The organism is Rhizobium sp. ZPR4 (genome assembly GCF_040215725.1).
In the GTDB taxonomy this organism is placed as follows: Bacteria; Pseudomonadota; Alphaproteobacteria; order Rhizobiales; family Rhizobiaceae; genus Rhizobium; species Rhizobium rhizogenes_D.
Genome location: NZ_CP157968.1, coordinates 624,846 through 740,188, shown reverse-complemented (window position 1 = coordinate 740,188; position 115,343 = coordinate 624,846). Strand labels below are relative to the sequence as shown.

Annotated in this window: 99 protein-coding genes and 1 pseudogene (2 of these 100 cut by a window edge); 43 read left to right on the top strand and 57 right to left on the bottom strand. The window is 60.0% G+C overall.

Annotated elements, in window-relative coordinates:
- A protein-coding gene (locus ABOK31_RS22935; RefSeq protein WP_349961039.1) for a glycoside hydrolase family 2 TIM barrel-domain containing protein crosses the window boundary here: on the bottom strand, positions 1–2,075 show its 5' portion. Its footprint begins 169 nt before the window's first position; the window shows 2,075 of its 2,244 coding nt (coding positions 1–2,075); the start codon lies at positions 2,073–2,075; the stop codon falls past the left edge of the window.
- A gap of 187 nt (positions 2,076–2,262) precedes the next feature.
- The gene (locus ABOK31_RS22930) at positions 2,263–3,168 is read right to left on the bottom strand and encodes an AraC family transcriptional regulator (RefSeq protein WP_349961037.1); all 906 of its coding nucleotides are present in this window, start codon (positions 3,166–3,168) and stop codon (positions 2,263–2,265) included.
- A 212-nt stretch (positions 3,169–3,380) separates the two neighbouring features.
- On the opposite strand from ABOK31_RS22930, the gene ABOK31_RS22925 reads away from it, so the two are divergent.
- The 8 genes from ABOK31_RS22925 to ABOK31_RS22890 all read left to right on the top strand — a co-directional run bounded on the left by ABOK31_RS22925 (position 3,381) and on the right by ABOK31_RS22890 (position 15,149).
- On the top strand, positions 3,381–4,847 hold the full coding sequence (locus tag ABOK31_RS22925) for an alpha-glucosidase/alpha-galactosidase (RefSeq protein WP_349961035.1): 1,467 nt from the start codon (positions 3,381–3,383) through the stop codon (positions 4,845–4,847).
- A 136-nt stretch (positions 4,848–4,983) separates the two neighbouring features.
- On the top strand, positions 4,984–7,071 hold the full coding sequence (locus ABOK31_RS22920) for an ABC transporter substrate-binding protein (RefSeq protein WP_349961032.1): 2,088 nt from the start codon (positions 4,984–4,986) through the stop codon (positions 7,069–7,071).
- Positions 7,072–7,228: 157 nt separating this feature from the next.
- Positions 7,229–8,239 carry an ABC transporter permease gene (locus ABOK31_RS22915; RefSeq protein ID WP_349961030.1) on the top strand — a complete coding sequence of 337 codons (1,011 nt, stop codon included), beginning with the start codon at positions 7,229–7,231 and terminating at the stop codon, positions 8,237–8,239.
- Positions 8,239–9,366: an ABC transporter permease gene (locus tag ABOK31_RS22910; RefSeq protein ID WP_174181867.1), complete on the top strand. Its 1,128-nt coding sequence runs from the start codon at positions 8,239–8,241 to the stop codon at positions 9,364–9,366. The genes ABOK31_RS22915 and ABOK31_RS22910 overlap by 1 nt, the downstream gene beginning before the upstream one ends.
- Before the next feature lie 13 nt (positions 9,367–9,379).
- Positions 9,380–11,050, top strand: coding sequence for an ABC transporter ATP-binding protein (locus tag ABOK31_RS22905; RefSeq protein ID WP_174181865.1), 1,671 nt, complete (start codon positions 9,380–9,382; stop codon positions 11,048–11,050).
- An 18-nt stretch (positions 11,051–11,068) separates the two neighbouring features.
- Positions 11,069–12,439 (top strand): alpha-glucosidase/alpha-galactosidase, encoded by a 1,371-nt coding sequence (locus tag ABOK31_RS22900; RefSeq protein ID WP_174181863.1) that lies wholly within the window; start codon positions 11,069–11,071, stop codon positions 12,437–12,439.
- Between the two features lie 179 nt (positions 12,440–12,618).
- Positions 12,619–13,761 (top strand): fumarylacetoacetate hydrolase family protein, encoded by a 1,143-nt coding sequence (locus ABOK31_RS22895; protein ID WP_174181861.1) that lies wholly within the window; start codon positions 12,619–12,621, stop codon positions 13,759–13,761.
- A gap of 245 nt (positions 13,762–14,006) precedes the next feature.
- A complete protein-coding gene (locus ABOK31_RS22890; protein WP_349961024.1) occupies positions 14,007–15,149 on the top strand; it encodes a hypothetical protein in 1,143 nt (380 codons plus the stop codon).
- A gap of 214 nt (positions 15,150–15,363) precedes the next feature.
- Here the strand turns inward: ABOK31_RS22890 and ABOK31_RS22885 are convergent, their stop codons facing one another.
- From ABOK31_RS22885 to ABOK31_RS22830, 12 genes are all read right to left on the bottom strand, one after another.
- Entirely contained in the window at positions 15,364–15,912 is a 549-nt protein-coding gene (locus ABOK31_RS22885; RefSeq protein ID WP_349961358.1) for a hypothetical protein, read from the bottom strand.
- A 49-nt stretch (positions 15,913–15,961) separates the two neighbouring features.
- Positions 15,962–16,438 (bottom strand): Crp/Fnr family transcriptional regulator, encoded by a 477-nt coding sequence (locus ABOK31_RS22880; RefSeq protein ID WP_015343447.1) that lies wholly within the window; start codon positions 16,436–16,438, stop codon positions 15,962–15,964.
- 53 nt (positions 16,439–16,491) lie between these two features.
- A complete protein-coding gene (locus tag ABOK31_RS22875; protein ID WP_174181855.1) occupies positions 16,492–19,206 on the bottom strand; it encodes an ABC transporter ATP-binding protein in 2,715 nt (904 codons plus the stop codon).
- A gap of 237 nt (positions 19,207–19,443) precedes the next feature.
- The gene (locus ABOK31_RS22870) at positions 19,444–20,589 is read right to left on the bottom strand and encodes a glycosyltransferase (RefSeq protein WP_349961022.1); all 1,146 of its coding nucleotides are present in this window, start codon (positions 20,587–20,589) and stop codon (positions 19,444–19,446) included.
- Entirely contained in the window at positions 20,586–21,851 is a 1,266-nt protein-coding gene (locus tag ABOK31_RS22865) for a glycosyltransferase family 4 protein (RefSeq protein WP_349961267.1), read from the bottom strand. Before ABOK31_RS22865 ends, ABOK31_RS22870 begins: the two co-directional genes overlap by 4 nt.
- A gap of 11 nt (positions 21,852–21,862) precedes the next feature.
- Complete coding sequence (locus ABOK31_RS22860; RefSeq protein WP_174181849.1) at positions 21,863–23,077, bottom strand: glycosyltransferase family protein; 1,215 nt, start codon at positions 23,075–23,077, stop codon at positions 21,863–21,865.
- Positions 23,078–23,176: 99 nt separating this feature from the next.
- The gene (locus ABOK31_RS22855; protein ID WP_349961020.1) at positions 23,177–24,352 is read right to left on the bottom strand and encodes an ABC transporter permease; all 1,176 of its coding nucleotides are present in this window, start codon (positions 24,350–24,352) and stop codon (positions 23,177–23,179) included.
- Complete coding sequence (locus tag ABOK31_RS22850; RefSeq protein ID WP_174181845.1) at positions 24,349–25,347, bottom strand: ABC transporter permease; 999 nt, start codon at positions 25,345–25,347, stop codon at positions 24,349–24,351. Before ABOK31_RS22850 ends, ABOK31_RS22855 begins: the two co-directional genes overlap by 4 nt.
- Entirely contained in the window at positions 25,340–27,256 is a 1,917-nt protein-coding gene (locus tag ABOK31_RS22845; protein WP_174181843.1) for an ABC transporter substrate-binding protein, read from the bottom strand. The genes ABOK31_RS22850 and ABOK31_RS22845 overlap by 8 nt, the downstream gene beginning before the upstream one ends.
- Entirely contained in the window at positions 27,253–29,160 is a 1,908-nt protein-coding gene (locus tag ABOK31_RS22840; RefSeq protein ID WP_174181841.1) for an ABC transporter ATP-binding protein, read from the bottom strand. The genes ABOK31_RS22845 and ABOK31_RS22840 overlap by 4 nt, the downstream gene beginning before the upstream one ends.
- A gap of 160 nt (positions 29,161–29,320) precedes the next feature.
- Positions 29,321–30,658 carry an adenylate/guanylate cyclase domain-containing protein gene (locus ABOK31_RS22835; RefSeq protein ID WP_174181839.1) on the bottom strand — a complete coding sequence of 446 codons (1,338 nt, stop codon included), beginning with the start codon at positions 30,656–30,658 and terminating at the stop codon, positions 29,321–29,323.
- Between the two features lie 355 nt (positions 30,659–31,013).
- Positions 31,014–32,189 carry a DUF3095 domain-containing protein gene (locus ABOK31_RS22830; RefSeq protein ID WP_349961016.1) on the bottom strand — a complete coding sequence of 392 codons (1,176 nt, stop codon included), beginning with the start codon at positions 32,187–32,189 and terminating at the stop codon, positions 31,014–31,016.
- A gap of 143 nt (positions 32,190–32,332) precedes the next feature.
- Between ABOK31_RS22830 and ABOK31_RS22825 the strand changes: the two genes are divergently transcribed.
- Positions 32,333–32,812: a class I SAM-dependent methyltransferase gene (locus ABOK31_RS22825; RefSeq protein ID WP_349961013.1), complete on the top strand. Its 480-nt coding sequence runs from the start codon at positions 32,333–32,335 to the stop codon at positions 32,810–32,812.
- A gap of 2 nt (positions 32,813–32,814) precedes the next feature.
- Here the strand turns inward: ABOK31_RS22825 and ABOK31_RS22820 are convergent, their stop codons facing one another.
- A complete protein-coding gene (locus ABOK31_RS22820) occupies positions 32,815–33,693 on the bottom strand; it encodes an FkbM family methyltransferase (RefSeq protein WP_349961011.1) in 879 nt (292 codons plus the stop codon).
- Positions 33,694–33,762: 69 nt separating this feature from the next.
- Complete coding sequence (locus ABOK31_RS22815) at positions 33,763–35,487, bottom strand: adenylate/guanylate cyclase domain-containing protein (protein WP_174182442.1); 1,725 nt, start codon at positions 35,485–35,487, stop codon at positions 33,763–33,765.
- Between the two features lie 200 nt (positions 35,488–35,687).
- Here ABOK31_RS22815 and ABOK31_RS22810 point away from each other — a divergent pair, with 200 nt between their 5' ends.
- Both ABOK31_RS22810 and ABOK31_RS22805 read left to right on the top strand, forming a co-directional pair.
- Positions 35,688–36,785 carry a glycosyltransferase family 4 protein gene (locus tag ABOK31_RS22810; RefSeq protein ID WP_349961009.1) on the top strand — a complete coding sequence of 366 codons (1,098 nt, stop codon included), beginning with the start codon at positions 35,688–35,690 and terminating at the stop codon, positions 36,783–36,785.
- Positions 36,775–37,521 carry a polysaccharide deacetylase family protein gene (locus ABOK31_RS22805; RefSeq protein ID WP_349961007.1) on the top strand — a complete coding sequence of 249 codons (747 nt, stop codon included), beginning with the start codon at positions 36,775–36,777 and terminating at the stop codon, positions 37,519–37,521. Before ABOK31_RS22810 ends, ABOK31_RS22805 begins: the two co-directional genes overlap by 11 nt.
- A 14-nt stretch (positions 37,522–37,535) precedes the next feature.
- Here the strand turns inward: ABOK31_RS22805 and ABOK31_RS22800 are convergent, their stop codons facing one another.
- The 15 genes from ABOK31_RS22800 to pcaD form a co-directional block, all read right to left on the bottom strand.
- Positions 37,536–37,973, bottom strand: a complete 438-nt coding sequence (locus ABOK31_RS22800; protein ID WP_174181827.1) for a VOC family protein — start codon at positions 37,971–37,973, stop codon at positions 37,536–37,538.
- A gap of 79 nt (positions 37,974–38,052) precedes the next feature.
- Positions 38,053–38,883 (bottom strand): MBL fold metallo-hydrolase, encoded by an 831-nt coding sequence (locus ABOK31_RS22795; RefSeq protein ID WP_174181825.1) that lies wholly within the window; start codon positions 38,881–38,883, stop codon positions 38,053–38,055.
- Positions 38,884–39,187: 304 nt separating this feature from the next.
- Positions 39,188–39,715: a winged helix DNA-binding protein gene (locus ABOK31_RS22790; protein WP_092707114.1), complete on the bottom strand. Its 528-nt coding sequence runs from the start codon at positions 39,713–39,715 to the stop codon at positions 39,188–39,190.
- Between the two features lie 84 nt (positions 39,716–39,799).
- Positions 39,800–43,426, bottom strand: coding sequence for a hydantoinase B/oxoprolinase family protein (locus ABOK31_RS22785; protein WP_349961004.1), 3,627 nt, complete (start codon positions 43,424–43,426; stop codon positions 39,800–39,802).
- Positions 43,427–43,559: 133 nt separating this feature from the next.
- The gene (locus ABOK31_RS22780) at positions 43,560–43,952 is read right to left on the bottom strand and encodes a GFA family protein (RefSeq protein ID WP_349961002.1); all 393 of its coding nucleotides are present in this window, start codon (positions 43,950–43,952) and stop codon (positions 43,560–43,562) included.
- A gap of 138 nt (positions 43,953–44,090) precedes the next feature.
- Positions 44,091–44,807 carry an ABC transporter ATP-binding protein gene (locus ABOK31_RS22775; protein ID WP_349961000.1) on the bottom strand — a complete coding sequence of 239 codons (717 nt, stop codon included), beginning with the start codon at positions 44,805–44,807 and terminating at the stop codon, positions 44,091–44,093.
- Positions 44,788–45,552: an ABC transporter ATP-binding protein gene (locus tag ABOK31_RS22770; protein WP_349960998.1), complete on the bottom strand. Its 765-nt coding sequence runs from the start codon at positions 45,550–45,552 to the stop codon at positions 44,788–44,790. Before ABOK31_RS22770 ends, ABOK31_RS22775 begins: the two co-directional genes overlap by 20 nt.
- A complete protein-coding gene (locus ABOK31_RS22765; RefSeq protein WP_349960996.1) occupies positions 45,549–46,553 on the bottom strand; it encodes a branched-chain amino acid ABC transporter permease in 1,005 nt (334 codons plus the stop codon). The genes ABOK31_RS22770 and ABOK31_RS22765 overlap by 4 nt, the downstream gene beginning before the upstream one ends.
- Position 46,554: 1 nt before the next feature.
- Positions 46,555–47,418, bottom strand: a complete 864-nt coding sequence (locus tag ABOK31_RS22760) for a branched-chain amino acid ABC transporter permease (protein WP_349960994.1) — start codon at positions 47,416–47,418, stop codon at positions 46,555–46,557.
- Between the two features lie 90 nt (positions 47,419–47,508).
- The gene (locus ABOK31_RS22755) at positions 47,509–48,681 is read right to left on the bottom strand and encodes an ABC transporter substrate-binding protein (RefSeq protein ID WP_349960993.1); all 1,173 of its coding nucleotides are present in this window, start codon (positions 48,679–48,681) and stop codon (positions 47,509–47,511) included.
- Between the two features lie 145 nt (positions 48,682–48,826).
- The gene (locus ABOK31_RS22750) at positions 48,827–49,879 is read right to left on the bottom strand and encodes a 3-carboxy-cis,cis-muconate cycloisomerase (protein ID WP_349960991.1); all 1,053 of its coding nucleotides are present in this window, start codon (positions 49,877–49,879) and stop codon (positions 48,827–48,829) included.
- 3 nt (positions 49,880–49,882) lie between these two features.
- Entirely contained in the window at positions 49,883–50,497 is a 615-nt protein-coding gene (gene pcaG / locus ABOK31_RS22745) for a protocatechuate 3,4-dioxygenase subunit alpha (protein ID WP_349960989.1), read from the bottom strand.
- Positions 50,497–51,246 carry a protocatechuate 3,4-dioxygenase subunit beta gene (gene pcaH / locus ABOK31_RS22740; protein ID WP_174181806.1) on the bottom strand — a complete coding sequence of 250 codons (750 nt, stop codon included), beginning with the start codon at positions 51,244–51,246 and terminating at the stop codon, positions 50,497–50,499. Before pcaH ends, pcaG begins: the two co-directional genes overlap by 1 nt.
- A 12-nt stretch (positions 51,247–51,258) precedes the next feature.
- The gene (gene pcaC / locus ABOK31_RS22735; RefSeq protein ID WP_174181804.1) at positions 51,259–51,663 is read right to left on the bottom strand and encodes a 4-carboxymuconolactone decarboxylase; all 405 of its coding nucleotides are present in this window, start codon (positions 51,661–51,663) and stop codon (positions 51,259–51,261) included.
- Positions 51,663–52,469, bottom strand: coding sequence for a 3-oxoadipate enol-lactonase (gene pcaD, locus ABOK31_RS22730; RefSeq protein WP_349960988.1), 807 nt, complete (start codon positions 52,467–52,469; stop codon positions 51,663–51,665). Before pcaD ends, pcaC begins: the two co-directional genes overlap by 1 nt.
- Positions 52,470–52,563: 94 nt before the next feature.
- Between pcaD and pcaQ the strand changes: the two genes are divergently transcribed.
- Positions 52,564–53,490, top strand: a complete 927-nt coding sequence (gene pcaQ, locus ABOK31_RS22725) for a pca operon transcription factor PcaQ (RefSeq protein WP_349961266.1) — start codon at positions 52,564–52,566, stop codon at positions 53,488–53,490.
- A gap of 7 nt (positions 53,491–53,497) precedes the next feature.
- On the opposite strand, the gene pobA is transcribed toward pcaQ, so the two are convergent.
- On the bottom strand, positions 53,498–54,670 hold the full coding sequence (gene pobA / locus ABOK31_RS22720) for a 4-hydroxybenzoate 3-monooxygenase (RefSeq protein ID WP_349960986.1): 1,173 nt from the start codon (positions 54,668–54,670) through the stop codon (positions 53,498–53,500).
- 113 nt (positions 54,671–54,783) lie between these two features.
- On the opposite strand from pobA, the gene ABOK31_RS22715 reads away from it, so the two are divergent.
- Entirely contained in the window at positions 54,784–55,671 is an 888-nt protein-coding gene (locus ABOK31_RS22715) for a helix-turn-helix domain-containing protein (RefSeq protein ID WP_349960984.1), read from the top strand.
- 3 nt (positions 55,672–55,674) lie between these two features.
- Here the strand turns inward: ABOK31_RS22715 and ABOK31_RS22710 are convergent, their stop codons facing one another.
- The 3 genes from ABOK31_RS22710 to ABOK31_RS22700 all read right to left on the bottom strand — a co-directional run bounded on the left by ABOK31_RS22710 (position 55,675) and on the right by ABOK31_RS22700 (position 57,778).
- Positions 55,675–56,430 carry an IclR family transcriptional regulator gene (locus ABOK31_RS22710; RefSeq protein WP_349961265.1) on the bottom strand — a complete coding sequence of 252 codons (756 nt, stop codon included), beginning with the start codon at positions 56,428–56,430 and terminating at the stop codon, positions 55,675–55,677.
- 264 nt (positions 56,431–56,694) lie between these two features.
- A complete protein-coding gene (locus tag ABOK31_RS22705) occupies positions 56,695–57,144 on the bottom strand; it encodes a TlpA disulfide reductase family protein (RefSeq protein ID WP_349960982.1) in 450 nt (149 codons plus the stop codon).
- Between the two features lie 148 nt (positions 57,145–57,292).
- Positions 57,293–57,778 (bottom strand): hypothetical protein, encoded by a 486-nt coding sequence (locus ABOK31_RS22700; RefSeq protein ID WP_174181794.1) that lies wholly within the window; start codon positions 57,776–57,778, stop codon positions 57,293–57,295.
- A 497-nt stretch (positions 57,779–58,275) separates the two neighbouring features.
- Between ABOK31_RS22700 and ABOK31_RS22695 the strand changes: the two genes are divergently transcribed.
- The 5 genes from ABOK31_RS22695 to ABOK31_RS22675 all read left to right on the top strand — a co-directional run bounded on the left by ABOK31_RS22695 (position 58,276) and on the right by ABOK31_RS22675 (position 64,796).
- Positions 58,276–58,983, top strand: a complete 708-nt coding sequence (locus ABOK31_RS22695; protein ID WP_349960981.1) for a 3-oxoacid CoA-transferase subunit A — start codon at positions 58,276–58,278, stop codon at positions 58,981–58,983.
- Entirely contained in the window at positions 58,980–59,669 is a 690-nt protein-coding gene (locus ABOK31_RS22690; RefSeq protein WP_174181790.1) for a CoA transferase subunit B, read from the top strand. The genes ABOK31_RS22695 and ABOK31_RS22690 overlap by 4 nt, the downstream gene beginning before the upstream one ends.
- 111 nt (positions 59,670–59,780) lie before the next feature.
- Complete coding sequence (gene pcaF, locus ABOK31_RS22685) at positions 59,781–60,986, top strand: 3-oxoadipyl-CoA thiolase (RefSeq protein ID WP_349960980.1); 1,206 nt, start codon at positions 59,781–59,783, stop codon at positions 60,984–60,986.
- Positions 60,987–61,141: 155 nt separating this feature from the next.
- Positions 61,142–63,472 carry a cation:proton antiporter gene (locus ABOK31_RS22680; protein ID WP_349960978.1) on the top strand — a complete coding sequence of 777 codons (2,331 nt, stop codon included), beginning with the start codon at positions 61,142–61,144 and terminating at the stop codon, positions 63,470–63,472.
- 121 nt (positions 63,473–63,593) lie between these two features.
- Positions 63,594–64,796: an MFS transporter gene (locus tag ABOK31_RS22675; protein ID WP_174181784.1), complete on the top strand. Its 1,203-nt coding sequence runs from the start codon at positions 63,594–63,596 to the stop codon at positions 64,794–64,796.
- Between the two features lie 39 nt (positions 64,797–64,835).
- Here ABOK31_RS22675 and ABOK31_RS22670 read toward each other — a convergent pair whose 3' ends face one another.
- Together ABOK31_RS22670 and ABOK31_RS22665 are read right to left on the bottom strand one after the other, a co-directional pair.
- The gene (locus ABOK31_RS22670) at positions 64,836–65,222 is read right to left on the bottom strand and encodes an ester cyclase (protein WP_349960976.1); all 387 of its coding nucleotides are present in this window, start codon (positions 65,220–65,222) and stop codon (positions 64,836–64,838) included.
- 34 nt (positions 65,223–65,256) lie between these two features.
- Positions 65,257–67,200, bottom strand: coding sequence for a GGDEF domain-containing protein (locus tag ABOK31_RS22665; protein WP_349960974.1), 1,944 nt, complete (start codon positions 67,198–67,200; stop codon positions 65,257–65,259).
- 253 nt (positions 67,201–67,453) lie between these two features.
- Here ABOK31_RS22665 and ABOK31_RS22660 point away from each other — a divergent pair, with 253 nt between their 5' ends.
- Positions 67,454–68,485, top strand: coding sequence for a class I SAM-dependent methyltransferase (locus ABOK31_RS22660; protein ID WP_349960973.1), 1,032 nt, complete (start codon positions 67,454–67,456; stop codon positions 68,483–68,485).
- A 23-nt stretch (positions 68,486–68,508) separates the two neighbouring features.
- Here ABOK31_RS22660 and ABOK31_RS22655 read toward each other — a convergent pair whose 3' ends face one another.
- From ABOK31_RS22655 to ABOK31_RS22630, 6 genes are all read right to left on the bottom strand, one after another.
- On the bottom strand, positions 68,509–69,108 hold the full coding sequence (locus ABOK31_RS22655) for a DedA family protein (protein ID WP_349960971.1): 600 nt from the start codon (positions 69,106–69,108) through the stop codon (positions 68,509–68,511).
- A gap of 17 nt (positions 69,109–69,125) precedes the next feature.
- On the bottom strand, positions 69,126–69,668 hold the full coding sequence (locus tag ABOK31_RS22650) for a methyltransferase domain-containing protein (protein WP_349960970.1): 543 nt from the start codon (positions 69,666–69,668) through the stop codon (positions 69,126–69,128).
- 148 nt (positions 69,669–69,816) lie between these two features.
- Positions 69,817–71,172: a HAMP domain-containing sensor histidine kinase gene (locus ABOK31_RS22645; RefSeq protein WP_349960968.1), complete on the bottom strand. Its 1,356-nt coding sequence runs from the start codon at positions 71,170–71,172 to the stop codon at positions 69,817–69,819.
- Positions 71,169–71,843 (bottom strand): response regulator transcription factor, encoded by a 675-nt coding sequence (locus tag ABOK31_RS22640; RefSeq protein ID WP_349960967.1) that lies wholly within the window; start codon positions 71,841–71,843, stop codon positions 71,169–71,171. Before ABOK31_RS22640 ends, ABOK31_RS22645 begins: the two co-directional genes overlap by 4 nt.
- Positions 71,844–72,201: 358 nt before the next feature.
- Positions 72,202–72,444 carry a DUF1127 domain-containing protein gene (locus ABOK31_RS22635; RefSeq protein WP_174181770.1) on the bottom strand — a complete coding sequence of 81 codons (243 nt, stop codon included), beginning with the start codon at positions 72,442–72,444 and terminating at the stop codon, positions 72,202–72,204.
- 445 nt (positions 72,445–72,889) lie between these two features.
- Positions 72,890–74,449 carry a DUF4070 domain-containing protein gene (locus ABOK31_RS22630; RefSeq protein WP_174181768.1) on the bottom strand — a complete coding sequence of 520 codons (1,560 nt, stop codon included), beginning with the start codon at positions 74,447–74,449 and terminating at the stop codon, positions 72,890–72,892.
- Between the two features lie 588 nt (positions 74,450–75,037).
- Between ABOK31_RS22630 and ABOK31_RS22625 the strand changes: the two genes are divergently transcribed.
- Entirely contained in the window at positions 75,038–76,237 is a 1,200-nt protein-coding gene (locus tag ABOK31_RS22625) for an MFS transporter (RefSeq protein ID WP_349960965.1), read from the top strand.
- Positions 76,238–76,608: 371 nt separating this feature from the next.
- Entirely contained in the window at positions 76,609–78,492 is a 1,884-nt protein-coding gene (locus ABOK31_RS22620; protein WP_349960963.1) for an MFS transporter, read from the top strand.
- An 82-nt stretch (positions 78,493–78,574) separates the two neighbouring features.
- Here the strand turns inward: ABOK31_RS22620 and ABOK31_RS22615 are convergent, their stop codons facing one another.
- Positions 78,575–78,724, bottom strand: a complete 150-nt coding sequence (locus tag ABOK31_RS22615) for a hypothetical protein (RefSeq protein WP_156090748.1) — start codon at positions 78,722–78,724, stop codon at positions 78,575–78,577.
- Positions 78,725–79,061: 337 nt separating this feature from the next.
- Here ABOK31_RS22615 and ABOK31_RS22610 point away from each other — a divergent pair, with 337 nt between their 5' ends.
- The 10 genes from ABOK31_RS22610 to ABOK31_RS22565 all read left to right on the top strand — a co-directional run bounded on the left by ABOK31_RS22610 (position 79,062) and on the right by ABOK31_RS22565 (position 90,158).
- Positions 79,062–80,543 carry a sugar ABC transporter ATP-binding protein gene (locus ABOK31_RS22610; RefSeq protein WP_349960960.1) on the top strand — a complete coding sequence of 494 codons (1,482 nt, stop codon included), beginning with the start codon at positions 79,062–79,064 and terminating at the stop codon, positions 80,541–80,543.
- Positions 80,543–81,583 carry an ABC transporter permease gene (locus ABOK31_RS22605; RefSeq protein ID WP_349960958.1) on the top strand — a complete coding sequence of 347 codons (1,041 nt, stop codon included), beginning with the start codon at positions 80,543–80,545 and terminating at the stop codon, positions 81,581–81,583. Before ABOK31_RS22610 ends, ABOK31_RS22605 begins: the two co-directional genes overlap by 1 nt.
- A gap of 207 nt (positions 81,584–81,790) precedes the next feature.
- Positions 81,791–82,825 carry an ABC transporter substrate-binding protein gene (locus ABOK31_RS22600; RefSeq protein WP_174181758.1) on the top strand — a complete coding sequence of 345 codons (1,035 nt, stop codon included), beginning with the start codon at positions 81,791–81,793 and terminating at the stop codon, positions 82,823–82,825.
- Between the two features lie 5 nt (positions 82,826–82,830).
- Positions 82,831–83,649, top strand: a complete 819-nt coding sequence (locus ABOK31_RS22595; RefSeq protein ID WP_349960956.1) for an ABC transporter ATP-binding protein — start codon at positions 82,831–82,833, stop codon at positions 83,647–83,649.
- Positions 83,646–84,479: an ABC transporter permease gene (locus tag ABOK31_RS22590; protein WP_349960954.1), complete on the top strand. Its 834-nt coding sequence runs from the start codon at positions 83,646–83,648 to the stop codon at positions 84,477–84,479. The genes ABOK31_RS22595 and ABOK31_RS22590 overlap by 4 nt, the downstream gene beginning before the upstream one ends.
- Positions 84,480–84,506: 27 nt before the next feature.
- Positions 84,507–85,865, top strand: coding sequence for an FAD-dependent oxidoreductase (locus tag ABOK31_RS22585; protein ID WP_349960952.1), 1,359 nt, complete (start codon positions 84,507–84,509; stop codon positions 85,863–85,865).
- A complete protein-coding gene (locus ABOK31_RS22580; RefSeq protein WP_349960950.1) occupies positions 85,862–87,019 on the top strand; it encodes a CoA transferase in 1,158 nt (385 codons plus the stop codon). Before ABOK31_RS22585 ends, ABOK31_RS22580 begins: the two co-directional genes overlap by 4 nt.
- A complete protein-coding gene (locus tag ABOK31_RS22575) occupies positions 87,016–87,792 on the top strand; it encodes an enoyl-CoA hydratase-related protein (RefSeq protein ID WP_349960948.1) in 777 nt (258 codons plus the stop codon). Before ABOK31_RS22580 ends, ABOK31_RS22575 begins: the two co-directional genes overlap by 4 nt.
- Before the next feature lie 35 nt (positions 87,793–87,827).
- Positions 87,828–88,751: a LysR family transcriptional regulator gene (locus ABOK31_RS22570; protein ID WP_174181750.1), complete on the top strand. Its 924-nt coding sequence runs from the start codon at positions 87,828–87,830 to the stop codon at positions 88,749–88,751.
- A gap of 12 nt (positions 88,752–88,763) precedes the next feature.
- A complete protein-coding gene (locus tag ABOK31_RS22565; RefSeq protein ID WP_349960947.1) occupies positions 88,764–90,158 on the top strand; it encodes an amidohydrolase family protein in 1,395 nt (464 codons plus the stop codon).
- A gap of 66 nt (positions 90,159–90,224) precedes the next feature.
- On the opposite strand, the gene fdxA is transcribed toward ABOK31_RS22565, so the two are convergent.
- The 4 genes from fdxA to ABOK31_RS22545 form a co-directional block, all read right to left on the bottom strand.
- On the bottom strand, positions 90,225–90,566 hold the full coding sequence (gene fdxA, locus ABOK31_RS22560; protein ID WP_349960945.1) for a ferredoxin: 342 nt from the start codon (positions 90,564–90,566) through the stop codon (positions 90,225–90,227).
- Positions 90,567–90,784: 218 nt separating this feature from the next.
- Complete coding sequence (locus tag ABOK31_RS22555; RefSeq protein ID WP_349960944.1) at positions 90,785–93,073, bottom strand: xanthine dehydrogenase family protein molybdopterin-binding subunit; 2,289 nt, start codon at positions 93,071–93,073, stop codon at positions 90,785–90,787.
- Positions 93,070–94,053, bottom strand: coding sequence for a xanthine dehydrogenase family protein subunit M (locus tag ABOK31_RS22550; protein ID WP_174181746.1), 984 nt, complete (start codon positions 94,051–94,053; stop codon positions 93,070–93,072). The genes ABOK31_RS22555 and ABOK31_RS22550 overlap by 4 nt, the downstream gene beginning before the upstream one ends.
- Complete coding sequence (locus tag ABOK31_RS22545; protein ID WP_174181745.1) at positions 94,053–94,526, bottom strand: (2Fe-2S)-binding protein; 474 nt, start codon at positions 94,524–94,526, stop codon at positions 94,053–94,055. The genes ABOK31_RS22550 and ABOK31_RS22545 overlap by 1 nt, the downstream gene beginning before the upstream one ends.
- 551 nt (positions 94,527–95,077) lie before the next feature.
- Between ABOK31_RS22545 and ABOK31_RS22540 the strand changes: the two genes are divergently transcribed.
- Complete coding sequence (locus ABOK31_RS22540) at positions 95,078–95,425, top strand: NIPSNAP family protein (RefSeq protein WP_174181743.1); 348 nt, start codon at positions 95,078–95,080, stop codon at positions 95,423–95,425.
- 60 nt (positions 95,426–95,485) lie between these two features.
- Positions 95,486–95,668 (top strand): annotated as a pseudogene (locus ABOK31_RS22535) (IS6 family transposase); the annotation flags it as partial.
- Between the two features lie 109 nt (positions 95,669–95,777).
- Here the strand turns inward: ABOK31_RS22535 and ABOK31_RS22530 are convergent.
- Complete coding sequence (locus ABOK31_RS22530) at positions 95,778–95,981, bottom strand: hypothetical protein (protein WP_174181742.1); 204 nt, start codon at positions 95,979–95,981, stop codon at positions 95,778–95,780.
- Between the two features lie 335 nt (positions 95,982–96,316).
- On the opposite strand from ABOK31_RS22530, the gene ABOK31_RS22525 reads away from it, so the two are divergent.
- From ABOK31_RS22525 to ABOK31_RS22510, 4 genes are all read left to right on the top strand, one after another.
- Complete coding sequence (locus tag ABOK31_RS22525; RefSeq protein WP_174181741.1) at positions 96,317–97,036, top strand: CDP-diacylglycerol diphosphatase; 720 nt, start codon at positions 96,317–96,319, stop codon at positions 97,034–97,036.
- A gap of 278 nt (positions 97,037–97,314) precedes the next feature.
- The gene (locus ABOK31_RS22520) at positions 97,315–97,776 is read left to right on the top strand and encodes a (2Fe-2S)-binding protein (protein ID WP_174181740.1); all 462 of its coding nucleotides are present in this window, start codon (positions 97,315–97,317) and stop codon (positions 97,774–97,776) included.
- Entirely contained in the window at positions 97,773–100,037 is a 2,265-nt protein-coding gene (locus ABOK31_RS22515; RefSeq protein ID WP_349960941.1) for a xanthine dehydrogenase family protein molybdopterin-binding subunit, read from the top strand. The genes ABOK31_RS22520 and ABOK31_RS22515 overlap by 4 nt, the downstream gene beginning before the upstream one ends.
- Positions 100,038–100,162: 125 nt before the next feature.
- A complete protein-coding gene (locus tag ABOK31_RS22510; RefSeq protein ID WP_349960940.1) occupies positions 100,163–101,512 on the top strand; it encodes a cytochrome c in 1,350 nt (449 codons plus the stop codon).
- A gap of 150 nt (positions 101,513–101,662) precedes the next feature.
- Here ABOK31_RS22510 and ABOK31_RS22505 read toward each other — a convergent pair whose 3' ends face one another.
- Together ABOK31_RS22505 and ABOK31_RS22500 are read right to left on the bottom strand one after the other, a co-directional pair.
- A complete protein-coding gene (locus tag ABOK31_RS22505; RefSeq protein ID WP_349960938.1) occupies positions 101,663–103,162 on the bottom strand; it encodes a HAMP domain-containing sensor histidine kinase in 1,500 nt (499 codons plus the stop codon).
- Entirely contained in the window at positions 103,159–103,884 is a 726-nt protein-coding gene (locus ABOK31_RS22500) for a response regulator (RefSeq protein WP_349960936.1), read from the bottom strand. The genes ABOK31_RS22505 and ABOK31_RS22500 overlap by 4 nt, the downstream gene beginning before the upstream one ends.
- 598 nt (positions 103,885–104,482) lie before the next feature.
- Here ABOK31_RS22500 and ABOK31_RS22495 point away from each other — a divergent pair.
- From ABOK31_RS22495 to ABOK31_RS22485, 3 genes are all read left to right on the top strand, one after another.
- Positions 104,483–104,734: a hypothetical protein gene (locus ABOK31_RS22495; RefSeq protein ID WP_349960934.1), complete on the top strand. Its 252-nt coding sequence runs from the start codon at positions 104,483–104,485 to the stop codon at positions 104,732–104,734.
- A 70-nt stretch (positions 104,735–104,804) separates the two neighbouring features.
- Positions 104,805–105,383: a flavodoxin gene (locus ABOK31_RS22490; RefSeq protein ID WP_174181733.1), complete on the top strand. Its 579-nt coding sequence runs from the start codon at positions 104,805–104,807 to the stop codon at positions 105,381–105,383.
- Between the two features lie 151 nt (positions 105,384–105,534).
- On the top strand, positions 105,535–106,128 hold the full coding sequence (locus tag ABOK31_RS22485) for a class I SAM-dependent methyltransferase (RefSeq protein ID WP_174181731.1): 594 nt from the start codon (positions 105,535–105,537) through the stop codon (positions 106,126–106,128).
- 118 nt (positions 106,129–106,246) lie between these two features.
- Here ABOK31_RS22485 and ABOK31_RS22480 read toward each other — a convergent pair whose 3' ends face one another.
- The 4 genes from ABOK31_RS22480 to ABOK31_RS22465 form a co-directional block, all read right to left on the bottom strand.
- Entirely contained in the window at positions 106,247–107,434 is a 1,188-nt protein-coding gene (locus ABOK31_RS22480; protein WP_349960932.1) for an arabinose transporter, read from the bottom strand.
- Between the two features lie 297 nt (positions 107,435–107,731).
- Entirely contained in the window at positions 107,732–108,361 is a 630-nt protein-coding gene (locus tag ABOK31_RS22475; protein ID WP_174181727.1) for a ParB-like protein, read from the bottom strand.
- Between the two features lie 135 nt (positions 108,362–108,496).
- Entirely contained in the window at positions 108,497–108,709 is a 213-nt protein-coding gene (locus ABOK31_RS22470) for a hypothetical protein (protein WP_174181726.1), read from the bottom strand.
- A 217-nt stretch (positions 108,710–108,926) separates the two neighbouring features.
- Positions 108,927–109,694: a phosphatase PAP2 family protein gene (locus ABOK31_RS22465; protein WP_174181724.1), complete on the bottom strand. Its 768-nt coding sequence runs from the start codon at positions 109,692–109,694 to the stop codon at positions 108,927–108,929.
- Positions 109,695–109,895: 201 nt separating this feature from the next.
- On the opposite strand from ABOK31_RS22465, the gene ABOK31_RS22460 reads away from it, so the two are divergent.
- Positions 109,896–110,588, top strand: coding sequence for a response regulator (locus ABOK31_RS22460; RefSeq protein ID WP_174181722.1), 693 nt, complete (start codon positions 109,896–109,898; stop codon positions 110,586–110,588).
- Positions 110,585–111,817, top strand: a complete 1,233-nt coding sequence (locus tag ABOK31_RS22455) for an ATP-binding protein (RefSeq protein WP_174181720.1) — start codon at positions 110,585–110,587, stop codon at positions 111,815–111,817. The genes ABOK31_RS22460 and ABOK31_RS22455 overlap by 4 nt, the downstream gene beginning before the upstream one ends.
- A gap of 26 nt (positions 111,818–111,843) precedes the next feature.
- Here the strand turns inward: ABOK31_RS22455 and ABOK31_RS22450 are convergent, their stop codons facing one another.
- Together ABOK31_RS22450 and ABOK31_RS22445 are read right to left on the bottom strand one after the other, a co-directional pair.
- Positions 111,844–112,794 (bottom strand): DUF535 family protein, encoded by a 951-nt coding sequence (locus ABOK31_RS22450; protein WP_174181718.1) that lies wholly within the window; start codon positions 112,792–112,794, stop codon positions 111,844–111,846.
- A 183-nt stretch (positions 112,795–112,977) separates the two neighbouring features.
- A complete protein-coding gene (locus tag ABOK31_RS22445; RefSeq protein WP_350019302.1) occupies positions 112,978–114,714 on the bottom strand; it encodes a hypothetical protein in 1,737 nt (578 codons plus the stop codon).
- Positions 114,715–114,942: 228 nt separating this feature from the next.
- Between ABOK31_RS22445 and ABOK31_RS22440 the strand changes: the two genes are divergently transcribed.
- On the top strand, positions 114,943–115,343 hold the 5' portion of the coding sequence (locus ABOK31_RS22440) for an AraC family transcriptional regulator (protein WP_350019301.1). Its footprint extends 601 nt past the window's final position; 401 of the gene's 1,002 nt are visible here — the first part of the coding sequence; its start codon is at positions 114,943–114,945; the stop codon falls past the right edge of the window.

Sequence of the window (115,343 nt, the reverse complement as noted above, 5' to 3'; positions counted from 1 at the left end):
ATGGCTTCATTGAGGAACGCCAGACGTGAGCCGGCCTGATCGAGCGCACGCACGATGATACGCACCGTATCGCGTTCGCCGGCACGCAAGGTATCCGCATCAGCCTCGATCTGCAGCGACGTCGGCAGCGGATTGGCGACCATGTGCTGCTCCACCACCATCTTGCCGCCGATATAGCCGGTGAAATGCACGTCCTCCCACTCCATTCCCCAGACGCCGAGTTCGTCCGGCGTGAAGGAACGGTGATCGAAGACGACGGGAGGATGCGGCAGATGCGGGAAGGTTTCCCGGTCCGGACCGAGACGCTTGGTCAGCGACCCATAGCGCAGCTCGATCTCATCGCAGTTGGTGAGCACGATGAGCGGCAGCGCGCCACCGATATTGCGCTCGCCGCGTGCCCAGATCGTCACGGGCTTCATGACGATCTCTTCCGCGGGCTCGCACTGGCTGGCATAGACGTAAGCCGCGAATTTGGGCTCACGGAACATGTCCATAACACCGTGGTAGCAGATGCGGTCGCCCGAGCCGAAATCGCTATGGGTGTTATAGTCGAACATGCACCAGCCGATGGCGCCTGATATCGACGGATCGCCATAGGCGGCGTTCAGCACTTCCAAATGCCGGCGCACATGCTCGGCCTGGCGCTGCTCCTGATCGTAGATTTTCGTCGGGTACATATGCCCGCCGAATTCGGTGATCAGATAGGGCACGTCCTTGGAAAGACCGGTATTTTCCTGCTGCGGCCGCAGCGGTGTGCGCGGCCGGTTGGCGCCTGGCAGCTCCTCATTGCCGAGGATGAAGTCATTCATCGTGTAGACGTCTTCGAGCATTTCGCTCTCGGTGATGTAACGCACGCCGCCGGTCTGGCGGGTCGGATCGAGTTCTCGCGCCAGACGATTGGTCTCGACGTAGAAGTCATGGGAATCCTGGGACTCATTGATGCGCACGCCCCAGATGACGATCGAGGGATGGTTCCAGTCGCGCTCGATCATGCGGCGGACATTACGGATCGATTCCTGCTGCCACTCCTCGTCGCCGATATGCTGCCATCCGGGGATTTCCTCGAAGACCAGCAGGCCAATGCGGTCGCAATGGTCAAGAAACCACTTCGACTGAGGATAGTGCGAGGTACGCACGATATTGCATTTCAGCGTGTGCTTCATGATTTCGGCGTCACGCTCCTGGGCCGAGCGACCCATCGCATAGCCGATATAGGGGAAGGCCTGATGGCGATTGAGGCCGCGCAGCTTCAGCGCCTTGCCATTCAGCAGGAAGCCTTCCGCTGTGAAGCTCGCCGTACGGAAGCCAAAAGTCGCGGCAAGGCGGTCCGCCCCGTGATCGCTGGTAAGTTCCACTTCGGCAGAATAGAGGGCGGGATTATCGAGCTCCCAGAGCGAAAGGCCGGAAAGGCCGGCAAAGTTGAGATTTACGCTTTCACCTGACGTGTCGGCCTGGCCCGAAGCGATGGCCGCGCCATCAGCAGATCGAAGCGTAACTTTCACGTTGCCCTTGAAAGCGAGATTTTGCGGATTGGAGATATCGCAGCGCACGGTCGCGGATTTGCGGTCGGAAAGGACATCTGCCGTTTCAACCTTGATGTTGGCGACCGAGACAGGAGCGGCAACCTTCAACCAGACATCGCGATAGATCCCGGCATAGGTCAGATAGTCGATCCGGCCACCGAAAGGCGGGATCTCGGGATTCTCGCTGCCATCGATCTTGACCGTAATCAGGTTCTCGCCCTTGCGCAGCCGGCCGGTCAGGCGCGCCTCGAACGGTGTATAGCCGTCCTTGTGGGCAACGATCTCCTCACCGTTCAAATAAACGACGGCGTCGGCCATCGCCGCATCGAAGACCAGCGTTACCTCGCGCCCCGCAAACGCCTCATCCCAATTGATGATCTTCTGATAGGTGAAGGCACGCTGATAGGATTTCTCATCGAAATAGTTGAAGGGCAATTCGACGGCAGTATGCGGGAGCGTAATGCTCTGTCCTTCCTGCGGACGACCGACATTCTCAGGCGAAAACCCCTCATGGAACGTCCAGGATTCGTTGAAGGCGACAACAGAACGCATATTCAATCCTATCGATTAAGCCCGTCGCATCGGGTGACGAACAGATGTTGCTGGAAAGTCAGGCGCGCGGCGAGGCAGGCGGGACGCCGCGGGGCGATATCTATACAGGCTCGCCGCCGTTGCGCAATGCGACCGCTTGGCGGATTTCGATTTTCAGGACAAGCAACCGATTGAAACAGCTTTCGCCTCACAAGCGGCTCCTTCCGCTCCTTGCCTCTTCGACCGGGCTGCGCACCGCCGCATACATGCCCGTCGTGCGGAATTCCGTCGGATTGATGCCATAGATGCGGCGAAATACCTTCGAGAAATAGTTGGCATCGTCGAAGCCCGACATGATCGCCACCTCCTTGACCGGAATGAATGCAGCCTTCGTCAGCAGTTTCGCCGCGCGCTGCATGCGCTGCTGCAGCACGAACTCCGCTGGCGGCACGCCTTCGCTCTCGGCAAAGACGCGCGAGAAATGCGCGCGGCTGAGGCCGCTCACCTTCGCGAGCTCATCGACGGGAAGCGGCTTGTCGAGATTGGCGTTTATATGATCGATGACGATCTGCATGACAGAGCGATCGGCGGCAAAGGCATGCGAGCCGAAAACATCGTCATAGAGCGCCATGGCCGCCTCATAGGCAATGGCCGAAGCCGAGGCGGGTGTCCTGGCGCCCTTGACCAGCCGGAGGCTGCAATCGGCCAGATGATCGATGGTTGCCTGCTGCAGCTTCAAGACAGGGCCAGCCGCGGCCAGGATGAGGCGATGGATGCGCAACGCCTCCTCGCCATTCATGGAGATCCAGAAATACTCCCAGCGCTCCCCCTTCTCCAACCAGTAGCGATGATTGTGCGGCACGAGCACCAGCAGCGTATCGCCTGAATCCACGCGATAGCTGCGGTTCTCATAGCGCAATCGCCCGGTGCCGCTGATCGTGTGCTGCAGCACGGTGAACGGCGTCTGGCCGCGCCGCCGCCCATCCCAATCATAGGGCTCGTTGTGCCTGACTTCATAGCCGGCGCTGGTCGGCATAGCGTGCAGGCGGTGGCGGCCGCGCGGCAGCGAAACCGTCCGCATGACCTGTCCGTTATCGATCAATTCTTGCAGCACAAAATTACCCTTGAAAGCATAATAGTTCTCTGTTCGCCTCGGTGATTATAGGCATAATCCCGCCCAGAAAACAGCGCTTGACCGCCGACGAGGACCGGCGATTGGAGGAAAACCCACGATTTCGGCCCCTCTCGCAACTGATGCGACCATGGGACGAAAATGCTGTTGCCTTCCTTGCTGCTGCTCGTTCGACCGACTTGAAGGTGAGGATCATGAGTTTCAAAATCGCTATTATCGGCGCCGGCAGCGTCGGCTTCACGAAAAAGCTGTTTACCGACATTCTCTGCGTGCCGGAATTCCGCGACGTCGAATTCGCGCTGACGGACATGAGTGAGCACAATCTGACGATGATCAAGGCGATCCTTGACCGGATCGTCGAGGCAAACAGACTGCCGACGCGCGTCACCGCCACCACGGATCGCCGCAAGGCGCTGGAAGGTGCACGCTATATCATCAGCTGCGTGCGGGTCGGCGGATTGGAAGCCTATGCCGAGGATATCCGCATCCCGCTGAAATACGGCATCGACCAGTGCGTCGGCGATACGATCTGCGCCGGCGGCATTCTTTATGGCCAGCGTAACATCCCGGTCATTCTTGATTTCTGCAAGGATATCCGCGAGGTCGCCGAGAGCGGCGCCAAGTTCCTCAACTATGCCAACCCGATGGCGATGAACACATGGGCGGCGATCGAATACGGCAAGGTCGACACGATCGGCCTTTGCCACGGTGTCCAGCATGGTGCCGAACAGATCGCCGAAGTGCTCGGCGCCAAGGACAAGAGCGAACTCGACTATATCTGCTCGGGCATCAACCACCAGACCTGGTTCGTCGACCTGCGCCTCAACGGCCGCAAGATCGGCAAGGACGAGTTGATCGCAGCCTTTGAAGTGCATCCGGTGTTTTCGCAGCAGGAAAAGCTGCGCATCGACGTGCTCAAGCGCTTCGGCGTCTATTCAACCGAGAGCAACGGGCACCTGTCCGAATACCTGCCCTGGTATCGCAAGCGCCCCGACGAGATCAACAAGTGGATCGACATGTCGGACTGGATCCATGGCGAGACGGGCGGCTATCTGCGCCACTCTACCGAGACGCGCAACTGGTTCGAGACGGAATTCCCGCAGATCCTCGACAGCGCCTCGCAGCCGATCGATCCCGCGCGCCGCTCCAACGAACATGCGAGCCACATTCTCGAAGCGCTGGAAACCAATCGCGTCTATCGCGGCCATTTCAACGTCAAGAACAATGGTGTCATCACCAATTTGCCAAGCGATGCCATCATCGAGTCGCCCGGCTTCGTCGATCGCTTCGGCATCAACATGGTGGCAGGCATTACGCTGCCTGAGGCATGCGCTGCGACATGCATCTCTTCGATCAACGTTCAGCGCATGTCGGTCCATGCCGCCATCAGCGGCGATATCGATCTCTTGAAGCTCGCCGTCCTGCACGACCCGCTGGTCGGCGCCGTCGCCACGCCGGAGGAGGTCTGGCAGATGGTCGATGAAATGGTCGTCGCGGAAGCGCGCTGGCTGCCGCAATACGCCCACGCCGTGGATGATGCGAAGGATCGCCTGTCGCGCAGCAAGGTCAAGACGCGCGACTGGAAGGGTGCGGCAAGCCGCAACGTCCGTTCGATCGAGGAGTTGCGCGCGGAGAAAGCCGCGCTGAAACAGGCGGGCTGATGACTATGCAGGCCGGAAGATAGGGGCTGAGGCGGGATCTTAAGGGGATATCCCGCTTCAGCCAGCCATCTTTCGTTTCAATGGAGGAACGCGGGGCCTTGAACGGAACACTCGCGATTTAGGGAGAGAGAACAAGATGAGACATTTTCGACCGATCGGCCTTCTTGCCGCGTTGACGATTGCCACATCCGCAATCGCGATCAGCGCCTATGCAGCCGAGCCGACTGTGCCACCCGTCCCACCGGTCTTCCCGGCGGAAGGGAAGATCAAATATGTCGAGCGCAGCTCCATTCTGGAGTTCAAGGCGCTGCCCGAATATCACGAGCCTTCTTGGGTTACCGACAATTTCGTCAAGACCGGCAAGTTGCCGCCCGTCAAGGATCGCCTGCCGAAAGAGCCGCTGGTCTTCAAGACCGGCAACATGCCCGACGGCATCGGCGTCTATGGCGACACGCTGCGCCATGTCATCGGCGGCCGGCCGGAAGGCTGGAACTATGGCGCCGGCCAGACACAGGGCTGGGGTGGCATCGACATCGGATTGTCCGAATGCCTGACGCGCACAGCACCGCTCTTCCAGGTGCAGGCAAAGGATACCGAGCCGCTGCCGAACCTTGCCAAGGGCTGGGAATGGTCGCCGGATGGTCATAAGCTCACCATGCACCTTATCGAAGGGGCGAAATGGTCCGATGGCGTGCCCTTCAACGCCGACGACATCATGTTCTATTGGGAAGACGAGGTCATCGATCCGAACGTCTCGCCGCTCGGTGGCGGCGCATCGCCGGAAGCCTTCGGCGAGGGCACGACCCTCAGGAAGGTCGACGACTACACCATCGAATGGACCTTCAAGGACGCCTTCCCGAAGCAATATCTCTACACGATGGCCTACCCGAATTTCTGCCCGGGACCGTCGCATATCCTGAAACCGCAGCACCCCAAATATTCCAAGAATACCTACGACCAGTTCAAGAACGCCTTCCCGCCTGAGTATATGAACATTCCGGTCATGGGCGCCTGGGTGCCGGTCGAGTATCGCTCCGACGATATCATCGTCATGCGCCGTAACCCGTACTACTGGAAGGTCGACGAAAAGGGCAACCAGCTGCCCTACCTCAATGAGCTGCACTACAAGCTCTCGACCTGGGCCGATCGTGACGTCCAGGCCGTTGCCGGCTCCGCCGATCTTTCGAACCTCGAGCAGCCGGAAAACTTCGTCGCTTCGCTGAAGCGCGCGGCGCAGCCCGATGCCCCGGCTCGTCTTGCCTTCGGTCCCCGCCTCATCGGCTATAACTTGCAGATGAATTTCTCAGCCAACGGCTGGGGCAGTCCGGATGAGCGTGCGCAGGCGGTTCGCGAGCTGAACCGCAACGAGGATTTCCGCAAAGCCGTCACCATGGCGCTCGACCGCAAGGCGCTCGGGGAATCGCTGGTCAAGGGACCGTTCACCGCGATCTATCCCGGCGGCCTCTCCTCCGGCAGCGCATTCTACGATCGCAACTCCACGGTCTATTATCCGTTCGATCTTGCCGCCGCCAAGGCCGAGCTTGCAAAAGCCGGCCTGAAGGACACCGATGGCGACGGCATCGTCAATTTCCCGGCCGGCGTCAATGGCGGCAAGGATGTCGAGATCACGCTTCTGGTCAGCAGCGACTACACCACCGACAAGAGCCTTGCCGAAGGTGTCGTCAGCCAGATGGAGAAGCTCGGCCTTCGAGTGATCATCAACTCGCTCGTCGGCCCGAAGCGCGACGATGCCAATTATAGCGGCCGTTTCGACTGGATGGTCCGCCGCAACAGCACGGAGCTTGCCTCGGTCGTACAGAATACCGAACAGCTCGCACCGGTTGGCCCGCGCACCAGCTGGAACCACCGCGCACCGGAAAGCGGTCAGCTGGACCTGATGCCCTTCGAAAAGGATATGGTCGATATCATCAACAAGTTCACGACGTCGAAGGATAACGACGAGCGCGTGGCCCTGATGAAGCAGTTCCAGAAGCTCTCGACCGGGCATCTCTACAATATCGGCCTGACCGAATATCCGGGAGCTCTCATCATCAACAAGCGCTTCTCTAACGTTCCTCCAGGCACTCCGATCTTCCTGTTCAACTGGGCGGAAGATTCGATCATCCGTGAGCGCCTGTGGGTGGCTGCCGACAAGCAGGGCAAATACGAGCTGTTCCCCAATCAGCTTCCGGGTGCCCCGGGCAGCGCCGGCCCGATCAAATAAGGTCGCATGAAGCAACCCCTGGCAGCCGGTATGACGCCGGCTGCCATGGCACCTGAGACATCCAGCGATCAGCTATCGCCGGGTAAAATGAACCGCTGGCGCATCTCGTCCTCAAGGAAGGAGAGTGCCGACAGCATCAAGAGAAGCGAACCGTCCCATGTTACGATTCCTGCTCGTTCGCATAGCCTCCGCGATCCCCGTGCTCTTCATCCTGAGCGTGGTGACCTTTGCCATCATCCAGGCACCGCCGGGCGACTATGCCGATTACATCCGCTCGCAGCTGATGAACCAGGGCGGCGCATCCTTTGAACAGGCCGATGCACAGGCGCAGGCCTATCGCAAGGAACATGGCCTCGATAAGCCGATGATTGTCCAGTATTTCAACTGGGTCGGCGGCATCGTCACCAGGGGCGATTTCGGATACAGCATGGTCTACAACAAGCCGGTGGCCGATGTCGTCGGCGAGCGCCTGCCGCGCACGCTGGCCTTGGCGCTGGTGTGCCACATCCTCGCCTCCATTCTCGGCATCGGCTTCGGCATCTGGGCGGCGACCCGGCAATATAGCTGGATCGACAATCTGCTTGCCGGCGTTTCCTTCCTCGGCATGACGGTGCCGCGCTTCCTGATGGCACTGATTATCGTCTATATCCTCGTCTTCCAGCTCAACGTCTCGGAAATCGGCAGCTTCTTCTCGCCGCAATATGGCGGCGCGCCTTGGTCCTGGGGCAAGTTCGTCGATCTCGTGAAACATGTCTGGCCGGTCGTCGCGATCGCCACCTTCGGCGGGCTTGCCTACAACATGCGCATCATGCGCGGCAATCTGCTCGATACGCTGAATGCTCAATATGTGGAAACCGCCCGCGCCAAAGGCCTTTCCGGCGGCGCCGTCGTCATGCGCCATGCCGTACCGAACGCATTGCATCCGCTCATCATGTATCAGGGCGTGGTTCTGCCCTACATGCTCACGGGCGAAATCGAAACCGCGATCATCTTCACCCTGCCAACCGTGGGCCCGGCGATCGTCGGCTCGATGGCGGTCGGCGACGTCTACGTGACGGCAACCTTCATGATGGTGCTTTCGGCAACGCTCATCATCGGCAACATCATCGCCGATGTCCTGCTTGCCCTGCTCGATCCCCGCGTGCGTCAACAGGGAGGGATCCACTAATGCTCGCCTTCAGCAACTCCCCGCCCCCGCCGGAAGAGAAAATCCAGCACAAGAGCGGCAACGAGAGCTACATCGCGCTGGTCTGGCGCCGCCTGAAGCGCTCCTGGACCGGTGTGGGTGGCCTCACCCTCGTCATTCTGCTGCTGTTGATGGCGATCTTCGCCGAGTTCGTCGCGCCGCTCGATCCGAAGGCGACCGATACCGGCTTTGCGCCGCCGCAGGTCATCAGCTTTCACGATAAGGACGGCAATTTCGTCTTCCAGCCTCGGGTCTATGCGCTCGCCGAAACCAGCGATCTCGATCCCGTCACCTTCCAGCCGATCGTCGGACCGGACTATGACCACCCACGCCTGTTGGGCTTCTTCGTCAAGGGAGACCCCTATTATCTCTTCGGCCTGATCCCCGGTAACCGCCATCTCTTCGGCACGACCGACGGCGGACCGGTTCATTTCCTCGGCACTGACAAATTCGGCCGGGATGTGTTGTCGCGCGCCATCTACGGCTCGCGCATCTCGCTGATGATCGCGCTGACGGTCGTTGCCATTGTCACCATCGTCGGGACAACGGTCGGCATGATATCTGGCTATTTCGGCGGCACGCTCGACGCCTGGATCCAGCGTTTCGTCGAGGTGGTTCTGGCCTTCCCGCAACTGCCGCTTTATCTGGCATTGACCTCGCTGATCCCGGTGACGGCACCCACCAACGTCTTCCTCGCCTTCGTCATCATCGTCATGTCGGCACTCGGCTGGGCGCAGATGTCGCGCGAGGTGCGCGGCAAGACGCTGGCGCTCGCAAGGATCGATTATGTTCGGGCTGCCATGGCGGTCGGCGCCACCGACCGGCGCATCATTCTCCAACACATTTTCCCGAACGTTATGAGCCATGTTATCGTCACGGTGACGCTGGCAATCCCAAGCGTGGTTCTCCTGGAATCCTTCCTCGGTTTCCTCGGCTTTGCCGTGAAGCCGCCACTGATCTCATGGGGCCTAATGCTGCAGGACACGTCGACCTATTCGGTCATCGGTTCCTATCCCTGGATTCTCTCGCCCGTCGCCTTCGTTCTCGTCACCGTCTTCGCCTTCAACGCGCTCGGCGACGGACTGCGCGACGCAATCGATCCCTATTGAGAGGAGAACGGATATGGCTCTCGCACTCGTCAATCCCTTCGCTCCCGACATCAGGCTCGATGCCGCCGGTAAGACCGTGGCGCCTGTCATCGATGCTCGCAACGTCGCTGTCAAATTCAAGGTCGAGGATGGCATCGTCGACGCCGTCAAGGACATCTCCTTCCAGCTCTATCGCGGCGAGACCATCGCCATCGTTGGCGAGTCCGGCTCGGGCAAATCGGTGACCGCCCGCACGGTGATGGGGCTCTTGACCAAGCGTGCCGTTGTTTCAGAAAGATCCACCGTTCACTACGACGGCAAGAACGTGCTGAAATTCTCCGAGCGGGCACGCCGGCAGCTGCGCGGCGATCGCATCTCGATGATCTTCCAGGAGCCGATGAGCTCGCTGAATCCGATCTACACCATCGGCAGCCAGATCGTGGAGGCGATCCGGGTTCATCGCAAGGTCAGCCGCCGCGACGCCGAGAAGCGGGCGCTCGATCTGCTGAAACAGGTGCAGATTCCCGACCCAGAAGCGCGGCTGAAGCAATATCCGCATCAGCTTTCCGGCGGCCAGCGCCAGCGCGTCATGATCGCCATGGCGCTCGCCAACGATCCCGACGTCCTGATTGCCGACGAGCCGACGACGGCCCTCGACGTCACCGTGCAGGCGCAGATCCTGAACCTCATCCGCAATCTGCAGAAGCAGCTCGGCATGGCCGTGATCCTGATCACCCATGACCTGACCGTCGTGCGGCAATTCTCCGACTATGTCTATGTGATGCAACACGGCGAGATGCGCGAACACAATACGACCGACGCACTGTTCGCGAATCCGCAGCATCCCTACACGCAGCACCTTTTGACCTCGGAGCCGCGCGGACAGGCAAAGCCGCTGCCGCCGAACTGCGACACGGTGCTCGAAGGCAAGTCTGTTAAAGTGGCGTTCATGCTGCGCCACGGTAGCTTCTTCAAGCCCGACATGCGCGAACTCGTCGCCGTCGACAGCCTCAATATCGAGCTGCGCCGCCACGAAACGCTCGGCCTGGTCGGAGAATCCGGCTCCGGCAAGACCACTTTCGGCCAGGCGCTGCTGCGCCTCATCGATGCCGATAGCGGCGAGATCTTTTTCGACGGAAAACCGATCCATGGCCGGTCGCGCGCCGAGATGCGGCCGTTGCGCTCGCGCATGCAGATCGTCTTCCAGGACCCGTTCTCGTCACTCAATCCGCGCATGACCATCGGCCAGATCATTTCAGAGGGGCTGGTTGTCAACAATCTCGGCGCCAACAAGGCCGAGCGGCTGGAACGTGTCAAGGAAGCGCTCGTCAGCGCCGGCATGCCGGCCAACATTCTCTCGCGCTTCCCGCACGAGTTCTCCGGCGGCCAGCGCCAGCGCATCGCGATCGCCCGCGCCATCGCGCTCGAGCCGGAATTCATTCTGCTCGACGAGCCGACCTCCGCACTCGACCTTTCCGTCCAGGCACAGATCATCGATCTCCTGCGCAAGCTGCAGGACGAGAAAGGTCTGAGCTACCTTTTCATCTCACACGACCTCAAGGTCGTCCGCGCCCTTTGCCACCGCGTCATCGTCATGCAGCATGGCAAGATCATGGAAGAAGGGCCGGTCGAAGACGTTCTATCGCATCCCAAGACCGCTTACACCGAACGCCTTGTCAGAGCGGCGTTCGAGGTAGCTTCATAGCATCCAGGAGATTTTGAAATGACAGCAACTCCCAAGATCACCTTCATCGGCGCCGGCTCGACCGTCTTCATGAAAAACATCATCGGCGACGTCTTGCAACGTCCGGCCCTCGCTGGCGCCAGGATTGCGCTGATGGACATCAATCCTCAAAGGCTCGACGAAAGCGCCATCGTCGCGCGCAAGCTAGCCTCGACGCTCGGCGCCTCTGCCACGGTCGAGACCTTCACCGATCAGCGCAAGGCACTCGATGGTGCGCACTTCGTCGTCGTCGCCTTCCAGATCGGCGGCTATGAGCCCTGCACCGTTACCGATTTCGAAGTGCCGAAGAAATACGGGCTGCGCCAGACGATTGCCGATACGCTCGGCGTCGGCGGCATCATGCGCGGCCTGCGCACGGTCCCACATCTCTGGAAGATTTGCGAGGACATACTCGCCGTCTGCCCGAATGCGATCATGCTGCAATATGTCAACCCGATGGCGATCAACACCTGGGCGATCGGCGAGAAGTATCCGACGATCAAACAGGTCGGACTTTGCCATTCCGTGCAGGGTACGGCGATGGAATTGGCGCACGATCTCGACATTCCCTACAACGAGATCCGTTACCGCTCGGCCGGCATCAACCACATGGCCTTCTATCTCGAATTCGAGCATCGCCAGCCGGATGGTTCCTATCGCAACCTCTATCCGGATCTCGTACGCGCCTATCGCGAAGGACGCGCACCGAAGCCCGGCTGGAACCCGCGCTGCCCGAACAAGGTTCGCTACGAGATGCTGACGCGTCTCGGCTATTTCGTCACCGAAAGCTCCGAGCATTTCGCCGAATATACGCCCTACTTCATCAAGGAAGGCCGCGAGGACCTGATCGAGAAATTCGGCATCCCGCTCGACGAATATCCGAAGCGCTGCATCGAGCAGGTGGCGCGCTGGAAGAACCAGGCAGAGGAATATCGCACTGCCGACAAGATCGAGGTCAAGCAATCGAAGGAATATGCCTCCTCGATCATCAACTCGGTCTGGACCGGCGAACCCTCCGTTATCTACGGCAACGTCCGCAACAATGGCTGCATCACCTCGCTGCCGTTCAATTGCGCGGCCGAAGTCGCCTGCCTCGTCGACGCCTCCGGCATCCAGCCGACCTATGTCGGCGATCTGCCGCCGCAGCTGACGGCCTTGATCCGCACGAACATCAACGTGCAGGAGCTGACGGTGAAGGCGCTCATGACCGAAAATCGCGAGCATATCTACCACGCCGCGATGATGGACCCGCATACGGCAGCCGAGCTTGATCTCGACCAGATCTGGTCGCTGGTTGACGAACTGCTCGTCGCCCACGGCGACTGGCTGCCGGAATGGGCACGCGGCAATCGCAAGGTTCAGGCCGCCTGAAGCCACTCTCTCCCGGCTTGCGGCCCAAAGGCCTCGCGGTGCTGCCGCGGGGCCTTGCATTTTTAGCGTGCGGGAAAAAATGAAAATCCAAAACGCGGGCGAATGTCGCATCGATAATCGATGGCAAAGCACATTCGCCTGGGTTAGAAAACACTCGCAGTTTGGAGGAGACGAACGACATGGCCAGCTCGGAAACATTCACCACCGGAACATTCGTTGGCCGCATCTGGCGCCCGGATGTGGAAGGCCCTGCCCTCGTCACCCTTCGCGACGGCATACTCTACGACATCACGTCGAAAGACGCGCCGACCATGCGCGATTTGCTGGAAAAGGACGATCCGGTCGCCTTCGTCCGCGCGCAGAAAGGTCAAGCCGTCGCCAAGCTCGACGATCTGCTGGCCGCCAGGGCCGACCGCTCGATCGTCCATCTTCTCGCACCCATCGATCTGCAGGCGATCAAGGCCTGCGGCGTCACCTTCGCCCGCTCGATGCTGGAGCGTGTCATCGAGGAGCGCGCCGCTGGCAATCCGGATCTTGCCGAAGCGATCCGTGGCAAAGTGACTGCACTGATCGGCGACAGTCTGCGCAACCTCAAGGCCGGCTCACCCGAAGCCGCCAAGGTCAAGGCGGCTCTGATTGAGGAAGGCGTGTGGTCGCAATATCTCGAAGTCGGCATCGGTCCGGACGCGGAAGTCTTTTCGAAATCGCAAGTCATGTCCTCCGTGGGACCGGGCGCTGATGTCGGCTTGCATCCGATTTCGAAATGGAACAATCCGGAGCCGGAAATCGTGCTGGCCGTGGACAGCCAGGGCCGTGTGAAGGGCGCCACCCTCGGCAACGACGTCAATCTGCGTGACGTGGAAGGACGATCTGCTTTGCTGCTCGGCAAGGCCAAGGACAACAATGCCTCCTGCTCGATCGGACCGTTTATCCGTCTGTTCGACGAGACGTACGCTCTGGATGACGTGCGCAATGCCGATCTCGACCTGAAGGTCGAAGGCGAGGATGGCTATGTACTGCACGGCCGCTCGTCGATGAAGGAGATCAGCCGCGATCCGCTCGACCTCGTCTCCCAGACCATCGGCCGCCATCACCAGTATCCCGATGGCTTCGTGCTGTTTATGGGAACGCTTTTTGCGCCGGTCGAGGATCGCGACACGCCCGGCCAGGGCTTCACCCACAAGGTCGGCGACATCGTCACCATCTCCAACGACAAGCTCGGCTCGCTGAAGAACCGCGTGCTGCTGTCGACTGAATGCTCGCCCTGGACGTTCGGTGCGTCGCATCTGATGCGCAACCTCGCCCGGCGCGGCCTGATTTAGGGCCTCGACTGAACCGAGATTTGGAGCAGCTCAGCCCGCCAGGCAAGCCATGGCGGGATTTCTTCAATTTGTCTGGCATTCAGCATTCGGCGACACGTGGGATTGTAAGATGTTCTGCGGTTGCTCCGCTATAGATTGCACGCCTGATCGCCTCGGTCGACAGAAGACGATCGTATGCTTCCGAGATCCGTCAGGGCAGACATTTCGCTGCGGTCGGCGCCTAAAGGTTCCTCGATGAAAGCTCATTGAAAGCTTCATTTGTTAGCGTGCGGAGGCCGGGGGGAACGGCAAACTTATCAGGGAGAAATAGGATGATAAGGTCGAGCTTGGCAATTTCCACAACTGCACTCGCGTTGATTATGATGACGCCGGCATTCGCATTCGATGGTTGGCATCAGCAACATGCTACCATGATCGAAGGCAAAGGCTCAGGCTATGATTATGTTTCGGTCGATTCAGCCACGCATCACGTTTTTCTGGGTCATCGTAAGGAAGGTTTGCAGGTCTTCGATCCCGCGACCGACAAGGTCATAAAGGTGATCGATAAGACCGCGACCGATAGTTCAGATGGCGCCGTACTCATCCCCGAATTCGATCTTGGCATTTCCAACAACGAGGATGGCACGATTACGCCGTTCAAGCTTTCAACGCTGGAGGCCCAGGCACCGATCAAGGTTGGCGAGGATCTCGACACCAGCCATTATGATGCCGTCAGCAAACGTCTGGTGCTGAATATGGGCGCCGGGCAAGACGGCACCGAACTGATCATGCTGGATGTCCCTTCACTCAAGGAAGTCGGTCGTCTGAAGGTGCCAAGCAAAAAGGTCGAAGGTGCCGATAGCGACGGCAAGTCCGCCTTCTTCCTCGCGGCACAGGATCTCGATAAAGTCTACAAGATCGACACCAAAGCCGGAAAGGTTGTTGCAACCTACGACACCGCCCCCGCTTGCGGTCACCCAACCGCAGTAACCGTCAATGCCGCTGACGAACGCGTCTACATCAGCTGCCGCGGACACGATGCCATCAAGCCCTCTTTCACCGTCCTTGATGGCGATAGCGGCAAGATAGTTTACAGCGCCGAGATCGGGGGAGGAACCGACAGCATCGTCTACGACGGCGACCTGAAACGTATCTTCACTGCAAATGGCGTGAGCGCCAATCTCAACGTTTTCGAGGTCGATGGCCCTGACAGTTACAAGCCGCTGGAAACGCTCGGCACCCGCGCCGGCGTTCGCACCATGGCGATGGACCGTCAAACCAAGGCGATCTATGCCATCACGGCTGAAGGCAGCGCCGATGCCTCGAAGAAGATCCTGACGGCAGTCTCTCCCTTCTATGCCAACACGTTCTTCCCCAATACGTTTACGGTACTGACTTACGGAAAATAGCGAAGAGTGCGACCAGAACGTCGGCCTTGCTATTCAGCCAGGGCCGACGTCGTGATGCCAAAGTCAGGCAAATCAGCATCAACCACTATTGCCAGATCTGAATATAATTGCGGCGAATGACATCTTCGGCAGAAACTCCAACGAACTCGCTATCATCCGCGCGCATGGCCGGTGCAAGCTCCTTTTCGAGCGCATCCCACGCCTCACCACGGGCTTACAGGTCGCGACGGATCAACGCGTGAGCGCAAGACCCGAGCGATGCCAGTTTCGCCGACAATTGCGCAGCATCGATAGATGCAAGATTGCCGCCGGTGAAAAACGGGTCGTCTGAAACGTCGCGTCCAATCCAGTGAGGCAATGTATGTGCGTCGAGCAAAGCGACGGATGCCGCCTCGATCTCGCATAGAACCAAACCGGTAAGCTGACCTTCGAAAACATCGAGGCAAAGCGCAGACGAGGCGATATTGTACCGCCTCTTCCGAATGCCTTTGCCGGCCAGCGCTGAGAAGACATCATATTCCTGCGATGTCAGGTAGACATTGACGATTGCAAGCGGATCGCCGCCGGCGTCGGGGTACGTCTTGCAAAGCTTATACTGCGTATCTCCGTCATCGCAGACGATCTTGCGCAGGCGCAACCTGGTGTCGTTGAGATAAAGATCGTCGATCAGCCGGAATGCCGCTCCGGAAAGATCCGGAATGTCGCCGACAAGAAACCGGCGCTCATATTCGGGCCGCGCATATTTAGGGATTGAGTTCGCCATGTCGCAATGGGCGTCCGCCGCTCAAGCACGGACGCCGAACCCTTCGATATCAATGGGTGGACATCGACTGCGGCTGGTTGAGACGGCTGCGGACGGCGGTCAGTTCCGAGGTCGTGTGGTTGAGGCGGTCCGCCAGCACGCGCATGATCTCGACGGCCATTTCCGGGAAATCGCTGAGTAGCTTCAGGAAATGCTCCTTGCTAATCTTCAAGGCTTCGAGCCTCGAGGTCGCTTTCACCGTGGCTGTACGGGAGACATCGCAGAGGATGGCAATTTCGCCAACGATGGAATTAAGGTCGACTTCGGCAACCTTGATCTCGCCGGCAGGGCTATCGACGAGAATATCAGCAGTTCCTGAAAGAACAACATAGGCCGCATCACCTTGATCACCCTGATGAAACAGGGTTTGGCCAGCATTGTAGCTGACCCGATCGGACGTAAACGCCAAGAGTTTCAATTTTGCGGGTGCAATGCGCGAAAAAATCGGCACCCGCTTCAGCATTTCAACTTCATCCTTCAGAAGCATGAGCTTCGGTACCCCCAGTGTTCGGCCCCAGACGCCACTGTCGAGATAGGATATTACGATAACAGTTCTTTGAACATACCGTTTTTCTCTAAAAGATCGGTCGTGGAGCCACTTTCGACAAGGCTGCCATGGTCGAAGACCAGAACGCGGTCGAATAATTCGGCAAAGCTGGGATTGGACAGGACCCAGATGATCGCTGGGGCATAGCCGTCGCTATCGAACTCGCCCAGAATAGCCCTCGCAATCTGATCCTGAATACGATGATCGAGCGCCGGCAGCGGACGATTGCAGATGATGTAATCGGCCCGTTTCAAAAGCGCGCGACCGAGATTGAGCTTCTGGCGCTGCACGTTCGTCAGGCGCTTGCCGCCGGAGCCGACATCGAAATCCAGGCCGATCGACAGAACGCTGTCATGCATGCCGAGACGCCCGAACACATCATACATGATCTGATGGATACGTTCCGGCGCATTGGCCTGCTGATGGGCGATACGGCCAAACAGCACGTTATCCATCAAGGTGGCGGAGGCGGTAAAACGCTCCGGATCGTAGCGCTCAATCAACTTGGCGAGATCGGCCGGAATATTCTCATAGAACTTCGCGCGCGCCTGCACGATCTTTTCCATGAGCACTTGTGTCAGAAGGCCGAAGCGGTGACGTGGTTCGATATAGGAGAAGCTTAGGCGGATAATGGCGGCACGCTCGTCATCGTCGGCCGCCTCATAGCCCTTGCCGTTCAGCTTCTGCAGCAGCGCCTCATAGGTCGGGATGTCTTCCGCCGTCATGAAAGTCAGTTGCTGGAAGAACGGGTGATCCGGCGGCAGGTCGGTAAAGAGCTCGACCGCGTTTTCGGCAATCTCGAGCCCCATATCGTACAAGTCGGACACTAGGCCCGTCTCAGCAAATACCTGCCGAAAGTAAGGGTGTGCCGCCAGCTTGCGATTGGTCATCTGCGGTCGCTTCAGCGTACCGAAGAGTAGATTTTCACCGACTGTCGCTTGCAGATTATAGGCATCGAACTCGAAGGGAACCACAAGATCCTCGAGTTTCTCCTCCTCAAGCTGCGATCGCAGTGCCTGCCGCAGCTCGACAATGCGCGACGTCAGATCCTGATGCGCGGCAGCGTCCACATTCGAACGCAATGCCATGTCGAAAATATCCTGCGACATGGTAACGGCATCGAGAACCGGACGGATGGCGGAATAAATATCATCCGGTCCCGTTGCGCCGGCGGCAGCATAATCGACCCAATCGCTATTGAGATCGAATTCCGGATTGGCCGCGCGCCGGGCCTCGGCCACGCTCCACTTGGCTTTTGCAGCCTCATCCTCGCTGTAGACAGGAGCAACGAGCGGCGCATGCTTGAGGCCGTAAAGGAGATTGCTGCGCAAGGTACCGTGAAAGAAGAACGTCTCGGAAGAGGCATAGGCGATACGTCGCCCGGTAAGCGATTCCGGTAACTCCAGGATATCGCGGCCGTCGATCGAGACGCGGCCGCTGTCCGGCCAGATCAGGCGCCCGAATGCCTCGGCGAGATATTCGCCGCCCGCACCGCTGTCGCCGACGATCGCCACCCTTTCACCCGGATGAATCTCGACCGAGACATGGTCCAGCACGCGCGCGCCGCTATCGTCAACGACGGTCAGATTTGTCGCGACGAGGGAATGAGTGATGCGGGCCGCCGGCGCATGCGAGACGACCTGGATCTTGGGATCGATCAGATTCTCGACGCTGAACTGCTCGACCACCTGATTGTACTTGACCTGAACGTCCTGACGCGACTGATCCCAGTCGATCAGTTCCTTCAGCGGTCCCGGCAGATCCTTATAGGCATTGATGACGGCAACGAGCTGACCAATGTCCAAACGACCCTGCAATGCCAGAAAGCCGCCGATCAGATAGAACAGGAACGGCGTCACCTGGGCAAGGAAGTTGTTGATGAACTTCACCAGGAACTTCCACTGATAAAGATCGTAGCGGATCGAGAAGATCAATCCGAGCCGCTGGGCGATATCGGCGCGCTCCAGGTTCGTGGTGTCGTTGGCGTGGATGGTACCGATACCGTCGACGATCTCGCCAACGCGGCCGGAAAGCTCGCGCGCCGTCAGCTGCCGCTGGCGGCCGAGTTCCAGAAGCCGCTTGCGCATACGGGGGATGACGATCGCCTGCACGGCGACGATGCCGGCGGCGATCATGCCGAGCCAGAAATTCTGCATGATGATGAAGATGAGCGCGGTGACCGCCTGGCCGCCGAGAAGGGCAGGCTGCACAAAGGCATCGCCCGTGAAGCCGCCCATCGGCTCCACCTCATCCTTGATCATGGTGGCGATTTCGGCGGGCTTTACCCGCTTGAAATGGGCAGGCGGAAACCGCAATACGCGGTCGATCAGCTCGAAGCGGATGCGGCGAAGCATGCGCTCGCCCAGCCGTCCCTTATAGGTGTTGATATAGAGCTTGAAGAGACCGTTGAGGACGACGAGCGCCAAAAACACCATGCTCAGTGCAACGAGCATCCACATGCGCGTTAGCTGCATGCCCTGAAAAATCTCGACATGGCCGATGAGCGGCACATCGAAGGCAATGTGCATGAAGGTCTGCGTATCGCCGGGATGTTCGAAACCCTTGCCCTGGATCGGCCCGTTGACGATCTGCTTCGGCAAGTCGAAGGACAGGAAGTACGGGATCATCGAGGCCGCAACGACAAGCAGTATCCAGATCTGCTCCAGCCGGGTATTCGACCAAATGTAGCGCGCTAGGCTTTTTTCCATTGCTTACTGCAGGCTTTCAAATTCAACGCCCAGCGCCAGCGCGATGCCGGCACCGATGTTGCAGAGATGCGGGAAGGTTTCGTTACGGATACGTGGCCCCATATGTGAAAGGGGACGCCGCCCGGTCTTTCGTCCACGCTCCTCCCGATTCATCGATTTTTCGATTTATATCACAAGATTGCGGGAATCCAGGAGGATAAAACGACAGGATGTCCCCGATATCAGCCGCACACGTGCCTACCTGCCCTCGCGCAGAAAGACGGATGTTCTGGCCGCGCCGCCAAGATCGATATCCGGATTGTCCGGCTTGGGTCGAGACAGCGCCGTCTTCACGGCCTCGACCAGCATATCCGTCGTCAATCCCGCCTCCGGCAAGGCCAATGCCAACCCCAATCTCTCCAGCCGTTCGGCCCTGACGGACTGCTCCGTCTCGCCGCCGGCGGTGAAAGGAACGAGAATGGCGCGGCAGCCGGCCACGAGAAGATCACCGACCGTATTATAGCCGGCCTGCGAAATCGACAGCTCGGCTGCGCGCAGAAGCGAGGGAAAATCCTTGCGAAAGCGAACGAGCTCGACGTTGCCGGGCGCGTCCATGGCGAGATCGGCATAATCCTGGTCGGGCAGGTTCGGCCCGGCGATCAATAGCCAGCGACGATCGGTCGCCACACGGCTTGCCGCCTCCAGCGAGGCGCGGATGAGGTCTCGCCCGACAGCGCCGCCACCAGCCGAAACGACGATGTCGAAGACTTCGACAGGTTCCGGCGGTAAAGCGGGTGCGACAAGACCCGTATAGACGATCTTGTCGGCGATCGCATCGGTCAAGGGAAAGGTCTCTTCCAGCCGGACGAAATGCGGATCCCCATGGACGAGCACGCCATCGAAGTGGTCGCGCAAGAGGCCGACCGTCTCTTCGTCGCGCCCCGGCTTCTTCTGCTGCTGCAGAATATCACGTACCGAAGTATAGAGCCTCGGCTTCGGATCGGCTTCAGAAATGGCATCGAGCAGCGGCAGAAGCTCGAAACGCATCTGCCTGCGACCGAAAGGAAAGGCCTCGATGATGACGACATCGGGTGCCGCCTGTCGGAACGCCTCCAGCAGCAAATCGCGGCGGCGCGACAGGAACTCCTCGCCGGCGGCATTGCCAGATTGATCGGCAAGACCGGAGAAGCCGGCGCTGCTGGCAACCACGGCCGGCAATGTGACGGAAGTGACATCCGCCCCCGGGAAGCCGTTCACCGGCACGCCGCCGGTGACTACCGTCACCTGGCAGCCGTCTTTCGCCAGAGCGCTGGCAATGCGGCTCGCCCGCGCCAGATGGCCGATACCGAGCAGATGCTGAACGTAGAAGAAGACCCGCAAGGGACGAGTATGTGAGGCCGTCATGCGGATTTCCGCCATTGATCTTCTTTCTGCCATTGCTCCTCGAACAGCCCGGTCAGTTGCCGGATGCTGGCGTGATAGTCGAAATGCTCGCGCACCCGCCTTTCTGCTGCCTCGCCCAGCCTCTGGCGCAATGCCGGATTGCGAATGGCGGATTCCAGCGCCACGGCCAGCGCCCGCGGATCCTCCGGGGGAACAACAAGACCATTTGTGCCATCTTCGAGTAGTTCGGGAACGCCGGAGACATTGGTGGAGACGCAGACAAGACGCTGGCTCGAGGCTTCGACGAGCACGTTCGGCAGCCCGTCACGATCGCCGTCGGCCGCAACCCGGCAGGCGAGCGCAAAAATATCGGCCTGGCGATAATGGGCGAGCACATCCTCCTGGGCGAGAGCACCCTTCCAGGTGATACGATCGGCAATACCAAGCGTATCGGCCAATGCCTTCAATTTCGTGAGACCGTCACCGCCGCCAATATGGGTGAAACGCCAGTTGAGATCGCTGGGAAGCAATGCCAGCGCGTTCAGCAGCACATCGTATCCCTTTTTCTCGACGGCGCGGCCCACGCTGAGAATGAATGCGGGATCGGAAGCGTCCTTGCCATCGCGACTGGAATGTTCACCGGCGAAGGAGCCGAAGCGATCGAGATCCAGACCGTGATAGCTCAGATGGACCTTGTCATCCGCACCGATCAGATCGCGCATATGCTCGAAACCGGTGTGCGTGCAGGTCACAGTCCAGCGGGCGCGGGCGAGCTTTTCCGAAAGCTCCCAGTCCGGCGAGGTCCAGATGTCCTTGGCGTGCGCCGAGCAGGTCCAGGGAATACCGGTCATGATGCTGGCATAGGACGTTACCGAGGCCGGTGTATGGATGAAATGCGCATGCAGCCACTCGCCGCCATCGGGCCATTCATGTGCCAGCACCAAGGCCTGGCCGAAGCGCCGCACGCGGTTCGGGGTGATATCGCGTTTGAGATCGGCCCAGAACTGCTTCAGGAGCGACTTGAACCCAGGCTTGCCGATGCCGGCAACGAAGGCGCGAAGCACCCTCAGCGGCTCGTTGTGCAGATATTCGGGCAGGTAGACGACGCTCGCCTTGATCTCGTCATGGACGGGATGGCGCTTCTTGTCCGTGGGCTTGCGCATCGAAATCAGCGTCAGGTCGAAGCCGGCCTTCTCCAGGCCGAGCAGCTCCTGCGCGATGAAGGTTTCCGACAGGCGGGGATAGCCTTTCAGGACCACCAGTATTTTCTTCCGCATCGACAGGTTCCGGTAATCTACTCGGCAACGATCGATAGCGGCGTATAGCGCTCGCGGTCATCGAACCATTCGCCGACGGTGCGCGAAATATGCACGAGCCCTTCCAGGCGCATGTTGCTGTTGCTCGCCGAGGGAGGAGCCTGGTTCGGCAGGCGCTTCAGGGCGGCGGCAAGCTGCTTCGGATCGGCAGATTCCTCCGGTAGAAGCATATCGACGAGGCCAAGCTCGCTTGCCCGCTGCGCGCGGATGAGCTGCTCCTCGCGCGGGCGGGTGCGCGGAATGATCAGCGCCGGCTTGTCGAAGGACAGGATCTCGCAATAGGTATTATAGCCCCCCATGGCGACGACGGCCTTGGCGCCGGCAATCAGTTCTTCCATCTTGTTGTCGAACTCGATGACCTGCAGACAGTCGATCTTGCTGGCGCGCTCCAAAAGCTGGCCACGCTCCTTGGCCGGCATATAGGGGCCAAGCACGATCAACGTCTTTTGCGTGAGGGAGCGATCTTCCTCGAAAGCGGCGATGACATCGCGGACGAGATCGGCACCGTCGCCGCCGCCGCCTGTCGTCACCAGGATATAATCCTCGTCAGGCACATGTTCCGACTTCGTGCCCAGAGTGGAAACGCTGCGCTGCAGGAAGCCGACGAACTCCATCTTCCGGCGCACGCCGGAGGGAACATCGAGGCCGACGAGCGGATCGTGAAAATCCGGCGGCCCATAGACCCAGACGCGATCGTAGAATTGATCGATCTTCTGCAGGACGTTGTTCTTCTTCCATTCGGCCTCCAGCAGGTGCGGCGCATCCATGACGTCGCGCATGCCGAGAACGAGCGTGGTGCCGCGCGCCTTGAGATAGGTCAGCGTCTCCTCGACCTCGCCTTTCAGCCCCATCGGCTCCTTGTCGACGATGAAAACGTCGGGCTGGAAGGTTTCGGCCGTATGGCGAATGATCGATTGCCGCATCTTCAGCGTTTCTTGCAATGCGACATGGCTCGCCATAGACGTGTATTCGCCGTCGCGCAGCTTGATGACGCTCGGCACTTTTACGAAATCGACACGAGCACGATAATCGAATGCCCCGGCGATCGTCGCACCGGAAATGATCAGCACGTTCAGCCCGCGATAGTCCTCAACAAGCGCATGGGCAATCGTTCTGCACCGCCTCAAATGGCCGAGACCGAACGTGTCGTGGCTATACATGAGGATTCGAGCATCTTCTAAGCGCCGCTTCATAGGCAAAAACCTCTGGGGGTGAAAGTTATACGCGGTGTCGGCAAACGACATCCGCGGGCCGCTTCTCGAATTGCAATCCTGTCTTCGCCGTTCACCCTGCTATTTGTAGGGATCGGCGGCATCGCGCAAGCCGTCTCCTAAAAAGTTGAACGCCAGAATGACCAAAATCACCGGGATCATAGGGAAAAGGAGCCATGGATAGAAGGCGATGACGCTGACGCTCCTTGCCTCGGTCAACAAAATGCCCCAGCTCGTGATTGGCGGGCGAAGCCCCAATCCGAGGAAGCTGAGCGCGGTTTCGCCGAGAATCATGCTCGGAACAGAGATCGTCGCCGTGGCGATCAGATGCGACATGAAGCCAGGAACGAGATGGCGACCAATGATACGGCGCGTACTTGCGCCCATCAGTTGCGCGGCAAGCACATAGTCCTCCTCCCGCAGGGACAGAAGCTTCGAGCGCACGGCGCGTGCAAGGCCGGTCCAGTCGAGAATGCCGAGAATGATGGTAATGCCGAAATAGACGATGATCGGACTCCAGCTCACCGGCATGATCGCCGCAAGCGCCATCCACAATGGCAGGCTCGGCAGCGATTGCAGCACCTCGATCACGCGCTGAACGAGGAGATCGAAAAGACCGCCGTGATAGCCTGCCAGACCGCCGATGACAACGCCGAGTACGAAGCTGATCGCTATACCGATCAACCCGATCGTCAAGGATATGCGCGCGCCGTAGATGATGCGCGACAGCACGTCCCGGCCCAGGCGATCGGTTCCAAGCAGGTACATTTGCCCGCCGACGGAAGGGCAGATCAGGTGCAGGTTCGAATCCACCAGGCCCCAGAAACGATAGGCATCGCCGCGGCAGAAGAAGCGGATCGGCTGCACGTCCGAAGGATTTTCGGTATAGATCCGGCGCAGCGTATCGATATCGAGCGTCATTTTCCGGCCATAGACGAACGGCCCGACGAACTCGCCCTTGTCGAAGAAATGGACCATCTGCGGCGGCGAGTGGATATAATCGACATTGCGGCTGTGCAGCCCGTAAGGCGCCAGGAACTCCGCAATCAGGATCATGCCATAGGCCAGGAGCAGAAAAATGCCGGAGGCGAGCGCAAGCTTGTGCTTCTTGAACTTCCACCACATCAGCTTCTTCTGCGAGGCCATGTAATAGCGCTGCTGGCCGGCGGACATGGCTTCGAACTGATCCGGATCGAAATCCGCGTTCGACACATAATGCTCCAGGGGGGCACCGGGTTTTGGCAGGGATACGCTCACTTTGTACTCCTGCCTTGCAAGCGGATGCGGGGATCGAGAAAGCCGAGTGCGATATCCGAGATCAGCACGCCGATAACATTGAGGAAGGCGAGAAACATCAGAAATGAACCGGCAAGATACATGTCCTGGCTTTGCAGGGCCCGGATCAACATCGGGCCGGTCGTCTCGAGCGACAGCACGATAGCGGTGATCTCAGCGCCCGAAATGATCGACGGCAGGATGGAACCGATATCGGCGACGAAGAAGTTCAATGCCATGCGCAGCGGATATTTCACCAGAGCCTTCAGAGGATGCAGCCCCTTGGCTCGTGCGGTGATGACATATTGCTTCTGCATCTCGTCGAGCAGATTGGCGCGAAGACGGCGGATCATGCCCGCGGTCCCGGCCGTACCGACGATGATGACTGGGATCCAGAGATGCGAGAGGATCGAGCGCGCCTTTTCCCAGCTCATCGGCTGCGAGAGGTATTGCTGATCCATCAAATGGCCGATCGACACGCCGAACCAGACATTGGCGAAATACATCAGGATCAGCGCCAGCATGAAATTCGGGATGGCAATGCCGAGCAGGCCGAGAAAGGTCAGGCCATAATCGCCCCAGCTATATTGATGGGTGGCGGAATAGATGCCGATCGGGAAGGCGATTAGCCAGGTCACGAGAATCGTCGTCATCGACACGAGAATGGTCAGCCACAAGCGGTCGCCAACGACATCCGAAACCGGCAGCTGATATTCGAAGGAATAGCCGAAATCGCCATGCAGCATTCCGGCGACCCAGTGGACGTATTGAATCGGCATGGGCTGATCGAGGCCGTATTCGTGGCGAAGATTCTCGATCTCCTGAAGGTTCGCCGTCTCGCCCTGGGCGCGCAGCTCGGCGATCTGGCTTTCGAAGAAGTCGCCGGGCGGAAGCTGGATGATCGTGAAGACCAGCATCGAAATGACGATCAGGGTCGGGATCATCACGGCGATGCGCCAAAAGATATACCTAAGCATTCCGGCGATCCTCCTTCATCCAGAAGGTATCCGGCATGTAGACACCGAGAAAGCAGGTTGGATCGAAGCCGTAAAGCGCCTTTTCCGGCACGTTCTGCATACGCGCCGAATGCACGATCGGCTGCAGCGTGGCGTTGATGAGGCCGATGGAGAAAACCTGGTCCGTATAGATCGACAGCATTTCGTGCCAGATCTCGGCGCGCTCGAAGGAAGAGGCGGCCGCCTCCCATTCACGTAGCAGCTTGACGAGTTTGGCCGCCTCCGGAACATCGGGCGCGACACCCTGCGTTTCACGCGAAAGATAATACATGCCCCAGAGCGGCCATTGCATCTGGTCGTCGGTTGTCGGCGCCAGTTCTGCCGGGTTCATGTCCGCCGTCGGCACGCCATTGTCCAGGCCATACCACAAGGACATCAGGATACGCCCGCCCATGGCGCGACTGCGGAAAATGTCACGTTGCGACACACGCGTGAACAGCGCAATCCCGACCTTGCGCCAGTGATCGGTGACCAGTTCCAGGACGTCCGCATCCAACGGGCTTTCGCCCGGTGTCTCCACCGTGATTTCCATACGCCTTCCGTCCGGCAACAGGCGAATGCCATCTTCGTCGCGCTTGGCAAGACCGGCGGCGTCGAGCAAAGCATTGGCCTGATCGGGATCGTGCGCAATCCAAGCCGACGCATATTCCGGCTTGTAGAGCGGGCTGTCCGGCAGGACGGTATTGGCGCTCTCGGCGCCAAGGCCGTAGAAGACGGCCATATTGACCTCGTGGCGGTCGATCGCCAGCGACAGGGCTCGCCGCACGCGCACATCGCGCAGAACGTCTCGCCAGACGGCATCGGCGCTGTTCAGATTGGGAAACAGCGCAACCCGCGACCCCCGCGCCGCTTTCCAAAGATTGACCTTGATCGGGTGGAGCTTCTCCGCTTCCTTGAGGAAGGTGTAGTCGTTGAAATCTATGCCGTTTGCCTGCAGATCGCTTTCTCCCGCACCGGTCTTGGCGGCGATGATCGCGGAAGAGCTGATGTTCAGGATCATCCGATCTATATAGGGCAACTGCCGGCCATTTTCGTCGACGCGATGAAAATAGGGATTGCGCTCGAAGACGAATTGCTCGGCCGGCGGCGCGGTCGTGTTGCGCCAGGGATCGAGCACGGGCAGGTTAGGATTTTCAGGCCGGTAGGAACGGGCCATCTTGATATGCAGATCCTGCCATTTCTTAACGCGGTTTTCCTTCATCAGCGAGGACAGGCGAATGCTGTCCTGATACTTCTTGTGGAACTGCTTCAGATAATGCGAAGGCCCGGCAATGACGAGCGGCTGCGGCGCGGCAAGAATCGGCAGGAAATCTGGATTTGGATCATCCCAGGAATAACGCACCGTCAGCTCATCGAGCAACTCGAAACGCGGCAGGCTGCCATGCGGGCGCAACTCCAGGGCGCCGCCGCCCGGTGTCAGTTCTTTGTTGAGGATGACGTCTTCCCACCAATAGCGGAAGTCATAGGCGGTGAAAGGATGTCCATCCGACCATTTATGTCCGTCGCGCAGCTTGAAGGTGAAAACCATGTCGTTGACGGAGGTGAATGACTCCAGAATATCAGGCTGCAACGACAGGGTACGGTCATAGCCGACGAGACGGGCATAGCCGTAGATCGTCATGAAGCGGATATCGTTCTGGCTGCCGATAATGGTGCGCACCGACCCGCCATAATGGCCTGGCGTGCGCCCCATGGCCGCGACATTGACGATGCGCGGGAATTTCGGCAAACGCCTGGCAAGATGCGGCATCTGGCCGGCCCTTAGCCAATCGGCGAAATATTCCGGCTCATTGTCAACATCCGCGGCAAGAACGGGTTGAGGCAAAACGGTGGTGGCCAGCAGGCCGAGAAAGGTGCGCCGGTTGATCATTTGCGCAGCTCCTGGGCACCGAGACCCCGGCGGGCACGCACGAAATGCCCTCCGCCCAAATCGGCATAGGCCAGATCTCCGTCCGCCCCCTCAGAGAATTTCGGCCCCCATTTCTGCTTGGCTGCGGAGCCTTCGCTGCTCAGGGCGGAGAAATCCAGCGGCCGGTCGAGATCGGGGAACGGGACCGCAGCAAGCAGCGAACGCGTGTAGGGATGAACGGGATCGCGCAGGATGATCTCGCGTGGTGCGATTTCAACGATACGTCCCCGTGCCATCACGGCAATGCGGTCGGCCATATAATCGACCACGGCGAGATTGTGCGAAATGAACAGATAGGTCAGGCCAAGTTCTTTCTGCAGATCCTTGAGAAGGTTCAGGATTTGCGCCTGCACAGACACGTCGAGCGCCGAAACGGGCTCGTCGAGGATCAGAAGCTTCGGTCCCAGCGCCAAAGCGCGCGCAATTCCGATGCGCTGGCGCTGGCCGCCGGAGAAACTGTGCGGATAACGGCTGAGATAGTGCTTGTCGAGACCGATCGCCTGCATCAGCGCCTTGACCTTCTCCTTGCGCTCGGCGCTGTCGCCATGCCCATGGATTTCCAAGGGCTCGCTCAGGATGTTGCGGATGGTCATGCGCGGAGAAAGAGAAGAGACCGGGTCCTGGAAGACCATCTGGATCTTCGTACGCAGATCCATCAGCTCGTCACCCTTGACGGCGAGTACATCGATCTTGCCGCTGCCATCATCGAAGCTGACGGAACCACTATCGGCGGTGACACCCCGCATCAGAATCTTGCTCACGGTCGTCTTGCCGCAGCCACTTTCCCCGACCAGGCCGAGACATTCGCCGCGGCGAATATCGAAACTGACATCATCGACCGCACGGAACTTTGTGCCATCCCGTCGCCCAAACAGCCCGCCGGCTTTCGAGGTGTAGGTCTTGGTCAGATTGCGCACGCTAAGCAGGACATCGGGTGCCGTGCCCGCCGCCGGCACACCGTTGCCGATAAGCTTCTTCTTGCCGGAGAAGGTGCCGAGATTGATCGGGACATCCCGCAAGGACTTCAATCTTTCTCCGGGCTTCATGTCGAAATGCGGCACCGCCGACATCAGCGCCTTCAGGTAACGATGCTGCGGCTGACGAAAGATCGTGTCGACCGGACCTGCTTCCATGATCTCGCCGTGATAGATGACCACGACCTCATCGGCCATGTTCGCAACGACGCCGAGATCATGAGTGATCAGCAGCATAGCCATGTTGAACGTCTGCTGGAGATTGCGCAGCAGGCCGAGGATCTGCGCCTGGATGGTGACATCCAATGCCGTCGTCGGCTCGTCGGCAATCAACAGCGCCGGATTGCAGATCAGCGCCATGGCGATCATCGCGCGCTGACGCATGCCTCCGGAAAGCTCGAAAGGATACATATCGAAAGTGCGAACCGGGTCCTGGAAGCCGACAAGGTTCAGCATCTCCTCGGTCTTTTCGTGCTGCTCGGCCCTGCTGGTGCCTGCGCTGTGAATGCGAAGCGCTTCGCTGATCTGGTTGCCGACGGTATGCAGCGGCGACAGCGAGGTCATCGGCTCCTGGAAGATCTTTGCCATGCGCGCGCCACGCAGCCTGCGGATCGCGACGCCATCGCGCGGCAGCTGGAGAATATCGGTCGTCTGACCGTCGAGCGGATCGGTAAACAGAATCCGGCCGGTCGCCTTCGCCGCCGTTGGCAGGATGCCCATGATCGATTGACTGATGATCGACTTGCCGGAGCCGGATTCGCCGACGAGCGCCGTAACCTTGCCTGGGAGCACTCTCAAGCCGGCATTCTTTACGACGCGCAGACTATCTCCATAAAGGGAGAACGAGACGTCGAGGTTCTCAATACGCAGTAGATCAGTCCCTGACGCCATACATATTACTTCCCGCTCACATGACCTTTGTGGCCTTATACGGCACACTAACGTAGGCCATAACGGGTGTCTAGCTGGTCAAAGCAATGCCGCGACCGTAAAAAAACTGTCGTCTTTCCAGTGATATATCGGCTTATGCTGAAGCGGGAGGCGGCGGCGGTTACGGAGTCAGGTTTTCAACTTGAAGACGGCCCTCGAACTTCTTGGCATCCCTGTGCAAGAGAATGACCTGCTCGGCCTCGGAGAGACTGTCTGGTGCCGTTTCCTGAAAGATTTCCAGCCCGCCATTGGCTGGCGTCGCAGCTTTCGGAGAGACGACGGTGAAGCGCTGGCGCACGCCGCGGAGCTTTTCTTCGCCGAGTTTTCCCCATTCGCAGTCGGTGTAGCTGGAGAAAGCCTGGCTCGCGACGACCTCGGTCGCATATTTCTTGGTGAGCGACTGTAGCCGCTCGACCTCGTTGACCGCCGCGCCGAAGGCGGAAAACGTCAACCGATCCTTCAATCCGACATTGCCAAACATGACGTTGCCGACATGCAGGCCGATCCCATAGCGCACTTCGCTCAAATTGCGCGATTGGCGATCGCTGTTGAGTGCCGTGACACGGCGCTGCGCCTCAAAAACGGCCGAGAGTGCGGCCTCGCAGGCCACCTTGGACGGGTCCTTGTGCCGCCCACATGGGTAGACGGCGAGAAATCCGTCGCCAAGGAAGCTCAGGATCTCGCCGCCGTTGCGATTGAACGGCGCTGCGATCGCATCGAAGAATTCGTTCAGCGTATCGATATAGGCTTGGCGACCTTCCTTTTCGGCATAAACCGTGGATTGCCGCATGTCGCCCATGACGAGCGCCGCCCGGATCGTCTCGCCGTCACCTCGGCGGATCTGGCCGTTCAGCACGCGCTTTCCGGCATCGCCGCCGAGATAGGTGGTCAGCATGTTGTTGGCGAGCTTGCCGAGAACCGCCATCTTGGCGGCCATGGCCAGATGGTTCTGCATGCGCATCAGCGCGCCGATCATCTCTTCGCTGAAGCCGCCGATGCTGTCGGTGGACCAGGAGCCCATCATGCCCTGCACCGAGCCCGCGCCGAAAGTCTGCACGAAGGCCATGTAGTCGGTGACCTTCTCCTTGCGCAGATCCTCGAAGATCGGAAATTCGACAGCACCGTCGACATCGATCCGACGACGCAGGTGCTGGAGATTGTTGGACAGGAGATAATAATAGGGGCTCTGCACGAAGCGTTCCGGCTTCTCGTTCCCATGCCGGTAGCCCTCGATCGTCAGACCGCCGGCGCGCCGCCAGGTAAAGCCGAGCGCATCGTAGAGCGGATGTAACATGGAAAAGGTCAGATGCACGCGGTTGAGCGGCATTCCTGTCGCCGCCATGCGCTCGCAGAAGCCGCGAACGGTGGTCTCCAGGTTTTCGCCCGTCAGCGCCGCCTGCGTAAGCCATTCCGCGACTTTATCGAGAAGAAGATCAGAAACACTCGAGTGAATAGTCATTGTCCCCGCGGCCTATCTTGCAATGCACTATGTCTCGCCGGTCATGGGGTGCCGGCACTTTCGCCGACTGCCATCTCCGGAATTTCCGGCCTATCGTTCAAGGCTGGATGAAACGATCACGCAATAGCACGTTCCCTAGCTACCCCTGGATCGCGCAAGCACCAGAAAAATCGACTGCATTCCTCACGCCCCCGCACCAGAAATGCAGCAAAAGGACAGCCGTCGCAACCGGCGACTCTCGTTTTGTTCTCTTTCAGATAAGGCGCATATTCAGCTGAAACAATGGGCTAAACCGAAATGGATCGATAAAAATCACGACTGCAACCCATAGCCGGCTGCGTGTGACATCCGAAAGTCACTCGCCCGCGGCAAGCTCGGGCGGCCGCTTTTCGCGCAACGCCATGGCTGCCATCGCGTAACCGCCGCTCGCCCCGTCGATGAAATGCATATGGTCGCGCATGAGCGGGGTCGGCACGAAACAGGTCATCAACGCGCTATCCTGGCGATGCAGACCAAAACGGCAGACACCCTCGGCCTCGGCCTGGCGCAAGCGCGCCTCGATGCGCTCAAGATGCAGGGCGTCGACATCGATCGTCATTTTCAAGCCGTCGTCAAACTTGCGGAAATCGGAATTCGCTGCGAGATCACGCCGGTAGATCTGGGCATCGAAGGTTGCGGTCCTCACCCCGAGCTTGTCGAGAACCCAGACGAGGACGATCTGGGCATCGATGACAAGCTTGCGCCACCAGCGATTGGCCGGGGCGGCCAAAGCCCGCGCTTCGATATCGGCACCTCCGAAGCTCAATGCCGGCGTCGGACCTTCAACCGGAACGGGATGGCTGTCGCGGCTCTGCTCTGCAGATATGGCAATGATATCGGCAACCAGTTGCTGAAATTTCGGACCGCTTCCCGCGTCGCCGGGAATGGCGATAATCGAGACGATCTCGCCATTATGCGCCTCGATCGGGTTCCATCGGCACGAAAGACCTGTCAGATCGGGTTCCACTCTTGCCGGCATCGCCTCGACGATGAAGCGGCCCGCTTTCATCTGCCGCTCCGCCCAGCTCGTACCGCCGCCGGAAAACATGGCATAGGAAACGTAATCGCTCGGGCTGAAACGGGCGACCCGTACGTCGAGCCCCTCACTGCGAATGGCGGCCATCGGTACCAAAGCCGTGCGCAGATCGAGCTGCAGCTCTTCCTTCACCCAGCCCCGCACAGCCGCAAGCGCTTGCCGCGCCCGCTCCCCGCCGGAGGATGGGACGGCGACCACTGCGCCATCCCCACCGAAGGCAAAGGGGTAGTCTCCTCGGCCCAAGGCGTTGAGCACGGCGGAAATCACGCTGGCGCCCGCCATATTGACCGATTTGTAGTGTCCGGCGGCAATCGCCTTTGTCGAGCTGACGATGTCGGCGACGGCAATCAACCAGTCATCCGGGAGAGGCTGGTAATTGGCGCTGTCGGTCACACCTTCGAAACGCGTGAAACCCGCAAGCTTATGGAAGAAATCATCATTGGATGGCTCGGCCATGATGTCCCCCTTCATTGAGCGCCGCGACAATCTATCCCTACAGCAAATGCGTTGAAAAGCCAGCGGGCGGTCGACGCCGCGATGCCCGCCGTGCTACGCCCACTGCGGGAGAGGCACAAGACGCCAAGGATACTTCAAATACGATGAGCCGCCTGGATAGTTTCATTCGCCGCCTCAGCGCACAGCGCGACATCCTCAATGCCGTCGCCGACGAGGTGAGAATGCTTGATGGCCCCGTGCTGGAGCTCGGTCTCGGCAATGGCCGCACCTTCGATCATCTGCGCGAACTTTTTCCCGATCGCCGCATCATTGCCTTCGACCGGGCGGTCAATGCCTACGGTCCTTCAGTGCCGTCGACCAACAATCTCGTCCTTGGCGAGATCAAGGATACGGCGAAAACCTTTGTCGGCGCCAATGCCTCGCTCGCCCATGCCGATATCGGCACCGGCTACGAAGACAAGGATGCGATAACATTGACCTGGCTGCCGCAAATCATGGCCGGCGTGCTGGCATCGGGCGGGCTTGCCGTCAGCGGCCTTCCCCTCGATCATCCAGATCTCGAGGCACTGGCCCTGCCTTCAACCGTCAAGGACGGGCGCTATTTCATCTATCGGCGCAAATAGGCTCAGCGTATAAAGAGAACGTCGAACTGCTCGCCCTCGACAGGCAATTCACTCACCTTCAAAACCTTCTCGCCTGCTTCGAAGAAGGCGAGACATTCGCTGTAGTGTCTGGCGAGATCAGCGATGAAGTCCTTAGTCTGATCCTTGCCGTAGAAGGCTGGCGTGAATTCCATATAAAGCGGCACCCTGCGGGCCATCAGCGCGCTCATCGAACGGCAGGCAATCGGCTCATAACCCTCGATGTCCATCCAGATCAGCCCGATATCGGCGGGATCGACGCCTGCCTGCACGAGAATATCGTTGACCGGCCGGACAGGTACCGAGATCTTCTCGTCGGTCGAGCTTTGCCGCAATGCGCTGCTTTTGCCATGATTCTTGTGGTTGAGGTAGAAATCGAGCTGCCCCTCACGATCGCCGGCGGCGCAATTGACCGTCGTTACCATTTCCTGCAGGCCATTGTCGGCAATGTTGGTCGCCAGCAAGCGAAAATTGCGCGGGTCCGGCTCGACGCTGACGATATGGTCATAGGCACCACTCAGGGCAAAATAGCAGGTCTGCGTGCCGATATTGCCGCCGAGTTCCAGGAGCGCCGATCCCTTGCGCAACAGGCCGCGCTCGCGCAATACGCTCAGAAGGCGGTCGACATGGTCGCGCTCGAAATGCCCTTTGCGAAAAACCTTACGGCCGATGTAGTCGGCCGGCGAGAAACTGAGAACGTGATCCCCGCAATCGACCGTCATCGTCTTCACACGAGGGCCGAGTGCACTGACGAGGATATCCCGGCCGAGCCTGGTGTCGAACAGACGCGTTGCGATCGCATCCCGTTTGCGGCGAAAGGCTCGTTTCCAGTATTTTCTCGTGAGGATCTTGCGGTCGAACATGAGCGCCATCCCTACACCAGCGCCATTCCGTTGCAAACGGGGAAGATCGGCAATGCGGGCCTCTAAAAATCAGGCAAAGTGGCCGCTCGCCTCTTTCGAAACGATATAGACCCGCAAGGGTTCACCGCGGCCTCGAACGGCGATCTCGCGGCTTTCGGTGCCGGCGATATCCGCTTCCGACAGCTGCGCCACCGGCTCTGAAAAGACGAGCGCAGTGTTGAATTCCTTGGCGACGCTTTCAAGGCGGCTGGCGACATTGACCGTATCGCCGATCGCCGTCACGTTCTTAACGGTGCCATACCCCATCGAGCCTACCACCGCGAGGCCGGTGTGGATGCCGATGGCGATCTCGAGCGGTGCTGCCAGCTCGTCGGCCAACTCATCGCTGAGCTTATCGATCTCCCGGATGATCGCAGCGGCGGCCTTCAATGCCTGGCGATTGGCCTCCTTCGGGGTCGTGCGAAGGCCGAAGAGGGCCATGGCACCATCGCCAATGAACTTGTCCATCCGGCCGCCATTCTCCTCGATGATGCGGCCAACGATGGCGAAATAGCGATTGAGCAGGAAGACGATGTCGAAGGGCAGCCGCGATTCGGTCAGCGACGTGAAATGGCGCAGATCGCAGAAGAAGACGACGATCTCCCGCTCGCGGCCAGGGCTTGCAGCCTGCGTGTAGACCGGGATCGTCGCTTCGGCCATCGGCGCCAGCAGCGGCAAGACGCTGACATTACCGGTCGGACGCAGCTGGCAGGCAAGTCTGACATCCGGCGTGGCGCCGATGCGGTTCAACGTCTTCTGCTCCAGCGGCTCGGGCGGTGGCAGGTTCTCTGCTCCCTCGATGATCTGCACGCGGCAGGTGGAGCATTGCCCCTTACCGCCGCAGACCGAATAATGCGGGATGCCGCCGAGACGGCTTGCTTCGAGCACACTAAAGCCGCGCGGCGCATGCACCACCTCGCCGCCGGCGTAGCGGATGGCGACCTGGTACTGGCGCTCACGCAATCTGCGATGCGTACGAAAGGCGAAAAGAGCGGCAAGCGACAAGCTGAAGGCGCCATAGAACCCTGCTCGGTATGGCCACAAGGCCTGTGTCATCTGGCCGCCCGGCGCGGAGCCGGTCTCGCCATAGCTCCGCATGTCGCTGTAGTAGCCGCCGGGATAGCCGCGCTCATCCTCCTGGGCGACTTCATGCGCCACGGTCTTGCCCATCGCGGCAAAACCAAGCAAAGCGAGAACCGGCAAAACGATGGCAAGCGATAATATCACCGGAGCGATCACCGTGTACCAAGGACGGTAGCGCAGCCAGAAATGAACGCCGATGCATCCGTGGAGCCAGACAATCAGCAGCACGAACGACTGGCGCAGGCCATTGAGCGGCGAGGTCACCCACAGGCTGCGCACGATTGCCTTGTAGGTGTCATGATAGCCGTAGACCTCATGGACGATGCGCGTCGCAATGATGTGATCGATCAGCAGCAGGGGCACCAGCAGACCGGTTACGATCTGAAAAGCTTCGCCGGCAGGCATGACGAGCGTTCTGCGCCTGTAAAGCATCCGCAGCACCAGCAGGATATGGAGAATCAGCGCGCCATAAAGAAGCGCGGTTCCGACCGGATTGCGCCACACGGCCATGAACCAACGTTGAGCATGTTCGGCCATACCGAGCGAGATCAGCCCGAGGGAATGGTTGGCCAGATGCATGATCACGAAAGCAAAAACGATCAGACCGGAGCCGAGACGGAGCTTTCGCACCAGACGATCGGTAATGATTGGCTTTCTTGCCTCGATGGTCATCAAACCCAATGTATATTGCCCGTTCACAACAGGTGGGAAAACGGCTATCGCCTATTCATCTAGCCGCAACGCCGCATGCTGTCGAGGATGCGGCTTTTTGAAGCAGGGACCTTATTGTCACGCAACCGGTCGGAATTCGGGCAATCCTCTCACAATTCGGGTTCCTGTCATCACTTAATCGTCAACTGTGTGACGACGCCATGAAGATCGCCTTTTACGCCCCCTTGAAGTCTCCCGCTCATCCGGTCCCATCTGGCGACCGGCTGATGGCGCGCCAGATCATCTCAGTATTGAAGATGGCGGGACACCAGGTCGAAGTCGCTTCTGAATTGCGCAGTTTCACGCCGGGTCCTGAAGCCGGGCCACGCATGGAGATAGCCCGACAGGCCCGGGCCGAAATGGATAGTCTGACCGAGCGCTGGCGGAGCGAGACGGCACCCGACCTATGGTTCACCTATCATCCCTATTACAAGACGCCCGATCTCATCGGTCCATCCGTCGCCAGGAGGCTGAGCATTCCCTATGTGACGGCCGAGGCTTCCTACTCCCGCCGTCATGACGAGAACGGCTGGAGCGAGAACCAGCGTCTTATCGCCGATGCGGTAAGGCTTGCCACCGTTAATCTGTGCTTTACCGAGCGGGACCGGATCGGTCTGCTCGATGCGATCCCCGATGGTCGCTACGAGCGCTTTTTGCCCTTCATCGACGCGACGCCATTTGTACGCTCTTTCCCGGATCCGCGACGGCTGATTGCCGTGGCGATGTTGCGGAAGGGCGACAAGTTTGACAGCTACGCCATGCTGGCGAGCGCGCTCGATCTTATCCGCGATCAGGATTGGACCCTCACCATCATCGGCGACGGGCCGATGCGGGCCGAGGTCAGATCGTTGTTTTCCACATTCGGCGAAAGCCGCATCATCTGGCGCGGAGAACGCTCCACCGCAGAGATCGCGCAGGAGCTGGCGACCGCCGGCCTCTATGTCTGGCCCGGCTGCAACGAAGCCTATGGCCTTGCCTATCTGGAGGCGCAGGCGGCGGGCCTGCCCGTGGTCGCGCAGGCAACGGCCGGCGTGCCGGAAGTGGTGATGGCGCGCAAAACGGGACTTTTAACGCCGGAAGGCGATGTCGAAGCCTATGCCGGTGCCATCGCTCGGCTTTTGAACGATCAAAGCCAGCGACAGACCATGGCAGACGCAGCCTATGACTTCGTTCATCAGGAGCGTTCACTGCCCGCCGCATCGAAGCGGCTGGAAACCATTCTTCGAAACCATCTGGGAGATACCTATTATGAGCGATAGAGCCGATTGGCAGCCCCTGCGCGACGAACTGCGTCGATGGAGCGAGGCTGGACGAAAGGTAAAACTGTGGTTCCGCGACGACGACGCCATCGAGCCGACCCCTGCCCTCGACCGGCTGCTATCGCTTGCCAATCGTTTCGACGTGCCGATGGCTCTTGCGATCATTCCGGGACTGACCGGCGAGCCGTTGGCCGAGCGACTGGCGTCCGAGAACCGCATCACCGCCACGGTGCACGGCTGGACGCATCAAAACTATGCTCCTGACGATACCAAGAAGCAGGAGCTTGGCCTGCACCGGCCGCAGCAGATCGTACTCGACGAGCTGCATCGCGGCTTCGACAAGCTCAAGGCCCTTTATGTCAAGCAGTTCGTCCCGCTGCTGGTGCCGCCGTGGAACCGTATCGATGACGCGCTGCTGCCGCATCTCGCTCCCTTCGGCTACCGCGCCGTCTCCGTCTTCGGATTAGCAAAGCAGGCCCCTATCGGCCTGATCAACACGCATATCGACATCATGAGATGGCACGGGATGCGTGGCGGTCTACCGCATACAGAAGTGATCGCACGTCTGGTGGAGGAGCTCCAGATTCGTTTCGATGGCCACGACGAACCGATCGGGGTGATGACGCACCATCTCGTCCATGACGATCTCGCCTGGGATTTCGTAGAGACGCTATTCGAGGAAACGGCCGGCCATGCCGCCATCGAATGGCGGCCGGTCGGCCATTTCGTACATTAGTGGTCGTATTACGCTCAGCCGAGTTCCTGGGCGAGTCCGATGAGAAGCCCTTCAGGCCCACGGATGTAGCAGAGCCGATATGCGTTACTATACTGGACGACCTCGCCGACGAGCTGCGCACCGCGCATGCGGAGCCTTTCAAGCGTGTCGTCGATGTCGTCGACGGCAAACATGACCCTGAGATAGCCCAAGGCGTTGACCGGGGCATTCCGGTGATCCGCGACGACAGCCGGTGCGAGGAAGCGGGAGAGTTCGAGCCGGCTGTGGCCGTCCGGCGTGCGCATCATGGCAATCTCGACGCGCTGATCGCCCAGTCCGGTGATACGCCCGGCCCACTCTCCTTCGATCGTGGCCTGCCCTTCAAGCTCAAGACCGAGTTCGCGAAAGAAATCGATTGCCCCTGCGAGATCTTCGACGACGATTCCTACGTTGTCCATCCGCTTGACGGCCATGTCTTTAACCTCCGGGTGTCGTTCCAGTCTACAAGGTGTCGCCTGGTCTAACAACGGACACTTGCGGCCAAACGGCCTCTCAGAGCTGCAGCGACTGTCCGTCAAAGGCGAAGAACGCTTCGGGGAAGCTCTTCTGCGCATCGCGCTGCATGTCATCCAGTTCGCGGTCCGTGCGGCCGGGTGCGTGATGGAACATGGCGAGCCGCTTAACGCCGGCCTTCTTGGCGAGCTTGATGCCCTCCTGCCATGTGGAATGGCCGAAGCCCAGATATTTCGGCATCTCCGCTTCGAGATAGGTCGCATCATAGATGGCAAGATCGGCATCGGCCATCAGCTCAAGCGCGGCCTCATCCAGCCGTCCGGTCACATGCTCGGTATCATAGACCATGGCGATCACCCGGCCCGCCCATTCGATGCGATAGCCGATACAGCCGCCGGGATGGTTCAGCCTCGTCGTATGGAGGACGATGCCTGGATGTGGCTTCAACGTATCGCCGGCGGCGAAATCGCGGAAATTCATCGTCGCACGACAGATATCGGGTTCAACGGGAAACCATGGCGGCCGCATGAACTGGCCGATCAACTGTCGCGTCGTCGTCTTACCTGCCAAATGGCCCGACCAGAGATCGACGCTGACGCGCGGATCATAGATCGCGTTGAAGAAAGGCAGACCGATGATGTGGTCGTAGTGCGAATGGGTGAAGAAGAGATCGATATTGCGGACCCCTTCCTTGGCAAGGGAGGCGGCCGCTTCGCGCAAACCAGTCCCGGCGTCGAATAAGATATGCCTGCCGTCATGTCGTAACTCGATGCACGACGTATTGCCGCCGTACCGCTCAAATTCCGGTCCCGATACAGGGATGCTCCCCCGTACTCCCCAAAATTTCAGCTCAAAACTATCGTTGTTCATGGAAGTTTTTACACCATTCCCCTTTCGGTCAAAAAAAGCACACTTTTGCTATTGTGCGAAGCCAGCAATTTCTAAAAGTCGTGCAGTGGTAAAAACTGGATCTCATCGGTTGGCCGACACAGATCGTTGGGCGGATTGCCGCCAACGGATCGCACAGATCTAATATAGGTATGAAATGACAGAATAGATAAGGGGCGGGAGTTTGCGTGTGACGCCAGCCATCCAGGTTATATTAGTTCACGATGAAAAGCGAACCTTGGGAGGGGCTAGGAAGATTTGGGAGAAACTTGCACGCCCTTTTATCTTACAGCGTGGCGGCCGACCGCGCGGCTTGTTCGTAATAGCCGGACAACGCCCTGAGATGCGAGGCAATATCGGAGAGGCCGTCCTGCGAGAGACCGGATACTTTCGTCGCCTCGACGAGCAGTCGCTCGCGAATTTCAGTGTAGCGCTTCAGCGCGTCCAGGCCCTTGTCAGTCACCCGGATGGTCTTTTCCTTGCCCGCCTTGCCGCTTTTGACAAGGCCTGCCGCCTCGAGCTTCTTGATGGCGTAATTGGCGACATGCGTATCTTCGATATCGAGCACGAGGCAGAGATCGGCAAGCGTCTTCGGCCGGTCGCGATGCCGCACCGAATGAATGATCAGGATTTCGATCGGTGAAAGACCGGGCACGCCGGCTGCCGCCATGCAGCGCACCAGCCAGCGATTGAAGGCATGGGAAAAGAGGATCGACCCGTATTCCAGTTCCGACAAAGCGGGCGAGCTGCCACCCGCCAAATGGGCTGACGATACGATCAATTCGCGCCGTTTGCTCTTTTCCTCGGACGTCACCTAAAAACTCCTCCGAACCGGACCAAGATCCTGCAGATTCGACAGGCCGAACGGTCAATGGCCGCTCGACCCGGCATCACATTGCTATTCGTCCCGCTTTCCGTAGCCGCCACCCGTGGGGGTGACGACCGTGAAGGCCTCGCCCGCCTCAAGCACGGTATGGGCGGAGCCGATCAGCTCTTCGATCGTGCCATCGTTGCGGCGAACATAGTTGCGGCCGGTCTGGCCGGATTCGCCGCCCTTGACACCGAAGGGCGCCACGCGCCGATGGCCGGACAGGATGGCGAATTCCAGCTTTTCGCGCGTGCGGATGGTGCGCTGCGTGCCGTTGCCGGCATTCCACTTGCCGCGTCCGCCGGAATTCGGACGAATGTGGAAATCTTCCAGAATGACCGGGAAGCGGGTCTCAAGGATTTCGGGATCCGTCAGGCGCGAATTCGTCATGTGCGTATGAACCGCATCGGCGCCATTGAAGCCTGGCCCCGCCGGCGCACCAGAGCAGATCGTTTCATAATACTGATAGGCGTCGTTGCCAAAGGTCAGATTGTTCATCGTGCCTTGCGCTGCAGCGAGCGCCTCGACAGCGCCGAACAGGCAGTTGGTCACGGCCTGGCTGACTTCGACGTTGCCGGCAACGACCGCGGCCGGATATTTCGGCGTCAACATCGTGCCTTCCGGGATGATAATCCGGATCGGCCTGAGGCAGCCGGCATTCATCGGAATATCGGCCTCGACGAGCACGCGGAAGACATAAAGGACAGCGGCCCGCGTCACCGGCTGCGGTGCGTTGAAGTTATCCGGACGCTGTGCCGACGTGCCGGTGAAATCGACCGTTGCCTCGCGCTTGTCCTTGTCGATCGAGATCTTGACGACGATCTTGCAGCCCTGATCCATTTCATAGCTGAACTCGCCGTCGGACAGACGGTCGAGAACGCGGCGCACGCTTTCGGCCGCATTGTCCTGAACGTGGCCCATATAGGCGTCGACGACATCTTCACCGAAGTGAACGATCATCTTTTTCAGCTCGGCAACACCCTTTTCGTTGGCGGCGACCTGGGCCTTGAGATCGTTGATGTTCTGCGCAAGCGTGCGCACCGGATAGCGCGCGCCCGTTAAAAGCTTCGTAAGCTCCGCTTCACAGAAGCGGCCGCGATCGAGCAGCTTGAAATTGTCGATATAGACGCCTTCCTCCTCGATATGGGTGGCGAGCGGCGACATCGATCCCGGCGAAATGCCGCCGATATCGGCATGATGACCGCGGCTGGCGACCCAGAAGCGGATCATCTGGCCGGCATCGTCGAAGACCGGTGTGCAGACTGTGAGATCGGGCAGATGTGTGCCGCCGTTATAGGGTGCGTTGATGACGAAGACATCGCCCGGATGAATGACCGCATTCTCACGGATCGCGGTTGCGACGGACGCATCCATCGAGCCCAGATGAACCGGCATGTGTGGCGCATTGGCGACGAGATTACCTTCGGCGTCGAAGACGGCGCAGGAGAAATCCAGCCGTTCCTTGATATTGACGGAATAGGCGGTGTTCTGCAGCGTCATGCCCATCTGCTCGGCGATCGACATGAAGAGATTGTTGAAGATTTCGAGCATGACAGGATCGGCCTTGGTGCCGATAGCGTTGCGCTCAGGCAGCGCCTTGATGCGCTTGAGGACGATATGATCCTTGGCGGTCAGCTGTGCCTGCCAGCCGTCCTCGATGACGATCGTCTGGTTGGGCTCGATGATAACAGCCGGGCCGGTCACGGTCTGGCCGGGCTTGACCGCCTGGCGTAGGACAACGGCCGCATCGTGGCTTTCGCCGCTTGAATAGAAGGACGTCTGTCTTGTCGCCTGCGCCTCACCTTCGGCAACGGCTTCCAGCTCGACTGCGATATCGGCGGCCGCGCCACCAATGGTTTCGATCTCAACGGCTTCCACGACGAGAGGCTTGTCTTCGGCAACGAAGCCGAAGCGACGCTTGTGCAGCGTCTCGAACTGGCTGCGCAATCGCGCGGGGTCATCGATCTCGGGGAAAGTCGTCTCAACGGCCAGCAAGGTATCGGTGCCGGCATAGCGGATATGGGCGCGCTGAACCGTCTTGATCTCGGCTGTTGCGACGCCCTGTGCTTCCAACTCGGGCACGCATTCGCCGCGCAATTCGCCGCCGAGTGCTGCGATCGCAGTTGGTGCGGCATCATCGAGCGGAACCCCGAGCGCCTTCTGGCGCGTTGCTCTGATATCGGCAAGCCCCATGCCATAGGCGGAGAGTAGGCCGGACATCGGATGCAGAAGAATGCTCTTCATGCCGAGCGCATCGGCAACCAGACAAGCATGCTGTCCGCCGGCGCCGCCAAAGCAATTGAGCGCATAACGCGTCACGTCATAGCCGCGCTGAACAGAAATCTTCTTGATCGCCTCGACCATGTTGGCAACCGCGATGCGGATGAAACCGTCGGCGACGTCTTCCGGGCTGCGGCCATCGCCGATTTCGGCTGCAAGTGCTGCGAACTTGGCGCGCACCGTCTCGACATCGAGCGACTGGTCCTGATTGGGGCCGAAAATGGAGGGGAAGAACTCCGGCAGGAGCTTGCCGGCCATGACGTTGGCGTCGGTGACGGCCAGCGGGCCGCCATTGCGATAGCAGGCGGGTCCTGGAAAGGCGCCGGCCGAATCCGGACCGACGCGGAAGCGATCGCCATCGAAATGCAGGATCGAGCCGCCGCCGGCAGCGACGGTATGGATGAGCATCATCGGTGCGCGGACGCGAACACCAGCTACTTCCGTCTCGAAGGCACGCTCATATTCGCCGTCGAAATGCGCAACGTCCGTGGAGGTGCCGCCCATGTCGAAGCCGATGACATTGGCAAAGCCCGCCTGTTCGCCGGTCTTTGCAAGGCCGACCACACCGCCGGCCGGACCGGAGAGGATGGCGTCCTTGCCCTGGAACATGTCGGCAGCGGTCAAGCCGCCCGACGACATCATGAACATGACGCGCGCACCGGTGCGCTCGACATCGAGCTCATCACAGACCTGGCGGATATAGCGGCCGAGCACCGGCGAGAGATAGGCATCGATGACGGCCGTATCGCCACGTCCCACGAGCTTGATGAGCGGCGAAACCTCATGGCTGACGGAGACCTGCTCGAAGCCGAGGGATCGTGCGATCCTGGCGACCGCAGCCTCGTGCGCCGGAAACTTGTAGGCATGCATGAAGACGATCGCCACCGAGCGATAGCCCTTTGAGAGAAGATCGCGCAGCGCCGCTTCTGCAGCCTTTTCGTCCAGAGCAAGCTCGACGGTGCCGTCGGCAAGCACGCGCTCCTCGATCTCGACGACATCTTCGTAGAGCGCTTCCGGCTTGACGATCTCGGTCGCGAAGATCTTCTTGCGTTCCTGATAGCCGATGCGCAGCGCGTCCCTGAAACCCTTCGTCGTCACCAGAGCAAGACGTTCGCCCTTGCGCTCGAGCAGCGCATTGGTGGCAACCGTCGTGCCCATGCGGACCTCGCCGATCGCACCTTCGGGAACTGGCTCGCCTTTGTCGAGACCGAGATGGAGACGGATGCCGTGAACGGCGGCATCGCGATAGGCCTCGGGATTTTCAGAGAGAACCTTGCGGGCGTGGAGAGCGCCGGATGGATCGCGCCCGACGACATCGGTAAAGGTGCCGCCGCGATCGATCCAGAAATCCCAACGACCTGAAATGTTCTCCGACAAACTCGCCTCCAGCAGAACGACGCCAACAATGATAATATATCGATAAATCGTCAACGTTTTGTCGTCAACATGAATTGGCGAGTTCGGTCGCTGTCGATAGTTTTTGCCCGCGTCACCCTCGGTGAAGCGTGATCTATTCCTCGAAGCGGCTCGCTGTCTCCCGATCGCGATCGTATTGTCTTGAGAGCGGGAACGGCGGCAGCCAGGATTCGCGACGAACAGTCCAGAGCTCGTAGGTCGGTTTCAACTGATCGGGGGCATCCAGAGATCCCAGGTTCACTTCAATTTCGTCTGCGCTTCGCGAGAAGACGGACGAGCCGCAGTGAGGGCAGAAGAAGCGGCCGGCATAGTCACCCGTTTCGCCTTCGATCGTCACCGCATCCTCAGGAAAAATCGCGGATGCGTGAAAAAGCGCGCCGTGATGCTTGCGGCAATCGAGACAATGACAAATTCCGACCCGATATGGGCGCCTCGACGCCGTTATTCGCACCTTGCCGCACAGGCAGCCGCCGGTGAAATGGTCCATGTCGTGCCTCCTTCATAATCAAGCAGGCGGAAAGTTTACGACAAACAAAACAATCACCGCAATTGTACATCGCGGATGCAAAGGCATCGCTCTATAGCAAAGACATGTTGCTATGGTTCCGCCGAAAAGGCGGATACGCTAGTGCAGGCCACCGACGCCGAGCAGGCGCTCGACCGCATGATGATCCCTGGCCAGCGCCTCGGGTGTCCCCTTCCAGGCCAGCCGGCCGCGCTCCAGAATGATGACGTCGCTCGCAAAATCCAGTGCGCTTTGAATGCGTTGCTCGACCAGCAAGATGGTCATATCGCCCGACCTGGCAAGCTTGGCGAACGCCGCCATCAGTTCCTCGCAGATGACAGGGGCAAGCCCCTCCAGCGGCTCGTCCAGAAGCAGGACGGAGGGGCGGCCGAGGATGGTTCGGGCGGTCGACAACATTTGTTGTTCGCCGCCGGAAAGCTGGCCACCGAGGTTCCGGCGACGCTCCTTCAAGCGCGGGAACATGTCATAGGCCTCCTGCAGGGCGCTCTTCGGCCGCCTCTTCAGCCCGACGGAAAGATTTTCCTCGACCGTCAGCGTCGGGAAGACATCCCGCGTCTGCGGCACATAGCCGAGGCCCTGATGAGCGCGTCTGGCGCTTGGCAGGCCGGCGATATCGGCCGAGCCCAGCCGAATGCGGCCATCATAGCGGCGGGTCTGGCCGGCAAGCGTGGCAAGCAGCGTGCTCTTGCCCATACCGTTGCGGCCTAGGACAGCCAGCCGACCACCGGCCGGCACGGAAAAGGAAACGCCTTCCAGCACCCGCGTCGGACCATAACCGGCCGACAGGTTTTCGACTTCAAGCGGCGTGGCCGGCATTGGCGTAGCTCCCCAGATAGGCTTCGCGCACACGCGCATCCTCAGTCACGTCTTTCGGTGAGCCGTCGAATATGATCGTGCCGGCGGCGAGTACCACCACGCGCTTGGCAAAGCGGAAGACGAGATCCATGTCATGCTCGATCATCAGCACGGCAAGATCCGCGGGCAGATCCGCCAACGCCTGCTCGATGCGTCCGGTATCGCTCTGCGGCACGCCGGCGGCGGGCTCGTCGAGCAACAGCACCTTCGGTTTCAGGGCCATGGCGACGGCGATCTCCAAAAGCCGCTGCTGGCCATAGGCGATCTCGCTGACCTTGCGGTGAGCAAGTGCTGCAAGGCCAAGCGTACCGAGCAGTTCCTCCGTCTCGGCCATGACATCGCGCATGGAGAGGAAATTGCCGAACATGCGGCCGGAGCGCCCCGTCCTCTGCAGCACCGCCATGCCGACATGCTCGGCCGGCGTCATGTCCTGAAACAGCCGCGTCATCTGGAAGGACCGCACGAGGCCACGACGGACCCGGCCGATGGCATCGACCCTGTTGACGTTTTGGCCGGCAATACGGACTTCGCCGGAATCCGCCGGCAGATTGCCGGTCACGAGATTGACGAAGCTGGTCTTGCCGGCGCCGTTCGGGCCGATCAAGGCTACGCGATCGCCCGGCGCCATCGACAGGCTGACATTGTTGGTCACCGTCAGGCCGCCGAACGCCTTCTTCAGGTTGCTGACCTCGAAAATCGCGCTCATGCCCGTGCCTCCCTGCGACGGGCCAGATAGGCGGCGGCCGTTCCGTAAATCCCTTTGGGCGCGAAGAGAACCACGAGGATGAGAAGCGCACCGACGATCGTCAGCCAATGGAAAGGATTGGCGGCGGAGACATAATCTTCGAAGAGCATGAAGATCACGGTGCCGACAAGAGCACCGAACAAGGATCCGGTGCCGCCGAGCACGAGCATGACCAGCGCCTCCGCCGATTGCGTGAAGGACAGGCTGTCGAGGCCAACGACCTGCGTCGAGATCGCCGTCAGCGCGCCGCCAACGCCGGCAACGGCGCCGGAAATCATATACATCTTGATCAGCGCCACCTTTGGCGAGGCGCCCATGGCACGGATGCGCAGCGGGTCCTGACGAATGCCGCGGCAAAGCATGCCGAAGGGCGAGCGCACAAGAATTCGCAACAGCACAAGCGCAATCAGCAGCAGCGCCACGCCGTAGATGTAGGCTGTATGCCCATAGAGATCGAATTCGAAAGTACCAAATAGCGGATCGGCCGATATGCCCGACAATCCGTCGCTGCCGCCTGTCCAGCTCGATGCCTTGTTGGCGAATTCGTGGAAGAGATAGATCAGCGCGATCGACAGCACGAGTTGCGGCAGCCCGTGCGCTCGCAAGATGACGACGCTGCAGACCAGCCCGGCGATGGCTCCGACGACAATGCCGGCAAGCGTCATCAACAGTGGATCGTTGATGCCGTAATGGGCTGATGCGATGCCGGCCGCATAAGCGCCGGCACCAAACAGCGCCGCATGACCGAGAGTCGCCACGCCGCAATAGCCGGTGACGAGATCGAGCGACAGCACGAGAAGTGCAATCGCGATCAGCCGGGTCAAAAGAGCAAGGTTATCCGGAAACAGCAGGTAGCCGGCGGCAGCAACGACGATGACGACCGCAACCGCGATCAGATCCTGCCCGAATGTACGATGTCTGGTCACGATCGAAGTGGCCTCTCTTTCAAGCGTCAACGCCATGTTACTTCATTCTCCCGGCAAAGCCGCGCGGGAAGACGCAGACGATGGCAATGACGGCCAGATAGAAGAAGAATTCCCCGTATTCCGGCATGAGGTAACGGCCGGTCGTATCGATACAGCCGAGGATGAGACAGGCGAGCAACGCACCCGAGATCGAGCCGGCGCCGCCGACCGAGACGACGACGAGGAAAGTCACCATGTAGCGCAGGGCATAATAAGGTTCGACGGGCAAGAGCTCCGCACCCACTACGCCGCCGAAGGCGGCAAGCCCTACCGCAACGGCGAAGCTGACCGCGTAGACCACTTCCGTGCGCACGCCGAGCGCGGCCGCCATCGAGGCATTATCGACGGACGCGCGCAGCTTGACGCCGAACGCAGTCTTCTCGATCAGATACCAGAGCGCGAGCGCGACCACGAGACCGCAGACGATCGCGAAGATACGGTGCGTGCCGATGGTGCGGAAGCCGAGATCGACCGAGCCCTGCAGGCTACCCGGCAGCGGTATGGTCTTCAAGGTCGGGCCGAAGACATAATTGGCGATACCGATGATGCAAAAGGTGATGCCGATCGTCATCAGCACCTGCGTCAGCTCCGGCGCGCCATAGATGCGGCGATAAAGCAGCCGTTCGATCGGGATGGAGATGATGACGGTGCCGACGACAGCCAGAAGCACCGCCGCGGCATAGCCAAGACCAAGGTCGTGCGCGGCATAAGAGGCGATATAGCCGCCGATCATGGCAAAGGCACCATGGGCCAGATTGACGACGCGCATCAGCCCCATCGTGACGGAGAGACCGATGGAGATGACGAACAGCACCATGCCGTAAGCGAGGGCATCGACTGCTATGCTGAGCACGGTTTGCATTGAAATCGCTGATCCGGTTGTTGTTGCGCGACCGCCGCTGTCACGCCCCTGAACGGAGATTCCGATCAGGGGCTTCAGGTTCAGGAGCGCTTACTTCGCGGCGGCAAGGCCGGGATCGCCCTGCTTCTCGAAGGTCTGGATTTCCTTGTTGTAGTACTTGCCGTCGCTATCCTTGGCGACTTCGCGCAGATAGATGTTCTGCGTGATATGCCGGCTTTCCGGATCGATGGTGACCGGACCGCGCGGGCTGACCCAGGACAGACCCTTCACGGCATCGACTGCCTTCTGCGCATCCTGTTTGCCGCCCGTCGCTTCGATCATCTTGTAGATGACATGCATGCCATCAAAGGCGCCGACGGCCGGGAAAGTCAGTTCGGCAGGATTACCGATCGCCTTGCCGGCAGCTGCGACGAAAGCCTTGTTTTCGGCTGAGTCATGCGAAATCGCATAGTGGAAGGTCGTCTGCATCCCGAGTGCCGCGTCGCCAAGCGCCGGCAGATCGGATTCCTGCGTGAGGTCGCCGGGCGCAAACAGCTTGATGCCAGCCGACTTCAAGCCGTTCTCATTATAGGCCTTGACGAAGCCGAGCGTCGTCGGGCCTGACGGCAGGAAGGCGAAGACGCCCTGCGCGCCGGAATCCTTGATGCGCTGCATGATCGGGCTGAAGTCGTTGGTCGATAGCGGCATGCGGATCGCCTGGACCACCTGGCCGCCCTGCTTCTCGAAACCGGCCTTGAAGGCATTTTCGGCATCGACGCCCGGACCGTAATCGCTGACGACGGAGATGACCTTCTTCACGCCTGCGTCAAAGGCGACCTTGGCGATCGGCGTCGAGGTCTGCCAGGTGGTAAAGGAAGTGCGCACGACGAGCGGGCTCTTGGTGACGATCGCCGAGGTCGCGGCGTTGAAGATCACCATCGGCACATTGGCCTGCTTGAGGATCGGCGTCACGGCCATCGCATCCGGCGTGAAGTAGAAGCCGGCGAGATACTGCACCTTCTCCTTGACGACAAGTTCCTGGGCGAGCGACTTTGATTGGGCCGGATCAGCCGCAGGCAAATCGCGATAGATCACCTCCACCTCGTCGTTGCCGACCTTCTTGCCGTTCATTGCCATATAGGCGTCGATGCCGGCCTTGAAATTCTTGCCCTGCAGCGCGAACGGACCGGAGAACGGGCCGATGACGCCGACCTTGATGGTATCGGCATAGGCGGCACCGCCAAGAGCAACGGCCGCAATGGCGGCCAACACAAACCGTTTCATTTTTTCTCCTCCCGGCAGCCGTTTCTTGTGCCGCCCTTGATCGTTTAAATCCTGATCATCGCCAATTTCTCATAGGAAAAGGTGATGTAAAATGAAATAAAACCTTCCATCCATACTTATTCGGTTATGATTAGCGGTAAATATCCTACTCCGCTGCAGTTCCCAGACGCTTGATCATGCCGATCAATTGCAGGGCATGGCGCAGCGACACCGCCGTTGTCACCACCATAGGCGGCAAGAGCAGCCATTCCAATGTCCAGGCAGCACCCGAACGCTCCTGCTCGTGCACGAGCGAGTGGTGAATGCCCGAAAGCTGCACCGCATTGAAGCGGGCAAGCGTGACCAGCGTTTCGGCCGCAACCGGGTTTTGTTTGTGCGGCATCGCCGACGAGCCACCGCCGCCGGCAAGCTCGATCTCGTCGCCCACCTGCGCCAGAAGTGCGACATCCTGGCCGATCTTGCCGAGACTGCCCGAGATCATGGACAAGAGCCCGGCAAGTTCGGCAATGCGCCCCCTTTGGCTCTGCCACTGCGGCTCGTCCGTCAGGCCGAGCGCCTGTGCCAGCGAGCTCCTGATTTCGGCCGCTTGCGGCCCGAACTTTTCAAGCGTACCCGCCGCACCGCCGAACTGCAGCGGGAAAGTCTCCTGCGTCAGCCGGTCCCGATACTGATCGAGCGGATGCTGCCACGCCTGCAGCCGATCGGACACCGTGATCGCAATCGCCGCCTGCATCCGGGTGCGACCCATCAGCCTGTTCGATCCGAAACGCTCATCCAGTTTGGCAAGCGCGGATGATACGGCGAAGAGGCGGCCGCTCAGGATAAATGCCGCCGCCTTCAGCCGCATCATCAGGCTGGTATCGATGACATCCTGGCTGGTGGCGCCGAAGTGGACATGCTTGCCTGCATCCTCGCCGACGGCCTTGCGCAGCTGCCTGACAAGATCGGGGACGACGACGCCATCAGAGCCCGTCGCCGTCCTCAGGCTTTGCAGATCCGGTTCAAAAGTCGCGCAGACTTCGGCGATACGAGCAGCCGCTGCCTTCGGGATCAACCCATGCCGCGCCTCGACCTCGGCAAGCGCGGCTTCGAAGGCCAGCATGGCGCGGATGTCGGCCTTGGCGGAAAAATACGCCGCAATCTCCTCGTCACCGAGAAGGCCGGATAGAAAAGGATGGTCGAAGGGAGAAACGCTCATGGCTTATATATCGAGGAAAACCGTTTCCTTGTCGCCCTGCAAATGGACGTCGAAGGTGTAAACGGAGCCTTCCTTGCGGGCGATCAGCGTTGCCAAACGCTCCTTGTGTTCGATGCGGGCAAGCAAAGGATCTTCCGCATTGGCGGCAGCTTCTTCCGGAAAATACATCCGCGTGTGCAAGCCGATATTGATACCGCGCGCCACGATCCAGACAGTGATGTGCGGCGCCATCTTGCGGCCGTCCTTGAAGGGAACACGGCCGGGTTTGATGGTCTCGAAACGAAAAACGCCATCGGCCGAATTGGTCGGGCAGCGCCCCCAGCCGGTGAAATTCGGATCGGCAGTGCCCCGCAGCTCCGAGGGGCTGTTGTAGAAGCCGGCGCTGTCGGCCTGCCAGATTTCCAGGACGGCGTCCTTGACCGGCGCTCCTGCACCGTCGAGCACCCTGCCCGTTATCGTGATGCGCTCGCCGAGCGTCTTGTCGTTGACCATGGTGGAGCCGAGATCGGTTTCGTAGACGCCACCGATCTCGCTATAGTTCGGCGTCAGGCCGATGTGGACGTAAGGCCCTGCCGTCTGCGACGGCGTTTCCTTGAGATAGCCGAGTTCCTGTACCATCAATTGCCCTCCAGCCGGTTTTCGAACAGGGTCGACCGGCGACCGCGCAGCACGATATCGAATTTATAGGCGCGAGCATCCATCGGGATCGTGTTACCCCAGTCGAGCGGCGCGATCAGCTGCTCGATCGCCTGTCTGTCGGGGATCGTGCCGACGATCGGACATTTCCAGATCATCGGATCGCCCTCGAAATACATTTGCGTGATCAGCCGCTGCGCAAAGCCATGGCCGAAGACGGAGAAATGGATATGCGCCGGGCGCCAGTCGTTGACGCCATTCGGCCAGGGATAGGCGCCGGGGCGGATGGTGCGGAAGGCGTAGCGCCCTTCGTCATCGGTGATGGCGCGGCCGCAGCCGCCGAAATTCGGGTCGATGGCGGCGAGATAGGTTTCCTTTTTGTGGCGGTAACGCCCGCCAGCGTTGGCCTGCCAGAATTCGAGCAGGACACCCGGCACCGACCGGCCGCGCTCGTCAAGCACGCGGCCGTGGACGATGATCCGCTCTCCGATGGCGCTCTCGCCGGGCTTGGCAAAATTATGGATCAGGTCGTTGTCGAGTTCGTTCAATATGGAATGGCCAAAGACCGGCCCGGTGATCTCCGAGATGGTGCCGTCGAGCGACAGCAATGCGCGCTGCGGCGAGCGCAGCACGGAGGTCTTGTAGCCGGGCGCAAAGGCCGGCGGATGCCAGGCGCGGTCTCTCGCGAAAAAGGCGCCGGTCTCGGGCTTGCTGTTGCTTCTATCGGACATGTCTGCCTCGCTTCATGCCGCCTGTTCGGCGTCCATCTGTTCAAAAACCTGCTTGGCGATCTTGATCGCATGGTTTGCCGCCGGCACGCCGGCATAGATCGCCACATGCAGAAGCGCCTCGCAGATGTCGTTACGCGTCGCGCCGGTGTTGCGCGTGGCGCGTACATGCATGGCCACCTCATCATCCTGACCAAGTGCGGCCAGAAGCGCGATCGTCACGATGGAGCGCTCACGCCGGCTGAGCGTCGGGCGTGACCAAACATGCCCCCAAGCCGCTTCGGTGATGAGCTCCTGAAAAGGCTGGTCGAACTCCGTCACAGCCTGCTGGGCGCGATCGACATGGCCATCGCCGAGCACGGCGCGGCGCGTCGCCATGCCTTGCAGATAACGCTCGGACGGCGCGGTGGGGTCATTCATCAGGCTTGTTCTCCACGCAGGACGACGTCGACGAAGGCACGGATGACTTCGGTCAACGCCTCGGGTTGTTCGACGCAGGGGATATGGCCGGCGTCCTTGATCACTTCATAACGCGCATTCGGGATGAGCTTTGCCGTCGAAAGCACGAGCTCCGGCGGAGTGGAACCATCCTGATCGCCGACGATGCAGATGGTAGGCACCGCGATCTTGCTCGCGGCTTCGGTGAGATCGGCATCCCGAAGCGCCGCGCAGGTGGCGGCATAGCCTGCAACCGGCTGGCGGATCAGCATGTTGCAATAGCCGGCAAAGGCGATGTTTTCCGGGCGGCGGAAGGCGGGCGTGAACCAGCGCTCCATGATGGAATCGACGATGGACTCGATGCCATCAGCCTCGACCTTGGCGATGCGGGCATTCCAGCTTTCGGCCGTGCCGATCTTGTGGGCGGTGTCGCAGAGGATCAGCGCCCGCACCAGATCCGGGCGACGCTGATAGAGCGACTGGGCGACCAGTCCGCCGACCGAAAGCCCGCAAATGATGGCATTCTTGATCGAAAGGAAATCGAGCAGGCCGGCAAGGTCGGTCGCATGATCCTCAATGGAATAGGGCATCTGGCCAAGATCGGAGAGGCCATGGCCGCGCTTGTCGTAGAGCACGATGGCGAAATCGCCGGCGAGCCGCACGATCACATCCCGCCAGATCCGGAAATCGGTGCCGAGCGAATTGGCAAAGACGAGAACAGGCTTGTCGGCGGGACCACCGATGATCTGATAGTGGATCGTGACGTCGTTGATACGGGCAAACTGCACTGGAAATCTCCTCGGGCACGAGATTGGATGTATAATCTGGTTAGGTAAAATGATATTTCTTTGCTCTACGATAACTCTAGGGTTATGAGTGAGCATGCTCGACGCGCGCATCAAGTTCCGCCATCTGCAGACCTTTGTCGAGGTTGCGCGCCAGAAAAGCGTGATCAAGGCCGCCGGACTGCTGAATATCAGCCAGCCGGCAGTGACGAAGACGATCCGCGAGCTGGAAGAAGCACTCGGTGTCGCCGTTTTCGAACGCGACGGACGCGGCATCCGCATTACCCGCTACGGCGAAGTCTTTCTCCGCCATGCCGGTGCCGCGCTGACGGCGCTTCGGCAAGGCCTGGATTCCGTCTCGCAGGAGCGCTCCGGCGAAGCACCAGCGATCCGCGTCGGCGCGCTGCCGACGGTCTCGACGCGGATCATGCCCCGCGCGATGGACCTGTTTCTCAAGGAGGAGACCTGGAGCCGCATCAAGATCGTGACCGGCGAGAACTCCGTGTTGCTGGAGCAACTGCGCGTCGGCGATCTCGATCTCGTCGTCGGCCGATTGGCAAGCCCCGACAAGATGACCGGCTTTTCCTTCGAGCACCTCTATTCCGAACAGGTCGTCTTTGCGGTCAGGGCCGGTCATCCCTTGCTTTCCGACAGGCAGTCGATGTTTTCCGATCTCAACCGCTACACGATCCTCATGCCGACACGCGGCTCGATCATCCGTCCCTTCGTCGAGAGCTTCCTGATCGCCAACGGCTCCGGCGGACTGCCCAACCAGATTGAAACCGTCTCCGACTCGTTCGGCCGCGCCTTCGTCCGCTCGAGCGATGCCATCTGGATCATCTCGGCCGGCGTCGTTGCCGGCGATGTCGATGATGGGCTGCTGGCGTTGCTGCCGATCGACACCAGCGAGACAAAGGGACCGGTTGGCTTGACCGTTCGCACCCATGCCGTGCTCAGCCTGCCATTATCGATCCTGATGCAGACGATCCGGGAAGCGGCAAGCGAGGTCGCCAAGAAGCTCTAAAGCCTCATCAGAACGGCAGGCCGACATAATTTTCGGCAAGTGCCGTCGAAGCGGCGCGCGAATGGGTGAGATAATCGAGCTCGGCTTCCTGGATCTTCTGGTCGAAATCGCTGGTATCGGGGAAGCGATGCATCATCGTCGTCATCCACCAGGAGAAGCGCACCGCCTTCCAGACGCGGGCGAGCGCACGGGCAGAGTAGGCCTCCAATCCTGCATTCGAGCGATCCTGATAATGCTCGGCAAGACCCGAAAACAGGTAATGCACGTCACTCGCCGCCAGATTGAGCCCCTTGGCGCCGGTTGGCGGCACGATGTGCGCGGCGTCGCCGACGAGGAACAGACGGCCGAAGCGCATGGGTTCGGCGACGAAGGAGCGCAGCGGCGCGATCGACTTCTCGAAGGACGGCGCCGTGACCAAAGCCTCGGCATGATGAGGGGGCAGTCGACGGCGCAGCTCGTCCCAGAAGCGGTCGTCGCTCCAGTCCTCGACCTTCTCGTCGAGCGGACATTGGATATAGTAGCGGCTGCGCGTCATCGACCGCATCGAGCAGAGCGCAAAGCCGCGAGGATGGTTGGCATAGATCAGTTCGTGATTGACCGGCGCCACGTCGGCGAGCACGCCGAGCCAGCCGAAGGGATAGACCTTCTCGAAGCTGCGAACCGCCTTTTCAGGAACTGCTTTGCGGCTGGCACCATGAAAGCCGTCGCAGCCGGCAATGAAATCGCAATCGATACGGTGGGAAACACCGTCCTTTTCATAGGTCAGATAGGGCGTATCGCCATCGAAGCCGTGCGGCTGGACATTGGCAGCGTTATAGATGGTCGCAGCACCGCTTTCCTCGCGGCGAGCCATCAGGTCTCGGGTCATCTCTGTCTGGCCGTAGATGACGACCCGATTGCCGCCGGTGAGACCATGAAGGTCGATGCGATGGTCGCGGCCATCGAAGGCGAGCGAGAAGCCATCATGCGGCAAGCCCTCCGCATGGAGCCGCGCGGCGGCTTTCGCCTCGTCCAGCAAGCGGACCGTGCCTTCCTCCAAAACGCCGGCGCGCACGCGGCCGAGGATATAATCCTTGCCGACACGGTCGAGAATGACATTGTCGATGCCGGCCTCCGTCAGCAGCTGGCCGAGCAGCAGTCCCGACGGTCCCGAACCGATAATGGCGACTTGAGTGCGCATCGTCTCCTCCCATGCGTATTTCCTGCCTCAAGTCTCTTCGGCGCATGATCGATCCGCAATGGACAATTCGGTCATGAAATTGCACAAATCGAACATGGCGAAGGAGGAGAGCCATGACGAAAAACGTGCCGACCTATGAGCTCTACGGTGAAAATACCGGCAGAAAGCCCGATTTCTGGCTGCATTGCGAGACCATCCCCTCCCGCAGCAGCCTCCATCACTGGGAAATCCGCCCGCACCGGCATGAGAGCTTCTTTCAGATTTTGTACATCGATGCCGGCTCCGGCGACGCGATCTTCGATGGCGTTCCGCATGCTTTTACGCCACCCGCCGTCATCACCGTGCCGCCGCACCTCAATCACGGCTTCCGGTTTTCGCGCGATATAGACGGGTTCGTCATCACGGTGCTGATCTCGCATCTGAAGGCATCTCCGGGTGATCGCAGCCGGCTCGGAGCATGGCTTGCCGATCCGCATCTGACCTTGCTCGACAGCCGCGACGAAGACGCAGCCCACGTCGCCAGCACGCTGAGACGCCTGGGTGACGAATTTGCCAGTCACCGCAACGGCCGCAACGACCTGCTCGATGCCTATCTGACCTCGGCATTGCTGCTGACGGCACGCATCGCCCAAAAGGCGGATGAAGAATCCAATCCGGGCGACGAGAGCGAGCGCCGGATGGAAATGCTGCAGGGCCTCATCCAACGCCATTTCCGTTCGCACAAGCCAGCCGCCTTCTATGCCGAAAGCCTCGGCATTTCTCCTGCCCATCTCAGCCGCATCGTGCGCAGCCGGACAGGGCACGGCGCCCACGAGCTGATTACCCGCAAGCTGCTGGACGAAGCAAAGAGGGAACTGGTCTTCACCTTCGCGACGGTGCAGGAAATCAGCTATCGCCTCGGCTTTGCCGATCCCGCCTATTTCTCGCGCTTCTTCGTCAAGCAGACCGGCCAGACACCCCGTGCCTGGCGCATCGAGGAACGGGGGAAGTTAGGCCTCTAGGCATTAAGGCAGCACCAGCCGCAGCGCCTTTTGCGTCTCCTTCAGCAGCGGCAAAAAGCGCTCGGCCATGTCGGAACCCGCGACATAGGCGGCTGGTGCACCGATATTGATCGCCGCTACGATCTGGCCGCGATCGTTTTCGACTGGCACGGCGATCGAGCAGAGCCCGATTTCCAGCTCCTGGTCGATGACGGCATAGCCTTGGCCTCTCACCCGGCGGAATTCGGCCATCAGCTCTTCCGGATCGGTCCTGGTATTCGGCGTATTCGCCTTGAGCTCGGTCCGCTCAAGCACCGAACGCGCCTCGCTTTCCGGCAAGGCCGCCAGCAGGACGCGGCCCATCGAGGCACAGAAGGCCGGGAGACGGCTGCCCGGCGTCAGGTTGATCGACATCACCCGGCGCTGCGAAGCGCGGGCGATATAGACGACTTCCGTTCCGTCGAGCACCGAAGCCGAAGCATTCTGCCCGGCGCGCTCGGCCAGCTGATCGAGATGCGGCTGGATGATGATCGGCAGCGGCGTCGCGGCAAGATAGGCATGGCCGAGCCGGAGGATCTTCGGCGTCAGCGTGAAGAATTTCCCATCATAGACGGCGTAGCCGAGTTCGGAGAGCGTCAGAAGGGAACGGCGAACGGTGGCACGATCGAGCCCGGTCAGCTTCGATGCTTCGGCAATCGTCAGGCGCTGCCGTGTCTCGCCAAAGGCTTCGATGACTCTCAGTCCCTTGGCAAAGCCGCTGACGAAATCCGTTTCGCGCATCTGATCCCACACTTTTGTTGTGTCCATAGCGCAGATTCCAACACTGTTTTTCCTGCGAAATCCACAGTGTGCATCATTTTGTTTTGGTCACTTTGATCCAATTGATCTGCCAGCATAAATCCGGCGCCGCGGATCTATCGACGCCAGCTGACCAAAAACTGTGTGAGTTGCCGCTATTGCCAAGCGTTCTTCCGGCGCCGCGGCAGCCGACACCCTCCTCCTCTTCAGGAAAGCTGACCTCGACGTCTGGCGACAGCGTGTTCGCTACATATAGTAGGAAATCAGATCGGAGGCTGCTTTGCTCGACCAGTCCGGGCTTCCGGTGATGTATCCCGCGATAATCGCGTCGGGCCGGATCAGAAACGTTATCGGCATCCCAAAGGCCGGCAAGAGCGCCTGTGTTCCTTCCGCGTGGCCGCTGAGGATCCCCGAACGATCCAGGAATATAGGCAGGTCGCCAACGCGAAGCTCCTCGACGAAATCGCGCACCCTATCGGCCTCGATCGTATCGACACTGACCGTCTGGACCGAAATCCCGCGCCGTCGTTGTCGGGCAAGCTCTGCGAGTTGTCGCAGGTCATCCCTGCAGTTGACGCACCAGCTCGCCCATATATTCAGCAAGAGGACTTCACCAGGGCGGGCAGTGAGCAATCCGAGCTTGCCGTTCAGCAATGGCAGACGCACATCGGGCATCTTTTGCGGGGGTGCCATCATGGTGAATTGACTGCGAACAGTCTCTAGCACCGGAGGGTCATCGAATGACCTGGAAACGGCGCTGGACGATCTGGCCGTCAAAAGGAAAAGCAAAGACGCGAGTGCCGTCCGCCTGTCTATTTTGCCGAGGACTGCAGTTTTCTTGCTGTTAGGCATGAATATAGCTCCAGCCTTTCTCTTGAAGCTCGACGAGCCGAACAACACCGAACGGGACGACCACGACGCCATCGATGAGCGGTAGCTCGCGTCCTTCCTTCTGCTCAGCAATCACTTTTGAAGAGCCGCACATCGACAGTCTCAAGGTCGGGATTGCTTTACGCAGCATACTTAGCGTTTCACCGACGGGTGAGATATCGCTTCTGAACATGGCTATTCCGGCTGCGTTGGCGACAATCTCAACGGCATAGGGTTCGTTTAGCTGGCCGTAATTATGCGAAATGTTGACCGCACCGCCGACAGCGTGCTTCATCAAGGTCTCGTCATTGCTGTCTACCTGGAAGACAACGCGATGAATAGGAGAGCCCGGCTTTTCTTTCGCGTAGCCGGACGACGCCGTGAGGATCGCGGTGCCTCCGAGGAAGCCCTTCAGGAACGAGCGGCGAAGCCGAGGGATCGATTGCAATTCAAAGTGCATCTTTTGAAGCTCCGAAGGAAAATATTTCGCAAAGGCGTTTGCGTCGCCGGACGCGTCGGACCGACACTGGCCGGACGTTTGAACCGTGGATATGAGATGTGAGTTAAGTCCGTTTCATACGCTGCTGGCGGTCGGCGCGAGCCAAAATACGCAGTGACCGGTTTGTAAAATCAGGCATCCCGTCTTCTTCACGCTCGAGATCAGTCATGGCTAGGAGCCCGGCAGTCGTCGGCTTGCAAGCTATTGTTAATCCGTGATTGATCAAGCCTCATTTGGTTGAAGCAATATCAACTGACAATAAATGATCGAGCGGCAAGTTGGCCGTCTTCCCGTTAGTACCGGAACCCTGGCCTCCCAATTCGCATTCATTTTGTGCGATATATGAACAAATATCAAATAACGCACAAAATGATTGCCGCCTAGCCCATGCTGATCTATTCGAAAGGAAGAGGACGGGTCGTCTCAATCCGCCCGCAATGGCAAAGGGGAGAATCCGCATGGACAAGACAATCGCGAGCACGGCGGCCGCCGTCGCGGACATTGGCGATGGCGCGACCGTGATGATCGGCGGTTTTGGTGGTTCCGGCGCGCCGATCGAGCTCATCCATGCGCTGATCGACAAAGGTCCGAAGAACCTGACCGTCATCAACAACAATGCCGGCAACGGGCGTATCGGCATTGCTGCGATGATCGATGCGGGCATGGTCAGGAAGATGATCTGCTCTTTCCCGCGCTCATCCGATCCGCGCGCGTTCACCGACCGCTACCTGGCCGGCGAAATCGAGCTGGAACTGGTGCCGCAGGGGACGCTCGCCGAACGTATCCGTGCCGGCGGTGCGGGCATTCCGGCGTTCTACACCCCGACCGCCTACGGCACCGAACTTGCCAACGGCAAGGTCATCGCGGAATTCGACGGCCGCCACTATGTTCAGGAACGCTGGCTCAAGGCGGATTTCGCCATCGTCAAGGCTGAAGTCGGCGATGTGCAGGGCAACCTCATCTACAACAAGGCCGGTCGCAACTTTAATCCGCTGATGTGCATGGCCGCGACCAGGACGATCGCGCAGGTCTCGAAAATCGTCGCTGCCAGCGAGCTCGATCCCGAGCATATCATTACCCCCGGCATCTTCGTCAACGGCGTCGTGGAAGTCGCCGATCCGCAGCAGGAAGAAAATCTCATTCGAGCCGGAGTGGCATACGTATGACCATCGACACACGCGAAGACATCAAGCTTTCTAACGCCCAGATCGCCTGGCGCGCGGCTCAGGATATCCAGGATGGCGCCTATGTTAACCTCGGCATCGGCTTTCCGGAAATGGTGGCCCGCTACCAGCCTCCGGGTCGTCAGGCCATCTTCCACACCGAAAACGGCATCCTGAATTTCGGCGAGCCGCCCGCGGAGGGTGAGGAAGATTGGGACCTGATCAACGCCGGCAAGAAGGCCGTGACGCTGAAGCCCGGCGCCTCCTTCTTTCACCACGCCGATAGCTTCGCCATGGTACGCGGCGGCCATCTGGATGTCGCGATCCTCGGCGCCTATCAGGTGGCTGAGAATGGCGACCTCGCCAACTGGCGCGTCGGCTCGAAGGGTGTACCTGCCGTCGGCGGCGCCATGGACCTGGTGCACGGCGCCAAGCAGGTTTTCGTCATCACCGAACATGTGACCAAGGACGGTAAGCCGAAACTGGTGGAAGCCTGCACTTTCCCGCTGACCGGCGTCGGCTGCATCACCCGGGTCTATACGAGCCATGCAGTCATCGACATTGGCAGGCAAGGTTTCGTCGTGCGTGAGAAACTCGCTGCGATGACGATGGACGAGCTGCAGGCGATGACCGGTGCGCCGCTCCATACAGACCGCCCCGTTGCCGACCTCGTCGTGCCGACGCTCTAAGACACGTTGCGATCTTTCAGATTCGCCCGATATGCTTTAAGCTTATAATAATTCGCAGGTCGTTATCGTAATCGCCGTAGATTTTGCGCGACTTGCAGTAGGGAGAAGATCATGACCGACGCTTTCATCTGTGACTATATCCGCACCCCGATCGGCCGTTTCGGCGGATCGCTGGCCTCCGTTCGTGCTGACGACCTCGGCGCCGTACCGTTGAAGGCGCTGATCGAGCGCAACGGCTCTGTCGATTGGGAAGCTATCGACGACGTGATCTACGGCTGCGCCAACCAGGCCGGTGAGGACAATCGCAATGTCGCGCGCATGGCAAGCCTGCTTGCCGGCCTGCCTATCTCGGCGCCGGGCACGACGATCAACCGGCTCTGCGGCTCGGGCATGGATGCCGTTATTACAGCCGCCCGTGCCATCCGTGCCGGCGAAGCTGAATTGATGATCGCAGGCGGCGTCGAAAGCATGTCGCGGGCACCCTTCGTCATTCCCAAGGCCGAAAACGCCTTTTCGCGCAACGCCGAGATCTATGACACCACCATCGGCTGGCGCTTCATCAATCCTGTCATGAAGAAGCAATATGGCGTCGACTCCATGCCGGAGACCGGCGAGAACGTCGCCGAAGATTATAAGGTCAGCCGCGAAGATCAGGACGCCTTTGCCGTCCGCTCACAGGCGAAGGCAGCCGCGGCGCAGGAAAACGGCCGGCTTGCCAAGGAAATTACCTCGGTCACGATCCCGCAGCGCAAGGGCGAGCCCGTGATCGTCGGCAAGGACGAGCATCCGCGTGCGACCTCGATGGAGGCGCTTGCCAAACTCGGCACGCCCTTCAAGAAGGAAGGCGGCACGGTAACGGCCGGCAACGCCTCCGGTGTCAATGACGGCGCAGCGGCACTCATCATCGCATCCGAAGCGGCAGCCAAAAAATACGGTCTGACGCCGATAGCCCGTATCCTTGGCGGCGCTGCCGCAGGCGTCCCTCCGCGCATCATGGGCATCGGCCCGGTTCCTGCCTCGCGCAAGCTGATGGCCCGGCTCGGCATGCGCCAGGACCAGTTCGACGTCATCGAACTCAACGAAGCCTTCGCGTCGCAAGGGCTTGCCGTGCTGCGCGAACTTGGCATTGCCGATGACGATGCCCGCGTCAACCGCAACGGCGGCGCCATCGCGCTCGGCCATCCGCTCGGCATGTCGGGTGCCCGCATCACCGGTACCGCTGCTCTGGAGCTGAAGGAGACCGGCGGACGCTACTCGCTGTCGACCATGTGCATCGGCGTCGGCCAGGGCATTGCCATCGCGCTGGAACGGGTCTGATCGTTCCGACCAGCCAGGGTCCGTCGCCATGCGAGCGGCGGACCATGCTCACGGCCGAAACCCGACGCCGGGTTATCCGAGGCTGCAACCAGCGATAAAATCTGGAACGGCAAAGCCGCTGGCGCGTTTTTCCTGCTGCTCAGTGGGAACAGTCCATGCCGTCACGTCCGAATTTTCTGAAATCATTTCCGTCAAGCGCCTTCATCATTCTCATTGCCGCAACCCTGTCGCTGTCGATCGCACAAACTGCCTTCGCGGCAGAGGGACAGAAGGCCGGTCACCCTTCGGAAGGGCTATTTCTGGTCCAGATCATCCTTCTGGTGGTTTCGGGCCGGTTGCTTGGCGAATTGATGGTACGCATCGGCCAGCCATCGATCATGGGCCAGATCATCGCCGGCATCATTCTCGGTCCTTCGCTTCTGGGCCTGATCTTCCCCGGCGTGCAGGCAAGCATTTTCCCGTCGAATGAAGCGCAGAAGAGCATGGCTGATGCGATCGGTCAGCTCGGTATCCTCTTTCTCCTGCTGCTCGCGGGTATGGAAACCGATCTCGGCCTTGCAAAACGCCTGCGCAAATCGGCGGCCGGCGTCTCGCTGACCGGCATCGTCATTCCCTTTGCCGCCGGCTTCGCGCTCGGCGAGCTTATTCCGGACGCGCTGCTTCCCGATCCCGAAAAGCGGCTGGTCACATCTCTCTTTCTTGGTACCGCGCTTTCCATCTCTTCGGTGAAGATCGTCGCCTCCGTCGTCCGCGAGATGGACTTCATGCGCCGGAACATCGGCCAGCTGATCGTCGCTTCCGCCATCATCGACGATACGGTCGGATGGGTCATCATCGCCATAACCTTCGGACTTGCGGAAAAAGGGACCGTCGATCTCACGACGCTGGCAACCAGCGTGATCGGCACGCTGGCCTTCATGGCGGTTAGCTTCACGGTGGGGCGGCGGATCGTCTTTGAGATCATTCGCTGGACCAACGACAATTTCCGCAGCGACCTGCCAGTGCTCAGCGCCATCATTGCGATCATGGGCGGCATGGCCATCATCACCAACGTGATCGGCGTCCATACCGTGCTCGGCGCCTTCGTCGCCGGCATTCTCGTTGGAGAGTCTCCGATCCTCACCCGACAAATCGACGTGCAGCTCCGCGGCTTGACGACGGCGCTGTTCATGCCGGTCTTCTTCGGGCTGACCGGCCTGCAGACCGACCTTACCGTGCTTGCCGATCCCTCCATCCTGCTGCTGACGGCTGCCGTCGTCGTCATAGCCAGCATCGGCAAGTTCGGAGGCGCTTTTGCCGCCGCCAGGTTTGGCGGCTATTCGGCATCCGAGGCCCTGGCGCTCGGTTGCGGCATGAACGCCAGGGGATCGACGGAAGTGATCGTCGCGACCATAGGCCTATCCGTCGGCGTGCTGGACGAAAAACTCTTCTCCGTCATCGTCGCCATGGCCGTCATCACCACGATGGCGATGCCGCCGACGCTTCGCTGGGCACTCGCACGCCTGCCGCTGCGCGAAGAGGAGCGCGATCGTCTGGAGCGCGAACAATTCGAAAGCGAGAGCTTTCTCGGAAATTTCGAACGCATCCTGCTGGCCATCGACGGCTCGCAAAGCAGCCGTCTTGCAACCTGGATCGCCGCCTTCTTTACCGTGACGCGCAAGATGCCGGTCACAGTGCTGGATACACGGGAGGCCGATGAGACCGCAGACGCGCCCGATGCTACGAGAACCGCGCTACCAGCTTCGCAAGCCAAAACTATTGCCGAAGACCTGCGCCAATGCGCAACCGACCTGCTTGCGTCGGCCCCGCCTGAACAGGACATGGCCAGCGAAGGCGATATCCATGTCACAGTCCGAGAAAAGAGCGACAAGCTCGAAACTGTGCTCGAAGACGTCTCCGGCACCGGCCACGATCTTCTCCTGGCAGGCATAGAACCCTCCATGGGAGAAGATGGCCGCTTCAGCCCGTCGCTGCAGGTCATGACATCGGCATTCCAGGGAACTCCCACGATCATAACGGCACGCGGTTCGCTTCCGGAGCATCCCAGGGATCTGCGGATCCTACTTCCCGTCAGTGGCACGGAGCGTTCCATCCGCGCCGCCGAATTCGGGATTGCAATCGCCAAGGCGGCAAATGCCCACTGCGCGCTTTTGTTGATCATAGAGCCGCGTCAGGCCAGCGCCATCCCGCGCATCAGCGATCGCGGCAACGACCATCGGGATATTCTGAACAAGGTCGGCGCCATTGCAGATTATTATGGCGTGCAAGTCGAAAAAGTCGTGCAGCAGGGACCGTCCCCTGAACTCTCGATCCTGCGGCATGCGCGCGGCGGCGGATATAATCTGATCGTGCTTGGCGTGAGCAAGAGAGCCAGTGGCAGCCTGTCTTACGGCAGCGTGGCCGACACGCTGCTGCAGACGGCTGACAGATCCTGCATTTTCATCGAAACCGACCTCGCCTCCTCTTCGCAGGCAATTCGTGAATAGATTGGCCCGTCACCCTCGGGACGGATCAAGAGAATCAATAAAAGACATCAACGCTATTCATTTTTCCAATGCTGCCCCCTAGGCCATATTGGCCGGCAACATAACTTGACCGAGCGCGCCGATGTCCGATCTTGCCCTTTCGCGTGACCATGAAGAAGCCGATACGCGGGAGGGATGGAAGGTCGTTGCCGCCACCCATGTGCTGACGGCCGTGACATTCGGAGCCGCCTACTCCTTCTCCGCCACCTTGCCGGGGCTTGCCGCGGAGTTTAGCGCCTCTCGCGGCGAGATCGCCCTCGTCTTCTCCATTTCCGCATTCCTCTTCTACTCCCTGGGCGCGATTACCGGGCCACTCGCCGACAGATGGTCGCCGCGCGGTCTGGTTCTTCTGGGGCTTGCCGCCATGATCCTCGGCTATATCGGCGCCAGTCGCGCCGGATCCCTTGTGTCGCTCTACATCTGGTATGGCTTCGGCGTTGGCCTTGGGATCGGCCTCTCTTACGTTCCAGCCCTTGGCGCCGTGCAATCCTGGTTTATCCGCAAACGAAGCCGGGCATCGGGCATTGCGACGGCCGGAATTGGCCTCGGCACCCTGATCCTGCCTTTTGCCATCGGCCATGCTCTTCCATCAATCGGCTGGCGGGGCTGCTTCGTCGCGCTGGCATGCCTCTTTGCCGGGTTCGGACTGCCGGCTGCAATGGTCGTCCGCAAAAGGCGTGACAATACGAACCCGTCCTCGAACCGAGCGAGCAACCCTGCAAATTCGCTCGCTGTATGGCGAGACAGCCGGTTCTACCTTTTCTATGTCGTGCTTATCCTGTCGTCGTTCTGCACCTTCATCCCGTACGTCCATATTGTTGCGGCCGCTCAGGACATGGGCCTTTCCATTCAGGATGGAACGACCCTTGTCGGCCTTATCGGTGTCGGCAACATCATCGGTCGCTTTTTCCTCGCCAGCCTGGGCGATCGCTTCGGGCGTCGCCAGCTGCTGGCCGTGCTGACATTTGCTGTTGCCGGATCCTTTGCATTATGGGCATCGGCAACCGACATGATCCAGCTGGCATTGTTCGCATTGACGTTCGGCATGAGTTATGGCGGCTGTGTAGGCCTTTATCCCGCTGTTGCAGCCGATCTGTTCGGCACGCGTCATATCGGCGCCGTCATCGGATATCTCTATACCGCCGTCGGGATCGCGGCCTTGATCGGCCCAACGGCCGCAGGTTTCATCTTCGATCATACCGGGAGCTACTTCGGCCCCGTCGTCGCAAGCGGCATTACCGCCTTCATCGCGGGCTTCATCGCTCTTCGTCTCGAGCGCAATTAGCCCTTTGGCATGTGGCGGATTTCGGAATCCTAAATTGACCTATAGCTGGGCCGCGATCGCAGCTTTGTCGATGACAGACCAGACGTTCCGGATTCGCCCATCCAGAAACTCATAAAAGACATTCTCGGCAAACTGCACCCTTCTGCCGTTCACCGCCATACCAAACAGCATTCCCGTCGGTGTACAATCAAATTGCAGGCGGCTTGCGACACGTGGCGGCTCGCAGATCAGCAGAGTGATCTCGAAATGAAGATCGGGAATGGCGCGAAAATCGCCTTCGAGCATTTGCCGATAGCCTGATAGGCCGACATAATCGCCATTATAATGCACGTCTTCATGGACGAATTTGCCCAGGCTCGACCAATCCTGCTTGTTCAGACAGGCAACATAGCCTCGGTAAGTCTCGGACAGGTCGACGCTTGCCATTCTCATTACCCTCGACCTGGAGACGGTCTGCGCCTCAGGCCGATGCCTGCAGACGGCGGCGTCCTGTATGCATCATTGTAATCGGATGCTTGAGCGCTGGTGCCGGACGACCGATATGGTATCCCTGAACCGCATCGATGCCAAAGGATTTGACAAGATTGAGCTGCTCTTCATCCTCCACTCCCTCGACCAGGATGCGATGACCGCGATTGCGCACCAGACCGATGATGTCCTCGAGAAGGATCTTCGCGCCGTCGTTGCTTGCCGCATCATGCAGGAAGGATTTGTCGATCTTGACGGTTTCGAACTCCATCAGGCGAAGCCATGATAGTCCGGCAAAACCCGTGCCGAAATCATCCAGCCAGAATTTGATGCCGAGCTTCTTCAGATCCTGAATGCTGTCGAGGACATCGGGGCGTATCTCCATATCAACGCCTTCGGTGATCTCGAACGCCACCCGGTGACCCGAAACGCCCGTCTCCGCCAGAATGGCCGCCACCTGCGCGGCAAAACCTGGAGCCCGCAGCTGGATCGGGGAGACATTGATGCTGACCGTGTCGACAATGTCGCGGGTCAGCAAGTCACAGCAGGCCCTTCTGATCGCCCAGTAGCCGAGCTCCATGATGGCGCCGGTGCGCTCCGCTATCGGGATAAAGACTGCCGGAGAAGCATTCGACCCGTCGAGCAACTGCAGGCGCATCAGCGCTTCATAGGCGCCGATCTCTCCGGTCTGAAGATATTGGATCGGCTGATAGACCAGCGAGACGAGGTTCTGCTGAATAGCGATCTTCAGAATGGCTGCGATATTCTCGCTTGCATCGCCGCCGGGCAGTTCGTTCGGGTCGAATATCCTTGCGCAATTGCGGCCGCTCGCCTTTGCGGAATAGAGAGCACGGTCGGCTTCGTTGATCACATTCTCGAGCTTCGTACCAGCGACGTCTCTCGTAATGGTCGCTCCGACGCTCACCGTGACATGCCGGAAACCATCCAGACGCTGCGCATGGACGATATCAAGAGCTTCGATCCCCTGACAAATCGCCTCTGCCAGCGCCAGCGCATCCGAGCTGCTCTCCAGATCGAGAATGACGATGAATTCCTCGCCGCCATAACGTCCCACCGTCGCCCCCAGGGGAGCGACGATATTCGACAGGGCATTGGCAACCGTCACAAGACAATGATCGCCCTCCTGATGGCCGTAATAGTCATTATACTTCTTAAAGAAGTCGACATCGACCAGAAGGATGGCGAACGGGGCGTCCTTCTCGCGCCAGCGATCCCAAAACTGTTTCAGCCTTATATCGGCAGCTCTTCTATTTTCCATTCCGGTCAGGGAATCGGTAATGGAAAGCCGCAGGAGCGCCTCGCCGCGTTCGGTCGCCTGGCGCTGCTGCAATTCTGCTTCCCGTGCATTGAGAAAGACGTTGAAACGTTCCTTGTTCAATTTCCAGTTCACATAGGAAGTGAACACGAAGCAGCAGAGATAGAAGGTCGTGAAGGCCAGGCAATAGGCGGCACTGTAGTGAAATTCCGTAAGCGACAGCAGGAAAAACGCAAAGATCAGCCCGGACGAGACCAATGCCAAGCCGAATTCAAGACTGAAGAAAAGGTTAACACCCATCATGAAGATGGCGCCGAAGGCGGCATAATAAGAGAATGCCTCGGCATTGGCCGTCTGCAATGCCGGCAGCAGCCACACGACATATCCGAGAACCACAGCCGCAGCACATGTCGCCTCAAGCTCGCCGGCACGACGCTGCCGCGAAAACTGCATTTCCAGGATCAGAAGCGAAAAGCCACCGATCAGAAACCGCGCAGGGATCGTCACATGCGAGACGTCGGGAATGAAGACCAGATCCGTGATCAGGAAGAGCACATAAACGGGCACAGCAAGCCACAGACCGCTGCGAGCCAAGGCACGCCGCGCGTCGTTGCTATAGGCTTTGTAGAGCGCACGCAGCTCATCGGGGCGGTTAGTCATGCGAGCCTCGCCCTGACCAAGATCGCTGCTTCCCGACAATCGACGCATGCTCACCATCACCCGAGTTAGCCGAGACTTCATGTCCACCGCGTTACCTTTGCGTCGCTCGAATGAACAAATCGCTCGCTTCACCACGGCGGCTAATTTGATCCGTTTGATAACGACAGCGTTGCCGCAGCGACATTAACAAAACCATAGCGCTCAATTTTTATATGAGATATGGTTTGCACAGTGTTCACGGAATGATTTAAAATTGAAACAATTTCAAACCGCTCTTGATGGCTTCAGCCTCGTTACCTCCCAGTCCATCTCGGAACATACGAGATCGTCCGGTAACAACCTTGCAACCGACCAAATTAAGGAGGGCGAAGCCGAACTCGCCCTCATTCTTTCCCTGACGCAGCAAGCATTCGAAGCAAACGCATCCGTTCCAGCCACGATGAAGGCCTTGACCGAACGTCTGCAGGCACTGAAAAGCAAGACGACACCCCTGACCTGGACCCATTTGGCCTCGGTTGCGCAGGGTCATCCCGTTTCGTCCTTCCTGCTGCAAGACCCTCTGACACGATGGTCCTTTGAAAAGCCGCGCGGCTATAGCGGGGATGCCTATCTGCTGGATTTCATTTACGAACATCCGGCCGTTGCCGCACAGGTGGCGGAGGCTTCGGCGCTGGGCGCTGAGGTTTACGATTTCACCCGGCGCGCAGCATCCGCCGTTGCCGTGCGCGAAAGGCGCGAGATCCTGGCCGCGCATGTCGATGCGGTGGCGGAGACGACGGATGGCGCCGAGATCCTGGCGATCGCAGCCGGCCATCTTCGCGAAGCGGAGCTCTCCCAAGCTCTGCAGAGCGGCAAGCTCAAGCGCTGGGTCGCACTTGACCAGGATCCGGTCAGCGTCGGAACGGTGAGCTCGGCCTTCCATGGCAGCTGTATCGAAGCGATCAACGGCTCCGTCCGCACCATTTTGGGGCGTGCACAGAAGCTCGGTACGTTCGACTTCATCTATGCAGCCGGCCTTTACGACTATCTGGCCGAAAGCGTAGCCGTGCGACTGACGGAGCGCTGCCTGCAGATGCTGAAGCCCGGCGGCAAGTTCCTGCTCGCAAACTTCGCCAAGGATATCGGTGTCGAAGGTTATATGGAAACCTTCATGAACTGGCCGCTGATCTGGCGAACGGACGAGGATGTCCAGTCGATCATCGACAAGGTCAAGCATCCGATCGCCGACATTTCCGTTACGCGTGGCGAGAATGGCGGCGTCATATATGCCGTTCTGACCGTATAGCCGGCGGCAAACGACACGACCGGCTAAGCCGCGTTGCGGCTTGGCCGGCCAAGTCGGAACAGGGCAAACAGCAAAAGATTAACCAAAACGATTGCCACGACGGCAGCAGGTGCTGCTGTGTCTGGCGCAAATATCTGACTCCGCAGCAAGTAGCCCGATACCAGAAACGGTGTATTCCAAAATAATGCGCCGCAGAATGTTGCGATGACGAAGCCTGGCGCCGGCATGGCAAGCACACCAGCTGGAAATGCCATATAGGCCCTGACGACAGGCACAAGCTGGCCGAAGAACACGACCCGTATCAGATTACCACGATAATTGCGCTTGAGCCGCGGATACCATTCTTCCTTGATATCCAGACGCCTGGTCATCCTCTGTACGAAGACGTCGCCACGTGTAGGCCCCAGCCATCGGCCCATTCCATACCAGAACAACGAGCCTGCCGTCGAACCTGCCGCCGTAATGGCGATCACCGCGGGCAGATCAGCTGGATGAGCGACACCCAGCACACCCAACATCAGGAACATGCCGGCGGACGGTATGACAGGGACGAGCTTCTCGATCGCAGAACAAAATGCAAGGCCAAGCAATCCCGACGCCGCCAGATCGGACAGAGTATCCAACAGATGCGGGGAACCATTCATACGACAACGGCCGGATAATGAAGCGGCCTGCGCCGGACGATCTTATAGACCCTGGCAGGCGGGAAGTTGCGCAGCACCTGGCCATGCAGCGTTGCCTTGAAGCCGAACCGATCGAGCAGCCGATGCGGTACGGGACAGCGAACGCCGTAGGTGAACTGATAGAACGCACCGTCTTCACGCAGCCGCGACGAGACCCCGGTCAGAATGGCAATTACTGTCTTCGGCGACATGTTCAGCAACGGTAGCCCGCTGATCGCACAGCCGAACAGCACGCCTTCCGGCAAGTCATGAGCCCCAAGTCGTGCAGCATCGGCACAGATGACTCGAGCATTGGGAAACCGCCGTCGGAGCAGGCTGGCAAAGCCATGAGCGGATTCAATCAGTGTGATGTCGCGCTCGCATATGCCGCGCGCAAGCAAGGCTTGTGTGAACACTCCCGTTCCGGGGCCAAGCTCCAGAACAGGCCCGGCCGAGGGATCGACTTCGCTTGTAATCAGATTGGCCAACATCGTACCGGAAGGAGCTATTGCTCCCACCATGCGCGGATTGATCAACAGAGTTCGCAGAAATAATGAAGTGTTTGACATATGTTCCGACCAGTAAGGCCGCAGGAGATTCGCCCGCGCAGCAGGCTTTTCCTACGGGGAGCCGATTGCGAGAACATTGCACCGGGAAGCCCGTGACAACTTATCCGACCGTCGGGAAGCTCAATCTGAAGGCTGCACCACCGGCCGGTTCGTCGAGGACGCAAACCTTTCCACCGTGAAGCCGGGCAATTTCCTGAACGAGATTGAGCCCAAGACCGAACCCCTTGCCGTGTCCGGGGAGACGATGAAACGGCTCGAAGATGCGAGCCCGCTCCTCCTGCGGAATGCCGCTTCCTTCATCGGTTACAGTGATGCCGGTGGCACGACCGACATGGACAATTATCTTGCCGGTGCGGCCGCCATACTGGATCGCATTCTGCACGAGATTGGCAACGGCTCGCTCGATGGCCACGCGATCACCGAGAACTTCCACGACCTCCTCGTCCTTGATGAAGCAGGGCTCGTAGTTGGCGGCAATCGCGAGCGGTGCCAGCTCCGAAACGACGTGCTGCGCGATCTCGACAAGATTGGTCGGGGCCGGCTCGAACCGATGATTGAGACGCTGTAGGTCAAGGAACTGCTCGGCAAGGGTCGCAAGGCGCACAGTATCCTCGAAGAGTCGTTCCTTCAAAGGACCTGTCGGCAGGCCGTCGAGACGTGCCTGCAGGATCGCGACCGGGGTTCGCCATTCATGGGCAAGATGGGAGAAAAGGCGCTTCTGCCGCTCATAGCCTTCGTCCAGTCGGCTCAGCGCATCGTTGACAGCTTCGACAAGCGGCAGGATCTCGCGCGGGACATCATCAATCGGAAGCCGCGTACCCTGGCGATTGATATCGATCTGCTTGGCGCGGGCAACCACGGAATCGAGCGAGGAAAAAGCGCGGCGAACCACGAGAGGCGCGGCAATCACCGTTGCAATCGCCGTGACGAGGAGCAGCGGCAGAAGGGTGCTGAAGAACACAATGCCCATCGCACCCAGGATGCGGACGGTCGATACGCTGCCGTCCATGCCCGTCAGAACCTGTACCTCGCCGGCCGGAGACGCCACCCATTGCAGCCGGGCGGCCGGCACGGTGCTGCCGCCGAGATTGCTGCCGAAGCGGGCCTGTCCGATGCCGTCAAGTGCGCCGCCGATCGCCGCATAGGCCGGCGGCACGCTCCCGTCTCTGACTACGGCGCCGCTTCGATCCCGTACGACAAACCAAAGGCCGGGCAGATTGCTCCGCCGCGCCGCAAGCGCCGGCGTCTCCTTCAGCGCAAGAGCGCCATTCTGATCACGGACAAGAGACTGGGAGATGGCATCTATCGTTTCGTCTTCCGGCTGAAGCGAGATGAAACTGCCGGTCGCCCAGAGGGCGGCGACGATGAGCACCGCAAGCAGCGACAGGAAAATCGCCTGCAGGAACGACAGACGCGATACGAGACGCCATCGCAGCGAAGGCTGGCCTGCGCTCATGATGTCAGTCTCATCAGATAGCCGATGCCGCGAACGGGGTGAATTTCGAGGCCCGCCTCCACGGCGGCAAGCTTGCGGCGAAGACGGGAGATATGCGCATCCAGCGTGTTGGACTGGATATCATCGGCAAACCCGTAAACGGCCTCCTCCAGCGCATGGCGCGGCACCGTGCGGCCAAGCCGGCGCACAAGCGCCTCGAAGACCAGCACTTCGCGACGCGGTAGCTCAAGCCGTTCGCCGTCGATCAAAATATCGTGGCAGCCGAAATCATAAGATAGCCTGCCGAAATTCACCACCTCGGTCCGCACGTCACCCGGGCGTCGCAAGATAGCGCGCAATCGCGCCAGCAACTCCTCCACGGCAAAAGGCTTGACGAGATAATCGTCGGCGCCGGTATCGAGACCGCCAATACGATCGTCGAGATCGCCGCGCGCCGTCAATATGATCACTGGCGTGCCGACACCGGCCGCGCGCAGCTTCGGAACAATCGACAGGCCGTCGCCGTCCGGAACCTGGCGGTCGAGGAGAATGACATCATAGGGCAGATTTATCGCAGCCTCTTCGGCATCAGCCAAGATCGACACATGATCGACGATGGCGTCACGAGCCTGCAGCGCGGCACTCAACGCCGCAGCCATTTCCGGTTCGTCTTCCAGCAACAAGATCCGCAATGAACCATTCCCACAAATGGAACAGCTACATTGCATAGGCGGATTGCAGGAAGATTGCGACCCTCTTCGGGCGGAGTTAGATCATTTATGGAAAGAACTGGGACGCAGGACATTTTCGCGGAGCACCTGCTGCAAGCGGTCGTCAGTGACAACGGCGTGACAGGGGAGAATGCATCGCCTCCTCCCCTGCCACTTTCGCTTCCGGGATGTTCTTAGGTAAGCATCGGCTCACGAATTTGGTGCGTCCGATTCGTGAACAGCTTACCCTTCCCGTCTTTTCTCCCGCCGCAAAGCCATACCCGAGCCAAAGTGGAGCGAGAATGACATGCAGCCGGGCATTCGCCTGCACCGCCCCCATTCAGCTGTAGGTGCGCAGATGCGGGGGCATATGGCTGGGATGCCCAAGAGGGTCTTCCCGTTCGGGGAGACCGATGTCGCGGAGCTGATAGTTCGACAGTTCCGACACCACTCTCCTGGTCTGACGCTGCTTCCAGACGACGAGCAGCAAGGCGCGCGCCGTCCTCCAAGCACCGAATTTCAGGCACAGTTCATCGACCGCTGCCGCTAAGTTATCAGCAACTATAAATTGTGAGTTCGTCATTGTTTTTCCTGGCGCAATTACGCAGCCAGGTCCTCTTGAAGCTCGACCGGCATCAGGAGTTGACGCATGGAACATGCGTCGGTTCATTCCATCAGCAAGTCACAATGTGTTTATGGGAAAAACGCCTAAGTGGCGGCATTCAAAGCTATTTCGGGCTTTAAATAGTTGCTCGTCGTGTAGCTGGCATGGCACATACCAAACCAGTAACGAGCATTCCGCTAGAGGCGTAGGTAAACATGTGTGTATGTTGCATATCACGCCTCCTGTGTTCGATTTGCGGATGAGCGTATAATACGTAAGATCTCAGATTCGGCAAGCCCACAATTTCGAATTGCAGATTTGCAGTCACTTATGTTGCTTCGTGGCAACAGTCGATACCTGCCATTTTCGACGCAAAGAAAACGCATCGACAAAACGGGGCGCCCATCCGAGCCGCCAAATTACGTCAGAACGAATTGACGATGCCGCCGCCGGTTCGCATCTGCTGCACCATGATATGGGCGTGATAATGCATGGCGCACTTGATCGCGTAGATTTGCAGCACCACGGGGGATCGTCGATGCCGCAGGAGGTTGAAAAGCCGCGCGCGATAGGTGGCGCGCAAATCCGCCTCCTTCACCCGGCGCATCAACCGAACGAAAATCCCGACCGCCTCGAGTGCCCATGTTGCGTTGAGCGCGATCAGACGCAACGGATGTCGGCGCAGATGGCGTAAGCGAGTGCTTTCCGGTTCGATACGCGCATCAATGTAGAGCGCATCCAACCGATCGAAATAGGCAGCCGGCTGATGCAGATCGCTTAAGACCGAAAGATACCCGTCCCTCAGGGTTTCCCGTGAGAGGTTGAGCGGAATGACGTTGGTGCCGTAGGCTGGCGGATCATCATGATCGAGCCTGCCTTCCTTGGCGAGGCGCGTATAGAGCGGCGTCTTCGGGATCGCTGCCAGCATGCCGATCATGGCGTTGACGATGCGCGCATCCTTGATGAAAACCCGCTGCGCATCGAAAATGGTCGCATCGTCGCTGTCGAAACCCAGGATCATGCCGCACCAGACTTCCATACCGGTCTGCTGGATCGAGTGGATCTTCTCCAGCATCGTCCCGCCCTTGCGCAGGTTCTGCAGCTTCTTGGTTTCGCGCAGCGCCTCCTCGTTCGGCGTCTCGATGCCAATGAAGACCGTGCGGATATTGGCATCGACCATCAGCTGCATCAGCTCGGCATCGTCAGCCAGATCGATCGACGCCTCCGTCAGGAACGTCATCGGATAATGATGGCGCTCCTGCCAGGCGACGACATCGCGCAACACTTCCTTGATCGCTTTCTTGTTGCCGATCAGATTGTCGTCGACGATGAAGGCCGTATCCATTCCTGACGCGAGCAGCGCCTCCATCTCGGCGATGATCTGGATGCTGGTCTTGATGCGCGGCTTGCGGCCGAAGACCACGATGATATCGCAGAAATCACAGGTGAAGGGACAGCCGCGCGAGAACTGGATGCTGCCGACCGCATAGTCATCCATCTTCAGAAGATCGAAGCGCGGCACGGGCACCGTGCTCATATCCGTCCTGTCGGACTGTTCGTAGCGCCGCGCGTGATGGCCCTCCTGCCATTCAGCCAAGAATTTGGGCCAGGTTTCTTCCGCCTCGCCGATGAAGGAGACATCGACGAGATTGCCGAAATAATCCTCCTTGACCGTAACCCAAGGTCCGCCGACGACGATGAAACAGTTGCGCCGTTTGAGCTCGGTCAGAATTTCCGTCATGCGAAAGCGCTGGACGATCATGCCCGTCAGGGCAACGATATCGGCCCTCTCGCAAAGGCCGTAGTCTATCGGCTCGATATTCTCATCGACCAGCGTGACGGTATGCTCGGCCGGCGTCAGCGCCGCAAGCAATGGCAGACAGGCCACGGGAAGATTGGCCTTCGCATCGAACAGCGGCAGGGCATGTTCCATGCCCCAATAAGAGGTTTCGAAACGCGGATTGATGATGACGATATGAGCCATTGAATAGTCCGCTCCATGATTGATGATCTGGTTCGGTATTACTTTGAGCCTGTAGTCATTTGCAGCTGCATGCGCTCGCCTTACGGCTGCGAAGCAGGGTCTTTCAGCATCGAGGCGGTTGTCTTAGCAGCCCTATATGAGCTCAAGATTAAATCCCGGACGCTGGCTGCGGCTGGATGTCCAGACCACCAACCCGCGCGGGGCGTTCTTCTCGGAGGGCGCACCGGTGTGCGATCTTCACCCTCCCCTTGAGGGGGAGGGTCGGCCCATAGGGCCGGGGTGGGGTGATCTTCAAGTTTGCGGCATGTCACCCCCGCCCGCGGCTATGCCGCGACCTCCCCCCTTAAGGGGGAGGTGTTGACCTACCACTTCAGTCTACCGAGGATGCCTCTCATCCATGGCAGGCCCGACCCGTGGATGATCTGGCCGCCAGACTTTCAAAAGCATCGCCCGCAGTACCAATCAAAATTTTTCCGGCGGCAATGTCGAAATCATCCCGATGCAATCGTCTTTATTGCGAACGTACCGCGGAAGACGACGATCCGATCTTTCGCACCTTGGGCTGAACCGGATGAAGGGAGCTGCAAAATGAGTTCGTCCTATCGTTGGGTGATTGTCGGTGCCGGCGCGCTGATGACCTGTGTTGCGCTCGGCGCGATGTTTTCCTTGGCGATCTTTCAGGTGCCGATCGCTGCCGATACAGGCTGGTCGCATGCCGGTATCGCCGCCGCCATGACGCTGAATTTCCTGACCATGGGCCTCGGTGCTTTTGCCTGGGGCGCTGCCAGCGATCGCTTCGGCGTCCGAATCGTGGTGGTGATCGGCGCATTGTTGCTTGGGCTTGCGCTCGTCCTCGCAAGCCGGGCCGGTTCGCTTCTGCAATTCCAGCTGACTTACGGCATTCTTGTCGGCCTTGCCGCCAGTGCCTTCTTCGCGCCGATGATCGCGGCAACGACGGCCTGGTTCGACAAAGGCAGAGGTCTTGCGGTCTCGCTGGTCTCAGCCGGCATGGGCGTCGCGCCGATGACGATATCGCCTTTCGCCCGCTACCTGATTTCGGCTTACGACTGGCGCTTCGCCATGCTTGTCATCGGCGTCATGGCCTGGGTGCTGCTGATACCGGCGGCATTGCTGGTGCGGCGCGCACCTGTTCTTGCCGAAACGACCGGCTTGGGCGGACAGAAGGAGGAGCAGAGCCTGCCGCTTGGCCGGATCTTCCGCTCGCCGCAGTTCCTCGTGCTCGGCGCGACCTTCTTTGCCTGCTGTGCGGCTCATTCCGGGCCGATCTTCCATATGGTCAGCTACGCCACCATCTGCGGCGTCGGGCCGATGGCCGCCGTCAGCATCTATAGCGTCGAGGGCCTCGCGGGTCTTGGTGGCCGCCTTCTTTATGGAACGCTGGCGGACCGGCTCGGCGTCAAGCCAGTGCTGGTCGCCGGCCTGCTGGTGCAGGCGGCGGCACTTGCCACCTATCTGCTGGTCAGCGAACTTGGCGAGTTCTATGCGCTGGCGGTCATCTTCGGAAGTGCCTATGGCGGCGTCATGCCGCTCTATGCCGTGCTCGCACGCGAATATTTCGGACCCCGCGTCATCGGCACCGTCTTCGGCGCAGCCTCGATGCTCTCGAGCATCGGCATGGCGGCCGGCCCTTTGATCGGCGGCTGGATATTCGATACCTTCGCGAATTATTCCTGGCTCTTCATCGGCTCATCGATGGTGGGATTGGGGGCGGCTGCCATCGCGCTTGCCTTCCCACCAATGCGGCGCCTGCAGCTGCAGGCGGCATGAAACAGGCCAGAAACGGTCTGGACTCACATCTACGAACCATACCGGGTGCTTCATATTTCACCGCGTCCGGCATGGCCTTTCCCGGCGATAAAGCGCTCCCGTCGCGCAGGGCAATGACATATTCATATTTCTTGATACTTACACACAGATTTCCATAAGCGGCAGCGGTTGCAGCCATTGCAATTTTCAATTTTTAGCCAACACTCGCACATGCATCAGGTGCTTGATCTCCTGGGGGAGGAAATCAGGAGAGCATCCACTGGCGCGACTTTCCGCGCCCATCGGCAGGAAAGTCCTGCGTAACGTCATTATGGGGGACATGACACGGGTCTTTTTGACCATGTCCCTGGTGCAATTGGGAGGATTGATTCATGGCAACCACGTCCGTGGCCGAGACGAACGGCCGAGGCATGACCAGGGAGGAGAAGAAGGTCATCTTCGCATCCTCCCTCGGAACCGTGTTCGAATGGTATGACTTCTATCTTTATGGAGCGCTGGTTGCCTTCATCGGTACAGCTTTCTTCAGCGACTATCCGGAAGCAACCCGCAATATTTTCGCTTTGCTGGCCTTCGCCGCGGGCTTCCTTGTGCGGCCGTTCGGCGCCCTCGTCTTCGGACGGATCGGCGACCTCGTGGGACGCAAATATACCTTCCTCGTCACGATCCTGATCATGGGCCTTTCGACCTTTCTGGTCGGCGTCCTTCCCGGCTCGGCGAGCTGGGGCATCATCGCACCGGTCATCCTCATCATCCTTCGCCTATTGCAGGGTCTGGCGCTCGGCGGCGAATACGGTGGTGCTGCGACTTATGTCGCCGAGCACGCGCCGGACAACAAGCGCGGTTATTATACGTCCTGGATACAGACGACTGCGACGCTCGGCCTGTTCCTGTCGCTGATCGTCGTTCTCGTCGTACAGAACGCCGTCGGCAAGGATGCATTTGCCGCCTGGGGCTGGCGCATCCCCTTCCTTCTCTCCTGCGTTCTGCTTGCCATCTCCGTCTGGATACGACTGTCACTCAGTGAATCGCCAGCGTTCAAGAAGATGAAGGAAGAAGGGAAGGGCTCCAAGGCTCCGCTCTCCGAAGCCTTCGGTCAGTGGAAGAATGCGAAGATCGCCTTGATCGCCCTGCTTGGCCTTACCGCCGGTCAGGCGGTCGTCTGGTATGCGGGCCAGTTCTATTCGCTGTTCTTCCTGCAAAGCGTGCTGAAGGTCGATGGCCAGTCGGTCAACATCATGATCGCGATCGCACTTCTGATCGGCAGCGGCTTCTTCGTAGTCTTCGGCTGGCTGTCCGACAAGATCGGTCGCAAGCCGATCATCATGGCGGGTCTTGCGCTTGCAATCCTGACCTACTTCCCGCTGTTCAAGGCGCTGACCCACGCCGCAAATCCGGCGCTCGCCCAAGCGGAGCAAACCATCCGGGCCACGGTGACGGCAGCGCCCAACGATTGTACCTTCCAGTTCAATCCGGTCGGCACCGCCAAGTTCAACAATTCGTGCGACATCGCCACGTCTTTCCTGTCGAAGTCGTCCGTGCCCTATACCATCGCCGAAGGCCCGGCCGGGCAGCCGGCAACCGTCAAGGTGGGCGACGCGACCATAACCTCCTATGATGCCACGGCGGCGGGTGCCGGCGCGGCGGCCAAGAGCGCGGTATTCACGCATGACATGAACCTCGCCCTGCAAAAGGCCGGCTTCCCGCTGGCACGCGACCCCGCCAAGGTGCCGGACGCCAAGCTGGATGCCTTCATCGCCGCCAATCCCGAACTCGCGCTCAACGCGGCAACCGTGCGGGCGGGCGACAAGACGGTCACGCCGGTCGCCGACCTCGTCAAGGCGAAGCTTCTGACGGCGGATCAGGCTGGCGGCGCCACCGACATGCCGGTCTACACCATCGCCAATGGCGGGGCCTTCAAGATGGTTGCCGATCCCGCGGCCATCAATTGGCCGCTGACCATCCTCATTCTGACGATCCTCGTGATCTATGTGACCATGGTTTACGGCCCGATCGCCGCAATCCTGGTGGAGATGTTCCCGACCCGCATCCGCTATACCGGCATGTCGCTGCCTTATCACATCGGCAACGGCTGGTTCGGCGGTCTGCTGCCGGCAACGGTCTTCGCCATGAGCGCCGCCAAGGGCGATATCTATTATGGCCTCTGGTACCCGATCGCGATCGCTGCGATGACCCTCGTCATCGGTCTTATCTTCGTTCGCGAAACCAAGGGTGTCGATCTGAACAGCATCAAGTAACTGCATAAGGCCCGGCGTTCACATGCGGCACGCCGGGCCTTTCCTTGCTTCGTTACCCGACCCTTGATCGAGGCTCGAGGCCTCAGCTTCCGCAAAGAGCGTGCAGCAGCACCAAAAGGGAGAAGAGAACCATCAGGCCCGCCAGGAAATGCTGCAAGATCGACCAGACGCGCTTGGTTGCGGCAAGGCTTGGCCGAGTTGCAAGAGAAGCAAGGTAGAGCACTGTATCCATAAAAACTCCTGCCAAATGTCTCCGTACGGGCGCGGCCCAAGCCATCGCGATCACGGAAATTCTTGATATTCAAGCGTTTTATATTGTCTATAAAATTAGTAGATTAAAGGAAGGGTTTTTCGGCTCTCTCGGAATTCCAGACAAATTTAACTCCCGGTTAGCTGACCCGGACAGCGTTTGATTGACCTGGCCACCAACCCATCCAGCCTCCCGACAAAGCTGGACCGAAGCTCCGCAAAAATTTATTCTATAGATTAAGTGAACAAAGCAAGGCGCGCCCTTGTGATTGACCGTCAGTGGCTTACGAGTATCGCAGACGATCATCGAACCCTCGCTCATGACCTTGCTGGATGCCCAAAATCTCTCGCTTGCCTTCGGCTCGACACAGGCCTTAGCGGGAGCGTCCCTGACGGTCGACCGCGGCGAGATCGTCGCGCTGATGGGAGCCAACGGAGCCGGCAAGTCGACACTGGTAAAAATCCTCTCCGGCATTCACCGGGCCGATTCAGGCAGGATACTGTGGAACGGCTCGGATTATCGCCCGGAAGGCCCGGCCGAGGCAACAGTGCGGGGCGTCGTCACCGTACATCAGTCGACCGGCGTCGTCGGCATCGCCGGCCTTTCGGTCGCGGACGCGCTGCTGCTCAATCAATTCGTCGACGGACGCCAACCCTTTTTTCTGTCGAGGCGTTCGGTGCGGAGAAAGGCGGAAGCCATCCTGTCGGAAGCTGGTTTCGACCTGCCGCTCGACCGGGATTTTGGTGATCTGGGCACAGCCGACCGACAGATGATCGCCATTGCCCGCGCCCTTTCCAACAAGGCGCAGCTGCTGATCCTCGACGAGCCGACGGCGAGCCTCTCTGCACGCGAGACGGCACGGCTCTATGAGATCGTCCGCCGGTTGAAAGCACGGGGCCTGGGCATTCTCTATATATCGCATCGCACGGCCGATCTCGATGCGCTCGCCGACCGGGTGGTCGTCCTGCGGGGCGGTCGTAATGTCGGCGCCTTCTCGCAACCGATCGACTTCGATGCGGCCATCGAAACCATGATCGGCCGTTCGATGAAAGCGGCCCGCCCGCAGCGTCGGGGGCAGTTCGACCGAACCATACTGGAACTTCAGGGCGCGCAGCTGTTTGCCGACAGCCCACCGATCGATCTCAGGCTTCACGCTGGCGAGGTCGTCGCCATTACCGGTGTTCTCGGCGCCGGTAAGAGCCGGCTTCTATCAACCCTTTTCGGTCTCGACCGCTTTGCGGCGGGCACCGTATGTTTGGATGGCACCGCATTTCAACCAGCCTCGCCTGCAGATGCAATCGCACGAGGCGTCGTCATGGCTGCCGCCGACCGGCATCGCTCTTCGCTCATGCCGTCGGACTGGCCGGGAGAGAGCATTGCGGCGACCATCAGCCTGCCGCATCTGAAGCATTGGTATCCGTCGGGCTTCCTGTTTTCCGGGCGAGAAAGCCGCGAAGGAGAAAGGGCCATTCGGCGCCTCGGCATAAAGGCCTCCGGTCCCGAGTCATCCGTCTGGTCTCTTTCCGGCGGCAATCAGCAAAAGGTCGTGCTCGCGCGCTGGGAGGCCGAGCCAAGCCGGCTCATGCTTCTCGACGAGCCCTTCCAGGGGGTCGATGTTGGCGCCCGTCAGGACATCATCGCAGCCATACGCGCCCATACCGATCGCGCGACGCTGATCGCCACATCCGATCCGGAAGAAGCACTCGAAGTCGCCGACCGGGTACTGCTGATGGAACATCATGGCCTCAAAGAAGTCGTTGATGCGGCCTCAGGCAGCGGACAGAACAAGGAATATGCCTGATGAGTGAAGGTACTGCAGAAATCCCCGAACAGATCAGGCCGGCCAACCATACGATATCGCCGCAAGAGTTCGTGCGGCGGGGAGCGGTATTTCTCCTCCTCCTTGCCCTCATCATCATCTTCAGCTCCGCCCAGCCCGCCTTCATCAACATCAACAATCTGATGAGCATTCTGCAGGCGGTTTCGGTCGTCGCCATCATCGGCGCCGGCGTCACGGTGACGCTGGCCATCGGCGGCTTCGATCTTTCCGTCGGCGCCGTGGCCGCCTCCAGCGTCATGGCCGCCAGCTATGCGATGATCGTCTGGAACCTCAACGTCTATGAGACCGTGCCGCTGGTGCTTGCTTTCGGCGCGATCGTCGGGCTTGCCAATGCCCTGCTGATCGTTCGGCTGAAGGTGCCGGATCTGCTCGCTACCCTCTCCACCATGTTCCTGCTCACCGGGCTACAGCTGATCCCGACAGCCGGACGTTCGATCTCCGTAGGCCTGATCCTTCCCGATGGCACGAAGGCGATCGGCAAGGTCGACCCTGCCTTTTTGACGATAGGACGTTCAAGCCTGTTCGGCACGATCCCCTTTCCCGTCATTCTGATGCTTGTCGTGGCCTTCGTACTCCATGTCCTCACGGAGCGCACGCGCCTTGGCCGCCTTCTCTATGCGACCGGAGGCAATGAAGCCGCAACACGGCTGGCCGGTGCCAATATCGCCCGCGTGAAGACCTTTGCCTATGTGCTTTCCGGCGTTCTCGCTTCGCTTGGCGGCATCATTGTCGCCGCCCGCGTCGGCCGCGGCGATGTCTCCTCCGGCGCCTCGCTGCTGATGGATTCCGTCGCAGCCTCGCTCATCGGCTTTGCCGTCCTGGGGCTGCGCCGTCCCAACGTTCTCGGCACGACAATCGGTGCGGTCTTCGTCGGTGTGCTGCTGAACGGGCTGACAATGCTGAACGCGCCCTACTACACGCAGGACTTCATCAAGGGTGCCGTCCTTGTCGGTGCGCTCGCGCTGACCTATGGGATTGGACGCGGCAAGACCCTCGGCTAAAGGCGCCGCAGGGCGGCATATTCTCCAGATGTTACCGGGCTGCGGATTGATCCGCAGCACCTTTGCTCACGTTGACCGTTGCCTTTTTGGCAATCGATAGTGCGCATAATTGTTCTTTATTAGAACACTGAATTCCCCCATCATCCCGGTATTGGTGGATAACGAGACGCAAAGTCCGATCGCCCAATCAACAGGGGAACTGTCAGAATGTCACAATTCATGATGAATCGCCGCCGCTTTCTTTCCAACGCTGCCTTGGTCGGAGGTCTTGCCGCAACGCAGACTTTCGTCGGCATTCGCGCCGGCAAGGCGGCCGATGTTGCCGAGGTTCGCATGCAGCTCGGCTGGCTTGCCTCGAACGGCCTGCTTGGCGAGGTCGCAGCTCAGAAAAAGGGCTTCTTCACCGAGCAGGGCATCAATCTCACCATCGTCCCCGGCGGCCCGAATGTCGATGGCGTTGCCGGTGTGGCAGCAGGCCAATCCGCTATCGGCCAGATTTCCTCGAGCCCGTCGGTCATGCTCGCGCGTTCCGCCGGCATGCCGGTCAAGGCGTTTCTCGCCGGATACCGTAAGCATCCATTTACATATTTCTCGTTGAAGAAATCGCCGATCCGCGAGCCGAAGGACATGATCGGCAAGACGATCGCGACGCAGCCGACCGCCTTCATCCTTCTGCGCGCCCTTCTCGCGCAAAACGGCATTCCGGAAGACAAAGTGAAGATGGTCAACATGGGTTCCGACATGAACCAGTTGATCACCGGTCAGGCTGATGCGGTTACCGGGTGGGTGACGAACACCAATGCACTGAAGGTGCTCGGCGACGAGCGCGTCGACATGATGCTCTGGGATGCGGGCCTGCAGCTCTATGCCAATGTCTACTACACGACCGACGAGCAGCTCGACAAACATTCCGACGTGCTGGTGCGCTTCACCACAGCCGCCGCCAAGGGCTGGGGCTATGTGCGCGACCATCCGGAAGAAGCCGTCGACATGCTGGTCGACGCCTATCCCAATCTCGACAAGGCGAGCGAACTCGAGGCCGTCCATCCCGTCATCGATTTCTCCTTCGGCGACAGCACCAAGCAGACCGGCTGGGGTGCGATGAACAAGGACAATTGGGCCGCCCAGATCAAGGCCTATGCCGACCTCAAGCAATTCACAGGCACCACGCCGACCGTCGATGACGTCGCTACCATGGCGATCCTCGACGCAACGACCGAAATCCGCAAGCAGATCGGGTGAATGCCATGATGAGCGCCGCCACCATCAAGCAGCCACAGCCGCTACCAGCAGCTGAAACGGCAAGACTTGCCGTTTCCATTCGGGATCTCGACATCCGCTTCGGCGACAAGGGCAATGAGTTCACCGCACTCTCCAATGTCTCGGTCGACATTCCCGAGGGGTCATTCGTGACGATGCTCGGGCCGTCCGGCTGCGGCAAGTCGACGCTGCTCCGCTGTATCGCCGATCTCGTTGACATCAGCGATGGTTCGGTTTCGGTATTCGGCCGGCCGCCGCGCGAAGCGCGTCAGGGCCGTGACTTCGCCTTCGTCTTCCAGGAAGCGACGCTTCTGCCCTGGCGAAGTGTCATCGACAATGTCCGCCTGCCGCTGGAAGTCGGCAAGCATGACAAGAGCGCCTATGCCGATCCCATGGAGCTGCTGGCGCTCGTTGGCCTGAAGGGGCGTGAAAAGGCCCTGCCGCACGAACTGTCGGGTGGCATGCGCCAGCGTGTCGCCATCGCCCGCGCCCTTGTGACCAAGCCGCGCATTCTTTTGATGGATGAGCCCTTCGGCGCGCTCGACGAAATCACCCGCGACAAGCTCAATGAAGAACTCTTACGCATCTGGCGCGAAACCGGCACAACCATCGTCTTCGTCACCCATTCCATCCCGGAGGCGGTCTTCCTCGGCCAGCATGTGCTGATGCTGCAGGCCCATCCCGGGAGGGTGAAGGAGTACATGAAAGTCGACCTCCCCTATCCGCGCTCGCTTGCGATGCGCGACACCGTCGACTTCATCAAGGTGACCGCGCATCTCCGTGCGCTGCTGGAGGAATGCATATGAGCAATGCCATCCACTCCGACATCGGCCGCATCGCCAAGGCGCCGCGCAAAGTCGCCATCCTCGACGCAACCGTCGGCGTCCTCTCCTCGCACATGCCGGCAATCCTTGCGGCACTCGGCTGCATCGTGCTGTGGCAGGCGGTCATCTGGATCTTCAAGATCCCGACCTTCATGGCGCCAAGCCCGCTCGACGTCCTCTATGCCTTTCGCGACAATGCCGCGACGCTCACTAGAAACCTCCTGCCGACGGTACTCGAGGCCGTTCTCGGCTTTGTCTTCGGCAATCTTATCGCCATCATGCTGGCAATCTGGTTCGTCCACAGCGCCACCGCGGAGAAGGCCTTCTATCCGATCGCCGTCTTCGTCAAGGCGATCCCGATCATCGCGCTTGCGCCGATCCTGGTGCTGATCTTCGGCAACGGCGTTGCCCCGAAGATCATCATCGCCGGCCTGATCTGTTTCTTCCCGACGCTGGTCAACATGGTCCAGGGACTTCGCTCGGCAAGCCCCGCCATGCTCGACCTGATGCGGGTGCTCTCGGCCAGCAACTCCGAGATCCTCTGGAAGGTTCGCCTGCCGAGCTCGCTGCCATTCCTCTTCGCCGCCTTGAAGATCGCTGCCACCAGCAGCGTCATGGGCGCGATAGTGGCGGAGTGGATCGGCTCCAGCTTCGGGCTCGGCGCTCTCATCATCGAGGCGACCTATAATTTCCGCTCGCCGCTGCTTTACGCGACGGTGGTCATCGCCGCCCTGCTTGCCGTGATCCTCTTCTTCATCGTCTCGGTCGCAGAAGCCAAGATGATCCGCTGGAAGCCGGCCGGACAGCACTAAAACTTAGAAAACATCGAGGGAACACCAATGGAACAGGTTATTCACCAGCCTGCACGGGATATCCGTGTCGTCGATCGCTCCGATGTGGTTGTCGTCGGCGGGGGGCCTGCCGGAATTGCAGCAGCCGTATCGGCAGCGCGCAATGGCGCAAGCGTCACCCTTCTCGAACGCTATCCCTATGTCGGCGGGCTTGCTGCCGGCGGCATGGTGCTGGTGCTCGACGATATGATCAACGAGCTCGAAATCACGGTGCGCGGCATCTGCATGGAGATGATCGAGCGCATGAAGCGGTGGGATCTCTGCGTGACACCGACCGACCGTGACCGCCTGATCGAATTCCGCGACACGCCGGAGGCCTGGCAGCGTTGGGCGCGATGGGGCCTCTTCGATTTCCACACACAGGCAATGCCGCACCCGATCTGCTTTTCGGCCGCCTTCGATCCCGACGCCTTCAAGCGCGCCGCCTATGACATGATCGGCGAAGCGAAGATCAAGCTCAGAACCCACAGCTGGTTTTCCTCGGCGATCGTCGAGGGCGGCACGATCAAGGGCGTCATCTGCCAGACCAAGGACGGGATGCAGGCAATCCTCGGTGATGTCGTCATTGATACGACGGGCGATCTCGATGTCGCCGCGAGTGCAGGCGCTTCCCATGTCGAATCCAACTTCATTCTGACGACGGTGTCGCGCTGGGGCGGCGTCGATACGGAAGCGGCGGAACGTTTTGAACAGCAGGAACCGGAAGCCTTCAAGGCGCTCGATCACGAAGCCAAGCGGCTGATCGGCGGTTGCTGGTCCTTCTGGTGGCTGAAGACCCCGCTGCCCGGCGTCGTCTGGCTGAACTGCCCGCATATGCCGACCTTAAGCGGCCTGAAGGTCGAGGATCTGACCAAGGCGGAGATGGAAGGTCGCTCGCGCATTGCCAAGCTGCTCGATTTCGCACGGGAAAAGATGCCCGGCTTCGAGAATGCCTATGTCGTCGATTTCGCGCCGCAGACTGGCGTGCGCCAAACGCGGCTGCTGCAGGGAGACTATGTCGTGACGAAGGACGACGTCATGACCCGCCGGCATTTCGCCGACACGGTCTGCCGTGGCCGCGACTACTACACGCCCTACCGCGCCATGCTGCCCAGAGAGGTCGACCAGCTGATCGTTGCCGGACGGCATTATTCTTCCACGCCGCAGGCACAGAAATCCAGCCGCGAGATCCCGCCCTGCATGGCGATGGGTGAGGCGGCTGGTGTCGCCGCAACCGTCGCCCTCAATGCCGGGACGACCGTTCGCAAGGCCGATGTCAGGGCGATTCAGAAACAGATGCGGGCTCAGGGCGCCGATCCCGGCGACATCCCCTCGGAAAACGCGACATATTTGGAGGCTGCAGAATGACGACTTTGCCACTCGACGGAATCCGCGTGATCGATTTCACGCAGGTCATGCTCGGCCCCTCCTGCACCCAGGTTCTGGCCGACTACGGCGCCGAAGTCATCAAGATCGAAAAGGTGAAGATCGGCGATCTCTCGCGCTGGTCGCTCGGTTCCGATCCGGATGGGCTCAATAACCCGGTCTTCTGCTCCTTGAACCGCAACAAGAAGAGCCTGGCGCTCGATCTGAAGGAAGCCAGCGCCCGCAAGACCGTCCAGGCGCTGCTTGAGACGGCTGACGTCGTCGTCAACAACTTCCGGCCTGGCGTGATGGAGCGCATGGGCTTTGGCTATGAAGATCTGAAAAAGATCAATCCGCGTCTGATCTATGCCGTCGGCACCGGCTTCGGGCTGACCGGCCCCTACCAGCATAAGGGCGGCCAGGACGTGTTGGCGCAGGCCGTCTCCGGCGTCATGCGCCGCAAGTCCGACAATAGCCATCCGACCTCGATCTATGCCACGCCGCTTGCCGATTATTCTGCCGGCATGCACCTCGTACAGGGTATCCTGCTTGCGCTTCTGCAGCGCGACAAGACGGGAGAGGGACAGCAGGTCGCCGTCAGCCTCTACAACTCCATGATCGCCATGCAGATGCAGGAAGGCACGACGCATCTGATGCGCCAGAAGGACCTGAACTGGGGCGCCTTCCCACTGACGGGCGTCTTCGAGACGACGGACAGCGCGATCGTCATGGTCGGCGCTTTCAAACCGAACCCCTTGCGCGATATCTGCGAAGCGCTTGAGATCGAAGACCTCTCGCAATATCCGCAATACAAGGATTTCGACTCGCAAATGGCGCGGCGGCCGGAGTTGCAGGCGATCTTCCGCGAGAATTTCGCCAAAAACAGCACCGCGCATTGGATCGCACGGCTGGAAGGCGTCGACATTCTCTGCGCGCCGGTCCGTTCGCTGCCCGAGGCGCTGAAGGACGAGCAGACGATCATCAACAAAATGATCCTCGAGGCAGGTGAGACCGCCGCCGGCCCGATCCGGCTGATCGGCTCGCCGATCGACATGTCGGCCGCCCACGTCACCGTGCGGATCGCGCCGCCGCAGCTCGGTCAGCACAATGAGGAAATTCTGGCCTCGCTTTCCGAGGTGCAGGGAGACGCCGCATGAGCGTTACCTTCACCGTAGAAGACCGCGTTGCCCGCGTCACGCTCGACCGCCCCGACCGGATGAACGCGGTCGATGCCGAGACCGAGGCGAGGCTGGAGTCGATCTGGACGGAGATCGAGACGCGCGACGACATCAGCTGCGTCGTCCTGACCGGCTCCGGCGAAAAGGCTTTTTGCGCAGGCGCCGACCTCAAAGGCGGTAGCGGCAGTTCCGGTGTCGACTACTGGACGGTCGGGCGGGAAAACGGCTTTGGCGGTCTCGCCTTCCGCCGCTCGCTCGACGTGCCGGTGATTGCGCGCGTCAACGGCTATGCGCTGGGCGGCGGCTTCGAGATGGTGCTTGGCTGCGATATCGTCATTGCCGTGGAGACGGCGCGCTTCGGTCTGCCCGAAGCCCGCGTCGGCCGGATGCCGCTCGATGGCGGCATGGTGCTCTTGCAGCGCAAGATTCCGTTCAACCGTGCCATGGCGGTGATGCTGACGGGGCGGCAGTTCAGCGCGCAGGAAATGGCGAGTTTCGGCGTCGTCAACGAAGTCGTTTCGGCTGCCGAGCTGGACGCTGCCGTCGAGCGCTGGGTCGCCGATATCGTTGCCTGTGCTCCGCTTTCGCTGCGGGCGATTAAGCAGACGGTCAATCGCACGGCACATCTAAGCCCGGCAGAGGCGCAGGCGTTGCGGACACCCGCGCTCATCAAGGCCTTGAAAAGCGAGGATGCCATGGAGGGTGTCGCGGCTTTCCGCGAGAAGCGGGCGCCCGTTTGGCGCGGCAGATAGGCATGCTATAGCTTCGAGATTGCCGAGGGCTTTTCATGCATGCCAGCATTCTGAAGTATTTCGCCGAGGTTGCACGCTCCGGATCGATCCGCAAGGCATCCGACGAGCTGCATGTGGCGACCTCCGCCGTCAGCCGACAGATCAAGAAGCTGGAAGACGAGCTTGGAACGCCGCTGTTCGAGCGCTTTTCCGATGGGCTGCGGCTGACGTCGGCTGGCGAGATCGTGCTGCGCCACGCCAAGGACACGCTGCACGAATATGAGATCATGAAATCCAATCTCGGCGATCTCCACGGCAAGAATACCGGCCGCGTCCACATCGCCGCCCTGGACAGCCTTGCGATCCAGTTCCTGCCAGAATTCGTCTCCGGCTTTCACAAGAAGCATCCGGCGGTGGATTTCCGCATCCGCACCGATAATTACAACAACATTTTCCGCTTTCTCGCCGAGGGCGATGTCGATATCGGCGTCACCTTCGATCTTGCCCGGCCGCACGACATGAAGCTGATCCACGGCGTGCGCATGCCGCTGATGGCGATCGTCGCCAAGAGCCATCCGCTGGCGCGGCAAAGATCGGTAACGCTGCAGGAATGCGCCCAGTTCAATATGCTGCTGCAGCTCGACAACGAGGTCATGAGTTCGATGATCGCAGTCGAACTTGGCGCGCTCAACCGCGTCGGCCGCACGCTTGTCGCGACGAACAATCAGATGATGCTGAAACCGATGATACTATCAGGCGAAGGTGTCGCCTTCTTCACGCCGCTCGGGCTGCTGCGCGAGCTGGAGGCCGGCGATGCCGTCGCGCTTTCAATCGCGGGATCGAAGCTCCAGGACCTCGAAGTCGGCATCGTCGTCTCGCGACGTCGCCAGCTAACCCATGCGACCGAAGTTGTCGCCCAATCGATGGGCGAGGAACTGTCGAAATTTGCCGAGAAGATCAACACGCTGGTCTCGCGATAAAGGGAGGAGATCATGGCTATGCGATTGCTGCTCAATCCGGGTCATGCGCCTGCCCAAAGGATTAAAGAAGCGGCGGAGCTGCCGTCTGTCTTCCAATCCCTTCGTCCTGAGCCCGGCGATCTCATTCTCCCCGCGCCCGTCAATGCCCATGACCATGGCTATGGCATCCGCACCCTCGATTTCGGCGCGGTCGACGACGCTCTGGAAGTGTGGATACCGGGCCTGAGGCTGCGGCCGCGCACGGATCCCTATCTCGAGGCACTCGTCGCCTTCGGCCGGCTTGCCCGAACCGGCGTCGGCGCCACCATGCATTGCCACAACTCGCTCAATGTCGATCGTCTCGTCGACGAGGCAAGCGCTGTCATGCGGGCCGCCAGCGATATCGGTATTCGGCTTGGGCTCTCCTGCCCGCTGCTCGACCACGATGCCTGGGCCTATGATGGCGGGCCGCAACGGCTCAAACCCTTTCTTCCGGCAAGTGACTGGCAGGCGTTGGAGCCGACCATTCCAACCTACGCGCCGATCTCGACACAGTTAACCGCCGTCGAGGCGGTCGCCGCCGCCAACACCAGCCCGCTGATCGACGTGCAGTATGGGCCGATCGGGCCGCAATGGTGCTCCAATGCGCTATTGGAGGCCATTGCCGAGGCTTCGGCGCATCATGATCGGCGCATTCACATGCACCTGCTCGAAAGCCCGCGCCAACGCCTTTGGCTCGACCGGCGTTTTCCCGAGGGCGTCGTCAATTATCTCGACAGAATAGGCTTCCTATCGCCTCGGCTCGCGGTCGCTCATGGCGTTCAATTGCGTCCTGATGAGTTGGAATTGCTTGCCGAGCGCGGCGTGCAGATCGTCAGCAATCCCACCGCCAATCTGCGCCTTCGCTCAGGCATCGCGCCGATCGCATCCACGATCGAACACGGTGGCCCCGCCTTCGCTATTGGCCTCGACGGCACCGGGCTGGACGACGATCAGGATCTCTGGCGGGAGATGCGCCTCCTCTATCTCCTGCACGGCGGACGAAGCCTGACGCGGCAGTTGACGGCCAAGGATGTCTTCGATGCAGCAATCCGGGTTGGAAGGCAGATCATCAACGCGAGGAACGCGGAGGACTACACCATCGTCGATTATCAGGGCCTGACCGCCGACTCGCTGTTCGATGACATGGACGAGGCAGAGGTCCTGTTGACCCGCATGAGCGCCCGATATGCGAGAGGGCTCGTCGTCGCTGGCCGGGAGGTGATGCGCGAGGGTGACTTGACCGGCATCGACTTCGACGCCGCTCTATCCGAACTCCTGGTACAGGCAAAGGCCGATCTGCCGAGACTCGAAAAGCAACGACCGCTCGCCAACGCATTATCAGAGGCGACGCGCGCTTATTATGCCAGCTGGCCCGGGATCTCCTGATATCGTGAAAAGCGGCGACCGCTGTGGGAACAGCCGCAGAGATGCCCGATCAGGTTATTCTTCCCATCACAATCGATTTTCAGGCACAGTGCCGTAAGCCGCCACGAATGGATGGTCAAGACTGGTCGTCCGGCTCTTGTCCCAGCCGCCGGGTGCGCCCCAGCCGGTCACGCCATCAGCAAAGAAATCGCGGTTGACGTCGCGCAGGAAAAACCGCTCCGTCGGCATCTCCTCATCCCACAAAATGGCATCGACGGGGCAGACGGAAAGGCAGAGGCCGCAATTGATGCACTCGTCCGGGTGAATATAGAACATCCGCCCGCCCTCGTAGATGCAATCGACCGGACAGGCGACGGTGCAGGCGCCATCCTTCGTATCAATGCAGGGCTCGGTGATTACGTAAGCCATGACGCTCGCCTCGCAGCGCTCTCGGGGGCGCTTTCGATGAACTATGACAAAAGGAAGCGTTCTGAAGAAGCGCCGTTTTTCGGCTCTCTCATTGCCGAAATGGCAACGCGTTGGCGCGAGGGGAAACACGACGTCAGCCACTCACGGGCCAGAGTTGAGACAGCGCGGAGGCATTCGAGCCGCATTGCATGAAGCATGCGGCTCGAACCTTCCTGCCGCTAGAGCAGCTTTTCCAATGTGATCGGCAGATCGCGAACGCGCTTGCCGGTGGCATGGAACACGGCATTGGCGATCGCCGGCGCCACGCCGACGATGCCGACTTCGCCGACACCCTTGCCGCCGAGTGCCGAGGCCTGATGGTCCGGGACGCCGACAGAGATCACCTGGATGTCCGGAATGTCAGAATTCGTCGGCACGAGGTAATCGCCCACATTGTTGTTGACGGTTCGCCCGTTGCGCTGATCGACCAACCCCTCTTCGAGAAGCGCCTGGCCGATGCCCATGATGATGCCGCCCCGCCACTGGCTTTCGACCAGTCTCGGATTGTAGAGGCGGCCGCAATCGAAGGCAGAGACCATGCGGGAGACGCGCACCGTGCCAAAATCCTCGTCGACCCGTACTTCGGCGAAATGGGCGCACCAGCTGTGCATGGAATAATCGCCCATGGTCGGCCCTTGAACCCTAGCCATGGTGGTCCAGGCCTGCTGCAGTTCCTGCGCGGTCGCACCGTCAGGCAGGGTGTTGCGCCGGACTTCGATCTCCTCGCGTTTCAACGCAGACATCAGTTCCGCCAGCGTCAGCGATGGCGTCTCGCCGCGCGGTGCTGCGATGCGCCCCTCGGCGAAATTCAGCGTGTTTGCGCCCGTCTCGCGGAAGGGCGAATTGGCATCGCTGAGCGCGAGGCCGATGAGTTCGTCGCGGGCAGCGACCGCAGCCTTATGGACGGCTCCCATGATCGAGCCGGCCAGCATCGATCCGCCGGCGATCGCCGCGCCCGGCAGGCGCGAATCGCCGAGGTAAACCTCGACCTGATCCACCGGAATGCCGAAGACTTCCGCGGCACTTTGGGCGAGGATCGTATAGGTCCCCTGCCCCATGTCGATGGCGCCGCTGATGACCTCGACCCGGCCGTTGCCGAGAATGCGGATCATCGCCTCGCTCGGTGCGCGGATGACGGGGAAGGTGCCGCAGCCGATGCCCCAGCCGATCAGCGTCTTGCCGTCGCGCATCGAGCGCGGCGCGTGGCTGCGCCGCGACCAGCCGAAAGCTTCGGCACCTTCGGTCAACGCCTCGCGCAGCCGGCGCGTCGACCAAGGCTTTCCGGACTGGTAGTCATGATCGGCATAGTTCTTCAACCTGAGTTCGAGCGGGTCCATGCCGAGCTTGTAGGCCAGTTCCTCGATAGCGCATTCGATGCCGTAGGCGCTCGGGTTCTTGCCCGGTCCACGCAAGGCGCCGGGTGTCACGCTGTTGACCGGCACGACGCGATGCTGCGAGGAGAAATTCTCGACCTTGTAGAGGATCGACGTTGCCGCCCCGGTCTGCTCCGGCCAGTCCGCATCGACGGAGGTTTCGCTAGCGCCGCGATGAACGATCGCCTGCAAGATACCATCCTCGGTCGCGCCGAGCGCGATCTTCTGCCTGGTCGCAGCACGCCCGCCATAACTCGTGAAATTCTGCGGGCGGGTGACCGCGAGTTTCACCGGTCGGCCGAGCTTTCTTGCAGCCGCAACGGCGACCGCCCCATAGGCAAGCGGCACGCCCTTCGATCCGAAACCGCCGCCGATGAAGGGGGAGATGATCCGGACATTCTCATAGGGCATGTCGAACCATTCGGAATACATGCGCGCCATGCCATGCGACCACTGGCTCGGCTCCCAGATGGTCAGCTGGTCGCCATCCCATTTCGCTGTCAGCCCGTGCGGCTCCATCGCGACGTGATATTCACGCGGCGTCGAATATTCCGCCTCGATCCGCACCGGCGAGGCGGCAAGGGCTGCCTCCGCATCACCCCAGCTCGAAGAGAGCGGCTCCATGAGCTTGCCTTCACCGGCATTCGGGTCGTTGAGGTCGGCGACGTGGCTGCTCTCTTCATAGGTGACGCGCACCAGCCTCGCGGCTTCCGTCGCCAGTTCGCGGCTTTCGGCGACGACGGCCGCAATCGACTGCCCATTGAAGCGCACTTCGCGCGGCAGCGGATAATAAGGACCGTCGGCCGGCTTGTTGCCGCCCCAGTCAGCCGAAAGTTTAAGGCCGAGATCGTCCTCCGGCGTCAGCACGAGCAGCACACCCGGCATTGCGAGCGCGGCAGAAGCATCGACCTTGACGACGCGACCAGCCGGGACCGTGCTCTGGACGAGAACGGCATAGGCGAGATTTTCAACCGGGTATTCCAGCGCATAGGTCGCAGTCCCCGTCACCTTCATGTTGCCTTCGAAGCGCGACTGACGACCGCCGACCGTACCGTCGGAAGCATCGCCATGTTTGCGGGGTTCCATCATGGTCATGCAAGACCTCCCATCTTCAGAATGGCGCGGGCGATGACACGCGGCGCAAGTTCGATCTTGTAGTGGTTGCCGCCGTGAGAGACGGCACCCCTCATGGCAAGCCGGCTGGCCGCTTCGACGGCCTCCGGAGTGAGTGTCTTGCCGATCAGCGCCTGCTCGACATCACGCGCCCGCCAAGGCTTCGTGGCGACCCCGCCGATTGCCACGCGAATATCGCGGACCGTCCTGCCATCGGCTTCAAACTCCAGACCTACGGCAGCGCTCGCAGCGGCGAATTCGTAGGACTGCCGATCGCGGATCTTGATATAGGTGGAGTTCCGGGCAGCGGCGGAGGCAGGAATAGTGACGGCGGTAATGATCTCGCCGTGGTTGAGGACGGTTTCCTTGTTCGGCGTGTCGCCGGGAACGAGGAAGAAATCGTCGATGGCAACCTTGCGGCTATCCGTCTCCACTACAGCGTCAAATGCGACAAGGGCAACCGCCAGATCGCCGGGATAGGAGGCGATGCAGGCCTCGCTTGTCCCGAGCACCGCGTGATTGCGCGTCACGCCGCCGATTGCCGAACAGCCGGAACCGGGGCTTCGCTTGTTGCAGGCGAGAAAGGTGCCGGGATCGCGGAAATAGGAACAGCGAGTCCGCTGCAGGAGATTGCCGCCGATCGTCGCCATGTTGCGAAGCTGAGCGGAGGCGGCCAGAGACAGAGATTCGGAAACGGCCGGAAACGCCGAGCGGATATCCTTGTGGTCGGCGACCTCGCTCATCCTGGCAAGCGCGCCGATGGTTGCGCCATCAGCGTTAACGGCGATGCCGCTCATGCCGGAGAGATGGGTGATATCGATGACAGTATCGGGCTCGCCCACGCCACATTTTGCGAGATCGAGCAGCGTCGTTCCGCCGGCCAGGATCATTGCGCCGGCCTGTTGCGCCGCCTGACCGGCTTCGGCTGTCGATGTGGCGCGCAGATAGGAGAAGTTTCGCATCACGCCACCTCCGCTGCCTGGCGCACCGCCGCAACGATGCTGTTATAGGCCCCGCACCGACAGAGATTGCCGGACATATATTCACGGATTTCCGTATCCGAACCGGCATGTCCTTCGCGGATGCAGGCGACGGCCGACATGATCTGGCCCGGCGTGCAATAGCCGCACTGGAAGGCATCGTGCTCGATGAACGCGGCCTGCACCGGATGCAGATCGCCGGATTCGCTGGAAATGCCCTCGATCGTCGTGATCTTGCGGCCTTCGGCCTGCGCGGCCAGCGTCAGACAGGAGAGCACACGCTTGCCGTCGACATGGCAGGTGCAGGCACCGCACTGGCCCTGATCGCAGCCCTTCTTGGTGCCGGTGAGCGAGAGATGCTCGCGCAGCGCATCAAGCAGCGTCACACGCGGCTCGATATCGAGTTCGTGGCGCTGCCCGTTGATGTCGAGCGCGATATGGATGGTTCGTGTCATGATAAGCTCCTGCCATCGTCACGAAGATGAGACCTACGGAATCTAATAGAATCTATCCGTCGGTCTACCGTTGCTATAGGTTTCTTTCAGGAAGACGAGGCCGATGGAATTCTGGCGTCACGGTGGGCTCTCATCTGAATTAGGAAGTTAAGGACGCCACAAATAAACGGAGGCGCCTCCGTTTAAATTAATGCCTGGCTTGTTTTCGTCAAGCCCCGACAAACGGGCAAATCCAACTAGAACCGAGTGAAGGATGGGCAAGAGGTAGGACCGAAAGAGCCTCTGCTATGTCCCCTCGGTCGCCCGCCACTGCGTGCCAGTGGGATGAGAGGATCGACTAACGTCCATTCACGGCCCGTGAAATCACTTGAAAAGCGAAGCGTATTCCTGTTATGCTCAAATTGAGCAATAGTCGCTCAAGTCATCGGAAATCCATTTTGGTTCAGCGCCAAAAGAGGAATCACAACCTGCTGTTATCGCTCAACTATTTTAAAATCGAGCTCTCTGGGACAGGCTCGGCCTGTTCTCAATTCACTCAAGGAGGATTTTCCATGATCCATGAAATGCGCATCTATACTTGCCTGCCCGGCAAGCTGCCAGCACTTAAGGAGCGTTTCGAAACGGCGACGCTGGCGATCTGGGACCGGCTCGGCATCCGCCCCCTCGGTTTCTGGACGACGATGATCGGGCCTTCCAGCTACGACCTCATCTATTTCCTCGAATGGCAATCGCTGGAGGAGCGCGAGCGGAAATGGGCGGAATTCGTGGCTGATCCGGCCTGGAAGGAGGCTCTGGCAAAGAGCGAGGCACCCGGCCAGATCGTTGCCAATATCGCCAGTTCGATCCTGCAGCCGACCGGATTCTTTCGCCCCTTTATTTCCGTCGAGGCCAATGGCTGAAGACGGATATAAGATTGATGGGCCTGGCGCAATTTCGGATCTTAGACTGACGATATGACGAGCTATCGAGACGTTGAGGAAATGTTCCGAGAGCGTGGCTTCGAAGTGGACAACGGCACGATCAGCCGCTGGGTCCGCGCCCATGCCCGATGATCGAGAAGCCGTTGCGCCAACTTCGCCGACCCCATTGTGGTTCGGTTCGATGAGACCTACGTCAGGATCCACGGCAAGTGGTGCCATCGCTAGTTATTGAGGGATGGCAGCATGCCCGGAGAATCAGAAAGCCGGGACATGCCCGGCTTCCAGCTTCACAATGAAAATCTGCTCGGCAGACGCGGCTGCCGCTTTACAGTCAGCCGTTCTGATCGCCGCTATTGTCGGCAGCCGGCTCCTGTTCCTTGTCCTTCAGCACGTCCGTCAGCTTGTTGACGCCTTCGAAACCGGCGACGGCGGCGGCGGCCTTCGTTATGAAACCGGCATTCGGGTCTACAGCCTCAACGGCCTCGTCGGCAGCCACGGCGCCTGCAACTTCTTCAATCAGCTTTCCGATACCCATTTCAAGCTCCTGATCTCTTTGCTTTGCCGCTGGCGTGCGGCGATTGAGCGTTGCAAAGACCTCGCTACGGATATTTAAAAGGTCGCTGCGAGCAGCCTTTTTCCTCCCAAGGGCGAGGCATGGTTTTCCCCGGCTCCTGCCATTTAGGCAACCAAACTGAAAGCGACCTTAACCGAAGATGAAGCGAGGCTGATATCGCGCAATCTCTACCACGTGAATCGGCCCCGATTTGGCAAGGACCGCCGTCAAGCCGTCACATGAGCCTAATAGGCCTGTGATAAGCCTCCGGAATTTCGGAAAGTGCCAAACCGTTTGAACCAGGGAAATTTCCTGCCATGACATACTCGCGTCGCGTCACGGCTCTCGCCGCATCCTTCCTCCCCCTCCTTTTTGCTCCAGCCTTTGCCGACTCCGACGTGCTTTGGAAGATCGTGCATGACAAGTGTGTCGTACAAACCGCGCCCTGCATTTCGGTCAACACGGCCGAGCACTATGCGATGCTGAAGGATCTGCGGGGTGTTGCGCAATTTCTTCTCATTCCCACCGACAAGATCACCGGCATCGAAAGCGCAGCACTTATCGATCCTGCAACACATAACTTCTTTGCCGACGCCTGGACTGAGCAAGGCGATGTCGATGCCCGCTTGCCGCACGCTCTCCCGCGCGACGGTTTGAGCCTCGCGGTCAACGCGCAGCAGGCGCGTTCGCAAAACCAGCTGCACATCCATGTAGACTGCCTCAGCGCAGATGCGCGAACAGCCCTAAAGGCCGATGCGGACAAGATCGGCACGGACTGGGCACCGCTCCCCGATACCATCGCCGGCCACAAGTTCGCAGCGATGCGGGTCAAGGGCGAGACATTGGGCGACTTCAATCCATTCCTGGCGCTGGCCAAGACATTGAAGGATCCGGCAAAGGAAATGGGCGATCACAATCTTGTGGTGGCCGGCGCCAATTTCGCCGACGGTCCCGGCTTTATCGTCCTGACGGATGTCGCGACGCCCGGCATGGGCGGCGAGGACGTACAGGACCATAGCTGCGCGATTACGCATTAGAATCAGCACGTTACAGCTTGATGCGAGCGCCGCATCGGTCATCCCTATCGATGCGGCGCTTTTCTCTTTTGTGAATGAAAGAGCCTCGAAAGCCGATTTATGAATCTGGCTTCTAACTTCTATCGCGATTCACACACTAATCTTTTTGATGCAGCGGGTTCAGTGTTATAGTCCGGGTTGTGAGCCTGAGCTATGCGTCATCCGATTGTCGAGCATTCAGATCATCGCACAGCGCCTGGCATCGAAGGCTCGCCATAAAAAGCCTCAGGAGGCGCCTCATGAATCTTCAGATCAACAGCCAGTCCTATCAGGTCAATTCAGACGGAGACACGCCGCTCCTCTGGATCATCCGCGACGAGCTGGGCATGACCGGCACGAAATACGGTTGCGGACTGGCACAATGCGGTGCCTGCTCGGTCCTCGTCGATGGGGAAGTGGTGCGCTCATGCGTGACGCCGCTCGACAGCGTCGCGGGCCGCCAGATCACGACGATCGAAGCGATCGAAGCGGACCCGATCGGCAAGCGTGTCGTCGCCGCCTGGATCAAGCACCAGGTTCCGCAATGCGGCTACTGTCAATCGGGGCAGGTCGTGGCGGCGACCGCGCTCCTCAAACAAACGCCCAATCCTTCCGATGACGAGATCGCCGCGGCAATGATCAATCTCTGTCGATGCGGAACCTACAATGCGATCAAGGCTGCGGTCAAAGATCTCTCCTCCAAGGAAGGAGAAACGCTATGACCGAGACCAGCCGCAACCTCGTTCCGGAAGATGAATTCCCCACCGGCTCTCCGGTCAATATCTCGCGCCGGCATTTTCTTCTGACGTCCGCCGGTGCCGCGGCAGGCGCATTCGTGCTTGGTTTCGGCGTTCCGGTCGGCCGCGCGCGTGCCCAGCAGGCGGCAGGCCCGATGCCTCCAGGCACCCGCGTTCCCGCATTCCTCGAAATCCGCCCGGATAGCACCATCCGCTTCATGAGCCCCTTCGTCGAGGGCGGGCAAGGCGTCTTTACGGCGATGGCCCAGATCGTTGGCGAAGAACTTGATGCCGATCCGAAGACCTTCATCGTCGAAAATGCGCCGACGGGCAGCGACTATCTTGTCGTGCACGGCAAGATGCGCATCACCGGCGGCAGTATGTCGGTGCGCACCAGCTATGAGACCATGCGCCGGCTCGGCGCTCTGGCACGCAACATGATCCTGCAGGCTGCTGCAAAGCGCCTCAACGCACCCATCGCTGAGCTCACGACCGAGCCGGGCCGCGTGATCCATGCCGCGTCGGGACGGAGCCTCGCCTATGGCGACGTCGCTGCCGAGGCGCTGGATCTGCCCGTTCCCGCCCCCGAGAGCGTGACACTCAGAGATCCGAGTAAATTCCGCTGGATCGGCAAACCGGTCGAACGCCTCGATATCCACGACAAATCGACGGGCAAGGCGGTCTACGCTATCGACTGCAAGGTCGAAGGCATGCTGCATGCCGCCGTCCAGCACGCGCCACGCCTTGGCCTGACAATCGGCAAGATTCGCAACGAAGACCAGCTCAAGGCAATGCCGGGCGTTCATTCCGTCCATAGTCTGCCCGGCGCCGTCGCCGTCGTTGCCGAACGCTGGTGGAATGCCAAGCGGGCAGCAGAGGCCGCCCAGGTCGATTGGCGTGAGCCCGGCGTCGATGCCAATTCCGCCGTCCGCTACATGCCCGCCGACTTTTCGACCGCAGCCTTCAACGACAGGCTCGCCAATGAGCCGGGCAATGGCAAGGAAGCGGAGAGTGTCGGCGATATCGCCAAAGCGTTCGACGGCGCCAAAACCGTCGTTTCCGCCACCTACCGGAGCCAGTATCTGCATCATGCGCAGCTGGAACCGCCGTCGACTTTGGCCCGCTTCAACCCGGACGGCAGTCTTGAAATCTGGATGCCCAACCAGGCGCCAGAGCAATTCCAGGCCGACATTGCCAAGCTGACGGGGCTCGATCCATCGAAGGTGACCCTCCACAGCCCCATCCTGGGCGGCTTCTTCGGGCGGCACTTCCTGTATCCGTCCGCCAACCCCTATCCGCAGGCCATCCAGCTCGCAAAGGAGGTCGGGCGGCCGGTCAAGCTCATCTGGAGCCGCGAGGAGGAATTTCTGCGTGATCCGATGCGCCCGATGGCAGCCGTGCGCTTCCGCGGCGCACTCGACGCCAGCGGCGTGCCGGTCGCTCTTGAGGCCATAAGCGCTTGCGAGGGGCCAACAGAGGGCGTTTACGGTCATAAGGAGGATTCACTGGACCCAACGGCCCTGGAGGGTCTGAGCGGCAAATCCTACGCAATCCCGAACTACCGCATCGCGCAGATCTACGTCAAAAACCCACCGACACTGGCCTATTGGCGCTCGGTCGGCAATTCCATGAACGACTTCTTCTACGAGACCTTCCTGGACGAGCTGGCGGACAAGGGTGGGCAGGACCCTTATGAGCTGCGCCTCAAGCTGCTGCAGAAGAACGAACGGCTGAGCAATCTCCTGAAAGCGGTCGGAGATCTATCCGGCGGCTGGAAACGAGGTCCCTTCACCGGAGACGACGGCTCACGCCGTGCGCGGGGGATCGCCATGGCTTCTCCGTTCGGCAGTCATACGGCGGCGATCGCCGAGGTCTCCATTCACAACGGCCAAGTCGTCGTGCATGATGTCTGGGAAGCGATCGACCCCGGCAGCATCGTCAATCCTGCGATCATCGAAGCACAGGTGAATTCGGCAACGGCGCTCGGAATGTCGCAGGTTCTGATGGAGGAAGCCGTCTATAAGAACGGCGAGCCCGTCGCCCGCAACTACGACCTCTATCCGATCCTGCCGCCGGACCGCATGGCGCGTGTCCATGTCCGTATCGTCGAAAGCGGCGCCGAGATGGGCGGGATCGGCGAGCCGGGGCTTCCAGCCATCCCGCCGGCAGTCGCCAATGCAGTCTCGACGCTAACAGGCAAGCGGATACGCAGCATGCCTCTCTCCAACTACACCTTTGAAAGCTGAAGCGCAGCTTCCTCTGCGCCAGGCGCAATTCCGGCTCTCGGCCCATTCCGGCCCGAGAGCCGGCGTGGTTGGCTCCCCCCACAGCCGAGTACGAAATCCCGAAGCAAAGACATGAGGGCACACCCTTGAAGAGACTTCTTCTAGTTCTTCTCTTGATTATCGTGCTTGTGGCCGGCGGCGTCGCGTGGTTCGTGACCCGCACGCCGGCATCTCCCTTCGACAATATCGCCGTGACACAGCCACCCTCGGAGGAACTGCTGCAGCATGGCGAATATGTCGCGCGCCTCGGCGACTGCGTTGCCTGTCACAGCACGCCGAAGAGCGCTCCCTTCGCCGGCGGGCTGGAGATGGGGACGCCACTCGGCTCCATCTTCACCACCAACATCACCCCGGACAAGGAAACTGGCATCGGCAACTACACGCTTGCCGATTTCGACCGTGCCGTCCGCCAGGGCATTGCCCGCGACGGGCATCGCCTCTACCCGGCCATGCCCTATCCTTCCTATGTGAAAATGAGCGACGACGACATTCGTGCGCTCTATACCTATTTCATGAATAGGGTCGAGCCTGTGAAGCAGGCGGACAAACCCTCCGACATCAAGTGGCCGATGAACATGCGCTGGCCTTTGGCACTCTGGAACGCGGTCTTTACCGAAAGTGGGACCTATCAGCCAAAAACGGCCGGCGATGATCAGTGGAACCGGGGCGCTTATCTCGTTCAAGGGCCGGGCCACTGCGGCAGCTGCCATACGCCGCGCGCCATCACCATGGCGGAAAAGGCGCTCGACGAAAGCAGCCCGCTCTATCTTTCCGGCGCTCTTCTCGACGGCTGGTATGCGCCGAGCCTGCGCGGCGATCCCAACACCGGTCTTGGCCGGTGGAGCGAGGACGATATCTATGCCTTCCTCAAGAACGGCAGGAACACCCACGCCGTCGTCTTCGGTTCCATGGCGGATGCGTTCAACAATTCGACGCAGTTCATGAACGATGACGATCTGAAGGCCATCAGCCACTATCTGAAGTCGCTGCCGGGCGATCCCGCGCGTGACGGCACGCCCTGGCAATATGACGACGCCACGGCTCAGAATGTCGCCCTTCCCGCCCGTGAGCAGATTCCGGGCGCCCAGACATTCGTCGCAAAATGCAGCTTCTGTCACGGCGTCGACGGACGCGGAAAACAGCAATGGATTCCGCCGCTCGCAGGCTCTGCCGCTTCGCTCGCGAAGGAAAACGCGTCCCAGATCAATGTGACACTGAACGGCTCCAGCCGCGTCGTGGCAAACGGAATCCCGGATGCCTATCGCATGCCGCCGTTCCGTCAGCAGCTTTCGGACCAGCAGATCGCCGATGTTCTGACATTCGTGCGCTCGTCCTGGGGAAATCACGGCGGCGCGGTTGCTGCAAACGATGTGAAGGCCTTGCGCGAACACACGGATCCGGCCAGCAGCAGCCCGATCATATTGCAGATGCGGTAGTTTCCCGCTACGCCCGATCCCTGACGGCAACGATGAAGGGCAGAGGCGCGGCATACGGGATTTCGGACATTGCGCGGTTCGGCGTAATTGCCGAACCGCTTTGAATGGCTTTACGCGGCGTGATCTTTCTGCGGGCGGGGATGGGGGATCTTAGTGTTCCTGCCCGGCAAGCTTGAGAGCCTGCGCCCGCTTTCTTCTCCTGCTCACCCGCGACGAGGGCGTCCTGACCTGCCCTTCCTGTGGCAAGGAAATGATCGCCTTCAGACCGGGATTGTTGGGCTGGAGCAGGATATCGCCGCCATGTTGCCGCGCGACGGCGCGGGCAATCGACAGGCCTAGTCCGACGCCGCCCGTGCCCCTGTTTCTCGAGGCTTCCAGACGGAAGAAGGGTGCGAAGACTTTTTCCTTCATGTCCTCGGGTATGCCCGGGCCATTGTCTTCGACGACGATATCGATGGTGCTGGCCGAATGGCGGATTTGAACCTTGGCATGGCCACCGTAGCGCGCCGCATTTTCCGCAAGATTGCGAACAGCGCGGCGCAAGCCATCGGGCCGGCAGCGATAGGTCGTCTTCGGTCCTTCGATATATTCCACCGGCAGGCCAAGATCGGCAAGATCGTCGCAAATGCTGCCGACCAGCGCCTCCAATTCGATGGCCCGCGTTTCCTCGGCCGTGGATTCGCCGCGCGCAAAGGAAATAGCAGCTTCCGTCATGCTCTGAAGCTCATCGATGGTCGACAGCATCTTCTGCTGGATATCGGCATCCTTGACGAATTCCGCCCGCAGCCGGAGCGAGGTCAGCGGTGTCCTGAGATCATGGCCGATCGCGGCCAGCATCCGGGTTCGATCGTCGACGAAGCGATGGAGACGCTCCTGCATCCTGTTGAACGCCTCGGCCGTGCGCCTGATGTCGTCAGGCCCCTCTTCGGGCAGCGGCGGGAGATTTTCGCCGCGCCCCAACGCTTCCGCCGAAACGGCGAGCCGTCTTAGCGGGCGCGCGATACGGCTGGCGATGAACACTCCGATGAGCGACAGTATGAGCGCCGTGGTCGCAAGAGAGGTGAGCGATTTCATATCCCACCACCGGTCGCCGACATTCTTGTAAAAAGCCGTATTCAGCCACATGCCGTCACTGAGCCTGACGACCAGGCCGTATCCATTGCGATCACCGAAATAAACGAATTTTGCAGTCTGCGGCAGGCTCCATAGAACGGTCGGCGGGGTTGCCCAGCCCTCGGCGGCGTTCGCCGTCATTACCCCCTTCGACATCAGATGATCGACATCGGAGTTCGAGCGCATGCCGTACTTCGCGCCGAGATCGATGAAATTCTCGATCGGTCGGGCAAGTTCGTTTGCCGCGCGGGAGCGCCATGCACCGGCATCGGCCGGCTCCGTCGGCGAAAGCCAGAAACGGGAATAGCTGGTCTCGCTTGCCAGCAGCGCCTGTTCGCGCAACGGCTTGGGCATGGATTCCATCAACCGCGTAACGGAGGCGCAGCGGCTGAAGAATTCGCTCTTCATGGCCGCGTGCAGCGCCTTGGTGCGTTCGTCCCAGGAAATCGAAAATGTCAGGCACTGCGAGACGACAAGGGCAAGCAGGGTAAAGCCGATGAACTGGGCGGCAAGGCTCCTCCTCCACCAGTAGATCATTCGAACCCCACAGCCGCCGAGAGGCTGTAGCCGCCGCCCCAATGCGTCTTGATGACCGAGGGGTTCTTTGGGTCCGGCTCTATCTTCTTGCGCAAACGGCTCACCTGATTGTCGATGCTTCTGTCGAAGATGTCGGCCGTCCGGCCAACCGTCAGGTCGAGAAGCTGCTCACGGCTGAGCACGATACCCGGACGTTCGAGAAAGACTTTCAGAAGCCGGAATTCGGCGGTGCTGAGAGGGATGCCGACGCCATCATCGCCGGAAAGCTCCTGCCGTCCCATGTTGATGCGCCATTGGCCGACGCGAACGACCCTGGCCTTCTTCAGCGTTTCCCGCTGCTGCTGCGGCACGCCGTTGACCCGGCGTAGCACAGCCCGGATGCGCGCCAGCAATTCACGCGGATTGAACGGCTTGACGAGATAATCATCAGCCCCCAGTTCGAGGCCGATGATGCGGTCGGTATCCTCGCTCATGGCTGTCAGGAAGATGATGGGAGTATCCGTTGTTGCCCTCAGATGGCGACAGACGGAAAGACCGTCCTCGCCGGGCATCATGACATCGAGAACGATCAGATCCACGGCGCCACGCTCAAGGATCCGTCTCAGGGCGAGCCCGCTATCGGCGACGCTGACCTTGTAACCCTGCTGCTCGAGATATTGGCCGACAAGGTCCCTTATGTCCGAATGATCATCGACGACGGCGATGTGCGCAGCTTTTTGCATGACAGTTTCCACGATCTTACGCCACTTTACAGAAGGCCGCTCCGAGCCGCATCGAAAAAAGTGTATCAAAGTTTCACATCGACCGGAGGGTTGCGTGTCGAACGGCGCTCCCACTTGGAAATCTGGCTAAAGCCAGTGCAAGCCGTATCGAGAGGATACGGATTTCATCGAAACTGTCCTCGAAATCCAATCGATATTCCGCGCAAAGCAGCCCCCTGCAGCTGACAAACTATAAGGTTGTTGTCACATGGATGTGCCGCGGACCGGCAAATTTGTAACAAGCTGTCGCAGCTCTCATAACGCCGATATGCTCTGTTTCGACGGAATGCGGTGGCGAAATCACCCGGCTTCGACCATGGTCAAATCCTGCCGCACCCTCTGCAAAATAGGCCGTTTGCGGCAGCCATCCAACAATCATTGCCGCACCGGTCTGCTCCAGAGCCGATGGCTGGCGCTGCCATCGCCGGCGACAGGCTTTTACATCTCCGGCACAAAGCTACGACATCAGCGTCCTAACCTCCTGTTCGAAAATCACTTGCCGGAAAATCACTTGCCCGGTCGAGAATATCGACGCTGACAGGAGGATATGGAATTGGCCATGGAATTATCACAGATCGCAACGCTTCGCCGTGTTCTCGAAATCTTCTGTGCCCGACACGAACTGGAGTTTGCCGACCGAACGGCGATCATCGCCGCCCGCGAGCTCATGAAATTTGCTGATGAGGGCGAAACCGATCCCCTCGTTCTCGAACAGCGCCTCGACGAGGCAATGCAGGCTTACGGCAAACCTATGCTGCCGGCCCAGAGGGCCGTTGCATCGATGGGCGCTTCACCTGCCCGGCATCAATGATTGCCCGCAGTCAAGATTGTCCCCTCATCTTCCGCATCCAAAAGCCTCATTGAAATCGGAAGGCAAACCCATGCACCTTTCCCGCCGCACCGTGTTGACATCAATGGTGGCTGCGGCCGCCGCACCCAGATGGAGCTTCGCCGCGGACGAGCGACGGATCCTCGTTGTCTATTATTCCTATACCGGCCACACCGGGGCGGTTGCCGAAAAGCTTCGCGCACTTATGGGGGCCGAGCTTTTCGAAATCCAGATGCGCGACCCGTATCCTCTCGACATGCAGCGCGCGGCCGAGCAGTCCAAATACGAGCTGGAAACGGGCGAGCTTCCCCCTTTGTTCGACGGCCTCCCCAATCTTTCGAAATACGACCTGATCCTCGTCGGTGGCCCGGTGTGGTGGAATACCATCACGCCGCCTGTCATGAGCTTCCTCGAACGGACGGATTTCGGCGGGCGAAAGGTTGCCGCCTTCGCCACATATGTGCTGGAGCCGGCGCATTACGAAAGGAATTTCGCCGCACAGGCACGCAGCGCTTCGCTTCTGTCCAGCCTGATGATCAGCGAATTCGAGGTCACGGAGAGGTTGGCGGACAAGGCCATTACATCCTGGGCTCTCAAGAACCTGCCAAAGCACGGGCCGCAAGCCCTGTAAGCGCGCCGACGTACCCGGATTGCTCTCAATCCGCTACCAGTGCAGGCGGCAACCTGATGTCGCGATGGCGCCGCATTCGCCGTGATATGCTGAAGCCGAGGCGTCAATGATACCCTATGATGCCGGAAATCATCCATCTGTGGAGACCCCCATGGGCGAAGCATTTCCAGCGACATCGATGCCGGACCGTGATTGGTGGGCGGCACTTTGGCCCAATCCGCTGGCGATCCTTAAAACGCTCGGCATCAAGCCGGGCATGACCGTCCTCGATCTTTGCTGCGGCGACGGATATTTTACCGCGCCGCTGGCGAAACTCGTCGATGGAAAGGTCTATGCGCTCGATCTCGATGAAAGCATGATCGAGATGGCGAGGGCGGAAACCGAACGACAAGGCGTATCCGTGCGGAAATGGATCCGTGCCGATGCCCGCGACATTGCCAGCCACCTTCCCGAAAATGTCGATCATGTCCTGATAGCGAACACGTTTCATGGCGTTCCGGATCAGCTCGGCCTCGTCCAAGCCGTTCATTCGGTGCTCACTCCGAAGGGATCGTTTGGTATCGTCAACTGGGAGGCGCGACCGCGGGAGGAGACCACGGTGCTCGGGCAGCCGCGCGGCCCCAAGACCGAGATGCGCATGGCGCCGTCAGACGTCGCCGCTATTGTCGAGACCGGCGGCTTCAAGTCCCGGGCCGTGATCGAGCTGCCGCCCTATCACTACGGTATTGTTTTCACGGCCCTGTAGCCCCCCATCGGCCAATCATCCCGCGACGCAACACCTGCGAAGACGAGTGCGACATGAACGGCGCAAACTGTCCGGCATTTCAGGCGGTCCCGCCAAACCGCAGGGACCGCCATATCTATCAGTTGAATGCGACAGTGCGCATGCTGCGAAGCGAAAGCGCAATTAACAAGCCGACGATCGCAGCGACCGTGCCTGACAGAAAGACACTGCCATAGCCGGCCCGGTCGGCCAGAAGGCCGGCAAATGGCCCGGTCAGCCCGTAGGCGAGGTCCTGAAAGGCCGAGAAAGCACCAAGTGCTGCGCCGCGCAGATGCGGTTCCACCCGCCGGACAACCTCCCGTCCCATGGAAGGATAGATCAGCGAGCATCCGAGACCGGTCAGAAACGCACCCGCCAGGGCGAGCATGGGATCGGCAGCGCTCCAGATCAGCAATTGGCCCAGCGCTTCGACGGCCAGCGATCCGATCGCGACCGGCGTGCCGCCGATACGATCAGGCAGATGGCCGAAGAGCACGCGCACCAGAACAAAGCCGACACCGAAGGCCGTCAGGCCCAGCCCGGCATAGTCCCAGCCCCGATCGAGGAAGTAGAGCGTGAAGAAAGTACCGATCGCAGCAAAGCCTATGCCCTGAAAACACACGACCGCCCCATGCAGCCAGACCCTGCCGATGACGGTCCAGAAGGACGGGCGTTCCGCACCGGGATGTGGTGCTACGCTGGGAACCCGCCAGATCGCCATCATGCCAAGGAAAGGCAGGACGGCGCTGATCGCCATTGTCCCGGCAAAGCCGAACCGGCCGAACAATGCCAGGCCGATCGGGCCTCCCACGGCAAGCGCTCCATAGATGGCGGCGCCGACCAGCGCCAGGACCCTGCCGGAACGCGCCGGGCCGACGAAACCGATGCCCCAGGCGATAATACCGACCGCAACCAGACTTTCGCCCAATCCCAAAAGCAGGCGGCTCACAAGGAGAAGCAGGAAGGACGGCAGCGGCATGTGAGCCAAAAGGCCGGCAACCAATGCCATTGAGGCGCCGGCCACATAGAGAGCAAGACCCCGTATCACCGCCACCTTGGCACCGCGATGGTCGGAAAGGCTGCCGGCATAGCCGCGCGTGAGAATGGTCGCGAAAAAGGCGATGCCGACGCCAAGTCCGGCCCAGACATTGCCGAACCGCAACTGCCCGCTCACATAAAGCGGCACGATCGGAAATGACATGCCGATGCAGAGATAGGAAATGAAAAGAATGGCACTCAGCAGCAGAAGACGGCCGCGCGCCGGATCGGGTGTCGATTGAAAAGCCATGATAATCTCCGGGCTTTTCCTCGATCGGCGAAGGCATAAAAAAACGCACTCCGACCGACGAGGATCGTTGAGTGCGTTGCTTGACGTCAAACGCTTACGGCCAGCATGGCCGGCTGCCATTCCAATAGGCACTTGCCGAATGACTGTCAACACGATGCCGGCAAAGCAGGGAGATCACCCGACGAAGTTCGGGCTTTCAAGATAGGCGCAGAACATGTCAGCCATGGTGTTTTCCATAGGCTTCGATCTCCCGCGCGGTTCGCAGGCCTCCGAAAACCGCTCCATGAGAAGAGCGGATTACTCGGGGACTGGACCGCACCAGCCAGGCAGGTAATCCGCATCCTTGCCCTTGGCAAACTCGTGCGCCTTTTCCAGCGCGGCATTGAAATCCTTCTCAAGATCCTTGCGCTTGATGCGGCGACGTAAGAAATCCGCCCAGAGAAATTCGCTGAACGGCGTCGTGTCCTTGGCGTAGCCGCCGACATGGCGCAGCTCGCCAGCCAAGGAGCGATAGGGATCGTCGATCAGATCCTTGATATTCTTCGGGATGTCCTCATAGCCGCGGCGCTTCCCCTCTTCATCGAAGGGGTGCATCCAGTCATGACAGTCCATGACGAACCAGAAGGAATCCCGGTCAAGTCGGGAAAGATCGGCGACCGTCGTGACCAGAACATCCTTCACCCCTTCCTCATAAAGTGCGAGGGAAAGATGGTGATGATCGATGACATAGTATTTTCCGCGTGGCCCACGAATGGTCGGCACCATGTGATTTCCGAGGAACTCACCGGCCTTGTCGCCCGCTTCTTCCGCTTTGAGACGCCAAGCCTTACGCTTGGCCTTGACCTCACGCATGCCGACGGTGATCTGTGTGGGTTTCAATTCTTCGATGGGAACTGGATGCAAGATCGGTTCGCGCAGCGTAACCATTTGAAAGTTCTCCGCAAAGGCAGGACCGCCTTAGCGTAGCATAACCGGCCAATCCGGCAAGATCGACGTTACGCACCTGTCAGGCAAGCTGCGTCGACTGGAGAACAGCTCACACTTGGACTATCAGATCACCCGTCATGCAGCCTTTTTGATCACCGTGAACTGCGAACGCCTGTAGAAGGCCAGCATTTCCCGCTCGAAACTTTCAACGGCAAGCACGACCCATGGCTCGTAATGCTCTCTGCGGGAGTGCATCCTGCGTCGGCCATCCATGCCCAGCATTCCGCGCAACGCCCAATCTACCAACCCCATCCCGTCACTCTCACCCTGCCAAGGTCCCTTCGCCATCCGTCCTACCGGCCTCAATCGCATCCGACGGCATAGCCAACGCTAAGTAGGTAACCCCTGATCGAAGGAAAGGTGAAGAAACGTTGTATTAAGGTTTGTAACATGGGTTTGCTTGAGACTGTCGCATTGCGGCGACACTCGCCAGCCAATCCTGCTCCGAAAGGATAGGAGACGGGACCGAAAGAGGATGCCGGCGCCAGATTCCATAGCGATGGGATCATCTGAACATCAGGCGCGTGACATAGCGATCGATCGCCCGCGAATTCGCTTCGATCCAGCGCCAGATCATGGCCATGGCAAACATGGTCAAAAGCCATCCAAGCATTACGTCCGACAGAAAGTGAGCACCGAAGATCACACGATTGAATGCCACGAGCAACAGGCATGGCACGAGGATCACGGCGGCCATCCATCGGCGCCCGGCAGACACGAATACCAGGAGCGATAGTGCCGCGGCGGCCGCGGCAGCTTCGCCCGAAGGGAAGGAACAATTGCGGCTACATGCCGCCGAGAACTGCCAAACCGGAGTAAAATCCGCTGTGCCGCCGAACTCGATCAGCTGACGGGGACGCACGCGCCCAATTGCGACCTTGAGCGTCTGCACCACCAGTAGCGGCCCTGCAGCAAAGCTCAGGAGTACGAAAAGCGGCTTGTGAGGAGGGCAGAATCGCAATCGCCGCGGCAGGAAAACATGCAGGACGATGATGACGGCCATGATGCCGAGAATATAAGGCTGGCTTTGGCGGGCGACATCCCTCACCGCCTTCAGCCACGGATTTTCTGCCAGCCAGAAGACATGTCCGTGGGCAAACCAACGCGCAACGGCCAGATCGAGTTTCGGAAAGACCACGAAGACGAAGCTGGTCCAGACGATCAACATGCCGATGGCCGCCAATTCGCCATCTGTCGTTGCGTGCTCCCGCTGCCGGCGCGGCCGCGCTTGACCAGAATCGGAGCTCCAGGAATTCGATGCAAATTTCCACATGCCATATCTCCAGAGGCAGAATGGCACCAAGCTGAAGCCCGATTGTCAAGAAACGGCGAAGATCGCATCAAGGCCCTGTTCAGAATCGGCCATCAGGCGATCGGAAAGCTGTTTGGAAATTGCGGAAGCCGACTTTGTCCGCAATAGTAGAACTCAGGCGGCAAACCGAACGGAAAAACGGAAGAAACACAGGGCGCTAGGGTGGATAACAGTCTCGTTCTCATCGTGGAGGATGAACCGGCAATCGCACAGATACTCGAGGGCTATCTGACGCGGGACGGCTTTCGCACGGTCCGCGCCAGCGACGGCGAAATGGCGCTTCAGCATCATGCGCTTCTGAAACCGGATCTCGTGCTTCTGGATGTTCGCCTGCCGAAACTGGACGGCTTCGGGGTGCTCGGCCGCTTGCGCCAGGTGGGCTCGACGCCGGTCATCATGGTCACGGCCGTCGCAGACGACATCGACCGCCTGAGCGGGTTACGCCTTGGCGCCGACGACTATGTCGTCAAGCCGTTCAACCCGCAGGAAGTCGTCGCCCGCGTGAGGGCTGTTCTGCGCCGTACACAGGGCGATCGCGCAGAAGCCATCAAGCGTTTCGGCGCGCTGGAGGTCGATTTCAGCAGCTACACCGTCTTCATCAACAGGGACGAGCGCCGCATTGCATTGCCCCTGACACTGAGCGAATTCCGCATCCTCGCCTACATGATCCGCCATCCGACCCAGGCTTTCGCGCGCGCCGATATCCTCGACGCCTGCCTGCCGGAAAGTGATGCTCTGGTGCGTACCGTCGATACACACATCTCCAACCTCAGACGCAAGCTGGAGGAGTTGGGGCAGATCGGCTTCTTTCCTGCCGTGCGTGGCATCGGCTATCGTTTTTCGGACCCGAGATGAAGACACCGAGATTTCCCAGTGCGCCGCTGGCAACGCTGACGGCCGTCGTCACCACGATCATGCTGCTGCTTAGCGTCGGCCTGACCTATCTGGGGGTCAACTGGTATGCCACTTATCTAGAGCAGGGCATCACCGATGCCCTGCCGCCCCAAGCCGCAACAGCCTACAAGATGCTGAGCGAAAGCAAGGTTCCCGACGGGGATTCTCTCAAACTTCTGGTCGAACATCTCAATTCGCTGACGGAGCCGACGGATCTCAAGGTGCAGCTCTCCGTGCTCGTCTTCGGCCTCTTGTCGGCTCTGCTCTGCGCTGTTATCGGCGTCTTCCTGGCGCGACGACTTACGCGCCCGCTCGAAGACCTTACCTCCGCCGCCGAAGGCCTGAAGTCCGGTGACTTCTCCGTCCGTGTCGCAGCCTCCTACCGCAGCACGCGGGAAGTCGCGAGCCTTGTCGAAACCTTCAACGCCCTTGCGACCGGCCTGGAGACCATGGAGGAAAGATTGCGCTTCAACAACATGGCGATTGCGCATGAGCTGCGCACGCCATTGACCATCCTGCAGGGATCGTTGCAGAGCATGCTTGACGGCGTGTTCCCGATGGATCGGAAAATCATTTCGGATCTTCTTCTACAGGTCGAAGGGCTGGGACGGGTTGTCGAGGATCTGCGCACCCTGTCTCTGGCCATCGGCCAGAAGCTGGTGATGGAACGTCAGCACATTGATGCATCGCTATTGGTCGAGACTGTCATCGCCTCGGCAAAACCCATGCTGGAGGCCAGCAAGTTGCAGGTAGAAACGGGGCTGAAACCCGTCTGGATCTCGGCCGACGCCCCCCGCATTCGCCAGGCCATACTGGCACTCCTCGAAAATGCATGCCGCTATGCTGCCGAAGGCGGCTGGCTGCGATGCGAAACCGAACAGCTGGCGGACGATAGCATCGTCATTCGCGTTCTCGATCGCGGTCCCGGATTTCCGCAGGATATGGATGCCGTCGCCGTCAACCCTTTCTGGCGCGGCGACCCCTCACGTTCGCGGGCGACCGGCGGCACCGGACTGGGGCTATCCGTGGTGCAGGCAATCGCGGTTGCCCACGGCGGACATCTTGAATTCGCAAATCGACCCGGGGGCGGCGCCATGGTCGCAATCCATTTGACGGACAGCGATATGCCGGAAGAAGCGCACGGTTTTGGACAGCAGGATACCGCCTCGCGGCAATGCCGGCTTTGTTGACCGAAGCCATCGCCGCCAGAAGGCGATCAGTGGAAGAGTTCGCCGATATTGTAGAACCATGATTTGCTCTGGCTACGCCTGTCCGCTCCGAGAATCTTCGAATAGGGAACCCTGAAGCCATAGACGCCTTCCGGCTCGGCGGATCGCTCGAGCCAGAAAGCATCGATGTTCGACAGCAACATCGACTGCCGGGCATGCCGACGATACTGGATCGGATGTCTTGCCTGCGAGACGGCCAGGAAGTGTTGCATGCCGCCTTCCGCCGCCAGGCCCTGCAGCACGATGAGGATAGCTTCCTTCGGACGCAGGCCTGCAAGATCGCGGGTCACCTCGACAATACGCTGCTTGGCGTTGCGCGGACCCTGCATGCTCCCGACGACGAATGTGTAGTGCCCTTCGGCCTCTTGATTGACGAAGGTGAATCTTGCGATGCAGAGAAGTGCCTGATCGCTCACGCGCAGGAGTTTGATAGCGAAAGCGCCCTCATGTCGGCCGCCGCTGCGATCGGCGAGCGCAATGCAGCATGCATATGCTTCGCACTTGCCTTGAACGGCGCCCATTTCCAGCCATTCGCCGCGCCAGAGCCGCATCATGCTGTCCCTGGAGAAAATGGCCTCCGCAATCGAAAAATGCTCGACAAGAAGGGAGAGCCGCCGGGAATTGGGCATTCCGTGGACAAGAAATTTCGACAGCGGCTTCTGCAACAGCTCATCATGCGGCGGCGGTAATCCGCGCGCAGCGGCAAACGCCGCGGTAAAGCGCCACCATCGGATGGTCACAAGTGGGTTGGCGGCAAAGCGGCACCAGAAGAGAAGAACACGCTTCCAGCGCACCCGCAGGCCGAAGGTCAATATTCTCCAGAGCAGGGCGTATCGGGATGTACGCAATCCGGCGGCTGTCGGCGCTGCCGTCGTGGAAGGGGAAATACTGGATATGACGCCCTCTGGCGTCACGGCGATCGATGTCTTTCGATTCATGCAAAGACCCGGCGAATATGGTTTCGCCGAACCATCTGCATTGGAATTATCAAGGCAGCGTCAAGGCAAGGTCAGCCTTTCGTGGGGCACGCTATGAAAGGCTGAAGTTAGCTTAGCAAGGGGATAGGATAGACACCTGCACAGCGGCGGGATATTTGCCCGCCGCACCAAGCTGCCAGGAGGCTAGAAGAGAGCATCCGCAAAAAGCTCCTCGTCACTGGCCGGAGCCGGCGCGCTTTCGGCCAAGGAGCTCACCGCACCGAAAATGGCCGCATGTATCTCGCGTTCAGCAGCCATGGTGTAGATCTTGAAGATGCGCTCGGAAATCGCCGCTACTGGAGCCTCCAGCCCGGTCGTATCGACAAATGCGCTCCGCGTACGTCCTGCCTCCTTCGTGCAGGACGCCAAGGTTTCGCCGATCCCGGCGCGAAAGTCCAAACCCTTGATCACATCGGCCACTTGCGAAGTCATGGCCTCGCCGCAACGGCGAAGTTCCTGCACATTGAGATCCATCGACGCGCCGGCTTCGCCGATATGGGCAAGAGCAGTGTCTATATGCGTGCCGAGACCGGAGGAATTCTCCTCCTCGCCGGCCTGTCGCCAGTCCTTGAGGCCAGTCGCCTGCGTCTCGAGCTTGCCGAGCCCGACTAGGATCTTCTCGGCATCCTCATCAAGCAGCGATGCGAACGAGCGAAGTTCGCCCGCGACCACATTGATCGCCCGCCCCTCCTCGCCGAGCTTGCCGCAGCGCAGATTGGTATTGAGGGCCATATATTGAATGTCGCGCCGCACGAGCTGGATGGTCAGGATGCTTGTGGTCAGCTCCTTGACCATCTCGGATGTCTTCTCGCTGAGCCGATTGGCACCAGCTGCAGCGACGTCGATGCGATCGACGACGATCCGGGCGGCGGAAAGATCGCCGCGCAATGAATTGATCGGGCTTTTGCCGTCCTGTCCGCTCTGCGACATCATCGTCCTGTAGAGATCAAGCAATGTGCCGATGTCGCCGCTGAAGCTGCGGATATTATCGACGATCTTGACGGTCTCGCGGTCGAAACCCTTGGTCGTCTCGCCAAGCAATTCGAAAATCAATGTCATTGCCAGCTGCGAAAGGCGCTGGCGGTCGTTAGCGGAAAGGTTCGCCGGAGCTTCGGAGGCAAGATAGGCCTCCATGATCGCATGTGCCGTCTGGCAATGCTCGACCCTCTGCCTGGTAATATCGCCGATCTGCATGGCCGACAGCGTATGAGCCACCTTGTTCTGGATCTTGCGCGCGAGACCGGCGACGGTCTCCGCCAGTTCGGAGAGATTGCGGCGCTGGGCCTGGATTTCCTCGGCGTTGGATATGAGACGCTGGGCGATGGACGGGATACCGTTCAGATGCTGCGCTAAAGAGCCATCTTCGTTTGCCGTTGCGGATTCGATCTGGCCCTCCAGCGAACGGATCTGCAAGGACAGCGCCTTGACTTCCTTGGTGGCGAATTCGATGCGTTCGACGATCTCGCTGGCGAAACTCGAAAAGTCGGGAATGCGCGCACCCGCTATCTTTGCCGTCGCGGCAAACGTTCTCAGATAGCGCAGCGTTTCCTCCATCGAGAGCACATGCTCGGCGAGCCGCTGTCCGGTCTGGCCGATGGCGGCAACGTTTTCCCGCCGCCGCGCTTCGGCAGGCGGCAGCCTGTTCAGGAGGTCCACGGTCTGGAGCAGCCGCGCCGTGGCTTCGGTGGCATTTTCCTCCTTCAGCGAATTGCCGATATGTTCCAGCAGGCTGACGAGCTTGGCGAGCGCTTCCGTGACCATGATGAGGACCGCGCCGCCGTCCAGGAAACGCTGCTCGATCTGCAATCGGGCGCTTTCCAAGCGATCGACGAAACTATCCGTCGATGGGATAAATTGCCGGCTTGTCGCTGCATACGCCATACTGTTCGGACCCCGCCCAAGATTATCCCCGACAAACTAAAGCGAACAAAAAAACATGGAGTTAACGCGGGGGACGAAACAGGGCGCCTACCTACAACCGCCATCCTTGCACCGCCGGGAAAGCCCTGGGCAAGACCCACATCTTATAGCTGGCAATCAGCACGTCTCGCCTTTGTGCGGGCCACCGGCATGCTCTGCTTGCAATTCCGCCCGCAAGTAGGCTCGCTCATGCTGATTGAAGACAAGATGAAGATAGCAACCGAGAAATACGCCTGGTCATCCTGCGAGCCCGCGGAGTTACAGGAAAGATTGAAGGGCGCGGATATATCGGTCGTCCTCGAACGAAAGTTGGGTAATCCGGGCTTCCAAATCGATGTCACGCTGGCCACGATCGGAAAGATGGCAGCTTGGAAGATCTTTTCGAAAACGGGTTATGAAATCCTCTACCTGTTTGATCCTGCCGACCGAATAGAGCTGCACTTCGTCGAAAGCGGCGTGTTTCAGGTTGAGACGGAGGACCGGGAGTTCACGGCTGCCGCAGGAACTACTTTCGTGCTGCTGTCTTCCGGGTCAACGAAAATCAAGGCGTCCGCGAATGCGTGCAAGCTCGCGCTTGCCATACCCCGCAT

Coding starts and splice junctions, on each gene's coding strand:
- ABOK31_RS22580 (WP_349960950.1), top strand. CDS start 85,862: ATGACGACTTTGCCACTCGACGGAATCCGCGTGATCGATTTCACGCAG.
- ABOK31_RS22860 (WP_174181849.1), bottom strand. CDS start 23,077: ATGAAGCGGCGCTTAGAAGATGCTCGAATCCTCATGTATAGCCACGAC.
- ABOK31_RS22840 (WP_174181841.1), bottom strand. CDS start 29,160: ATGGCGTCAGGGACTGATCTACTGCGTATTGAGAACCTCGACGTCTCG.
- ABOK31_RS22765 (WP_349960996.1), bottom strand. CDS start 46,553: ATGGCGTTGACGCTTGAAAGAGAGGCCACTTCGATCGTGACCAGACAT.
- ABOK31_RS22895 (WP_174181861.1), top strand. CDS start 12,619: ATGGCCAGCTCGGAAACATTCACCACCGGAACATTCGTTGGCCGCATC.
- ABOK31_RS22570 (WP_174181750.1), top strand. CDS start 87,828: ATGCATGCCAGCATTCTGAAGTATTTCGCCGAGGTTGCACGCTCCGGA.
- ABOK31_RS22595 (WP_349960956.1), top strand. CDS start 82,831: ATGATGAGCGCCGCCACCATCAAGCAGCCACAGCCGCTACCAGCAGCT.
- ABOK31_RS22610 (WP_349960960.1), top strand. CDS start 79,062: ATGACCTTGCTGGATGCCCAAAATCTCTCGCTTGCCTTCGGCTCGACA.
- ABOK31_RS22810 (WP_349961009.1), top strand. CDS start 35,688: ATGAAGATCGCCTTTTACGCCCCCTTGAAGTCTCCCGCTCATCCGGTC.
- ABOK31_RS22880 (WP_015343447.1), bottom strand. CDS start 16,438: ATGCTTCTGAAGGATGAAGTTGAAATGCTGAAGCGGGTGCCGATTTTT.
- ABOK31_RS22585 (WP_349960952.1), top strand. CDS start 84,507: ATGGAACAGGTTATTCACCAGCCTGCACGGGATATCCGTGTCGTCGAT.
- ABOK31_RS22695 (WP_349960981.1), top strand. CDS start 58,276: ATGGACAAGACAATCGCGAGCACGGCGGCCGCCGTCGCGGACATTGGC.
- ABOK31_RS22520 (WP_174181740.1), top strand. CDS start 97,315: ATGAATCTTCAGATCAACAGCCAGTCCTATCAGGTCAATTCAGACGGA.
- ABOK31_RS22705 (WP_349960982.1), bottom strand. CDS start 57,144: ATGATGGCACCCCCGCAAAAGATGCCCGATGTGCGTCTGCCATTGCTG.
- ABOK31_RS22470 (WP_174181726.1), bottom strand. CDS start 108,709: ATGGCGAAGGGACCTTGGCAGGGTGAGAGTGACGGGATGGGGTTGGTA.
- ABOK31_RS22925 (WP_349961035.1), top strand. CDS start 3,381: ATGAGTTTCAAAATCGCTATTATCGGCGCCGGCAGCGTCGGCTTCACG.
- ABOK31_RS22530 (WP_174181742.1), bottom strand. CDS start 95,981: ATGGGTATCGGAAAGCTGATTGAAGAAGTTGCAGGCGCCGTGGCTGCC.
- ABOK31_RS22555 (WP_349960944.1), bottom strand. CDS start 93,073: ATGACCATGATGGAACCCCGCAAACATGGCGATGCTTCCGACGGTACG.
- ABOK31_RS22675 (WP_174181784.1), top strand. CDS start 63,594: ATGTCCGATCTTGCCCTTTCGCGTGACCATGAAGAAGCCGATACGCGG.
- ABOK31_RS22830 (WP_349961016.1), bottom strand. CDS start 32,189: ATGGCCGAGCCATCCAATGATGATTTCTTCCATAAGCTTGCGGGTTTC.
- ABOK31_RS22750 (WP_349960991.1), bottom strand. CDS start 49,879: ATGAGCGTTTCTCCCTTCGACCATCCTTTTCTATCCGGCCTTCTCGGT.
- ABOK31_RS22795 (WP_174181825.1), bottom strand. CDS start 38,883: ATGAACAACGATAGTTTTGAGCTGAAATTTTGGGGAGTACGGGGGAGC.
- ABOK31_RS22665 (WP_349960974.1), bottom strand. CDS start 67,200: ATGACTAACCGCCCCGATGAGCTGCGTGCGCTCTACAAAGCCTATAGC.
- ABOK31_RS22630 (WP_174181768.1), bottom strand. CDS start 74,449: ATGGCTCATATCGTCATCATCAATCCGCGTTTCGAAACCTCTTATTGG.
- ABOK31_RS22600 (WP_174181758.1), top strand. CDS start 81,791: ATGTCACAATTCATGATGAATCGCCGCCGCTTTCTTTCCAACGCTGCC.
- ABOK31_RS22540 (WP_174181743.1), top strand. CDS start 95,078: ATGATCCATGAAATGCGCATCTATACTTGCCTGCCCGGCAAGCTGCCA.
- ABOK31_RS22620 (WP_349960963.1), top strand. CDS start 76,609: ATGGCAACCACGTCCGTGGCCGAGACGAACGGCCGAGGCATGACCAGG.
- ABOK31_RS22800 (WP_174181827.1), bottom strand. CDS start 37,973: ATGGCCGTCAAGCGGATGGACAACGTAGGAATCGTCGTCGAAGATCTC.
- pcaC (WP_174181804.1), bottom strand. CDS start 51,663: ATGAATGACCCCACCGCGCCGTCCGAGCGTTATCTGCAAGGCATGGCG.
- ABOK31_RS22480 (WP_349960932.1), bottom strand. CDS start 107,434: ATGGCTTTTCAATCGACACCCGATCCGGCGCGCGGCCGTCTTCTGCTG.
- ABOK31_RS22910 (WP_174181867.1), top strand. CDS start 8,239: ATGCTCGCCTTCAGCAACTCCCCGCCCCCGCCGGAAGAGAAAATCCAG.
- ABOK31_RS22490 (WP_174181733.1), top strand. CDS start 104,805: ATGCACCTTTCCCGCCGCACCGTGTTGACATCAATGGTGGCTGCGGCC.
- pcaG (WP_349960989.1), bottom strand. CDS start 50,497: ATGGTACAGGAACTCGGCTATCTCAAGGAAACGCCGTCGCAGACGGCA.
- ABOK31_RS22825 (WP_349961013.1), top strand. CDS start 32,333: ATGAGCCGCCTGGATAGTTTCATTCGCCGCCTCAGCGCACAGCGCGAC.
- ABOK31_RS22870 (WP_349961022.1), bottom strand. CDS start 20,589: ATGACGGCCTCACATACTCGTCCCTTGCGGGTCTTCTTCTACGTTCAG.
- ABOK31_RS22900 (WP_174181863.1), top strand. CDS start 11,069: ATGACAGCAACTCCCAAGATCACCTTCATCGGCGCCGGCTCGACCGTC.
- ABOK31_RS22805 (WP_349961007.1), top strand. CDS start 36,775: ATGAGCGATAGAGCCGATTGGCAGCCCCTGCGCGACGAACTGCGTCGA.
- ABOK31_RS22920 (WP_349961032.1), top strand. CDS start 4,984: ATGAGACATTTTCGACCGATCGGCCTTCTTGCCGCGTTGACGATTGCC.
- ABOK31_RS22500 (WP_349960936.1), bottom strand. CDS start 103,884: ATGCAAAAAGCTGCGCACATCGCCGTCGTCGATGATCATTCGGACATA.
- ABOK31_RS22575 (WP_349960948.1), top strand. CDS start 87,016: ATGAGCGTTACCTTCACCGTAGAAGACCGCGTTGCCCGCGTCACGCTC.
- ABOK31_RS22850 (WP_174181845.1), bottom strand. CDS start 25,347: ATGCTTAGGTATATCTTTTGGCGCATCGCCGTGATGATCCCGACCCTG.
- ABOK31_RS22605 (WP_349960958.1), top strand. CDS start 80,543: ATGAGTGAAGGTACTGCAGAAATCCCCGAACAGATCAGGCCGGCCAAC.
- ABOK31_RS22670 (WP_349960976.1), bottom strand. CDS start 65,222: ATGGCAAGCGTCGACCTGTCCGAGACTTACCGAGGCTATGTTGCCTGT.
- ABOK31_RS22700 (WP_174181794.1), bottom strand. CDS start 57,778: ATGCACTTTGAATTGCAATCGATCCCTCGGCTTCGCCGCTCGTTCCTG.
- ABOK31_RS22515 (WP_349960941.1), top strand. CDS start 97,773: ATGACCGAGACCAGCCGCAACCTCGTTCCGGAAGATGAATTCCCCACC.
- ABOK31_RS22450 (WP_174181718.1), bottom strand. CDS start 112,794: ATGAATCGAAAGACATCGATCGCCGTGACGCCAGAGGGCGTCATATCC.
- ABOK31_RS22820 (WP_349961011.1), bottom strand. CDS start 33,693: ATGTTCGACCGCAAGATCCTCACGAGAAAATACTGGAAACGAGCCTTT.
- ABOK31_RS22495 (WP_349960934.1), top strand. CDS start 104,483: ATGGAATTATCACAGATCGCAACGCTTCGCCGTGTTCTCGAAATCTTC.
- fdxA (WP_349960945.1), bottom strand. CDS start 90,566: ATGGCTTACGTAATCACCGAGCCCTGCATTGATACGAAGGATGGCGCC.
- ABOK31_RS22815 (WP_174182442.1), bottom strand. CDS start 35,487: ATGACCATCGAGGCAAGAAAGCCAATCATTACCGATCGTCTGGTGCGA.
- ABOK31_RS22590 (WP_349960954.1), top strand. CDS start 83,646: ATGAGCAATGCCATCCACTCCGACATCGGCCGCATCGCCAAGGCGCCG.
- ABOK31_RS22835 (WP_174181839.1), bottom strand. CDS start 30,658: ATGACTATTCACTCGAGTGTTTCTGATCTTCTTCTCGATAAAGTCGCG.
- ABOK31_RS22875 (WP_174181855.1), bottom strand. CDS start 19,206: ATGGAAAAAAGCCTAGCGCGCTACATTTGGTCGAATACCCGGCTGGAG.
- ABOK31_RS22505 (WP_349960938.1), bottom strand. CDS start 103,162: ATGATCTACTGGTGGAGGAGGAGCCTTGCCGCCCAGTTCATCGGCTTT.
- ABOK31_RS22550 (WP_174181746.1), bottom strand. CDS start 94,053: ATGCGAAACTTCTCCTATCTGCGCGCCACATCGACAGCCGAAGCCGGT.
- ABOK31_RS22845 (WP_174181843.1), bottom strand. CDS start 27,256: ATGATCAACCGGCGCACCTTTCTCGGCCTGCTGGCCACCACCGTTTTG.
- ABOK31_RS22645 (WP_349960968.1), bottom strand. CDS start 71,172: ATGAGCGCAGGCCAGCCTTCGCTGCGATGGCGTCTCGTATCGCGTCTG.
- ABOK31_RS22635 (WP_174181770.1), bottom strand. CDS start 72,444: ATGACGAACTCACAATTTATAGTTGCTGATAACTTAGCGGCAGCGGTC.
- ABOK31_RS22885 (WP_349961358.1), bottom strand. CDS start 15,912: ATGGCGAACTCAATCCCTAAATATGCGCGGCCCGAATATGAGCGCCGG.
- ABOK31_RS22760 (WP_349960994.1), bottom strand. CDS start 47,418: ATGCAAACCGTGCTCAGCATAGCAGTCGATGCCCTCGCTTACGGCATG.
- ABOK31_RS22445 (WP_350019302.1), bottom strand. CDS start 114,714: ATGGCGTATGCAGCGACAAGCCGGCAATTTATCCCATCGACGGATAGT.
- pcaH (WP_174181806.1), bottom strand. CDS start 51,246: ATGTCCGATAGAAGCAACAGCAAGCCCGAGACCGGCGCCTTTTTCGCG.
- pobA (WP_349960986.1), bottom strand. CDS start 54,670: ATGCGCACTCAAGTCGCCATTATCGGTTCGGGACCGTCGGGACTGCTG.
- ABOK31_RS22710 (WP_349961265.1), bottom strand. CDS start 56,430: ATGCGCGAAACGGATTTCGTCAGCGGCTTTGCCAAGGGACTGAGAGTC.
- ABOK31_RS22615 (WP_156090748.1), bottom strand. CDS start 78,724: ATGGATACAGTGCTCTACCTTGCTTCTCTTGCAACTCGGCCAAGCCTT.
- ABOK31_RS22905 (WP_174181865.1), top strand. CDS start 9,380: ATGGCTCTCGCACTCGTCAATCCCTTCGCTCCCGACATCAGGCTCGAT.
- ABOK31_RS22690 (WP_174181790.1), top strand. CDS start 58,980: ATGACCATCGACACACGCGAAGACATCAAGCTTTCTAACGCCCAGATC.
- ABOK31_RS22770 (WP_349960998.1), bottom strand. CDS start 45,552: ATGAGCGCGATTTTCGAGGTCAGCAACCTGAAGAAGGCGTTCGGCGGC.
- ABOK31_RS22715 (WP_349960984.1), top strand. CDS start 54,784: ATGACGAAAAACGTGCCGACCTATGAGCTCTACGGTGAAAATACCGGC.
- ABOK31_RS22755 (WP_349960993.1), bottom strand. CDS start 48,681: ATGAAACGGTTTGTGTTGGCCGCCATTGCGGCCGTTGCTCTTGGCGGT.
- ABOK31_RS22475 (WP_174181727.1), bottom strand. CDS start 108,361: ATGGTTACGCTGCGCGAACCGATCTTGCATCCAGTTCCCATCGAAGAA.
- ABOK31_RS22915 (WP_349961030.1), top strand. CDS start 7,229: ATGTTACGATTCCTGCTCGTTCGCATAGCCTCCGCGATCCCCGTGCTC.
- ABOK31_RS22525 (WP_174181741.1), top strand. CDS start 96,317: ATGACATACTCGCGTCGCGTCACGGCTCTCGCCGCATCCTTCCTCCCC.
- ABOK31_RS22485 (WP_174181731.1), top strand. CDS start 105,535: ATGGGCGAAGCATTTCCAGCGACATCGATGCCGGACCGTGATTGGTGG.
- pcaQ (WP_349961266.1), top strand. CDS start 52,564: ATGCTCGACGCGCGCATCAAGTTCCGCCATCTGCAGACCTTTGTCGAG.
- pcaF (WP_349960980.1), top strand. CDS start 59,781: ATGACCGACGCTTTCATCTGTGACTATATCCGCACCCCGATCGGCCGT.
- ABOK31_RS22565 (WP_349960947.1), top strand. CDS start 88,764: ATGGCTATGCGATTGCTGCTCAATCCGGGTCATGCGCCTGCCCAAAGG.
- ABOK31_RS22775 (WP_349961000.1), bottom strand. CDS start 44,807: ATGCCGGCCACGCCGCTTGAAGTCGAAAACCTGTCGGCCGGTTATGGT.
- ABOK31_RS22465 (WP_174181724.1), bottom strand. CDS start 109,694: ATGTGGAAATTTGCATCGAATTCCTGGAGCTCCGATTCTGGTCAAGCG.
- ABOK31_RS22455 (WP_174181720.1), top strand. CDS start 110,585: ATGAAGACACCGAGATTTCCCAGTGCGCCGCTGGCAACGCTGACGGCC.
- ABOK31_RS22680 (WP_349960978.1), top strand. CDS start 61,142: ATGCCGTCACGTCCGAATTTTCTGAAATCATTTCCGTCAAGCGCCTTC.
- ABOK31_RS22780 (WP_349961002.1), bottom strand. CDS start 43,952: ATGGACCATTTCACCGGCGGCTGCCTGTGCGGCAAGGTGCGAATAACG.
- ABOK31_RS22625 (WP_349960965.1), top strand. CDS start 75,038: ATGAGTTCGTCCTATCGTTGGGTGATTGTCGGTGCCGGCGCGCTGATG.
- ABOK31_RS22650 (WP_349960970.1), bottom strand. CDS start 69,668: ATGGTGGGAGCAATAGCTCCTTCCGGTACGATGTTGGCCAATCTGATT.
- ABOK31_RS22545 (WP_174181745.1), bottom strand. CDS start 94,526: ATGACACGAACCATCCATATCGCGCTCGACATCAACGGGCAGCGCCAC.